This is a genomic window from Pseudomonas sp. Irchel s3h9, assembly GCF_900187475.1.
In the GTDB taxonomy this organism is placed as follows: Bacteria; Pseudomonadota; Gammaproteobacteria; order Pseudomonadales; family Pseudomonadaceae; genus Aquipseudomonas; species Aquipseudomonas neuropathica.
On sequence record NZ_FYDH01000004.1, the window covers coordinates 229,702 to 345,044 of the forward strand.

Below are 115,343 nucleotides of genomic sequence, written 5' to 3' on the forward strand. Positions count from 1 at the left end.
AGCAGTGCTGCAGAACCTCGAATATTTCTACGATCCCGTCGGCAATATCACCCGCATCGAAGACCACGCCTTTCAACCACGTTACTTCGCCAATCAGTTGATCGATGGCCACCGCGACTTCACCTACGACTCGCTCTATCGGTTGACCAGCGCCACCGGCTACGACGACGCCCCGCCGCCGGACATTCCCGGCCTGCCGCAACCGGGCGACCCGAACAATCGCCTCAACTACACCCAGACCTACCAGTACGACAACGGTGGCAATCTGATCGAACTGTGTCACGTACGCACCGGCAACAACTCGACCCGGCAAATGTTCATCGATCTGAAAAGCAATCGCGGGGTGCGCTGGAAAACCGGCGACGAGCCGCCGGATTTCGACACTTTGTTCGATCGCCACGGCAATCAACTGACCGTGCAACCGGGCCAACCGCTGCTCTGGAATACCCGCGATGAGCTGGAAAGCGTGATCCTGGTCCAGCGCGATGGCGGTTCCAATGATGCCGAGTACTACCGTTACAGCCAGGGTATGCGCGTGTTCAAACGCCACGAAACCTTCGCTGCCAACGCCGAGCATTTCCACCAGGTGCGCTATCTGCCGGGGCTTGAAATCCGCACCCGCGACAACAGTGAAGAACTGCACGTCATCACGCTCGGCAACGCCCGCTGCCTGCATTGGGCAAAGAACAATCCCAAAGACATCGACGGCGATCAATTGCGTTACAGCCTCGAAGATCACCTCGGTTCCTGTGCGATGGAACTGGATCAGCAAGCACAACTGATCAGCGAGGAAGGCTATTACCCGTTTGGCGCCACGGCGTGGATGACCCCACCTCCAGAGACCGGGGTCAGCTATAAATTCATCCGTTATTCGGGCAAAGAGATGGACGTCAGTGGCATGTATTACTACGGCGCACGCTATTACGCGCCGTGGTTGCAGCGTTGGGTCAGTGCCGATCCGGCCGGAGATGTGGATGGGTTGAATCTGTATGCGATGGTGTTGAACAACCCGTTAACTTATGTGGATGTGCAAGGCAACAGCCAAGAGAAATTCGATATCGTAAATTTCTCAAACTTCGTGACCACTCTCGGTGATTACTCAGCCACAACGCTGGACCAAATGCTGAAAGTATCAAGCGGACAGTACGGGACTGAACTGCTGGCGAATATTGTTGCAGAGTCACTGATAGGCACTGCCGGCTTCTTCGCTGGTTATTTCGGCGGCGGGTTCGCAGGCTCAACACTTACCGCTGCTATGCCCGCCGCCGTCGGCTTCTTGTCGGAGATGATTGCCATGCACATCAGCGGCGATATCGGCGAGGAGATCGCCAGCAAATACACGTCCTTTGCAAATATGACAGTCCCATTGATTCCACAAACTTCGGCAATGAGCGTCGCAGCCATTGATCAAAAGGTCGGCATCACAGAGCGTTCATCGAGTTTCACGCCGGCCGATGCCGCCAACACCTTACTGAACCGCGGCGTCGGAACATTTGTTCCAGGCGTGGGGGCGACACTTAATATCGGTTCGCGGGTGCAGGAGGTGGAGGACATTAAACAGGGTCTGGATCCGGTCAAGATTGAAAAAATCGAAACGATGCTCGCCGACTGGAAACAAGTCCTCACTTCGCGAATGGCCGATATTGAGAAAGCCTTCAGACGCGTAGGACAAAACACGATCAATTCGGCTGACGTGCTACCTGACAAGAGCCGCTTAATGGCTGCCAAGACCATTCGGCTCGATACCTTGCGAGAGCAGACCAGTGCAATCCTGGGATATATCGAAAGCAGCCAGACCACCCTGAAGTGGCACAAAGAAGATTTGCTGACAGACAACAGATTTTTGCGCAAACAAGCGAAACCAGCGTCGAAATTTCAGACATTTGTTCAGCCCTTCACCAAACACAAATTCGCATGAAATACGACCCTGTTCATAGGCGCACTCCAACGGTGGCGGTGATCGATGGCCGGGGCTCGCCGATCCGTCAGGTCAGTTACTTGCGCACTCTGGCAGACGACACACCAAAAGCACTCGTGTCGCTTCAGCAATACGATGTGGTCGGCCGTATGGTGGCGCAGCGGGATCCGCGTCTGCCCACTGCGAACCTCATTAACGTCTACTCACTAAACGGTGATGGGGTATTGACCGACAGCGTCGACGCCGGCTGGCGCCTGATCCTGCCGGGGCTGGCGGGTGAGCCGTTGCGGCGCTGGGATCAGCGCGGTAGCCAGTGGCAGACGATCTTCGATGAGCAACTGCGGGTGGTCGCGGTCGAGGAAAATGGCCAACCCGATGTCGATGTTTTCATTTACGCCGATGCCTCGGCCGAAGCCGGATACAACCGTCGCGGCCAGTTGCTGGAACAGAAAGACCGTTCCGGTTCGCTGCTCACGAACAGCTTTTCCCTGACCGGCCAGCCGCTGCGGGAAACCCGCACGTTCCACGACGGTGAGCCGTTCACCACTCACCATGTGTTCAGCTCGCTCGGCGCGCTGCTCGAGCAGACCGACGCCGGTGGCCATCGGCGACGCTCGCGCTACGGCCTGGCCGGGCAACTCAAGCAAACGGAACTGCTGATCAAGGATACGTCTGACTGGCAACCGGTATTGCTGGACGCACAGTACAACGCCAACGAGCAGATCATTGAACAACTGGCCGGCAATCGCGTCCTCAGTACGTGGACGTACGACCCTGCAGACAGTCGTCTGCACACTCAGTCCAGTCGCAAAGACACCGGCGCAGTGCTGCAGAACCTCGAATATTTCTACGATCCCGTCGGCAATATCACCCGCATCGAAGACCACGCCTTTCAACCACGTTACTTCGCCAATCAGTTGATCGATGGCCACCGCGACTTCACCTACGACTCGCTCTATCGGTTGACCAGCGCCACCGGCTACGACGACGCCCCGCCGCCGGACATTCCCGGCCTGCCGCAACCGGGCGACCCGAACAATCGCCTCAACTACACCCAGACCTACCAGTACGACAACGGTGGCAACCTGATCGAACTGTGTCACGTACGCGCCGGCAACAACTCGACCCGGCAAATGTTCATCGATCTGAAGAGCAATCGCGGGGTGCGTTGGAAAACCGGCGACCCGGAACCGGTGTTTGGCGATCTGTTCGACAGTCACGGTAACCAGAAAGCGATGCACCCCGGCAAGCCGCTGATCTGGAATGCCCGCGATGAGGTGGAGAGCGTGACGCTGATCCAGCGTGAAAACGATCGCAATGACGCCGAGCATTACCTTTACAGCCAGGGCATTCGCGTGTTCAAACGCCACGAAACCTTCGCTGCCAACGCCGAACATTTCCACCAGGTGCGCTACCTGCCCGGGCTTGAAATCCGCACCCGCGACAACGGTGAAGAACTGCACGTCATCACCCTCAGTAACGCCCGCTGCCTGCATTGGGCAAAGAACAACCCCAAAGATATCGACAGCGATCAATTGCGTTACAACCTTGAAGATCATCTCGGCTCCAGCGTGATGGAACTGGATCAAGACGCCGTCATGATCAGCCAGGAAGGCTATTACCCCTTTGGCGAAACCGCGTGGATGGCACCGAATTCGGAAACCAGGTACCGCTTCATCCGCTATTCGGGCAAGGAGATGGATGTCAGCGGGTTGTACTACTACGGCGCCCGCTATTACGCGCCGTGGTTGCAACGCTGGGTCAGTGCCGACCCGGCAGGGGATGTGGATGGGCTGAACCTATATGGGTTTGTGCGCAACAATCCCATGACTTACTTCGACACGACAGGCAACAAAACAGAAGAAGCTCAACCGTCAAGCGCAGGCGTTCGGGCATTTATTACCGGAAACACTCCCACAGAGCGTATGCAGAAGAAACTGGCCTTCCATAACGAGCTGCTTTCAGCCGTCGATCTGGCTGTCAGGGATGTCACCACTCAAATACTCAATCATCGCTCTGAGCCCAACAGCAGGGTATCAACCGCGAAACGTACAGGTTTTTTTCTTGCGGAAAAGGGCACATCCAACGCGGTTGGCATAGGCATGAGCGCAGCCGGGGTAGCACTGGGAATCCCTGGCGGCCCTCTGGGAATGCTGATTGGCGGGGTTCTTGGTTTCCTAGTCGGAAAAACCGTGAGTAAAACGACGAAAGCGATCGGCAGAAAAACCGGTTTGAACACCTCCATCAGCTTGCAACCGGATCGATTGAAAGGAACCAGGCTGTTAAAGCAAACACAGGCCGAACAAGGGCCCGTGGTTAACTTTAAAGCTATCGCCGATTACAACCCGCTCAAACCCGAAGGACGGCAAGAGATCAAACAAGGCGGCATCGCGGCTGGCAAGGAATTGGCGCTGGCAGGCGCTGGCAAGATCCCCTACGTCGGGCCGACTATCAAGGTGATTCCGGACACCCTCGATCTCTTGAATGAAATAGCAACCAGCGCAAATGATCTTACCGAGGATGAGGTGACTGCACTGGATGCCGACATTACCGACACGATTAATATGCTGCAGTATCGCTCGGAACATTTAATCGAAACGGTCAAGACCCTGAGTCGTACTGACCCCTCTAAGCGCATTGAACGCATTGAACGCGACACAGGACAGCGAATAAAAAGGCTTCGAAACCTGAGGACCGTGCTTCATTCCAATTCGTCGACTTTTACTGCCGTATGAAAAGGTGACGACGCGACTCCTGGCCTGAACAGTGCTCATGGTAAGGTGCCTGCCCGTCCTTATTCCTGCGCCCAGCATGCTGCCGACTTCCCGTACCCTGCGTCTGTCGTTGTATACCCTGCTGATCATTGCCGGCGCGGCGCTTGCCGCTACGCTTGCGATCCGCCACGCCGAACGTCAGGCGCTGGAGGAGGATGCCGCCCGTGCCAACCAGCAACTGGCGTTGTACGCCAACTCCCTGCATACCCTGATCGACCGCTACCGCGCCCTGCCCGCCGTGCTGGCGCTGGACCCGCAATTGCGTTCGGCGCTGGCCGGGCCGGTCGATGCCGACGAGCAGGCGGCGCTGAATCTCAAGCTGGAAAAGATCAACGGCGCGGCGCAATCCTCGACCCTTGAACTGCTTGATCACACGGGCCTCGCCGTGGCAGCGAGCAACTGGCGCTTGCCGAGCAGTTACGTCGGCCACAATTACGGTTTCCGCCCCTACTTCAGCCAGACCCGCACCCAAGGCACCGGGCGTTTTTACGCGGTGGGCGTGACCAGCGGAATTCCCGGCTATTTCCTCTCCAGCGCGGTGCTCGGCGACAACGACGAGTTCCTTGGCGCAATGGTGGTCAAGCTGGAATTCCCCGAGCTGGAACGCGAATGGAGTCAGGGCAATGACACACTGCTGGTCAGCGATGCGCGCGGGATCATCTTCATCGCCAACCAGCCCGGCTGGCGCTATCGCGCGCTGCGGCCATTGAGCGCCCGCGACATCGATGAGATCAAAGCCACCCGGCAGTACGACAAGCAATCGCTGCAGCCCTTGACTCATTTGTCGCTGCGCCGCTTCGATGACAACAGCGACCTGCGCCGCGTCGAAGGCCCGCAAGGCACGGCGGATTATCTATGGGAATCGCTGCCCCTGAGCGCCGAAGGCTGGACCCTGCACCTGCTGCGCCATCCGCAAGTGGCGTTCGAAGACCTGCGCAACGCCGGGCTGGCCGCCGCCGGGGTGTGGCTGGCGCTGGTGTTTCTGTTGCTGTTTCTCAACCAGCGCTGGCGCCTGTCGAAAATCCGCCAGCGCAACCGCGAAGAACTTGAACAGTTGGTGGAAGAACGCACCCGCGATTTGCGCACCGCGCAGGACGGCCTGGTGCAATCGGCCAAACTCGCCGCGCTCGGCCAGATGTCCGCCGCGCTGGCCCATGAAATCAATCAGCCGCTGACCGCTCAGCGCATGCAACTGGCGACGCTGCGCCTGCTGCTCGAGCATGGCCGGGTCGACGATGCTTATAAAGCCTTGAAACCGGTAGACGAGATGCTCACGCGCATGGCTGCCCTCACCGGCCACCTCAAGACCTTCGCGCGCAAAAGCCCCAGCGGCTTGCGTGAGCGCCTGGATCTGGCGACGGTGGTCGATCAGTCTTTGCAGTTACTCGATGCACGGTTGCGTGACGAGCAGGTCAGTCTGGTGTTGCACCTGACGCGTCCGGCATGGGTGCGCGGTGATGCGATTCGTCTCGAACAGGTGCTGATCAACCTCCTGCGCAACGCCCTCGATGCGATGCAGGGCAAAGCGTGCAAGCGTCTCGAAATCCGTCTGGAAGCCGATGAACAACTGTGGCGCCTGAGCGTCAGCGACAATGGCGGCGGCATCGCCGAAGACCATTTGGGCCAGGTCTTCGATCCGTTCTTCACCACCAAACCGGTGGGCGACGGTTTGGGTCTCGGCCTGGCGGTATCCTTCGCCATCGTGCATGAATCCGGCGGCCGTCTGAGTGCTGAAAATGGCGACAGCGGCGCGGTGTTCAGCCTGACTTTGCCGATCGATCTGGAGGCACACATCTGATGCTCAATTCAGTGATGGTGGTCGATGACGAAAGCAGCATTCGCAGCGCCGTCGAGCAGTGGCTGAGCCTGTCCGGCTTCGAGGTGCAGTTGTTCAGCCGCGCCGAAGAATGCCTCGCCGCCCTGCCCGCGCACTTTGCCGGGGTCATCCTCAGCGACGTGCGCATGCCCGGCATGGGCGGCCTGGCGTTGTTGGCCGAAGTGCAGAAACGCGACGCTGACCTGCCGGTAATTCTGCTCACCGGTCATGGCGATGTACCGATGGCCGTCGAGGCGATGCGCGACGGTGCTTACGACTTTCTGGAAAAACCGTTCAGCCCGGAAACCCTGCTCGGCAGCTTGCGCCGGGCGCTGGACAAACGCCGGCTGATTCTGGAAAACCGTGCGCTGCACGAGCAGGCCGACAACCGCGCGAAACTCGATGCGACGTTGCTCGGTGTGTCCCGTGGTTTGCAGACGTTGCGTCGGCAAGTGCTGGACCTGGCGGCGTTGCCGGTCAATGTGTTGATCCGTGGCGAAACCGGCAGCGGCAAGGAACTGGTCGCGCGCTGCCTGCATGATTTCGGCCCGCGCGCTACCAAGCCGTTTGTGGCGCTGAACTGCGCGGCGATTCCTGAGCAGTTGTTCGAGGCGGAGTTGTTCGGTCACGAGAGCGGTGCATTTACCGGCGCCTCGGGCAAGCGCATCGGCAAGCTGGAATACGCCGATGGCGGCACCTTGTTTCTCGATGAAATCGAAAGCATGCCGCTGGCACAGCAGGTGAAACTGTTGCGCGTGTTGCAGGAGCAGAAGCTTGAACGGCTGGGCTCGAACCAGAGCATTCGCGTTGACCTGCGGATTGTCGCGGCGACCAAACCGGATCTGCTCGATGAAGCTCGGGCCGGGCGATTTCGCGAGGATCTGGCGTATCGCCTGAACGTCGCCGAACTGCGTTTGCCGCCCTTGCGCGATCGCCGCGAAGACATTCCGCTGCTGTTCGAAACCTTCGCCCACAATGCCGCTGAGCGCCTGGGGCGTACGTTTCCGCCCTTGAGTGGCGCGCAGTTGAGTCATCTGCTCAGCCACGACTGGCCGGGCAACGTACGCGAACTAGCGAACGTTGCCGAACGTCAGGTGTTGGGCCTGGATGAACCGGCACCGGGGATTGATCCGGGGCAATCGCTGGCGGCGCAGCAGGAGGCGTTTGAGGCGCAGTGTTTGCGTGCGGCGCTGACCCGGCACAAGGGCGATGTGAAAGCGGTACTTGAAGAGTTGCAACTGCCGCGCCGCACGTTCAATGAAAAGCTGCAGCGGCATGGGTTGAGTCGGGAGATGTTTTTGGCTGAGTGAGGCTGGGTCGGGATTTTTGCTGCGGCTGAAAACCATCCCCCTCACCCCAGCCCTCCCGAAACGTCGGACCGCCCCCAAGGGGGCGAGGGGGAAAGGGAGCCGATCTTCATGCTTTTCGAAACCTGAGTTCGACTCGGTATCTCAGGTCGGCGTAACTATCAAAAGCACCTCGATCAGTCCCCTCTCCCCCCGGGAGAGGGTTAGGGTGAGGGGCTTTTGATCTCAGCCCCAATAAGCGGAAATCCGCTCACAAGATCAATTCCATCGGCACAAATCCGCTCACCCAATCCCGCCACGCCCTCTAAACCGGCCCTCCCCCCGTTGGCACACCTCCTGCTATAGCCCTCGCAGGCTGCGTTTCGACGCGCTCCACAAAAACAATTAAACGAAGGATCCTTCAATGGATAACTCCAACGCCCTGCCACTTGGGTCGGCTGCCGTGCCGGCCAAAGAAAGAACCACCGCCAGCCGGATCAAATCGATCTTCAGCGGTTCCGTCGGCAACATGGTCGAGTGGTACGACTGGTATGTGTATGCCGCCTTCTCCCTGTATTTCGCGAAAACCTTCTTCCCCGCCGGTTCCACCACCGCCCAACTGATGAACACCGCCGCGATTTTCGCCGTCGGCTTTCTGATGCGTCCGATTGGCGGCTGGCTGATGGGGATGTACGCCGACAAGGTCGGCCGTAAAAAAGCCTTGATGGCCTCGGTTTACCTGATGTGCTTCGGCTCGCTGCTGATCGCCCTCAGCCCGAACTACGAAACCATCGGCATCGGCGCGCCGATCCTGCTGGTGTTCGCCCGTCTGCTGCAGGGCCTCTCGGTCGGTGGCGAATACGGCACCTCGGCAACCTATCTCTCGGAGATGGCGACCAAGGAACGTCGCGGCTTCTTCTCCAGCTTCCAGTACGTGACCCTGATCTCCGGCCAGCTCATCGCGCTGGGCGTCCTGATCGTGCTGCAGAACGTGCTGACCACTGAACAACTGTACGCGTGGGGCTGGCGTATTCCGTTCGCCATCGGCGCGCTGTGTGCGGTCGTGGCGCTGTACCTGCGTCGCGGCATGGAAGAAACCGAGTCGTTCACCAAAAAAGAGAAGTCCAAGGAAAGCGCCATGCGCACCTTGATGCGCCACCCCAAAGAACTGTTGACCGTGGTCGGCCTGACCATGGGCGGCACCCTGGCGTTCTACACCTACACCACCTACATGCAGAAATACCTGGTGAACACCGTCGGCATGAGCATCTCCGACTCGACCACCATCTCTGCCGCCACGCTGTTCCTGTTCATGTGCCTGCAACCGATCATCGGCGGCCTCTCGGACAAGATCGGTCGTCGTCCGATCCTGATCGCCTTCGGCGTGCTGGGGACGATCTTCACCGTGCCAATCCTGATGACCCTGCACACCATTCAGACCTGGTGGGGCGCGTTCTTCCTGATCATGGCAGCGCTGATCATCGTCAGCGGCTACACCTCGATCAACGCGGTGGTGAAAGCCGAACTGTTCCCGACCGAGATCCGCGCCCTGGGCGTTGGCCTGCCGTATGCACTGACCGTGTCGATCTTCGGCGGCACCGCTGAATACATCGCGCTGTGGTTCAAGAGCATCGGCATGGAAACCGGTTACTACTGGTATGTGACGGCATGCATCGCGGTGTCGTTGCTGGTGTACATCACCATGAAGGACACCCAGAAGCATTCGCGGATCGTGACTGACTGATCGGGTTTCACAGCCACTGCAATGGTGGCTGTGATGGACTCTTCGCGAGCAGGCTCGCTCCCACATCTGGAATGCATTTCCCTGTGGGAGCGAGCCTGCTCGCAATTGGGTCACAGCGTTATCCAGACCTGCATGAAAAATCCCTCACACACGCCGCACAGCGATTAATCGCTAATTAATGCTGCCCCCTCATTCTGCAATCACCTGATCGATGACCTGCGCGACGCTCGCTCCGACGACGAAAGCGAATTCAACGTGCCGCCCTTAACATCAAGTTAATCGATTGTTCTTAGCATTAATTTGCGCTTTTTAATCAACTTATTTGGCGTAGCATTAAACCCATGCAAGACACACCGCCAACGAATCTGGAGTAACCGACATGAAAACCAAACTGATCCTCGCCCTGACCCTGTCCGTACTGGCCGCTAATACCTTTGCTGCCGATGGCTCGGATCGCACCAAATCCGCCGACTTCATCAACGGCGCCAGCGCCGCCATCGAAACCAGCCACACCGGTACTTATGCCGCTGATGGTTTTGATAAAACCAGCCTTGGCAAAGCTGTGGCTGCTGATGGTTTCGACAAGACCAACCTGGGTAAAACCGTCGCGGCTGACGGTTTCGATAAAACCGGCACCGCGGCTGCCATCAGCTAATTTTCAGCGTTCGTCCCACAGCCCGGCCTTGGCCGGGCTTAGTCATTTCTGGGGGATGACAATTTTCTCAAATACACACAAATCCACTGTAGGAGCTGCCGAAGGCTGCGATCTTTTGATCTTGATCTTTAAAAGCAAAATCAAAAGATCGCAGCCTTCGGCAGCTCCTACACGGGGTTTTGCGTCTGGCTGGAAATATGCGGGGCGTCCTTGCACTATGGCTGCATCCGAAACGCAGCCTCAGGAATTCACCCACCATGCCCGATGACATCCACTTCTACGAACCCGCCAACGGCCACGGTCTGCCCCACGATCCGTTCAACGCCATCGTCGGCCCACGCCCCATCGGCTGGATTTCCTCGCAGGATGCCAACGGCCGCTTGAACCTGGCGCCGTACAGCTTCTTCAATGCCTTCAACTACATTCCGCCGATCATTGGTTTTTCCAGCGTCGGGCGCAAAGACAGCCTGAACAACATCGAGCAGACCGGCGAGTTCGTCTGGAACCTCGCCAACCGCCCGCTGGCCGAGCAGATGAATCAGAGCTGCGCGATGGTCGCGCCTGAGGTCAACGAGTTTGAATTGGCGGGTTTGACGACAGTGGCGTCAAAGGTGATTTCAGTACCACGGGTCGCCGAAAGTCCGGTGTCCTTTGAATGCAAGGTCACGCAGATCATTCAGTTGCAGCGCGCCGATGGCGAAACCGTGCCGAGCTGGCTGATCCTCGGCGAAGTGGTCGCCGTGCATATCGCCAAGTGGCTGTTGAAGGACGGCATTTACGACACCGCCGCAGCAGAACCGATTCTGCGCGGCGGCGGACCGGCGGATTATTTCCAGTTGGGGCCTGAGGCCCTGTTCAAGATGTGGCGTCCGGGCGCAAACAAGTAACGCGTTACCAGATCAACTCGGCGTCTTCAGTGACGCCTTTGAGGTTATCCAGCTCATTGATGGCCGCTTCATCAGCGGCAATGGCGCCGGGGAAGATCTGGTCATTCAACAGTTTGTGAAAGCGTGGTGCACCGCCATCGACCAGGGCCTTGACCGCGATTGCCGCGTGATAGCCCTTGTTGCCGCCCAACTCGACGGGGACGACTGCGGAAACTGCTTCGAAGTGTTCGAACTCTTTACGTGCCATGTCACATATCCCGGCTCAGACAAACAAGCCGGACATTAAACCCTCAACCGACGAGTTTGTGTACCGGCGCCGGGCATTGACCGAGGGCTTGCGCCGCCGATACGTCCTTGAACGTGTGGAAGTCGAGGCTGTTGACCACCAGTTCCTGCACAAGCTCGGCGAAGATTTCCATCGACGGGCTGTTGAAATAGTTGGTCATCATTTGCTGGCTGCTCCAGAACCCGCAGACCAGCCACAACTCGGGATCACACTGCGAATGCTGCAAGGCAAAGCTCAGGCAACCGGGGGCGGCGCGGGACGGCTCGATCAACGCGCTCAGGCGTACACCGAGTTCCGCCGAACGCCCGGCGCGCGCTCGAACGAAGGCCATATGACTGACGGGAATCTGCTTGGACATGTTCAACCCTCCCAGGGAGTCGCGTGGCAGCCGGGGGACGGGCTGCGACAGGATCAAAGGTTAAGGGCCGCACGCCAGCCGCCGTTAGTCGATTCCTGTCGCTGCGTTGCACAATCCTGCGAGACTGCGCAGAAGACCTGTAACAACCTGTAAAACTGCGTCACACGGTTGTCATACGGCGTATCAAGCAACTTTGCCGCCCTACATCCTGCTATGGCTGAGCCCGCCCACAATCCCATGCAGAATCAGGCAAGCATTTCGCAGGATGTGTCTACCGCTGGCGCTTGCACAAACATATGCTCTGCTCCATTCCACCTCCCCTGCCGAGGATGCCGTGCATGACGTCATTCGATCGTTTTCAAGCCGAACCCAGCGCTGACATGGAAAAACAGCGCGCGGAACTGGCGGCGATCATCCGCCGCAACACCACCGACGATGGCAGCTACGAGACCGCCATCGGCTCGCTGTTCATGTCGCGCCACACCCGATCCCACGACTTTGCCCCGGTGCTCGCGCAACCGGCGCTGTGCATCATGGCGCAGGGACGTAAGGAAGTGCGGCTGGCCGACGAGTTCTTTAATTACGATCCGCTGAATTATCTGGTGGTGTCGGTTTCGATGCCGTTAAGCGGGCGCGTGGTGAATGTCTCGCCGGAAGAACCGATCCTCGCCGTGCGCCTGGATATCGACCCGACCGAAATCACCGCGCTAATCGCCGACGCCGGCCCGATGGGCGTGCCGACGCGGCCGACCGGGCGGGGTTTGTATGTCGAGCAGATCGACAGTTCGATGCTCGATGCCGTGCTGCGTCTGGCCCGATTGCTCGATGCACCGAAAGACATCGCCATGCTCGCGCCGCTGATTCGCCGGGAGATTCTTTATCGCCTGTTGCGCAGCCCGCAGGGCCATCGTTTGTATGAAATCGCGATCGCCAACAGCCAGAGCCATCGCATCAGTCAGGCGATCAAATGGTTGAACGGCAACTTCGAACAGCCGCTGCGCATTGATGACCTGGCCAAAGAAGTGAACCTCAGCGTCTCGACCTTGCATCACCGTTTCAAGGCGATGACGGCGATGAGTCCGTTGCAGTATCAGAAGCAGTTGCGCCTGCAAGAGGCGCGGCGCCTGATGCTGGCCGAGGGGCTGGAAGCGTCGGCGGCGGGGTATCGCGTCGGGTATGAAAGTCCGTCACAGTTCAGCCGTGAGTACAGCCGCTTGTTTGGTGCACCGCCGTTAAGGGATTTGGCGCGATTGAGACTTTCGGTGTGAACTTCAAGAGCCCCTCACCCTAACCCTCTCCCAGAGGGAGAGGGGACTGAATGGGGAATATTGGAGAGGTTCACCGACCTGAAAGTGCTTTACCGAATCCACAATCAACTGGATTTTTCAGGTCGATGGATAACGCCTGACACCTCGGTCGGCTCCCTCTACCCCAGGAAAGGGGACTGAATGGGGGATATTGAAGAAGTACGCTGACCTGAAAGTACTTTGCCGAATCCATAACCGACTCGATATCTCAGGTCGATGGATAGCGCCAGACACCTCGGTCGGCCCCCTCTCCCTCCGGGCGGTCCGACGTTTCGGGAGGGCTGGGGTGAGGGGCGATTTGGAGTCAGCCCCCAATCTAAGCCCCCAACACCCGACAAGCGTCCGCCGGCAACGTCACCGACACCGGATGCCCAATCCCCAACCCGATCCCCTGACACGGCGTACTCAGCGCCGTAAACGTCACCCCGGAACACTCCACCGTCGTCTCGATGGTCGCGCCGATATCACGCACAAACGTCACCTTGCCGAGCAATCGATTCCCCGCCGTCGCTTGCGGTGCGGACAGTTGCAGGTCTTCGGGGCGAATCAGCATCTTCACCTTCTGCCCGACGACAATGCTGCTGCAGATCGGCACTTGCAGCGCGTCACCACCCGGCAGGCTGACCTTGCCATCGCCCAGCGCCGTGGCCGGGAAAATATTGCCCGAGCCGATGAAGTCCGCGACAAACTCATTGGCCGGATGCCGATAGATTTCGATCGGCGTACCGACCTGCTGCACCTTGTGTTCGCCCAGCACGACGACGATATCGGCCATGGTCATCGCTTCGCGCTGATCGTGGGTGACCATGATCGTGGTGATGTTCAGGCGCTGCTGCAGTTGGCGGATTTCCACCTGCATCGACTCGCGCAGCTTGGCGTCGAGCGCCGATAGCGGCTCATCGAGCAGGAGGATTTTCGGGTGCGAAGCAATCGCCCGGGCAATCGCCACGCGCTGCCGCTGGCCGCCGGAAAGTTTCGCCACCGGGCGATCGATCATCGCCTGCAACTGGATCAGCTCCAGCAACTCGACCACGCGCTTGTGTTGATCAGCCTTGCTGACGCCGCGCAACTTCAGCGGGTAGGCGATGTTCTCGCCAACGGTCATGTGCGGGAACAGCGCCAGCGACTGGAACACCATGCCGAAGTTGCGCAGGTGCGCCGGGGTCTGGCCGATGTCTTCGCCGTCCAGACGAATCTCGCCACCACTCAAGGTTTCCAGCCCGGCGATCATCCGCAGCAAGGTGGTTTTGCCGCAGCCGGACGGGCCGAGGAAACACACCAGTTTGCCTTCCGGCAAATGCAGGTTGACGTCTTGTACCGCGCACGCCGAGCCGTAGAATTTCTCGACGTTTTCCAGAATCAGACCAGTCATGTTGCACCTCAAATCAAAAGGAAACGCCGCCCTCGCCCACCAGCTTCTCCAGCGCCCAGATCAGGACGAAGTCGATCAGCACGATCAGCACGGCAAACGAGAACACGGTAGGGTCGAGCGATGACACGGTGCGGCTGTACATCCAGATCGGCACGGTCATGACGTCGATGGTGTAGAGGAAATAGGTCACGGTGAATTCGTTGAACGAGACGATGAACGCCAGCAGCATGCCGGCCAGAATCCCCGATTTCATCAACGGCACCACCACATCGACAATTGCGCGCAACGGCGAAGCGCCAAGCATCCGCGCCGCTTCCTCGACCTCGCTGCCGATGGAAAGCATCGCTGCGGTGCAGTTCTTCACCACAAACGGCAGCGCCAGAATCACGTGGGCAATCACCAGCCGCGAAGTGGTCAGGTGGAACGGCAGGCTGTCGAACACCAGCAGCAAGGCCAGGCCTAACACCACCATCGGGAACACCAGCGGCAGCGACATCAGTTGCAGCGCCACGGCCTTGCCACGGAATTCGCAGCGGGTCAGCGCATACGCGGCAGGCACCGCGATCAGCGTGGCAAAAACCATCGTCAGGCACGACACCAACAGGCTGGTGGCCATGGCCTGACCGAGGCTGAGCACGTCGCTGGCGTCCGGCGAAACAAAGGTGTGCCAGGCCGCTTTGTACCATTGCAGGCTGTAGCTGCTCGGTGGGAAGTCGAGGTTCGACGCACCGCTGAACGACATGACGATCATGGTCAGGATCGGCAACACCGCCAGCAGCAGAATGAAGCCGGAGAGGATGCCGGCGAACTTGCCGGTTTCGCCGGGCAACAGCACCATGCGCTTCTTGGTCAGGGCACTCATTGCGAAGCCTCCAGCAGACGCCGACGACGGCCAGTGATGTATTCAGAGAGAGTCATGATCGCCAGCGTGGCGACAATCAGCACCACCCCGGCTGCCGACGCGGCGGGCCAGTTCATCAGCGGCGCGATCTGGTCATGCACCATCACCGCCAGCATCGGCACGCGACGGCCACCGAGCAGCAACGGCACCACGAAGCTGCTGGCGTTGTAGGCGAACACCAACGTTGCACCGGTGATGATCCCCGGCAAACTCATCGGCAGAACCACTTGGCGGAACACTTGAAAACGGCTGGCACCGAGGGTTGCGGCTGCTTCTTCATAGCTTCGCGCGACGCCGCGCATGGCGCTGGCAATCGGCAACACCGCGAGTGGAAACGCTGTTTGCACCAGGCCCATCAGAACGCCGTTCTGGTTGTACAGCAACATGATCGGCCGCTTGATCAGGCCGAGGCCCATCAGCGCCTGATTGAGCATGCCGCCGGGACCGAGAATCACCAGCCAGCCGTAGCTTTGCAGCAGCAGATTGACCAGCAGTGGCAACAGCACCGCTGCGAGGAAAATCCGCCGCAGAAACGGCGAGGTCAGCCGCGACATGGTGTACGCCACCGGGATCGCCAGCACCACGGCAATCACCGCGCTGATCAGCGCCAGACGCAAGGTCAGCAGCAAGGATTTCAGGTAATAGGGTTCGAGCAACTGGGCATAACTGGCCAGGCTGAAACCGCTCCATTCCGCGCCTTTGGTGCCGACGCTCATGCGTAGCACCAACAGGCTGGCGGCGATCAGCACGCCGAGAAACAGCATCGACGGCGTGAGGAAAAGCCACGCCCGCGCTGTCGGAGAAATACCGCGCGCCGGACGCACATCGCCGGCGCCAACCGGTTGGGTCAGGGATTGATGTTCCATAGCAATGATCTCGTCAATGGAAGAACAACTGACAAACACAACCTTCATATTCACTGAGAAACCTGTGGGAGCTGGCTTGCCAGCGATAGCAATCTGTCAGTGACATCATTGTCGACAGGAAGGCCGTCATCGCTGGCAAGCCAGCTCCCACAAGGGTTTGCGGTGTTCTGAAGGTTTGTGTTCGGCTCAGGAAGAAAAAATTTCCGTATAGCGACGAATCCATTGGTCATGCACGGTGGCCAGGAAGGCGTTGTCGTGCATGATCGCCTTCTCGGCAATCTGCTCCGGCGTCAGAATGAACGGGCTCTTGCGCGCTTCGGCGGAGATGATCGCCTTGGCGTTGACCGGGCCGTTGAAGATGTCTTCGGCCATCTTGCCCTGCACCAGCGGGTCGAGGGAGTGGTCGATAAACGCGTAAGCCAGATCGGTATCTCCCGGCCGATTCTTCGGCATCACCGAAAGCATCAGGTCGGTGTAGAAACCTTCCTTCATGCCGAACGTAGCGCCGAGGCCGTAGTTCGGATCGCGGATCTGCTTGGGAAAAAATGCCGGGGCATAGAGGCCGCCCATGTCCAGCGAACCGGTGCGGAACAGCTCGGCAATCTGGTTCGGGTTTTCGCCCAACGTCACCACGCGATCCTTGAGTTCGGCGAGTTTCTTGAAGCCCGGTTCGATGTTGTGTTCGTCACCGCCGGCCAGTTTCGCGGCGATGATGATCAGGTCCATCGCCTCGGTCCAGTTCGGCGGAGGCAGGAAAATATTCGGCGCCAGATCGGCATCCCACAACGCGGCATAACTGCTCGGCGCCTCTTTCTGGGTGCGAGTGCTGTAGACCAGACTGTTGCACCACAACAGGTAACCGATGCCGTGGCCATTGGCGCCAGTGCGGTATTTTTCCGGGACGTCGATCAGGTTGGGAATACGGTTGAGGTCGGGTTTTTCCAGCAGCCCGGCGGCCGCCAGACCTTCGGCACCGACGCCGGCCAACGTGATGATGTCGTACTGCGGACGATCACCGCCGGCCTTGAGTTTGGCGACCATTTCCGAAGTGCTGCCGGTGCGGTCGGCGATGACCTTGGCGCCAGTCTTGGCTTCGAACGTGGCGGCGATATTGCGCAGTGCCGCGAGGCCGGTGTCATCCGACCAGGTCAGCAAACGCAGGGTCTTGCCGGCGAACCGCGTGTCGCTGGCGCTCGCCCGGATGAAGGGCATGCTCAGGGCGGCCGCAGCCACCGAGGCGACGCCGACGGTTTTAATGAATTGACGCCTGTTCAGATCGTGCTCGCCCATGACGGACTCCCTTTGTTCTTTTAAGTATGAGGTTGGTCGCAACCGTTGCATCCGCGCGGCCGGATCCGCTGCAGGCCTTGTTTTCAAAGGCCTGCAGCGCTGCCGACGGGTTCATCCTGAGGTCGTGCAAAACACCTGACTATCGAAAAAAACTCATTGAAGCCATGACGTCGACGCATGCCTCGTTGCGAGGCATGCGCTCACCTTTTTCGGGCGTTCAGAGCGCCCGGATCACGTGTTTGATTTCCTGAAACGCGGCCAGGCCCCACGGTCCCAATTCGCGGCCGATGCTGCTCTGCTTGTAACCGCCCCACGCGGTTTGCGGGAAGATCACTTGCGGCGCGTTGAGCCACACCAGCCCCGCCTGCAGGGCGTTGGCGACCCGCTCGGCGGTCTCGGCGTTACGCGTCACCACACTGGCGACCAGGCCGAATTGGCTGTCGTTGGCCAGGGCAATTGCCTCGGCTTCGCTGCTGAAACGGCGCACACACAGCACCGGACCGAAAATCTCTTCGCACCACAGCGCACTGTCGAGGGGCACGTCGGTGAACACGGTTGGCTGCAAAAAATATCCGCGCGGCAGATCTGCCGGACGATTGCCGCCGCACACTAGCTTCGCGCCAGCGCTCAGACCCCGGTCGATGTGACCAAGCACGCGCTGGTATTGCGCCTGATTGACCAGTGCGCCCATCTCCACGTCCGGGTCGAACGGATCCGCCACGCGAATCGCCTGCGCACGCTTGTGCAAACGTTCAAGGAATTCATCCGCCAATTGATCGGCAACCAACACACGGCTGGTGGCCGAGCACATCTGCCCGGCATTGAAGAAACCGCCACCGCAAGCCAACTCGACCGCTAGTTGCAGATCCGCATCTTCGAGCACCAGCAGCGAAGATTTGCCGCCCAGTTCCAGACTCACGCCCTTCACCGTTTCGGCGGCGCGCTGCATCACCTGGACACCGACGGCGTTACTACCGGTGAAGGAAATCTTGGCGATGCGCGGATCCGCCGACAGTGGTGCACCGACCGCCAGGCCAGTACCGCAAACGACGTTGAACACGCCGTTGGGCAGGCCGGCTTCGGCGATGATCGCCGCCAGCTCCAGCTCTGGCAGCGGCGTGACTTCCGACGGTTTCAGCACCACGCAGCACCCGGCGGCGAGGGCCGGCGCAAGTTTCCACGCGGTGGTGACCATGGGGAAATTCCACGGCACGATCAGCCCGACCACGCCGCACGGCTCGCGCCGCAAGCGTGCGCTGAAATCATCGCTGGGCAGCGGCACGTTGCTGTCCTGTCTGGCGTCGAGGCCTTCAGCGAGTTCGGCGTAGTACTCGAAGGTGGCGATCACATCGTCGACGTCGATGGCCGCTTCGAACTGCGGTTTGCCGTTGTTGCTCGATTGCAGTTTCATCAAGTGATCGCGACCGTTGCGCACGCCATTGGCGATGTTGCGCAGAATCGCGCCGCGCTCGGCACCGCTGGTTTGCGACCAGTCCTTGAATGCTTCAGTCGCAGCGCTCACGGCCTGGCTCACCGCGTGCTCGTCACCACCATTGACCGTGGTCAGCAACGCCTCAGTGGCCGGGTTGATCACGCGCAGATGTTCGCGGCCGGCCGACCATTGGCCGTTGATGTAGAGGCCGTCGAGTGTGGTTGGAAAATTGATCACTTGGCCACCGCCTGCATCCACTGGTTCTGGTCGATTTCGATTACGCTCGGGCCTTGGCGATCGGTCGCGGCACGCAGTGCACTGCGCAGTTGTTCCACTGAGTTGATCGCTTCGGCGGCGCAGCCGAGGGCCTTGGCCACGCCAATGAAGTCCGGGGTGTAGATGTCGACGCCGACCGGTTCGATGGCGCGGTTGACCATGTATTTCTTGATCTCTTCGTAGCCCTGGTTATTCCACAGCAGGACGATCACCGGGGTGCGCGCTTCGACGGCGCTGGCCAGTTCCGGCAGGGTGAACTGCAGACCGCCGTCGCCGATCAGGCACACCACCGGTGGCCGTGCACCTTTATCGGGTTGCCCACCGAGCCATGCGCCAATCGCTGCCGGCAACGCATAGCCGAGGGTGCCGTAGCCGGTCGACGAGTTGAACCAGCGACGCGGACGCTCCGGATTGAAGGTCAGGTTGCCGGTGTACACCGGTTGCGTGGAGTCGCCGACGAACACCGCGTCGGGCAATTCGTGCAGTACGGTTTCGAGGAAACGGGTTTGCGCCAGCGTCGGTGCATCCCAGGTCGCGGCCAGATCATCACGCAGACGCGCCGCGCGTACCTGGCCCCAATCGTTGCGGCGCTCGGCCAGCGTTTTGTGCGACAAGGCGCTGAGCAATGCCTGCGCGGCATTGCGCGAATCGGCAACCAGGGCGACGTGTGGCGGATAGTTACGCACGGTCTGATCGGCGTCGATGTCGATGCGCAGCAGCTTGCCGGGAATCTCGAAACCACCGGCGAAGGTCACGTCGTAATCGGTTTCGGCCAGTTCGGTGCCGATCGCCAGTACCACATCGGCATCGGCGACCAATTCGCGGGTGGCGACCAGGCTTTGTGTCGAGCCGATCAGCAGCGGATGCGTCGACGGCAACAGACCTTTGGCGTTGATCGTCAGCGCTACAGGTGCGTCGAGCAGTTCAGCCAGTTCGGTAAGCTCTGCTGCGGCATCGATCGCACCGCCACCGGCGAGAATCAACGGACGTTGGGCGCCGGCCAGCAACGCGCTCATACGGCTTACGGCAGCGGGCGCGGCACCGGCGCGGTCGATGTTGACCGGAATACTGGCGAGCAGCTCATCGGCCTCTTCCACCAACACGTCCAGCGGAATTTCGATGTGCACCGGACGCGGACGCCCGGCCTGGAACAAGGCGAATGCGCGAGCGAGCACGCCGGGCAATTCCGACGCCGACATCAGGGTGTGAGAGAACGCTGCGACGCCAGCGACCAGTGCGCTCTGGTTCGGCAACTCGTGCAGCTTGCCGCGCCCGCCGCCCAACTGGTTGCGGCTCTGTACGCTGGAGATCACCAGCATCGGGATCGAGTCGGCGTAAGCCTGGCCCATGGCGGTGGTGATGTTGGTCATGCCCGGGCCGGTAATGATGAAGCACACACCCGGTTTGCCGCTGGTGCGCGCATAACCGTCGGCCATGAAACCGGCGCCCTGTTCATGTCGTGGGGTGACGTGGTTGATGCTCGAACGGGCCAGCCCGCGATACAGCTCCACGGTGTGCACGCCGGGAATGCCGAACACCTGCTCGACCCCATAACCTTCGAGTAACTTGACCAGTACTTCGCCACACGTCGCCATGTCATTGCCCTTTTGTCAGCTAAAAACACAGATCCCTTGTGGGAGCGAGCCTGCTCGCGAAAGCGCTGGATCAGCCAACATCAATGCTGAATGTGAAACAGCCTTCGCGAGCAGGCTCGCTCCCACATGACCTGAACATGGGCTCATTGAACGGTCGGCAGGTAGCGGCAACAATCGATTAAAAGTCATACTAGCCATGTCCTCACGTCATACCTTGGATCCCCATGAAACGACTGCCTCCCCTGCCCGCCCTGCATACGTTTCTGATCACAGCGCAGTGCTGCAACTTCACCCGGGCCGCCGAGCAGTTGCATATCACCCAGGGCGCGGTGAGCCGGCAGATCGCCGGGCTGGAAGATCATCTGGGGTATGAACTTTTCATTCGTCTGGCCCGTGGCCTGGAGTTGACGGCCGAAGGCCGGGAGTGGTTGCCACGGGTGGAGAAGGTCTTCGGTCTGATCACTGAGGCCACCGAGCAGATCGGTCTCAAGCGCGAAACCCTGCAACTCAAGGCGCCAAGTTGTGTGATGCGCTGGCTGGTGCCGCGCCTGCTGCAATGGCAAAAGGAACGCCCGGATGTGCCGGTCAAACTGACCACGACGTTGGCCCATGGCGTGGATTTTCAGCGCGAGCAGTTCGACGCGGCGGTGATCTACGGAACGCCGCCGGACAACTCCTCGACCGCGCTGCATCTGTTCGATGAACAACTGACCCCGGTTTGCTCACCGGCACTTTTGAAAGGCCCACCGGAACTGTCCGACCCGGCCGATCTGCAACAGCATCTGTTGTTGCATCCGACCCGCGATATCCAGGACTGGACGGTGTGGCTGACGGCAGCCGAGTTGCAATTGAACAATGTGAACATGGGCCAGCATTTCGAAACGCTGGATCAGGCGATGTCGATGGCGTCGCATGGGACGGGGGTGGCGATTGGCGACTGGTCGTTGATCGGCGACGACTTGCGTGCCGGACGGCTGGTGATGCCGTTTGCGTTGAAGGTGAGGACGGGGTTGGCGTATTACGTGGTGGTGCCTGCGGGAACCGAGCCTTCGCCGCAGTTGGAGGAACTGATGATCTGGCTGGTAGAGCAGGCGCATTTGCGGTGAGGCTTTTTCCCTCACCCTAACCCTCTCCCAGAGGGAGAGGGGACTGATTGGGGGATGCTCTAGAAATACGCCGACGTGAAATTACTGCGTTGAATCCATAATCGACTCGATCACTCAGGTCGATATACAACGCCAGACACCTCGGTCGGCTCCCTCTCTCTCCCTCCGGGAGAGGGGACTGATTGGGGGATGCTCTGGAGATACGCCGACGTGAAATTACTGCGTTGAATCCATAATCGACTCGATCACTCAGGTCGATGTACAACACCAGACACCTCGGTCGGCTCCCTCTCCCTCTCCCTCTCCCTCCGGGAGAGGGGACTGATTGGGGGATGCTCTAGAAATACGCCGACGTGAAATTACTGCGTTGAATCCATAATCGACTCGATCACTCAGGTCGATGTACAACACCAGACACCTCGGTCGGCTCCCTCTCTCTCTCCCTCCGGGAGAGGGGACTGATTGGGGGATGCTCTGGAGATACGCCGACGTGAAATTACTGCGTTGAATCCATAATCGACTCGATCACTCAGGTCGATATACAACGCCAGAAACCTCGGTCGGCTCCCTCTCTCTCCCTCCGGGAGAGGGGACTGATTGGGGGATGCTCTGGAGATACGCCGACGTGAAATTACTGCGTTGAATCCATAATCGACTCGATCACTCAGGTCGATATACAACGCCAGACACCTCGGTCGGCTCCCTCTCCCTCGGGAGAGGGCTGGGGTGAGGGGGGAAAGATCTAGAGCCAGACCCATCCCTCAGAAACGCCTCAGTACCCGACAGTAAACCGCTGACGCGAATGCTTCGGCGTTTCCACCTCGTCGATCAGCGCAATCGCGTAATCGGCAAAGGTGATCCAGCTACGCACCTCGGCACTCACCAGCAAATGATCCTGGCCAACACGAAACTTGCCGCTGCGCTCACCTTCGACAAACTCTGCCGAAGGTGACAGAAAGGTCCAGTCCAGATCTTTCTCCGAACGCAAGGCATCAAGGAAAACCGCGCCAGCGCTGGCTTCAGCTTTGTACTCCGCCGGGAAACCCGCACTGTCGATCACCCGAGTGTCGTCCGGCAGCAACAACGAACCAGCACCGCCGACCACCAGCAAGCGCTGCACGCCCGCCTGCTTCACTGGCCCGACAATCGCCGCCGCAGGCACGGTGGCAAAATGCGCGGCGGTGATCACCACATCGTGACCGGCCACCGCGCCCTGCAACGCGGCCGAATCCAGCACATCGACATTCTTGCTGACCACACCGGCACGGGCGCCGATCTTCGACGTATCGCGGGCAATAGCGGTAACGCTATGGCCGCGACGCAGGGCTTCTTCCAGCAGTTGGCTACCGGCACGGCCGGTGGCACCAATGATTGCGATCTTGCTCATGACATTCTCCAGTTGGCTTGAGAGTGCTGCGTTTTCAGAATCGGCTTACCACTGCATTTCGCCCTTGGCGACTTTCGCGCTCAGCTCCAGCGAACTTTCTTCGCCGAGTGTCGGGTAGCGCTTTTTCATCGCGGCGATCAGTGCGGCGGAATCTTTGGCCTTGGCGGTTTCCGCGTCGAACGCCTTAATGTAGTCGGCGGTGAATTTCACGCTGGCCAGCGAGCGGCGGCTGTCACCCAGGTAGTGACCCGGCACCACGGTGTTCGGTTTGAGGGTTTCGATCGAGTGCAACGTTTGCAGCCAGTCGGCGTGGGATTGCGCGCTCTGGGTATCGGCCATCCATACGTGGATGTTCTCGGCGACAACCACACCACCGACCACGGCTTTGAGCGACGGGATCCACACAAAACTGCGATCTGGTTGTTTGCCGTCGAGGCCGATGACCTGCAATTTCTGCCCTTCGAGCATCAGGCTGTCACCCTTGAGCACGCCCGGCACGATGGTTTTCGCCGGAACGTCGGCGCCCATTTTCGGGCCCCAGAAGGCCAGTTTGCCGGCGACGGTTTTGTTGATGTGATCAACCGTCGGTTGCGAGGCCAGTACCTTGGCCTCCGGGAATGCCTTGGTCAGGGTATCAAGACCGAAGTAGTAATCCGGGTCGCCATGGCTGATGTAGATAGTGGTCAGGTGCTTGCCGCTGGCGCGGATCTTTTCCACGACTTGCTCGGCCTGGGATTTGCCGAATTGCGCATCAACGAGGATCGCGTCTTTCTCACCGCTGACCAGCACCGAGGTCACCGGGAAAATCGCGTTTGTCCCTGGGTTGTAGACATCCAGGGTCAGATTGGCAGCCGCTGCATGCGCGGCGAAACCCAGAGAAGCAGTGGCGAGCAGAACGCGTTTGAGTGTGGTGAAACCGATCATCTGTTGCTCCGGTGTCCGAATGCCGTGTTTGGCGATGGAACAGAGCTTAGTTGCCTGACTCAGTACAAAAAATGCGATGCTTGAACATAGTTTGTTTCTGAAAGCGGGCAAATCATGGATCGTCTCCAAGCAATGCGGGTGTTTGTCACCGTGGTGGATCTGGGCAGCCAGTCGGCAGCGGCCGATCATCTGGACCTTTCGCGGCCGGTGGTTTCACGTTATCTGGCAGAGCTGGAAGACTGGGTCGGCGCGCGCCTGATGCACCGCACCACGCGCAAGTTGAGCCTGACCGCCGCCGGCAGTGAGATTCTGCCGCGCTGCCGGCAGATGCTAGAACTGTCGACGGACATGCAGGCCTCCGTCAGCGAACCCCACGACGCCCCGCGCGGGCTGCTGCGGATCAGCGTCAGCACTTCGTTCGGCCAGGCCCAACTGGCGGATGCGATGGCCGCTTACGTCAAACGCTACCCGGGGGTGAGCATCGATCTGCAAATGCTCGATCGCACGGTGAATCTGGTCGATGAGCGCATCGACCTAGCGATTCGCACGAGTAACGATCTCGACCCCAACCTGATCGCCCGACGCCTGACCGTTTGTCGTTCGGTAGTCTGCGCCGCGCCCGCTTATCTGCAGGAGCAAGCGGCGCCATTGCGGGTCGAAGAGTTGAGCCAACACAACTGCCTGACGCACTCGTATTTCGGCAAAAGCCTGTGGCATTTCGAGGAGGATGGCGAACCGGTTTCAGTGCCGGTGCAGGGCAATATCAGCGCCAACGAGGCCAGCACGTTACTGCGCGCCACCCTGGCCGGCGCCGGGGTGGCGATGCTGCCGACCTATCAGGCCGGGGTGCATATTCACAGCGGCGAACTGGTCCGCCTGCTGCCCCATGCCGAGCCGCGACAGATGAACATCTATGCGGTGTATGCCTCACGCAAACACATGCCGGCGGCGCTGCGCAGCATGCTGGATTTTCTGGTGCTCAGATTCCCCGAAAACCCCGAATGGGATACCGGCCTGTAAACCCAATCCCCTGTGGGAGCGAGCCTGCTCGCGAAAGCGTCCGTTCAGCCAACTTTTCAGTAACTGAGACACGGCTTTCGCGAGCAGGCTCGCTCCCACACTGGCTATCAATGTGCTGAATGGCCGGTTAAATCCTCAAGCACACTCGCTGGCAACTCCCCAGCGCTGACCTATGCTGAAAGTAATACCGCAGGGTATGTCGTTCAGAGGTCTACGCCATGAACATCAAAACAAGAAGGTACGTCGCGATTTTCATCACCTGCGCCGCCACGCTGGCGCTGTACGGCACCGCCGCCTGGCGGGTCGAACAGCTGCGACAACTGCCGCGCGAGTATGCGAGCTGCAACTTCGAGCGCTGCATTCCGCACAATGCCACGCTGAACGCGCTGCGCTGATATTCAACTGTAGGCGCGAGCAGGCTCACTCCTACAGGGAGGGTTGTGATGTCAGTGGATTACTGCTCGGCCTTCAGACGGTCGCGGAAAGCCTTTGGTGAAATCCCCACCCGGCGCCGAAACAGGCGCGTGAAGTTGGTCGGATCGGAAAATCCCAACAACTCCGACATCTCGTAAATCGTCATGCTGGTGTAGGTCAGCAAGCGCTTGGCTTCCAGCAACTGACGCTCGTGCATGATCTGCAACGCCGGTTGCCCCGCCAGTTCACGGCAAGTGCCGTTGAGGTGCGATACCGAAATCCCCAGCCGATGCGCAAGGTCTTCAACCTTCACGTGTTGGCGGTAAGTCTCCTCGACCAATTGAATAAAGCCATTGAGGTATTCGCGCTGACGTTGCGGCCGCTGACTGGCTTTGTGCCGCACGATCGCCTGACGGCTAACCCAGACCATGATCACGCTGACCAGCGAATGCATGAGCATTTCCCGCGCCGGTTGGTGGCCGTTGTACTCAGCCTGCAACGCCGAAAACAGGCTGTTGAGGTAATCACCGTCGGTGCCTGCCGGGTAGTTTTCTGCACTGGCCAGTGCGTGCACCGAATCGCCCAGTTGCGCCTGCAAGTGATTGATCAGCGGTGTGGCGAGGGTAACGATGAACCCTTCGACGTCTTCGGAAAAGCGAAAGCCGTGCACCGATAACGGTGGCAGCACTTGAATCGCCGGGGTTTGGAGTTGCGTGCGCTGCCCTTCGATCTCAAGCTCTGCCTGACCTTTGAAGACGAAGAGCAACTGGCACAAATCAGCATGGCGGTGGGGTTTGATTTCCCACTCATGTTCGCGACTGCGGGAGGAAATGGTTTCACAGTGCAGCAAGTCAGGGGTCGGCCAGTCCAGGCTTTCACCGTAGAGCTTGAACACTGGAATCGAAGGCAGCTCAGGCTTGTTCATCACTTCAATCCAGGCCTCGGGGTTGTGGGCGATAATCGCACCGATTGGCAGAATGTACAGGTATCAGCTCAGTTTTCACCTTCAATTGACAGACCCGCAAGGGAAAAATGCAAGCACTCGATCCATAAAAAATATTCACCGGCGCTTGTCGCGTGAAGCTTGCGAGCCATAAAAACAATGAAAACGCTGAAAACCCAAGTCGCCATTATCGGCGCCGGTCCATCCGGATTGCTCCTCGGCCAGTTGCTGCACAACGCTGGTATCGACACCCTCATCCTTGAACGCCAGACACCTGATTACGTGCTCGGACGCATTCGCGCCGGGGTACTTGAACAAGGCATGGTAGAGCTGTTGCGTCAGGCTGGCGTGAGTCAGCGCATGGACGCCGAAGGTCTGGTGCATGGCGGTTTCGATCTGGCCCTGGACGGACGTCAGGTGCACATCGATCTGCACGCGCTGACCGGTGGCAAGAGCGTGATGATCTACGGCCAGACCGAAGTCACTCGCGACCTGATGGCCGCTCGTCGGGAGGCTGGCGCGCCGACGATTTACCAGGCGAGCCATGTCGTTCCTCACGACATGAAAAGCGACGAGGCATTTGTCACCTTCGAAAAGGACGGCGAAATCTTTCGCGTCGATTGCGACTACATCGCCGGCTGCGACGGCTTCCACGGTGTCGCGCGGCAGTCGATTCCGGCCGATAGCCTGAAGGTCTTCGAGCGGGTTTATCCGTTTGGCTGGCTGGGGATTCTGGCCGACACACCGCCGGTGCATGAAGAGTTGGTCTACGCCCGCCATGAACGTGGCTTTGCGTTGTGCAGCATGCGTTCGGCGACGCGCACCCGCTATTACCTGCAAGTGCCGGCGGATGAAAATGTCGATGACTGGAGCGATCAGCGCTTTTGGGATGAATTGAAAAATCGTCTGCCGGTGGAGCTTGCCGAGAAACTGGTTACCGGCCCTTCGATCGAAAAAAGCATCGCGCCGCTGCGCAGTTTTGTCGTCGAGCCGATGCAGTACGGGCGGATGTTTCTGGTCGGTGACGCCGCGCACATCGTTCCGCCGACCGGCGCCAAGGGTTTGAATCTGGCCGCCAGCGACGTCAGTACGCTGTTCAATATTCTGTTGAAGGTTTATCGCGACGACCGCACCGATCTGCTGGAGAAATACTCGGAAATCTGCCTTCGCCGCGTGTGGAAAGCCGAGCGCTTTTCCTGGTGGATGACCTCAATGCTGCATCGCTTCGATGATCACGATGCGTTCAGCCAGCGCATCAGCGCCTCGGAACTGGACTACTTTGTCAGTTCAGAAGCAGGGCGAAAAACCATTGCAGAAAATTACGTCGGACTTCCTTATGAGGCTATCGAATAGCCTGCTACCGACTTACACTGGCGAGCATCCCCGCTCGCCTGACGATCTGCGGGACTCTCACTGCCCGCAGGTTTTGCCCGTGACCAATCTCAATCACCCCGAAACGCCCAAACCGGCCATTCGCAGCGTGCTGGTCGCGCTGATGATGGCGATTTTTCTCGGCGCGCTGGACCAAACCATCGTCGCCGTGTCGATGCCGGCCATTTCTGCGCAGTTCAAGGACGTCAGCCTGCTGGCCTGGGTGATTTCCGGGTACATGGTCGCGATGACGGTGGCCGTGCCGATCTACGGCAAGCTCGGCGACTTGTATGGGCGGCGCAAACTGATGCTGTTCGGCATGGGCCTGTTCACCCTCGCCTCACTCTTTTGCGGCATGGCGCAAAGCATGGAGCAACTGGTGCTGGCGCGGATCCTTCAGGGCATCGGCGCCGGCGGGATGATCTCGGTGAGTCAGGCGATCATCGGCGACATCGTGCCGCCGCGCGAACGCGGGCGCTATCAGGGTTACTTCAGCAGCATGTACGCGGTGGCCAGTGTCGCCGGCCCGGTACTCGGCGGTTACATGACCGAATACCTGTCATGGCGCTGGGTATTTCTGATCAACCTGCCGCTGGGCCTCGGTGCCTGGTGGGTGGCCCGCCGCAATCTGCGTGGCCTGCCGATTCCCCAGCGCAAACCGGTCATCGACTACCTCGGCACGCTGCTGATGATCATCGGCCTGACCGCCCTGCTGCTGGGCATCACTCAGGTTGGTCAGGGGCATTCGTGGCGCAGCAGCGAAGTGCTCGGTCTGCTCGCTTGTGCGGTGGTGGTGTTGGCGCTGTTTGTCTGGCACGAGCGTCGGGCGCGCGAGCCGTTGCTGCCGATGCACCTGTTTGCCAACCGCAATGCCCTGCTGTGCTGGTGCACGATTTTCTTCACCAGTTTCCAGGCGATTTCGTTGATCGTGCTGATGCCGCTGCGCTTTCAGAGTGTCACCGGGGCCGGGGCCGACAGTGCCGCGTTGCACTTGCTGCCGCTGGCGATGGGGCTGCCGATTGGTGCGTTTTTCGCCGGGCGTCGCACGTCGATCACCGGGCGCTACAAACCGCAGATTCTGACCGGTGCGATGCTGATGCCGGTTGCGATCTTCGGCATGGCGCTCAGCCCGCCCGAGGCGACGCTGGTCAGTGGTCTGTTCATGTTGCTCTGCGGTATTTCCAGCGGCATGCAATTCCCTACTTCGCTGGTCGGCACACAGAACTCGGTGGAGCAACGCGACATCGGCGTTGCGACCAGCACCACCAACCTGTTTCGCTCCCTCGGCGGCGCAGTGGGCGTGGCGCTGATGTCGGCGCTGTTGCTGGCGTTGCTGCAGGACTCCAGCTTCGCCCATCTGGCGAGCAGTTCGCTGATGAGCGAGGGCCATTCGGGCAACGTCCTGCTGGATGGTCTGAACGCCGCGCCGGGGGATGCGCAAAATGCCTTGCGTGCGGAGTTGCTGGTGACGTTCCGGCATTTGCTGTGGGTAAGTGCGGCGGTGTCGTTGCTGGGATTGGCGGCAGCGATTGCGATGCCGAACAACCTGCTGCGCGGGCGCGAGCACGGCGCAAAATAACTGTCTCCCCTTGATCATTCCCACGCTCTGCGTGGGAATGCCTCAACGGACGCTCTGCGTTCGGCTTTGGATGGGACGCAGAGCGTCCTGGGCTGCATTATTCCCACGCGGAGCGTGGGAACGATCATCCTTCAAGGGCTGTAGTAACCCACGGCGACAAGGAAGTGCCCGGCCTTCTTCAGGTAAGCATGTTTATCCTCAACCTTGCCGGTCACCGGGTTCTTCCAGCGGTATTCATATTCACCCTCATCCTGCTTGCCGATCAGCGCCAGAATCGGCTCGCCCACCGGTTTGCCTTCCGGATCCTTGACCTTGCCGAAGTCGGTATTGATCAAGCGCAGATTGGTGCCGTGGGCGACATAACGCTGGGTATTCAGATCAACGACGAACACGTACAAGTCATCCTGCAAGTAGCCGCCCTTGAGCGAATTGATCGCGGTCAGCGTGCCCTTCTCGTCTTTGCCCAAATCAGTCGCCGCTTTGTCGAGCAACGCCTTGGCCTGCTCGGCCGACGCTCGCGGCAAGTAGTAACCCACCGCCAGAATCCGCTCGCCGATGCGTTGATAAAACACATGCTTACGCTCGACCTTGCCGTCCGACCAGTTCTGCCAACGATACTCTGCCTGCTGGATGCCGTTGCCTTCCGGCACTTTCAACGCGTCCTTGAAGGTTTTCTGCAAATCCGGGCCGAGGACTTCACTGACGTCACGACCGATCAACGCTGATGAAGGCCCGCCGCTGGCGAGCATCACGCCTTTAGTGTCGACCACGAACACGTAGCGATCCTTGTCGACGAACTCGCCCTGACGGCTGAACGCGGCGAACGCCTTGTCGCCATTGTCGTGGTAATAGGCCAGGGCTTTTTCCAGCAAGGCGATGGCGGCCTGACTGTCATCCTTGGCGGTCGTGGCGGCGCTGGCCTGGCCGAAACCGGCCAGTAATATCACGCCGAGCCAGGCCACTTTATGCAAAAACCCCATAGCGCATCCCTCGTTCTTGTTGGTGTTTCAAGAGCGTAGACGGCTTGGGGTGATGTACGAGTATTCAGAATGATGCAGGGGATTACAGAATCCCCTGCACTGATCAACAAAGCTTATGGGCGGGCGTTGATCTGCTGCTGCAGATTCTGGATTTGCGCCTGCAACGTATTGATGTTGCGGGTCATCTGCCCGCGGAAGGCGTCGAACTCGGCGGTATTGCCGCCTTGCGGGGCTGCCGGGCGGTTGTCCTGCTCGCTTTTGAGGACGACGATTTCCTGTTCGAGGCGATCGATCGCCGCGCTCGGGTTGCCCTGCTTCTTCAACGCCGCGATGTCGGCGCCGAGGCTTTTGAACTGCGCGTCAAAGGCCTTCAACTGAGCATCGACCTTGCTGGTGTCGGCCGGTGTGCTTTTCACCGTCGCCAGTTCCGCAGTCAAGGCTTTGACCTGCGCCTGCAACTGGGTATTGGCATTCTGCTGTTCAGTGGTCTGCGCGGTCATCTGTGCCAGTCGTTTGTCCAGATCACTGGCCTGCCCCGCGACGCCTTGCTGCTGTTTGCTCTGATCGAGCAGCTTGCCTTCAAGCTGTTTGATCTGCAGCTTGAGGGCTTCGCTGTCGCTGGTGACGTTGGACTGGCTGGCCACGACCTTGCCGGAAATGTCCTGCAAGCGCCCCGCCGCTTCTTCACTGATGCGCGCGAAGCTTTCCTGAGTCGCAACCAGTTGCTGCTCCATCAACGAGATTTGCTGGAAACTCCACCAAGCCAGACCGACGAAGGCGAAAAACAATGCGCCGACCAACGCCCACAACGGGCCGGTGCTGGCCGCCTTGACCTTGACCACGGGCGGCGTGCGCGAGTGCACGGAGGTGCGAGCGGTGGTCGGAATGTCATCGTCGTCGAAGGTGTCGGCCCGCAGGCTCGGGACATCATCGAAATCGTCGTGGGCATCATTACGCATGGACATTGAGGCAACCTTTGTGAAACGCGGTGATGGCTAAATGCTGCGAAGTATAACCGCCGCAGCCGCAGGGATTGACCCCCAAGCGGCTACACGGTTCATTGCCGCCCGGCCGAATCGTTTCAACGGATGTCCTGAGCTTTCCACCAGCCGCAGAACTCATCCAGCGCCGACCACAGGCTGACTTTCGGATCGTAGTCGAGATAATGCCGGGCGCGGCTGATGTCGAGGGTGAAATTTTTTTTCATCACCTGCATGCCCAGGCGCGACAGGGTTGGCTCCGGGCGCCCCGGCCAGAGTTTGCAAGCGCCCTCGTTGAGCGCCGCGACGCTGTAGGCCAGACCATACGAACGGTACTTGGTGACCTGCGGCACTTCCATTTTGCGCATCACGTAATTGACCACATCCCAAAGCGGCACCGGCGCGCCGTTGCTGATGTTGTAGGCCTTGCCCAGTGCGGAACCGGCGGCCAGCAAACTGCTGAGCATCGCTTCGTTGAGGTTCTGCACGCTGGTGAAATCGACTTTGTTCAGGCCATTGCCGATGATCGCCAAGCGGCCCTTGCGCTGCATATTAAGCAGGCGCGGGAAGATGCTCATGTCGCCGGCGCCGGTGACGAAACGCGGGCGCAGGGCGATGGTTTCCAGGCCGAACTCCTGCGCACCGAAAACCTTTTGCTCAGCCATATATTTGGTCGCGGCGTAGTGATGCTTGAACCGCTTGGGCACTTGCTCTTCGGTCAGGTTGAAATGATCACGGCCATCGAAATAGATCGATGGCGACGACAGATGCACCAAACGGCGGACGCGCTGTTTCAGACAGGCTTCGACAACGTTTTCGGTGACCTGCACGTTGCCTTGATGAAAGTCCTGATAGCGGCCCCACAGCCCGACGGCGCCCGCGCAATGCACCACGGCTTCAACGTCGGAACACAACTCGCGGACCAGATCGGGATCGGTCAGGTCGCCGGGGACAAACTCGGCGCCACGGCGCACCAGATGCTCGACGCTCTCGGCCCGGCGACCGTTGACCCGCACGTCCAGGCCCTGCTCCAGGGCGAAACGCGCAAAGCGTCCGCCAATGAAGCCGCTTGCGCCGGTGACCAGAATTTTCATGTAAAGCTCCGATGTCTTTCGTTTTGCCTGATTCGTGTGTCTTGACGCTGGCCGTCAGTCCAACGGCACCAGCCATTGCGCCGAAGAACGCAGCAATTGCTCGGTCAGCAAGCCCAGCAGTTGACCGCCATTGCGCCAATGATGCCAGTACAACGGCACGTCGATCGGTTTATCTGGCAGCAGTTCACGCAATAACCCGCGTTGCAATTGATCGCGCACTTGCAGTTCCGGCACCAGGCCCCAGCCCAGTCCGGCTTCGATCAGGCGGATAAAACCTTCCGAGGACGGACATAAATGGTGTTCGAATCCGCCATCGACGCCCAACGAGGCGAGGTAGCGATGCTGGAGGAAGTCGTCCGGGCCGAACACCAGCGCCGGGGTGCGTGGCAGTTGCTCGGCGCGCACGCCGTCGGGGAAATGTCGCTCGATAAATGCCGGGCTGGCCAGCGCGCGATAACGCATCGCCCCGAGCAACACACTGCGTGCGCCGGCCACCGGCCGTTCACTGGCGCAGAGGCATGCGGCCACTTCACCGGCGCGCATGCGTTTGAGGCCGACGGTCTGGTCTTCGACAATCAGATCGAGCAGCAAATGTTGTTCGGCGCAAAAATCTCCCACCGCTTCGGCCCACCACGTGGCGAGGCTGTCGGCATTAAGAGCGATGCGCAAACGTTCCGGCAAACCCTCCTCGTCCAGCGCGGGCACAAGGGTTTGCAGGTCACGCTCAAGCAGACGCACCTGCTGCACATGGTTGAGCAGACGCCGGCCTATCTCGGTCGGCGACGGTGGCGTGCCGCGAATCAACACCGGCTGGCCGACCCGCGCTTCGAGCAGTTTGATCCGCTGCGAAATCGCCGATTGCGACAAACCCAGCACTTGCGCGGCCCGTTCGAATCCGGCCTGCTCGACCACGGCGGCCAGAGCAGAAAGCAATTTGTAGTCGAACATCAGTTTTCCTAATGAGCGATCAGCACTATTGGTTTTTCTTATACAGGTTTCGCCCGGAGAATAGCCAGCAAGCACTCTTTATCAAGGATCACTGCAATGGCTGGCGAAACCTCACTCACAACCTTGTTGCGCAGCATGAGCCCGCAATTGAACGCCGGCGAATACGTATTCTGCACCCTGCCCGATGGCGTGTTACCGAGGGATCTGGAGATCGTCGGCAGCTTCCGCGAACAGGAAGGCCTGACCGTGATTCTCGAACGCTCCCAAGCTGAACAGGCCGGTTTCAGTTTCGACTACGTCGCCGCGTGGATCACCCTCAACGTGCACTCGGCTCTCGAAGCCGTGGGCCTCACCGCCGCATTCGCCACGGCACTGGGCAAGGCCGGGATCAGTTGCAACGTGATTGCCGGCTATTACCACGACCATTTGTTCGTCGGCCAGGCCGACGCCGAACGCGCCATGCAAGTGCTGCGCGATCTCGCAGCCAAAGCGGAGTAATTGTTATGTGGCAAAGCTATGTGAACGGCCTGCTGGTGGCGTTTGGGCTGATCATGGCGATCGGCACGCAGAACGCTTTTGTATTGGCGCAGAGCTTGCGTCGTGAACATCACCTGCCGGTGGCAGCACTGTGCGTGGTCTGCGATGCGCTGCTGGTCGCGGCCGGGGTGTTCGGGCTGGCAACAATTCTGGCGCAGAACCCGACACTGCTGGCGATTGCCCGTTGGGGTGGCGCGACATTCTTGATCTGGTACGGCAGTCAGGCGTTGCGCCGGGCCTGTTCGAAACAGAGCCTGGGTCAGGGCGAGAGCCAGACCGTGCGCTCCCTGCGGGCGGTGATGCTCAGCGCTTTGGCGGTGACGCTGCTGAATCCGCACGTTTACCTGGATACGGTGTTGCTGATCGGCTCGCTCGGCGCGCAGCAATCGGTGCCCGGCGCTTATGTGGTCGGTGCTGCGAGTGCTTCGTTGCTGTGGTTTTTCACATTGGCACTGGGTGCTGCGTGGTTGGCGCCATATCTGGCACGTCCGAGTACCTGGCGGATTCTCGATCTGGTGGTGGCGCTGATGATGTTTACCGTGGCTGGGCAATTAATTTTCGCCAGCTGATTTATTCCAAACAGCTAAGGGGATGCCCTCACTAAATGACGGTCGCGCCGCCGCCCCGTAAAGCGCAAGACTAGGCGTGAGGAGCGTGGTTTGGCGGGCCAAATGAGCGACGAACAACGACGGATTGCGCTTTACGGGGCGGCCGCCAGCTGTGATCGTGCCAAGCGGCGTTGCAGGACTCGAAGAGGCAAAAAGCATCCTCTTCGTCCCGCGCCTTGCTTGGCACGATCACAGTTCCAACGCGATCCGTCATTTAGTGAGGGCATCCCCTTGAACCTCTATCCCACACAGTTGTTGCGTGGTTATGGCGCAACCCCGGTGCTATGATCGAAACCCTGCGCCGCAAAGAGTAAAAACTCGCCGGTGCATTTCTGGCCGCCCGTGATCGGCCTTGCGCTCACCGCAACAGACCTGATTAGGAGAATCATCATGGCTTTCGAATTGCCGCCGCTGCCTTACGCACACGATGCCCTGCAGCCGCACATTTCCAAGGAAACCCTGGAATACCACCACGACAAGCACCACAACACCTATGTCGTGAACCTGAACAACCTGGTGCCAGGCACCGAGTTCGAAGGCAAGACCCTGGAAGAAATCGTCAAGACTTCCTCGGGCGGTATCTTCAACAACGCCGCTCAGGTCTGGAACCACACTTTCTACTGGAACTGCCTGGCGCCAAACGCCGGCGGTCAACCAACCGGCGCGCTGGCTGAAGCCATCAACGCTGCTTTCGGTTCGTTCGACAAGTTCAAGGAAGAGTTCAGCAAAACCTCGATCGGCACCTTCGGTTCCGGCTGGGGCTGGCTGGTGAAAAAGGCTGACGGTTCCCTGGCTCTGGCCAGCACCATCGGCGCCGGCAACCCGCTGACCAGCGGCGACACCCCGCTGCTGACTTGCGACGTCTGGGAACACGCTTACTACATCGACTACCGCAACGTTCGTCCGAAGTATGTCGAAGCGTTCTGGAACCTGGTCAACTGGAAGTTCGTTGCTGAGCAGTTCGAAGGCAAAACCTTCACCGCTTAAGCTGCGCGCCAGTCAAAAAACCCGGCTTTTGCCGGGTTTTTTTATGCCCGGATAGACCCCGTACGATGATCGTTCCCACGCTCCGCGTGGGCATGTAGCCCGTGACGCTCCGCGTCACTGGACGCAGAGCGTCCCTGGAGGCATTCCCACGCGGAGCGTGGGAACGATCAAACAGAAAATGCAGCCTCAGGCCGCTTGCTGCCGTGCCACTGCGGGCTAACATCAAAAAGAGGAAAAAATGCTGCGAACCGCTCAAGTTGAGGGGCGAAACTACCGACATAGTACAAATTAGGGCTAATACTCCAGACAGCAGCATTTCGGACGAGACCACGGGCAAATCATCCCCGGCCTGATTGTCCCTTTGACTGCCAACTCGGGATTGCCAATACTCATGGCAACTTGACGCTACCCGCACGGAACAAGGAATAACCCTTTGAAGCTGGAACTCAAGAACAGCTTGTCGGTGAAGTTGCTCCGGGTCGTGCTCCTGTCGGCATTGATCGTCGGCGTAGTCTTGAGCTGCGCACAGATCGTTTTCGATGCTTACAAAACCCGCCAGGCCGTTGCCGGCGACGCCGAACGCATCCTCGACATGTTCCGCGATCCCTCGACCCAGGCGGTTTACAGCCTCGACCGGGAAATGGGCATGCAGGTGATCGAAGGCCTGTTCCAGGACGATGCCGTGCGTCAGGCCTCTATCGGCCATCCCAACGAAGCCATGCTCGCGCAGAAATCCCGCGAATTGCAGCAGTCCAACAGCCGCTGGCTGACCGACCTGATTCTCGGCCAGGAACGCACCTTCACCACGCAACTGGTAGGGCGTGGTCCGTACAGCGAGTACTACGGCGACCTGAGCATCACCCTCGACACCGCCACCTATGGCGAGGGCTTTATCGTCAGTTCGGTGATCATCTTTATTTCCGGGGTGTTGCGCGCACTGGCGATGGGCCTGGTGTTGTATCTGGTCTATCACTGGCTGCTGACCAAGCCGTTGTCGCGAATCATCGAACACCTCACCGAGATCAACCCCGATCGCCCCAGCGAACACAAGATTCCGCAGCTCAAGGGCCACGAAAAAAACGAGCTGGGCATCTGGATCAACACCGCCAATCAGTTGCTCGAGTCGATCGAACGCAACACTCATCTGCGCCATGAAGCGGAAAACAGTCTGCTGCGCATGGCCCAGTACGACTTCCTCACCGGCCTGCCGAATCGCCAGCAACTCCAGCAGCAACTGGACAAGATTCTGGTCGACGCCGGCAAGCTGCAACGCCGGGTCGCGGTGTTGTGCGTGGGGCTGGATGATTTCAAAGGTATCAACGAGCAATTCAGCTACCAGACCGGCGACCAATTGTTGCTGGCCCTGGCCGATCGTCTGCGCGCCCACAGCGGTCGCCTCGGCGCCCTCGCTCGTCTCGGCGGCGACCAGTTCGCACTGGTACAAGCGGATATCGAGCAACCTTACGAAGCGGCCGAACTGGCGCAAAGCATCCTTGATGATCTGGAGGCGCCGTTCGCCCTCGACCATCAGGAAATCCGCCTGCGCGCGACCATTGGCATCACCCTGTTCCCGGAGGACGGCGACAGCACCGAGAAGCTGTTGCAGAAGGCCGAGCAGACCATGACCCTGGCCAAGACCCGCTCGCGCAACCGTTATCAGTTCTATATCGCCAGCGTCGACAGCGAGATGCGCCGCCGTCGCGAGCTGGAAAAAGACTTGCGCGATGCATTGTTGCGCGATCAGTTCTATCTGGTTTATCAACCGCAGATCAGCTATCGCGATCACCGCGTGGTCGGCGTCGAAGCGCTGATTCGCTGGCAGCATCCGGAACACGGTCTGGTGCCGCCGGACTTGTTCATCCCGCTGGCAGAGCAGAACGGCACGATCATCGCCATTGGCGAATGGGTGCTGGATCAGGCCTGCAAGCAATTGCGCGAATGGCACGATCAGGGCTTCGTCGACTTGCGCATGGCGGTCAACCTGTCGACGGTTCAATTGCACCACGCCGAGCTACCGCGAGTGGTCAACAACCTGCTGCAGATGTACCGCCTGCCACCGCGCAGTCTGGAACTGGAAGTCACCGAAACCGGCCTGATGGAAGACATCAGCACCGCCGCCCAGCACTTGCTCAGCCTGCGCCGCTCTGGCGCATTGATCGCCATCGATGACTTCGGCACCGGCTATTCATCCCTGAGCTATCTGAAAAGCCTGCCGCTGGACAAGATCAAGATCGACAAGAGCTTCGTTCAGGACCTGCTCGATGACGACGACGATGCGACCATCGTTCGCGCGATCATTCAACTGGGCAAGAGCCTGGGCATGCAGGTGATTGCCGAGGGTGTGGAAACCGCCGAACAGGAAAGCTACATCATCTCCGAAGGCTGCCACGAAGGTCAGGGTTACCACTACAGCAAACCGCTGCCGGCCCGGGAACTGGGCGCCTATCTCAAACAGGCGCAACGCAGTAACGCGGCCATTCTCTAGAAGATCAAAAGATCGCAGCCTGCGGCAGCTCCTACATTTGGAATGCGTTCCCACTGTAGGAGCTGCCGCAGGCTGCGATCTTTTGATCTGCGTAAATAAGAAATATTTCCAGCCACAACCCTTTACACATAATGCGAAAGATTTGCATTATGTCGCAGTTTTGCGCACCCCCAGCGCGAGTCCACTCAACTATCGAAGCAGGATGTTCGCCATGATTCGTATGCCTCTGGCTACCGCCAGTCTGCTGGCCATCGCTATTTCCCTCGCCGGTTGCGGCGAAGGCGAAGACAAGGCCGCCGCTCCGGCCGCACCGACCCCAGCCGCCAGCACCACCGCACCTGCGGCGGCGCCTGCCACTGCCGGTAAAGTCGACGAAGCCGCCGCCAAGGCTGTGGTCGCGCACTACGCCGACATGGTCTTCGCCGTTTACAGCGACGCCGAATCCACCGCGAAAACCCTGCAAACCGCCGTTGACGCCTTCCTCGCCAAGCCGAACGCCGACACCCTGAAAGCCGCCAAGGCTGCCTGGGTCGCCGCGCGCGTTCCGTACCTGCAGAGCGAAGTGTTCCGCTTCGGCAACACCATCATCGACGATTGGGAAGGTCAGGTTAACGCCTGGCCTCTGGACGAGGGTCTGATCGACTACGTCGACAAATCCTACGAGCACGCTTTGGGTAACCCGGGCGCCACCGCCAACATCATCGCCAACACCGAAGTTCAGGTCGGCGAAGACAAGGTCGACGTCAAAGACATCACCCCGGAAAAACTCGCCAGCCTCAACGAGCTGGGCGGTTCCGAAGCCAACGTCGCCACCGGCTACCACGCGATCGAATTCCTGCTCTGGGGCCAAGACCTCAACGGCACCGGCCCTGGCGCTGGCAACCGTCCGGCCTCCGACTACCTGGAAGGCGCCGGCGCCACTGGCGGTCACAACGATCGTCGTCGTGCTTACCTGAAGTCCGTGACCCAACTGCTGGTCAGCGACCTGGAAGAAATGGTCGGCAACTGGAAGCCGAACGTGGCTGACAACTACCGCGCCACCCTGGAAGCCGAGCCGGGCGAAACCGGTCTGCGCAAAATGCTCTTCGGCATGGGCAGCCTGTCCCTGGGTGAACTGGCGGGCGAGCGTATGAAGGTTTCCCTGGAAGCCAACTCCCCTGAAGACGAGCAGGATTGCTTCAGCGACAACACCCACAACTCGCACTTCTACGATGCCAAAGGCATTCGTAACGTCTACCTGGGCGAGTACACCCGTGTTGACGGCACCAAAATGACCGGCGCCAGCCTGTCGTCGCTGGTGGCCAAGGCCGACCCGGCTGCCGACACCGCACTGAAAGCCGATCTGGCCGCCACTGAAGCCAAGATCCAGGTCATGGTCGATCACGCCAACAAGGGTGAGCACTACGACCAGTTGATCGCTGCCGGCAACACCGCTGGCAACCAGATCGTTCGCGACGCGATCGCATCGCTGGTCAAGCAGACCGGTTCGATCGAAGCCGCTGCCGGTAAACTGGGCATCAGCGACCTGAACCCGGACAACGCTGATCACGAGTTCTGATCAACTGCGTCTGCGTCAAAAAAAGGCGACCTTCGGGTCGCCTTTTTCATACCTGCCGTACACGGCTCACTGTAGGAGCTGCCGAAGGCTGCGATCTTTTGACTTTGCTTCTAAAAAGACAGATCAAAAGATCGCAGCCTTCGGCAGCTCCTACAGGGGTTTTGCATAGGCCTTCAGATTCGCGTTGTATCAAGCAAACGATAATTCCTCTTATTCAAACTCCTTCGCCCTGTTAGACTTTGCGCCTTTATTTTCGCCCGTCCGCAGGATGTCTGATGCCCTCGCTGCCTCTTCGCTTGTCCGCACTGTTGCTGGCCCTGGGCCTGAGTGCGTGCGATGACGCCCCGCGTTTCACCAAGGCTGAGCCGGGTGAAGCACGTTCGGGCGGTGCAGCGACCGTGCGCAAGACCGATCAGAACGCATTCTCCCTGCCCTCGGCCAACCTGCCACCGTCACGGCGAGTGGACTTCAGTGTCGGCAACAGTTTCTTCCGCAGCCCATGGGTGATCGCACCGTCGACCACCACTGCGCGCGATGGTCTCGGCCCGCTGTTCAACACTAACGCCTGCCAGAACTGCCACATCAAGGACGGTCGCGGCCATCCGCCAACGCCGGATGCCGCCAACGCGGTGTCGATGCTGGTGCGCCTGTCGATCCCTGATGCGCCGCAATTCGCCAAGCTCATTGAGCAGGTCGGCGTAGTGCCGGAGCCGGTCTACGGCGGCCAGTTCCAGGACATGGCCGTGCCCGGCGTAGCCCCCGAAGGCAAAGTGCGCGTCGACTACACGCCTGTGCCCGTGCGTTTCAAGGACGGCACCGAAGTCGAATTGCGCAAGCCAGTGTTGCAGATCACCCAACTGGGCTACGGCCCGATGCACCCGGACACGCGTTTCTCGGCCCGCGTCGCGCCGCCGATGATTGGTCTGGGCCTGCTCGAAGCGATCCCCGAAGAAGCGATTCTGGCCAACGCCACCGCGCAAGCCAAAGACAACAAAGGCATCAATGGCCGTCCCAATCAGGTCTGGGATGATGCGTTGCAGAAGACCGTCATGGGCAGATTCGGCTGGAAAGCCGGACAACCGAACCTCAATCAACAGAACGTCCACGCGTTTTCCGGTGACATGGGCCTCACCACCAGCCTGCGCCCCTTCGATGACTGCACCGAGGCGCAAACTGCCTGCAAACAGGCGCCAAACGGCAATGGCCCGGACGGCGAGCCGGAAGTCAGCGACAACATCCTGCGTCTGGTGCTGTTCTACAGCCGTAACCTCGCCGTACCCGCGCGGCGTGGCGTCAACGATGAACAAGTGCTGGCCGGCAAGAACCTGTTTTTCCAGGCCGGTTGCGATTCGTGCCACACGCCGAAATACACCACCGTCGCCAACGCAGCCGAACCTGAACTGGCCAATCAGGTGATTCGTCCGTACAGCGATCTGTTGCTGCATGACATGGGCGACGGCTTGGCCGACAACCGTACGGAATTCCAGGCCTCTGGCCGCGACTGGCGCACGCCGCCGTTATGGGGGATCGGCCTGACGCAAGCCGTCAGCGGCCACACACAGTTTTTGCATGACGGTCGCGCGCGCGATCTGCTCGAAGCGGTGCTTTGGCATGGCGGCGAAGCGCAAGCCGCGCAGCAACAGGTTTTGTCTTTCAATGCCGAGCAGCGTGCCGCGCTGCTGGCGTTTTTGAACTCACTTTAAACACTGAAAAGAATCGGGAGCCCGACATGTTCCGTCCCAAGCTACTGTTCACCAGCCTTGCCGCGCTCGCCCTCGGTGCCTGCTCGCCGCAGGATCCGCAAGCGGTCACGTCGGCGGCCATCGCCAAATCAGTGATCCTGCCGACCTACACCCGTTGGGTCGAGGCCGACAAGCAACTGGCGGTCAGCGCCCTCGCCTACTGCCAGGGCAAGGAAACCCTGGAAACCGCCCGCGCCGATTTCCTGCACGCGCAGAAAGCCTGGGCCGAGCTGCAACCGCTGCTGATCGGCCCGTTGGCCGAGGGCAACCGTTCGTGGCAAGTACAGTTCTGGCCGGACAAGAAGAACCTCGTCGGCCGTCAGGTCGAGCAATTGGTCGTCGCGCAGCCGCAGATCGACGCCGCCGCCCTGGCCAAATCGAGCGTAGTCGTTCAAGGTTTGTCGGCGTACGAGTACATCCTGTTCGACGCCAAGCCTGACGTGGCCACCGCCGAGCAGAAAGCCAAGTACTGCCCACTGCTGATCGCCATTGGCGAACGACAGAAGCAACTGGCCGAAGAGATTCTGCAGGGCTGGAACAACACTGACGGCATGCTCGCGCAGATGACCAAGTTCCCCAACCAGCGCTATGCCGACTCCCACGAAGCGATCGCCGATCTGCTGCGTGTGCAAGTCACTGCACTGGACACTCTGAAGAAAAAACTCGGCACGCCAATGGGCCGCCAGAGCAAAGGCGTGCCTCAACCGTTCCAGGCCGATGCCTGGCGCAGCCAGTCCTCGCTGACCGCACTGGAAGCCAGCCTCGCCGCTGCCAAAACCGTCTGGGAAGGTGTCGACAACAAAGGCCTGCGCGGTCTGTTGCCGGCTGAGCAGAAGCCACTGGCGGACAAGATCGACGCTGCCTACGCCGCTTCGCTGAAACTGTTCGACAGCACTCAGCGTTCGCTCGGCGAAATGCTCGAAGATGACGCCGGTCGTCAGCAACTGAACGACATCTACGACAGCCTCAACGTCGTCCATCGCCTGCACGAAGGCGAACTGGCCAAGGCGCTGGGCATCCAACTGGGCTTCAACGCCAACGACGGTGACTGATGAGGGCAAGTGCCATGCTGCGACGTCAGGTTCTGACTTTAGGTAGTGCACTGCTGGGAGCAGTGACGCTGGGCGGCTGGACGCTGTTCAAACGCAAGGATCAGAGCCCGCTGTTGCTGTCGGCGCGCGACGACACCGACGGCAAGCACTACGCCGTCGGCTATCGGCTGGATGGCACGCGGGTGTTCGCCACCGAAGTCGGCCAACGCTGCCACGACATCATCAACCATCCGACGCAGCCGATTGCACTGTTCGTCGCACGTCGCCCGGGCACCGAGAGTTACCTGATCGACCTGCGCGACGGTAAGTTGCTGCAGACGGTGACCTCGCAGCCGAACCGGCACTTCTACGGCCACGCCGTGGTGCACAAGGACGGCGAATACCTGTACGCCACCGAGAACGACACCACCGATCCTGGCCGTGGTTTGCTCGGTGTGTACAAGTTCGAAGGCGAACGGCTGGTGCACACCGGCGAAATTTCCACCCACGGCCTCGGCCCGCATCAGGTGTCGTGGATGCCCGATGGCGAGACGCTGGTGGTGGCCAATGGCGGGATTCGTACCGAGGCAGAAAGCCGCGTCGACATGAACCTCAACGCCATGGAGCCAAGTCTGGTGCTGATGCAGCGCGATGGCACCCTGCTGAGCAAGGAAACCCTCGCCCAGCAGATGAACAGCGTGCGCCATCTGGGCATCGCCAGCGATGGCACCATCGTCGCCGGTCAGCAGTTCATGGGCGCCTCGCATGAGCGTTCGGAGTTGCTGGCGATCAAGCGTCCGGGGCAGCCGTTCGTGGCGTTCCCGGTGCCGGAGCATCAGTTGCAGTCGATGGGGCATTACACCGCCAGTGTTGCGGTGCACAGCGACTTGCGCCTGGTTGCGCTGACGGCGCCGCGTGGCAACCGCTTCTTTATCTGGGATCTGGACAGTGGCGAGGTGCGCCTCGACGCGCCGTTGCCCGATTGCGCGGGTGTGGGTGCGGTGAAGGACGGTTTTGTCGTGACCTCCGGGCAAGGACGTTGCCGTTACTACGATTGCCGTCAGGATGAGCTGCTGGCCAAGCCACTGGAATTACCGGCGGGGCTCTGGGACAACCATCTGCACTTGATGGCGTAAAACTGCCTTAAAAGATCGCAGCCTGCGGCAGCTCCTGCATTGGAATGCACTCCTCTGCAGGAACTGCCGCAGGCTGCGATCTTTTTGCGCCCCCCTGTAAGAACTGCCAGTTGGAATCCCCCCTGTACTCGGAGTAATGTGCCCGCCTGTCTCACCTGATTTATCCAAGGAACTGGAAATATGCTGCGTCGCCGCATGCTGATCATGTTGGGTGTTGTTTTGTTGATCGTCCTGGTGCTGGGCGGATACAAAGCCTTTTCGATCTACACAATGATCCAGGGCTTTTCCAAGCCGAAACCGCCGATCAGCGTTGCCGTGGCCAATGCCACCGAACAGCCGTGGCAGATGCGTCTGCCGACCGTCGGCACGCTCAAGGCGCTGCAAGGTGTCGAGCTGAGCCTGGAAGTCGCCGGCACCGTCACCGAACTCAAGTTCGAGTCCGGACAGAAGGTCAAGGCCGGGCAACCCTTGCTGCAACTCGACAGTGGCGTCGAAACCGCCCTGCTGGAAACCGCCAAGGCTGATCTCGGTCTGGCGCAACTGGACTTCGGCCGTGGCGCGCAACTGGTCGACAGCCGCGCAATCTCCAAAGGCGAGTACGACCGGCTCTCCGCTGTACTGCAAAAAAACAAAGCCACGGTCAATCAGCTCAACGCTTCGCTGGCGAAAAAACGCATCCTCGCACCGTTCAGCGGCACCATCGGCATCCGTCAGGTCGACGTCGGCGACTACCTCGCCAGCGGCACCAAAATCGCCACGCTGCAGGACTTGAGCAGCCTCTACGCCGACTTCTACCTGCCCGAACAATCGGTGCCGAAACTGGCCATCGGTCAGCCGGTGCAGATTGCAGTCGCCGCCTATCCCAAGCAAAACTTCGCCGGCAAGATCAGCGCGATCAACCCGATCGTCGAAAGCACTACGCGCAACATTCTGGTTCGCGCCACGCTGGCCAACCCCGACGGCAAATTGCTGCCGGGCATGTTCGCCAGCCTCGAGGTGTTGTTGCCGGATCCGCAGAAACACATCGTCGTGCCGGAGAGCGCGATCACCTACACCCTCTACGGCAACTCGATCTACGTGGTCGGGCAAAAGAAAGCCGAAGACGGCAGTCTCGAAAAGGACGACAAGGGCCAACCGGTGCTGATCGCCGAACGCCGCTTCATCGAAACCGGTGAACGCCGCGATGGCCTGGTGATGATCAACAAGGGCGTGCAGAGCGGCGAACAAGTGGTAACGGCTGGCCAGATCAAACTGGACAACGGCGCCCACATTGCCATCAGCGACGACAAGACCCTCGGCGAGCAGAACAGTCCGCCGCGCGCCGACTGATCAAGGAAATCCCATGGCTTTTACTGATCCGTTCATCCGCCGCCCGGTGCTCGCCACCGTGGTCAGCCTGTTGATTGTGCTGCTGGGCTTTCAGGCCTGGAGCAAGTTGCCGCTGCGCCAATACCCGCAAATGGAAAACGCCCTGATCACGGTGACCACCGCTTACCCCGGGGCCAACGCCGAAACCATTCAGGGCTACATCACCCAACCTATGCAGCAGAGCCTCGCCAGCGCCGAGGGCATCGACTACATGACTTCGGTCAGCCGGCAGAACTTCTCGGTGATCTCGATCTACGCGCGCATCGGCTCCAACACCGACCGTTTGTTCACCGAACTGCTGGCCAAAGCCAACGAGGTGAAAAACAAGCTGCCACAGGACGCCGAAGACCCGGTGCTGAGCAAGGAGTCCGCCGACGCCTCGGCGCTGATGTACATCAGCTTCTTCAGCAAGGATTTGAGCAACCCGCAAATCACCGACTACCTGTCACGGGTGATCCAGCCAAAACTGGCGACCTTGCCGGGCATGGCCGAGGCGGAGATTCTCGGCAATCAGGTGTTCGCCATGCGCCTGTGGCTCGACCCGGTGAAACTCGCCGGTTTCGGCCTCAGCGCCAGCGATGTGACCAACGCCGTGCGCCAGTACAACTTCCTCTCCGCTGCTGGCGAAGTGAAAGGCGAGTACGTGGTCACCAGCATCAACGCCAACACCGAACTGAAATCCGCTGAAGCCTTCGCGGCGATTCCGCTCAAGGTCAGTGGCGACAGCCGCGTGTTGCTGAGTGATGTCGCGCGGGTGGAAATGGGCGCGGAAAACTACGACTCGATCAGCTCGTTTGGCGGCACGCCGTCGGTGTACATCGGCATCAAGGCCACCCCGGGCGCCAACCCGCTGGATGTGATCAAGGAAGTGCGCAAGCTGATGCCGGAGCTGGAAGCGCAACTGCCGCCGAACCTGAAAAGCGAGATCGCCTACGACGCCACACTGTTTATCCAGGCCTCGATCGATGAAGTGGTAAAAACCCTGTTCGAGGCGGTGCTGATCGTCATCGTCGTGGTGTTCCTGTTCCTCGGCGCATTGCGCTCGGTAGTAATCCCGGTGGTGACCATTCCGCTGTCGATGATCGGCGTGATGTTCTTCATGCAGATGATGGGCTACTCGATGAATCTGCTGACGCTGCTGGCGATGGTGCTGGCCATCGGTCTGGTGGTGGACGATGCGATTGTCGTGGTGGAAAACATTCACCGGCATATCGAGGAAGGCAAGACGCCATTTGATGCGGCGCTGGAAGGCGCACGGGAAATCGCCATGCCGGTGGTGTCGATGACCATCACCTTGGCGGCGGTGTATGCGCCGATCGGTTTCCTCACCGGGCTGACCGGAGCGTTGTTCAAGGAGTTTGCGTTGACCCTGGCCGGCGCCGTGGTGATCTCCGGGATCGTCGCCCTGACCCTGTCGCCGATGATGTGCGCGTTTTTGCTACGCCACGAGGAAAATCCCAGCGGCCTCGCGCACCGCCTCGACCGCATTTTTGACGGCCTCAAGCGCCGCTATCAGAGCATGCTCCACGGCACGCTGAACACGCGTCCGGTGGTGCTGGTGTTCGCAGTGATCGTGTTGTGCCTGATCCCGGTGTTCCTCAAGTTCACCAAATCGGAACTGGCCCCGGACGAAGATCAGGGCATCATTTTCATGATGGCCACTGCGCCGCAGCCAACCAACCTCGATTACCTGAGTACCTACACCGACGAGTTCATCAAAATCTTCAAGGAATTCCCGGAGTACTACTCCTCGTTCCAGATCAACGGTTACAACGGCGTGCAGGCCGGCATCGGCGGTTTCCTGCTCAAACCATGGAACGAGCGCAGTCGCACGCAGATGCAAATCCTCCCCGAGGTACAAGGCAAACTGGAAGGCATTCCTGGCTTGCAGATCTTTGGTTTCAACCTGCCCTCCCTGCCCGGCACCGGTGAAGGCCTGCCGTTTGAGTTCGTGGTCAACACCGCCAACGACTATGAACTACTGCTGCAAGTGGCAGACCGGATCAAGAAACGTGCAATGGAGTCGGGCAAGTTCGCCTTCGTCGATCTCGATCTGGCGTTCGACAAACCCGAGGTGGTGGTCGATATTGACCGCGCCAAAGCAGCGCAGATGGGCGTGTCGATGCAGGATCTCGGCGGCACGCTGGCGACGCTGTTGGGCGAGGCGGAAATCAACCGTTTCACCATTGATGGGCGCAGCTACAAGGTCATTGCCCAGGTCGAGCGCCCCTATCGTGATAATCCGGACTGGCTGAACAACTACTACGTGAAAAACACTCAGGGCGAGTTATTGCCGCTGTCGACGCTGATCAAGGTCAGCGACCGCGCTCGACCGCGCCAGCTCAATCAGTTCCAGCAACTTAACGCCGCGAAGATCTCCGGTTTCCCGTTGGTGAGCATGGGTGAAGCTATCGACACCGTGTTGCAGATTGCCCGCGAAGAAGCACCGGCCGGGTTTGCTTTCGACTACGGCGGCGCATCGCGACAGTTCGTGCAGGAAGGCAGTGCCCTGTGGGTAACCTTCGCGCTGGCGCTGGCGATTATCTTTCTGGTGCTGGCGGCGCAGTTCGAAAGCTTCCGCGATCCGCTGGTGATCCTGGTGACGGTGCCGTTGTCGATCTGTGGGGCGTTGATTCCGCTGTTCCTCGGCTGGTCGAGCATGAACATCTATACCCAGGTCGGGTTGGTGACGCTGATCGGGCTGATCAGTAAACACGGCATCCTGATCGTCGAGTTCGCCAACCAGTTGCGCAAGGACAAGGACCTGACGGCGCGCGAAGCCGTTGAGGAAGCGGCGGCGATTCGCTTGCGGCCGGTGTTGATGACCACGGCGGCGATGGTGTTTGGTATGGTGCCGCTGATTCTGGCCACGGGCGCCGGTGCGGTGAGCCGTTTTGATATCGGCATGGTGATTGCCACGGGGATGTCGATTGGCACGTTGTTTACGCTGTTCGTCTTGCCGTGCGTTTACACCCTGCTGGCGAAACCCGATCCCAAGCCAACCGCATAACCCCTGTAGGAGTGAGCCTGCTCGCGATAGCGGTGTGTCATTTAAATCATTTTTAACTGACAAATCGCTATCGCGAGCAGGCTCACTCCTACAAGGGATCTGTGTTGCTCCGGGCATAAAAAAGGCCTCGCATCTGCGAGGCCTTTTATGTGGGCTTCAATCGTTTCAACTCTGCGGCCTCATCCCTTGAGAAAGTCCGAACATGAACAACAACAGATCATGATCGGGTTTGGTCGCCACGGAGGCTTTCGCCACCCGTGGGACTGCGCAGTGGGCGTCGTCTACGGACGCGCCCACCACCTGCATGCGGGGCTGCTCCCAGGCAGCCACCGCCAATGACGCAACTGCCAAGGCTCCAACTAAAAACAAACCTCGTGCAATTTCTAGTTTCATCGCTATAAACCTTTGATAGCGCTGCCAAACGCCGTCTCATAAAAGTAGACGAGTTTTTTCCAGTCCGCGTCGCGGAACGACGAATGGCGGCGCAATTGCTTCATGTCGTGGGAAGCGGCGCGATAGGCGGTCAGACGCTGGCGGCATTTCTCCAGATCAATCAAAGCGACCTCGACCTTGGCCGAGTCGCCTTCGCCCGTCACACGCACAAACACGTGTTTGATGTAGATGCAGCTGTGCTGCCAACGGCCCTTGTGCATGCGCGCCAGGTTTTCGGCGAGGTCCTTGAGCACACGCTCATACACCACATCGCCGCACTGATCGCGACCGCCGGCAGCCGCCAGCCAATGTTCCAGTTCCTGGAAACCGTCCAGGGACTTGGTGACCAGCAGTGCACGCCATTTGTGCTGCGGATCAGGCTGAGCGCCGCAGAAAACGATTTGCGGCACGCGCACACCGAGCTTGCTCACGCCGGTCAGCGCATCAAGTTCACGCAAAACAGTAGGACGGCCAAAAGGGTGCAACCAACTGCGATAGATATGACCGGTCTGGCGCTTGGCATACAGCAGTTGACCATCGCGCCCCACGACCCTTTGCACGCCACTTTCCCCACCACGTCGAACGTTGGGTTCTTCCACCCACTCGCCGCGCTGGTTCCAGTAAAAGTCAAAGCGATCTTGCGGAGCGACGTCCGTTTCTGCTGCAAATTGCACTGCCATCCTGTTACCTCTTGCGTAATACGTAAACCCGCCACATGGCGTAGAGCGGAATAAAGTCCAGTTGTTCCTGAATCCGAAAACCTGCTTCCTCGAACTCCTTTTCCACCGTAGCGGCCGGTAACACAAAGCGATTCTGATACTCGCGTTTGTCACGGTTGCGCTCGGCTCGCTGGCGTTTCCAGGCTTTGAAATTGCCATCAACCCACAGCGAAACGATCACACTGTCCCGGGTAACGCGCTCGAATTCGCTCAGAATCGCCCGGCGATGCTCGGCTTCACCGATGTGGTGGAGCAAACGCATGCAGAAAATGCTGTCGACCGCGTTGTCAGGCAAGGCAATGTCGAAGGCAGAGGTGTGCAAGGGTTGTACCCGTTTCACTACATCCGCCGGTTGCGACTCCATGGCCGTCTTGATCATCGACTCGGAATTGTCCGCGCCGATAATCACCCGGTTGGCCTTTTCGCCCAACAACGGCCAGAAACGCCCGGCACCGCAAGGCAAATCCAGCACCAGTCCCGGCTCACCCACCAACGCCAGCGCCTTGCGGGCTAGCTGTTCGTCACGCCAATGGGAGAGACGACGTCCAAGGCTTTCTTTGTGCTTGCGCAGGTATTTCTGCGCGTGTTGATCGTCGTACTTCTCGGAAAAATCGAGTTTGATCGGACCGGCCATCACCTGGACTCCTGAATTGCTGATGTCACCACCTTAAGGAGCGGCATGTCAGCGTCAGGTCATCCATTTGTGAAAAAAATGTCCGGTAAATAGACAAATTATTACAGCGTTATACAGGATTTAGACAGGAAGGAGGGAGTAGCATCGAGCCACTCCGTGCGTCAGATTTTGCCCAGATCCACCTCGAAGCGGCAGCCATTGGGTTCCATCGTGCTCAAGCTGACGGTCCAGCCCTGGTTCTCGCAGATCCGCTGAACCAGCGACAATCCCAACCCCAAGCCTTCGCCGCGCTTTTCGCTGCCACGCACGAAAGGCTCGAACATGGCTTCACGCTTTTCTTCCGGAATGCCGACACCGGAGTCTTCCACCACAAAGCCGTTGGCCGTGAGTGTCAGGCGAATGAAGCCTTTCTCGGTGTAATGCAGCGCGTTACGCAACAGGTTACCCATCACGGCATTCAACAGGGTCGCGTTGTAACGAGCGTCCGTCGGATTGCCAGGTTCGAAGACCAGATTCAGGCCTTTGCTCTCGATCGGCCCGCGCCACAGACACAATAAGTTTTCGGCCACCTGCGAGAGGTTCTGCTGCAGAGCCATCCCCGCATCTTCGTGCTGGGCGCGCGCCAGCATGAGGAAGGTCTGCACCAGCTCGCGCATTTCCTCACTGGCGCGGGCAATTCGCTCGACTTGCGAGCGGCCGCGCTGGTCGATCCCCGGGTTCTCCAACAGCAGTTCGCAGGAACTGGCCAATACCATCAACGGCGTGCGCAATTCATGGCTGACGTCGCTGGTGAACAACCTTTCACGCGTCAGCGCCTGACGAAGGCGTCCCAGCGTGGCATCGAACGCCACCGCCAGTTCACCCACCTCGTCTGCCGCATAATCCGGTGCCAGCGGCGGCGCCAGACCGAGCAACTGATCGCGATGGCGCACCTGCCGGGCCAGTCGCACCACCGGCGCCATTACCTTGCGCGCCAGCACCCACCCGAGGAATACCGCCAGGGCCAGACTGAGCACGAAGCCGACCAGCACCACGGCAAACAGCACGCGCTCGCGCTCTTCGAAATCACTTTGATCCTGCAGCAGCACATAACGCCGACCGTCGACGACCTCGACCATCGCGTGATACGACAGCTGCTCGCGGAACACTTCATGGAAACCCGAATCGAGGTGACGCAGGTCCTTGGGCAGCTCAAAATCGCCCGGCCCGCCACTGAAATAGAACAACTGGTCGGGTTCCGGGCGATGGCTCCAGTCCGAAACGTTGTCCATCAGCAGAAGCCGTTGCAGATCGCCGCCCAGCCCCGCCGAAATCAATTTTTCTTCCACCAGGTGCACGGTCGCGACGATGCCCATCGCGAAGGCGCCGGCCACAAGTGCGCTCATCAAGGCAAAAGCAATGATGATCCGCTGGGAAAGACTTTGCCTGAACTCCATTACACGTCGGCCAGCCGGTAACCCACCCCGTGCACAGTGTGCAGCAGTGGTTTGGCAAAAGGTTTATCAATGACTTGTCGCAGTTGGTGAACGTGGCTGCGCAGGCTGTCGCTGTCCGGGCAATCATCGCCCCACAACGCTTCTTCGAGAATTTCCCGACGCAGTACGTGTGGGCTCTTCTGCATCAACACGGCCAGAAGCTTGAGGCCTACCGGGTTGAGCTTGAGCAGTTTGCCATCGCGGGTCACTTCCAGCGTGTCGAGGTCGTAACTCAGATCTGCGACTTTCAGGGCCCGGCGGCCACCACCCTGAGCACGTCGCATCACCGCTTCGACCCGCGCCGCGAGTTCAGACAAGGCAAATGGCTTGATGAGGTAATCGTCAGCCCCGGACTTGAAGCCTTGCAAACGATCGTCCAGTTGATCGCGAGCGGTGAGCATGATCACCGGCGTGTCCCGGCGGGCATCTTCACGCAGGCGTTTGCACAGGGTGTAGCCATCGATGCCGGGCAACATGATGTCGAGCACGATCAGGTCGTAATGCTCGGTGGCGGCCAGGTGCAGGCCCGACAGACCGTCCTGGGCGCAATCGACGGTATAGCCTTTGAGGCCCAGATAATCGGCCAGATTGGCCAGGATGTCGCGGTTGTCTTCGACCAATAGAATTCGCATGGGCACCTCCTCCGTACGGGGTAACGGCCGTCTTGGCCCGCGCAGCTTACGGCCAAGTGTGGCTCAGAGCTAGGCGTGCGTCGGGTTGTTTAACGAGAAAAAGCTCATTGTGCATGCCAACGTTTTTTTCACTTTCGGTTAACAAATCGGCGACGCGCACGCGCGCAGACTCCGCGCGGTTGCGCTCTTCAGACCCTATTTACGACCAAGGAATTGCCCCATGGTGTCGACTTCTGCCCGCCCCGTTTCCAGGCCACTGAATTTTTGGTTATGCCTGGGAATACCCACCGTCGCGGCGATCATTCTGGTGCTGCTTGAATTGACTGATCTGGACATGGATCTGGCCCGACTGTTCTATGACCCGGTCGCAGGTGACTTTATCGGGCGACACAGTTTTTTCCTTGAAGACATCCTCCATGATCGCGCCAAGCAGGTGGTCATTGCGTTCTCGGTGTTTGCCATCCTCGGCTTCATCAGCTCGTTCTTCGTCGGCAGACTGAAACCGTTCAAGCGCGAACTGGGCTGTCTGGTGCTGTCGCTGGGCCTGGCGACCTCGTTCGTTACCCCGGTCAAAGCCGTGACGGCGGTGCAGTGCCCATGGAGCCTGGAGCAATTCGGCGGCCATGAAACCTACAGCAAACTGATGGAACATCGTCCACAAACGGACAAACCCGGCCGTTGCTGGCCTGGTGGCCATGCGGCGACGGGGTTCACCTTGTTTGCGCTGTTCTTTGTCCTGCGTGATCGCCGTCCGCGTCTGGCCCGTCAGGCGTTTATCTTTGCCTTCGCGCTGGGTTCGGTGTTTTCGATCAGCCGGATGATGCAGGGTGCGCACTTCTTTTCGCACAACGTGTGGACGGCGATTTTCTGCTGGCTGATTTGTCTGGGGTCGTATTACTGGGTGCTGTATCGCCCGGCGGTGAAAACCGCGGCCGTGGTCGAGGCGCAACCGGTCAGCGCCTGATCTGACGCCATCGCTGGCAAGCCAGCTCCCACAGGGTTGGTGCCGAGCACACATTTTGTGAACGCTCGAATCACTGTGGGAGCTGGCTTGCCAGCGATGAACGATTACTCGGACTTGCGCCAACACTAAATCAAAGGCAATAAAAAACCCCGCTGGCTTGCGCCAGCGGGGTTTTGCGTTACAGGGGTAAGGCTGGCTTACATCATGCCGCCCATGCCACCCATGCCGCCCATGTCAGGCATGCCGCCGCCTGCAGCGCCGTCTTTCTTCGGCGCGTCAGCTACAGCTGCTTCGGTGGTCAGGATCAGACCGCCGATCGACGATGCCGCTTGCAGAGCGGAACGAGTCACCTTGGTTGGGTCCAGGATGCCCATTTCGATCATGTCGCCGTATTCGCCAGTCGCAGCGTTGTAACCGAAGTTACCTTTGCCGTTCTTGACTTCGTTGACGACAACGCTTGGCTCGTCGCCGCTGTTGGCAGCGATCTGACGCAGCGGTGCTTCAACAGCGCGACGCAGCACAGCGATACCCACGTCCTGATCAGCGTTGTCGCCTTTCAGGTCAACCAGGGTTTGCAGAGCGCGGATCAGCGCAACGCCACCGCCAGGTACCACGCCTTCTTCAACGGCTGCACGGGTTGCGTGCAGGGCGTCTTCAACGCGGGCTTTCTTCTCTTTCATTTCAACTTCGGAACCAGCGCCAACCTTGATCACTGCAACGCCGCCGGACAGCTTGGCCAGACGCTCTTGCAGTTTTTCACGGTCGTAGTCCGAGGAAGTTTCACCAACCTGAGCACGAATCTGAGCGATACGCGCCTGGATGTCGGAATCTGCACCGGCACCGTCAACGATGATGGTGTTTTCCTTGGAAATGGTCACACGCTTGGCGCTGCCCAGGTTTTCCAGGGTAGCTGCTTCCAGGCTCAGGCCGATCTCTTCGGAGATAACGGTACCGCCGGTCAGAACAGCGATGTCCTGCAGCATGGCCTTACGACGGTCGCCGAAGCCTGGCGCCTTGACGGCTGCGACTTTAACGATGCCACGCATGTTGTTTACAACCAGAGTCGCCAGGGCTTCGCCTTCAACGTCTTCGGAAACGATCAGCAGTGGACGGCCGGCTTTGGCAACGGCTTCCAGCACTGGCAGCATTTCACGGATGTTCGAGATCTTTTTGTCGACCAGCAGGATCAGCGGGCTGTCCAGCTCGGCAACCATGGTCTCTGGCTTGTTGACGAAGTACGGGGACAGGTAGCCACGGTCGAACTGCATGCCTTCAACAACCGACAGTTCGTTTTCCAGGCCAGTGCCTTCTTCAACGGTGATCACGCCTTCTTTACCGACTTTTTCCATGGCTTCGGCAATGATGTCGCCGATGGAGTTGTCGGAGTTGGCGGAGATGGTGCCTACCTGAGCGATGGCCTTGGTGTCAGCGCATGGCTTGGACAGGTTCTTCAGCTCTTTGACGATAGCGATGGTCGCTTTGTCGATACCGCGCTTCAGGTCCATCGGGTTCATGCCGGCAGCGACGGCTTTCAGGCCTTCGTTGACGATCGACTGAGCCAGAACGGTAGCGGTGGTAGTACCGTCACCAGCGTCATCGTTGGCACGGGAGGCAACGTCTTTGACCAGCTGCGCGCCCATGTTTTCGAAGCGATCTTCGAGTTCGATTTCTTTGGCGACGGAAACGCCGTCCTTGGTGATGGTCGGAGCGCCGAAGCTCTTCTCGATGATCACGTTACGGCCTTTCGGGCCCAGGGTCGCTTTTACAGCGTCAGCCAGGACGTTGACGCCCTTGAGCATTTTTTTACGGGCGGAATCGCCAAACAGAACTTCTTTAGCAGCCATGATCGATATTCCTTAAATACTTTGTAGTAGCGGGAAAATGAACGGGGTTATCAGCCTTCGATAACAGCGAGGATTTCGTTCTCGCTCATTACCAGCAGGTCTTCGCCGTCGACTTTCACTGTGTTGCTGCCGGAGTAAGGACCGAACACAACCTTGTCGCCTTCTTTCACGGACAGTGCGCGCACTTCGCCGTTTTCCAGAGCTTTGCCCGGGCCTACAGCGAGAATCACACCGTGGTTGGCTTTTTCAGCAGCCGAACCTGGCAGGACGATACCGCCAGCGGTTTTCTTTTCTTCTTCGCTGCGACGGATTACGACGCGGTCATGCAGAGGACGAAGCTTCATTGTCGATCTCTCCTAATTGTGGTTTTCATCGGCCGGTGTAGTCCCGGCGGGTTTAACAAATCCGGCCTGCGCCGGTTGCGATTCGTCAAGCGAACCGCGGAAGTCTGTCCGGTTCAAATACCGGAAACCTTTCGGTGACCGATACATAAGGGCGCATAAGCTTATTACAAGGGCGAGGCGAAAAAATTTTCACCTATGTGCTGCACAAAAGCAGCCCATAAACGGACACGGCACCCGAAGGTGCCGTGTCGATGCAGATGTTACTTGGAGTCCCGGTGTTCGAACTCGCCTTCGATCACGTCACCCTCGCGGCCCAGAGGCTGGCGCGGTGCAGGACCGCCACGGGGTTGCAGGTCGTCGGCGAACGCACGCTGGCGCATGGCCTGTTCTTCGGCGCGCTGGCGCATTTTGTTCGCCAGCAGGCGACGGGTGAATGGCAGCAACATCACCAGACCGACCACGTCACTGATGAAGCCCGGCAGGATCAACAGGCCACCGGCCAATGCCAGCATCAAACCTTCCAGCATGGTTTGCGCAGGCAGTTCGCCGCGGTTCAGGCTTTCACGGGCACGCAATGCAGTGGCCAGACCGGCGACGCGCAGCACGAAAATGCCGAACATCGAGCCGAGAATGATCAGCAGCAGGGCCGGGAAAAACCCGATAGCCCCTGCCACTTTGACGAATACGAACAGCTCCAGCACCGGAAACAGCAGAAAGAGCAACAGAAAAGGGCGCATCAAAGTTTCCTCAACGCAAGAAATGCCTTGCAGTAAGCCTTAGATGACGTCGCCCTTTCGTGAATTCAAGCACCAGCCACCTCATTTTTTGGCCAGACCTCGGCGTGAGCCAGAGAAACCAAGGCTTCGCGCACTTGTGTCGGCGTATTACAAGGTGCCGGGAACGGCAGCCAGTACAACGCCTGACCGATGCGCAGGTGCATGCCCTCGGTGTCGATCCCGGCCAGTTGCGCCGGCACGGTTTTCGGCAGACCGGCCAGGTCGACGTAGTGCACGATGGCTTTGGCGTGGTCGCTGTTCATGTGCTCGACCATGCTGATTTCAGCCTTGCCAGCGAACGGGTTGGCCAGGGTCAGTTGATCGACCCAGTGAATCGCGCCGAAACCGCCGATGTAGCGGTGACGTACCGGGTTCAGCACCCAGAAGTCAAAATCATGGGCCTTGTGGTAGTTCTGCGAATCGGGGAAATAACGGTAGTAACGCTCGGCGGCGGCTTCGATCGCGGCAACGTCTTCGAGCTTTTGCGCCTCCGCCAGATAGGTCAGGCGACCAACGGCTTGCACATCATCTGCCTCACGCTCGCCGACGAGCAATGAGCACTTCCGGTCTTTTTGCAGGTTGTGGGTGTGCTGGGCGATGCGGCTGATCAGGATCAGCGGCCGGCCCTGCTCGTCCAGGCAGTACGGCACCACGGAGCCAAAAGGAAAACCAGGCATCGATTTGGAGTGGGTCGACAGCACTCCACGGTATTCCTTGAGAAGCAATTCTCGGGCATTCTTCGCCACTTCAACGCTCAATTTATGACTCCTTAAATAGTATCCGTCGAAAAAACGGACGGGCGCCTGGGATCAAGTCCCAGTCACGCCAGCGGGCAATTCTCATGTGCAACCCTGCCACGGCCGGTGCAGATCGGGAGTCGCTGAAAACAAAAAACTACTCAGACCTGCTATCGGGGCATGCGAATGCAACTCAACGACAAAGTAATCATTATCACTGGCGGTTGCCAGGGTTTGGGCCGCTCGATGGCCGAGTATTTCGCCGGCAAAGGCGCCAAGCTCGCGTTGGTCGACCTCAATCAGGAAAAACTCGACGACGCGGTCGCGGCCTGCAAAGCCAAGGGCGTCGAGGCGCGCAGCTATCTTTGTAACGTCGCCAATGAAGAGCGGGTCGAGCACATGGTCGCCCAGGTCGCCGCCGACTTCGGCGCGATCCACGGCCTGATCAACAACGCTGGGATCCTCCGTGATGGCCTGCTGCTCAAGGTCAAGGACGGCGAAATGACCAAGATGAGCCTGGCACAGTGGCAGGCCGTCATCGACGTCAACCTGACCGGCGTGTTCCTCTGCACCCGTGAAGTGGCGGCAAAAATGGTTGAGCTGAAGACCAGCGGCGCGATCATCAATATCTCGTCGATCTCGCGTGCAGGCAACGTTGGCCAGACCAACTATTCGGCGGCCAAGGCCGGTGTAGCGGCGGCGACGGTGACATGGGCGAAAGAACTGGCGCGATATGGCATTCGTGTGGCGGGGATTGCCCCGGGCTTCATTGAAACCGAGATGACCCTGGGCATGAAGCCGGAAGCGCTGGAGAAGATGACTTCGGGGATTCCGCTCAAGCGCATGGGCAAGCCGGAAGAGATTGCGCACTCGGCGGCGTACATCTTCGAAAACGACTACTACACCGGGCGGATTCTCGAGATGGATGGCGGGTTGCGGATCTAACTGCCAACACAAAACAAATGTAGGAGTGAGCCTGCTCGCGATTGCGGTCATTCATTCAACAAATCTGTTGAATGTTATTCCGCTATCGCGAGCAGGCTCACTCCTACAGGGTTATCGGTGTTGCTGATGTATCAATCGTCGCTGATGGTGATATTCGGCATCGCCGGCGTCGCCGCTTCCTGCAACACAATCCGCGCGCCGACATGGCGGGCCAGTTCCTGATAGACCATGGCAATCTGGCTGTCCGGCTCGGCAATCACCGTTGGCTTGCCGCCGTCGGCCTGCTCGCGGATCAGCATCGACAGCGGCAGTGAAGCCAGCAGTTCGACGCCGTACTGAGTCGCCAGCTTCTCACCACCGCCCTCACCGAACAGATGCTCGGCATGCCCGCAGTTCGAGCAGATGTGCACGGCCATGTTTTCCACCACGCCCAGCACCGGAATGTTGACCTTGCGGAACATTTCCACGCCTTTGCGCGCGTCGAGCAAGGCCAGATCCTGTGGTGTGGTGACGATTACCGCGCCAGCCACCGGGACTTTCTGCGCCAGGGTCAGTTGAATGTCGCCAGTGCCTGGCGGCATGTCGATCACCAGATAATCCAGATCGCCCCACGCGGTTTGCGTGACCAATTGCAGCAACGCCCCGGAAACCATCGGCCCACGCCAGACCATCGGCGTGTTGTCGTCGGTCAGGAACGCCATCGACATGACTTCCACACCGTGCGCCTTGAGCGGCACGAACCATTTCTGATCCTTGATTTCAGGGCGGGTGCGCTCGGGGATGCCGAACATGATGCCCTGGCTCGGGCCGTAGATATCGGCGTCGAGAATGCCGACCTTGGCGCCTTCACGGGCCAGGGCCAGAGCGAGGTTGGCGGCGGTGGTCGATTTGCCCACGCCGCCCTTGCCGGACGCCACGGCGACCACGTTCTTGACGTTGGCCAGCCCGGGAATCTGCGCCTGCGCCTTGTGCGCGGCAATCACGCTGTTCACTTCAACCTTGGCGATCACCACGCCGTCGAGGTTTTCGATGGCCAGTTGCAGCAGTTGCGCCCAGCCGCTCTTGAACAGACCGGCAGCGTAACCGATTTCCAGCTGCACGTTGACGCGATCACCGACGATCTCGATGTGCTTCACGCAACCGGCGCTGACCGGATCCTGATTAAGGTAAGGGTCGGTGTATTGGCTGAGGACGGCTTCCACCGCTGCGCGAGTGACGGCGCTCATGGGCAACTCCGATAACAAGACTGGGAATAGATGGCGGGTATCGTACCTGAAAAAGATCGCAGCCTTCGGCAGCTCCTGCAGGAGATCGACGCACGTCTGCAGGAGCTGCCGCAGGCTGCGATTTTTTCCGTCTGCTCATCCAATGAAACAGGCGCACAGGGTGAAAAATATGCGCCAGCGCTTTATAGTGGCCGACCTCCGTTTCATCAAGTAGCGAAGCCCCACATGTCCGAACCACGCAAGATCCTCGTCACCAGCGCCCTGCCCTACGCCAACGGTTCGATTCACCTTGGCCATATGCTGGAATATATCCAGACCGATATGTGGGTGCGCTTCCAGAAGCATCGCGGCAACCAGTGCATTTATGTCTGCGCCGACGACGCCCACGGTTCGGCGATCATGCTGCGCGCGGAAAAGGAAGGCATCACCCCGGAACAACTGATCGCCAACGTACAGGCTGAACACAGCGCCGACTTTGCCGAGTTCCTGGTCGATTTCGACAACTTCCACTCCACTCACGCCGAAGAAAACCGTGAGCTGTCGAGCCAGATCTACATCAAGCTGCGTGACGCCGGGCACATTGCCCAACGCTCGATCACCCAGTATTTCGACCCGGAAAAGAAAATGTTCCTGGCCGACCGCTTCATCAAGGGCACCTGCCCGAAATGCGGCACTGAAGACCAGTACGGCGACAACTGCGAGAAATGCGGTGCAACCTACGCCCCGACCGATCTGAAGGATCCGAAGTCGGCGATCTCTGGCGCCACCCCGGTGCTCAAGGATTCCCAGCACTTCTTCTTCAAACTGCCAGACTTTCAGCAAATGCTGCAGGCCTGGACCCGCAGCGGCACACTGCAAGACGCCGTGGCCAACAAGATCGCCGAATGGCTGGACGCCGGCCTGCAGCAATGGGACATCTCCCGCGATGCGCCGTACTTCGGTTTCGAGATCCCGGACGAGCCGGGCAAGTATTTCTACGTGTGGCTGGACGCGCCGATCGGCTACATGGCCAGCTTCAAGAACCTCTGCGACCGCACGCCGGAGCTGGACTTCGACGCGTTCTGGGGCAAGGACTCCACCGCCGAGCTGTACCATTTCATCGGCAAGGACATCGTCAACTTCCACGCGCTGTTCTGGCCAGCGATGCTCGAAGGCGCGGGCTACCGCAAGCCGACCGGCATCAACGTGCACGGCTACCTGACCGTCAACGGCCAGAAAATGTCCAAGTCGCGCGGCACCTTCATCAAGGCCCGTACGTATCTGGATCACCTGTCGCCGGAATACCTGCGCTACTACTACGCAGCCAAGCTGGGCCGTGGCGTCGATGACCTCGACCTGAACCTCGAAGACTTCGTGCAGAAGGTCAACTCGGATCTGGTCGGCAAAGTGGTCAACATTGCCAGCCGATGCGCCGGTTTCATTCAAAAAGGCAACGCCGGTCTGCTGGTCGACCAAAACGCTGCGCCGGAGCTGACCGAGGCTTTCCTCGCCGCTGCGCCAAGCATTGCCGACGCCTATGAAGCCCGCGACTTCGCCCGCGCCATGCGTGAAACCATGGCCCTGGCCGACCGCGCCAACGCGTGGATCGCTGACAAGGCGCCGTGGTCGTTGAATAAACAGGAAGGCAAGCAGGATGAAGTCCAGGCGATCTGCGCCACCGGCATCAACCTGTTCCGCCAACTGGTGATCTTCCTCAAGCCGGTGTTGCCGTTGCTGGCCGCCGATGCCGAGGCGTTCCTCAACGTCGCCCCGCTGACCTGGAACGACCACACCACCCTGCTGGCCAACCACCAGTTGAACGAATTCAAACCGTTGATGACCCGCATCGACCCGGTGAAAGTACAAGCCATGTCCGACGCCTCGAAAGAAGACCTGACCGCCAGCCAGACCGACACCGGTGCAACCGCTCCGGCCGGCAACGGCGAACTGGCCAAGGATCCGCTGTCGCCGGAAATCGACTTCGACGCCTTTGCCGCGATCGACCTGCGCGTCGCACTGATCGTCAAAGCCGAACACGTCGAAGGTGCTGACAAGCTGCTGCGCCTGACCCTGGACATCGGTGACGAGCAACGCAACGTGTTCTCCGGGATCAAGAGCGCGTACCCGGATCCGTCGAAACTCGACGGGCGCCTGACCATGATGATCGCCAACCTCAAGCCACGGAAAATGAAGTTCGGTATCTCCGAAGGCATGGTGATGGCCGCCGGCCCTGGCGGTGAAGAAATCTACCTGCTGAGCCCGGACAGCGGCGCCAAGCCGGGTCAACGCATCAAGTAAGGCCCGGCAACAAATCGATCCCACCGGCGTGCCCCGCATGCCGGTGGGATTTTTCATATCTGGCCCACCCTACGTGGCTGCTGGATAATGCCTAACCTTATGAGATAGCCGCCCGTTTCTCTGGCAGAACCATGACCGAACTCGTGCTTACGCTTATCAGTGCTGCGCTGCTTAACAACTTCGTGTTGCACTGGCCCCTGGGCGTCGATCCGCTGCTGGCGGGCAGTCGTCGCCAGGTGCATGCGCTGGGACTGGCGACGTTGTGCCTGATGCTGGTTGCGGGCGTAACCGCTTACGTGATCTGGCATTGGCTACTGGTGCCGCTTCATCTTGAAGCCCTGCGGCTGTTCGTGTTTCTGCCATTGAGTGTGTTGCTGATCGCACCGCTGCTGAAACTGTTGTCCGGCGGCTTTCACGGTCTGCCTTTCGACGGGCTATGGCCATTGTTGCTGGGCAATGCCGGAGTGCTCGGGCTGGCACTGATCAACGCGCAAAACGATCAAGGCCTGCCGCAGGCAATAGCGCTAAGTCTTGGCGCCGGGCTGGGTTTCTGGCTGGTGCTGAGCCTCTTCAGCGATTTGCGCGAGCGCACGGCCGACAACGATATCCCCCTGCCCTTTCGTGGCCTGCCGATTGATCTGATCGGCGCCGGACTGATCGCAGTGATTTTTCTCGGATTCAGTGGACTGATCAAAACATGAGTCTGATTCAACGCATCGATGCCCTCCTGCCGCAGACCCAATGCGGCAAGTGCGGCCATCCCGGATGCAAACCGTACGCACAAGGCATCGCCGAGGGCGAGCCGATCAACAAGTGCCCGCCGGGCGGTGACGAAACCATCGCGGCGCTGGCTGAACTGTTGAAAGTGCCGGTGCTGGAGCTGGACATCAGTCGCGGCTCGGCACCGCCGCAAGTGGCGTTTATCCGTGAAGCCGAATGCATTGGCTGCACCAAGTGCATTCAGGCCTGCCCGATCGACGCGATCGTCGGCGCGGCGAAACTGATGCACACGGTCATCGTCGACGAGTGCACCGGTTGCGATCTGTGTGTCGCACCGTGCCCGGTGGATTGCATCGAAATGCATCCATTGTCGCCGGGCACGTTGCCGGTGGTGGGCGGCCTCGCCGTCAGTCTCGACGAGCAGCGCGCGCGCGCGGCCAAACGCGATCACGCGCGTCAACGCTTCGAGCGCCGAAACGAGCGCTTGCACCGCGAAGAACAACAGAAACAGGCTGAGCGTGAAGCGCGGGCGAAACGGGCGGTGCAGCCTGAAGTGACCGCGACCGATCCGGTGCAGGCAGCATTGCAACGCGTGCGTGCGCAGAAAGCCGCCACCGTTGACGCGGCGCTGAAGAAAGCCAAAATTGATGTAGCGATGAGCCGCGCGCAATTGCACAAGTCGTTGAAAGCCTTCGGTCATCCGCCGACGTTCGAGCAGCAGGCACAATTGATCGTGTTGCAGCAGCAGTTCGACGCGGCCGAGCAGGCCTTGGCGAAACTTGAAAGCAGCGCCCCGCCTGCCCCGGCAGTCACGGCCCCGGCGAAAGATGCCGACTTGAAACGGGCAAAAATCCAGTTGGCAATGCGTCGTGCCGAACTGAAAAAAGCCCAAACCGCCGAAGCGGCGCCCGAACAGATCGCCGCGCTGGAACAAGCACTACGCGATGCCGAACAGGCCCTGCACGCCGCCGAAGCTACAAGCGATCAGCCGTTGCCTGACCTGGTGCGCGTCGAAAAACGCCCGGTCGACAGCCAGCTTCGCCAGTTGAAAACCGAATTGGCCTACGCCCGCGCCGACCTCAACAAACTCGAACGGCGCGCCGACACGCCCACCGAAATCCTCGCCAAGGCCCGCGCCCGCCTGCAAGACGCCGAGCGCCAGGTGCAAGATCATGTTGCCCCTTGAGGCACCGGACAATCGCCTGCAACAGGCAATGAAGCTGGTATTGCTGGCCGCTTTGCCGGGGCTGCTCGGACTGTTCTGGCTGTACGGTTGGGGGGTGTTGATCAATCTGATTCTGGCGGCCACCACAGCACTGATTGTCGAAGCAGCGGTCCTGCACCTGCGTCGACAGCCCCTGCAGCCAGCGCTGAGCGACGGCAGCGCGCTGGTCAGCGCGACATTGCTGGCTGCTGCCCTGCCACCTTATTGCCCCTGGTGGCTGACGGTAACGGCCATGGCTGCGGGTCTGCTGTTCGGCAAGCACGTGTACGGCGGCGTCGGCAAAAACCCGTTCAATCCGGCAATGCTCGGGTTTGCCCTGGCCATGGTGATGTTCCCGCAACCAATGACCCATTGGCCGGCTCATGGCCTGGATCTGACGGCAACGTTTCAACAAGTGTTCGGCGCAGGTCAGGCGCCGGATGCTTGGGTCCAGGCCACCGTACTGGACAGCCTGCGCATCAATAAAAGCCTGACCATGGACGAGTTGTTCACCAGCAATCCAGCCTTCGGTCGATGGGGCGGACACGGTGTGGAATGGGTGAATCTGGCGTTCCTCGCCGGCGGGTTGTTTCTGCTGCAGCGCCGCGTCTTCAGTTGGCATGCGCCAGTGGGCATGCTCGCCAGCCTGTTTGTCATCAGTCTGCTGTGCTGGAACGGTTCCGGCTCGGACTCGCATGGGTCACCGCTGTTTCACCTACTCAGTGGCGCGACCATGCTGGGGGCGTTCTTTATCATCACTGAACCGGTCTCTGGCGCTAAAAGCGCGCTTGCCCGTCTGCTGTTCGGAGGCAGTGTCGGGCTGCTGACTTACGTGATTCGAACCTGGGGTGGATACCCGGATGGCGTGGCGTTCGCAGTGCTGCTGATGAATCTTTGCGTGCCTGCGCTGGAGCGATTTGCCGCGAGCCGTCAGTCAGAGGTGCGCCCATGAATCGCACGGCCAGCGCGTCTATTGTGCTGCTGTTGGCGGTCATCGGCGTCGCTGCGACTTATGTTTTATACCGTAGTTCTGCAGCGCAAATTGCCAGCGGGCAGCACTGGATCGAAAGCCGCAAACTGCTGGATTTGCTTCCACTCGATGCCTACGACAATCAACCGCTCGAGCAGCCTTTGGCCTTGGCAGACTTGAACTTGAGCCATAGCACCTTAACGGGTGGCTATCGCGCGACCAAACGCGGCCAGACCGTTGCGATCTTGCTGCACAGTCAAACCCAGGGTTATGCGGGCGCCATCGAACTGTTGATCGCCATCGATACCAACGGCAAATTGCTCGGTGTAAAAACCCTTAAACAAAGGGAAACACCAGGACTCGGCGGGCATCTGGGTGACTGGCCGAATACCTGGCTACAGTCGTTTATCGGCACATCGAGCAAGGAGCCGACTGATGCGGGATGGGCGCTGCAAAAGGATCAGGGACAATTTGATCAAATAGCTGGCGCGACCATCACCTCGCGCGCAGCCATCAGCGCGATCCATGATGCCCTGCGCTACTTCGATGAACATCGGGCCGCGCTGCTGGGGAGCGGAACATGAACCGATCAGCAGTCCTCTCTAACACTTTGATGCTGACATTGCTGCTTGGCACCAGTGACTCACTGGCAGGTGGTGTGGGGACATTATTGATGTTCGTTACTGTCGCAGGCTTGTATGGCCTGTGCATGGCTGCCTTGCGACCACGACTCACAGAAAAAAGCGTGTTGCTCGCCAGCGTGTTGCTCGCCGCGACCCTCACCAGTTGCGCAGATCTTTTGGCGCAACGCTGGTTTCTGCCCTGGCAGCAAACCTTCGGCCTCTATGTCGGCCTGATCGCCTTGCAATGCGTGGTGCTGGAGCACAACGGTTTCTGGCGACAGTCGTGGATCGAGCGGCTCAAACTCTGCGGTATGTTCGGCGGATTGCTGCTCGGGCTCGCCGGGCTGCGTGAACTCGTCGGTCACGGCAGTCTCGGCCGGGGACTGTTCGAACACTGGCCAGGTCTTGTTGTATTTGGCGAAGGGCTGCACCTGATCACGTTGATCCCCGGTGCTTTTATTTTGTTGGCGCTGCTGCTGGCGGCGCGTCAGGCGATAGTTCGCCCGAACTCGATATCCAAGGAAACACATCGCTCATGAATGCAGCAAAACGCCTGGAGATTTTCCGCCGCCTGCACGAAGACAACCCGGAACCGAAGACCGAACTGGCCTACTCCTCGCCGTTCGAGTTGTTGATCGCGGTGATTCTTTCGGCGCAATCGACAGACGTCGGCGTCAACAAGGCCACGGCAAAGCTGTTCCCGGTTGCCAACACGCCAGCGGCGATCCACGCTTTGGGCGTCGAGGGGCTATCCGAATACATCAAGACGATCGGCCTCTACAACAGCAAGGCCAAGAACGTCATCGAGACCTGCCGCTTGCTGGTCGAACGCCATGGCAGCGAAGTCCCGCAAACCCGTGAAGAGCTCGAAGCCCTACCGGGAGTGGGCCGCAAGACCGCCAACGTCGTACTCAACACGGCTTTCCGCCAACTGACCATGGCCGTCGACACTCATATCTTTCGGGTCAGCAACCGCACCGGCATTGCACCGGGTAAAAATGTGGTCGAAGTGGAAAAGAAGCTGATGAAGTTTGTACCCAAAGAATTCCTTCTCGACTCTCATCACTGGCTGATACTTCATGGCCGTTATGTGTGTCTGGCCCGCAAGCCACGCTGCGGCAGTTGCCGGATCGAAGACCTGTGCGAGTACAAGGAGAAAACTTCGGACGATTGACCGGCTATTGGAATAATTGATAAGTCGATTGAAAAAATCTTTTTTACCCGCCGCAGGAATATCGATATAAGGAGCGCCAAAGGCATTCTTAGCCGGGAGTTAGCTGATGAGTAGCGACAAAGAGCCACTTGATGTAGATGATGATATCGCTGCGGAAACTGAGGACACCGAACCTGTGGTCGAAGTCGCCAAGACCAATCTCAGCAAGCGCCGTACGATCGATAACCTGCTTGAGGAGCGCCGACTGCAAAAGCAATTGGCCGATTACGATTTTGATGACTGATATTTGAAAGCCTCCCGAAATGGAGGCTTTTCACTTTCTGCGGCTAGCTGAGTTCGACCGGCCCATCACCCTGTCAGCCATCGATACATTCAGACCAGACCATTACGCTGCGCCAACTCGATCAGATCAACCAGGGATCGCGCATTGAGCTTCAACAACAAGCGCGTCTTGTAGGTGCTTACGGTTTTGTTGCTCAAAAACATACCATCGGCAATTTCCTTGTTTGTCTTGCCTCGCGCCAACTGCTGCAACACCATCATTTCCCGACCGGACAGACGATCCACCATGTCGGCTTCACTGGCATTGCCCAGACTGGTGCGGACTGTATGCAAAGCCTGATTGGGAAAATAACTATAGCCCGACAATACCGCCTTGATCGCACTGAGCAACTCGGTCAGGTCCTGTTGTTTACAGACATAGCCGGCCGCTCCCGACTGCATGCAGCGCATTGAAAAGTGCCCGGGAGCCTGGGAGGTCAACACCAGAACTTTAATAGGCATGGCCGTCGTAGTCAGGCGCGCGATAACTTCCAGACCATCAAGCTTGGGTATTCCAATATCCAGAATGACAATATCCGGCATTTGTTCTCGAGCAAGTTGTAACGCATCCACACCGTTATCAGTTTCTGCGATGACTTCGTAGCCATGACGTTCCATCAGCATACGTACCGCAAGACGAATGACAGGGTGATCATCCACGATCAGCACTTTATTCATGGGCAAGTCCAGTTTCGCTGTTCGAATTTTCAGAACACGCACAATAGCCCAGTCACTTGCTCTATGGCATGGCAGTGTTAACACGCACCAGCATCGAGAGACATACCCTACAGTCATTGCGGACTATTCCTACAAAAAGCCGCTACCCCCAGTAAACATCCGACGTTATTTCCTCCTCCGCTCACGGAAATATTTCGCTTTTAACTTGTTACAGACTACGACTAGCGACACAGAAATCATGCCTTATCGCTGAGTTTCACTATGCCCGAACGGCCATGACACGTGCAAATCTGCGCTCGGCCGAGAACTTTGATTATTAACCCGAAACACAATGCAACAGCCGACACACCAACCTCACAACTTCAAACCCGATATAAACACTTGAAACAAGATATTTATACCTAACACAATACTTTTGCTATAAATACAAGTATTTGAAACCCGTCTGCCAAGCTACTCAACCACACAAACTTATCACCAACGAGACAGATCAAACACAAGAGTACAAGCATGCTGAAAATAAAAAACAAAATCACTAACCCAATGACGGTAATTGCCATATTTGCAGCTATTTCGGAAACATCAGCCGCCATTTCGCTGCCTTTTCTAGACAACAAGGACAGAGAGATCTACGTATGGTTTCTGATCAGCTTTCCGTTCTACTTGCTGTTTCTATTTTTTATAACTTTAAACTTTAATTACCGTTCCCTCTACTCACCCTCGGACTTCGGCAAGGACAAAAACTTTCTTAAAGTAATCGATAACAACGATCGCGAGAACAAACGAAACACACCGCCCCTGGAGCCAGCCACGCAAGGGACATTTGGACTATCAAGTTGTATCGTGCCCAGCGAGTCAGGCCCAACCGAATGCAAGGACGCGTGCAAAGTCCACAACGCACCTGACCCGCCCTCGGCCATCAATTCAAAATCGAACCTGATTGTTCAGCACAACATTCAGTTGCCCGCGTGGGTCAGTGACCTGCACCTCATCGACGTTCGGGGTGTCGATGCATCGAGAGAGTTAGCCACGATTCTGGAAAACATCCGGAACCTGGACCGGAAAACTCCCCGGGTAGTGGTGTTTCTTTCCAATCATGTATCGGATGTTTTACTGACGCAGCATTCATTGCTGAAGATCAGGCACGTCAGGAAAGGCTCAGGCAAAACGATTTGTATTGTTTATAACCTTTGCGCACAGGCGGTAACGCTGCTGGGACGGGCATGAAAGATGAGTCGTAGCCACAGATGCCAAGACCAGGAACAGGCTTCAATCAGACGCAAACAAAGAATCATGCAAAAAGGGCGGCCTTGTCTCGATGACAAGGCCGCCCTTTTCATTACGCTTCAGACCAGAACGCTTAGAACAGCTTGCGGCCCTTGTTGGCAGCAATGCGCATGCGCAGCGCGTTGAGCTTGATGAAGCCCGCGGCATCAGCCTGGTTGTAAGCACCGCCGTCTTCTTCGAAGGTCGCGATGTTGGAATCGAACAGCGAATCGTCGGACTTGCGGCCGGTAACGATCACGTTGCCTTTGTACAACTTCAGGCGCACAACGCCGTTCACGTTGACCTGCGAAGCGTCGATCATCTGCTGCAGCATCAGACGCTCTGGGCTCCACCAGTAACCGGTGTAGATCAGGCTGGCGTATTTCGGCATCAGCTCGTCTTTGAGGTGAGCGACTTCGCGGTCCAGGGTGATCGATTCGATGGCGCGGTGAGCGCGCAGCATGATGGTGCCGCCCGGGGTTTCGTAGCAGCCACGGGACTTCATGCCGACGTAACGGTTTTCGACAATGTCGAGACGGCCGATACCGTGAGCGCCACCGATCTTGTTCAGCGTCGCCAGCACGGTGGCCGGAGTCATTTCGACGCCGTCCAGTGCAACGATGTCGCCGTTGCGGTAGGTCAGTTCCAGGTATTGCGCTTTGTCAGGAGCGTTCTCCGGGGAGACGGTCCATTTCCACATGTCTTCTTCGTGCTCGGTCCAGGTGTCTTCCAGCACGCCGCCTTCATAGGAGATGTGCAGCAGGTTGGCGTCCATCGAGTACGGGGACTTCTTCTTGCCGTGACGCTCGATCGGGATCGCGTGCTTCTCGGCGTAGTCCATCAGCTTCTCGCGAGACAGCAGGTCCCACTCACGCCAAGGCGCGATCACTTTCACGCCTGGCTTGAGCGCGTAGGCACCCAGTTCGAAACGCACCTGGTCGTTACCCTTGCCGGTGGCGCCATGGGAAATGGCGTCAGCGCCGGTTTCGTTGGCGATTTCGATCAGACGTTTGGCGATCAGCGGACGCGCGATGGAAGTACCCAGCAGGTACTCGCCTTCGTAAACGGTGTTGGCGCGGAACATCGGGAACACGAAATCACGCACGAACTCTTCGCGCAGGTCGTCGATGTAGATTTCTTTGACGCCCATGGCCTGAGCCTTGGCGCGGGCCGGCTCGACCTCTTCGCCTTGACCGAGATCAGCGGTGAAGGTCACCACTTCACAGTTATAAGTATCCTGCAGCCATTTGAGGATCACCGAAGTGTCCAGGCCGCCGGAATACGCCAGAACGACCTTGTTTACGTCCGCCATGCCATCACTCCACGGGGTTCTACGGAAAGCCGAGGAGTCTACCGCTCCAACGCGATAATTTACAGAGGCGCGACAGCTTAAGACGACAAAGCGACAGAATCTGTCGAGAGCGCGACGATGACCGGCGGGTCAGGAAGTCGCCGCTGTATTGGCTGGCGTGCTCGCTTGCGGTGCCGGAGCCGCGACCGGCGCCACGCGCGCCAGTTTGACATTGACCCGACGGTTCTTCGCGCGATTGGCCGCGTTGGTGTTCGGCACAATGGGATATTGCTCGCCATGGAAACGCACGGTGATCTGCGATTCCTGAATGCCGTTAGCCTTGAAGAAGTCGACCACCGCCAGCGCGCGGCGGCGCGACAGTTCACGGTTGGTCAGGCGATTACCGCTGTTGTCGGAATGGCCGTCGAGTTCGATGTGATTGACCGTCGGATCGGCCTTCATGAACTCAAGCATTACTTGCAGTTTGGCTTTGGCGGCAGCGTCGAGGTCAACGCCTTCACCGGGGAAACCGATCTGCGACTGCTTGATCTGGTCAAAATTCTGCGGCAGCAATTTCGCCACACATGCCTGGTAATCGTTGAAGGCCTTGCTGAACTTGACCGGCAACAGGCGTACTTCCGAGACACGGCCATCGCCAGACGCGCGACGCACGACCGGGCTGCGCCCGTCCAGCAGGCCGCTGATCAGCCCCCCGGCCTGGGACTGCGAACTGCTGAACAGCACGTTGCCGCTGCCGAGCCGCACAGAGCCCAGATTAATGTCACCACGGCCCGGCTGCCAAGGCGCAGCCGCTGCCAGCAACGTTGCAGAACCGCCGCCGAGCATGGCGTTGTAGGCGTTCAGACGGAATATCGCCTGCTCGCCGGCCTTGCGCACGAACTCACCTGAGCCGAAATCAGTGATCGGCTGGGTCAGACGACATTCGAACTTGTCGCCGGCGACCGTCCACTCAATGTTCTCCAGACGGGTCTGGTACGTGAGCGCCATCGCGGGAAGGCTGGCAAACACACTGAGCAAGGCTAAATAACGCTGGCGCACGGGAGGCTCCATTGGCTTCTGAAACACAAAGACCGATTCACACTATGTTTACGGCATACCTACGGGATATCGGAAGGTTCCGGCAAAACTTGATAGCGAGTGCCTGCAAGAGTCTTTTCCGGTAGCATTCGCCTCAGTTTGACCCGCCTGGAATCCCCTCATGTCCGACCGCCTGACCCTGCTGCGTCCCGACGACTGGCACATTCATCTTCGCGATGGTGCCGTGTTGACCAATACCGTTGCCGATGTTGCGCGCACTTTTGGCCGCGCCATCATCATGCCCAACCTGGTACCACCGGTGCGCAACGCCGCTGAAGCCGACAGCTATCGCCAGCGGATTCTCGCTGCCCGCCCGGCCGGCAGTCGCTTCGAACCGCTGATGGTGCTGTACCTCACCGACCGCACCCAGCCCGAAGAAATTCGTGAAGCCAAGGCCAGTGGTTTTGTGCACGCAGCCAAGCTGTACCCGGCCGGCGCGACCACCAACTCCGATTCCGGGGTAACCAGCATCGACAAGATCTTCCCGGCACTGGAAGCCATGGCCGAAGTCGGCATGCCGTTGCTGATCCACGGTGAAGTCACCCGTGGCGACGTCGATGTGTTCGACCGCGAAAAGATCTTCATCGACGAGCACATGCGCCGCGTGGTCGAGCGCTTCCCGACGCTGAAAGTGGTGTTCGAACACATCACCACCGGCGACGCCGTGCAGTTCGTCAACGAGGCCTCGGCCAACGTTGGCGCGACCATCACCGCGCATCACCTGCTGTACAACCGCAACCACATGCTGGTGGGCGGGATTCGGCCGCACTTCTATTGCCTGCCGATCCTCAAGCGCAATACGCACCAGGAAGCCCTGCTCGACGCCGCCACCAGTGGCAGCGCGAAGTTCTTCCTCGGCACCGACTCGGCGCCGCACGCACAGCACGCCAAGGAAGCCGCTTGCGGCTGTGCCGGTTGCTACACCGCGTACGCCGCCATCGAGATGTACGCCGAAGCCTTCGAACAGCGTAATGCGCTGGACAAACTCGAAGCCTTCGCCAGCCTCAACGGCCCGCGTTTCTACGGCCTGCCGGCGAACACCGATCGCATCACCCTGGTTCGTGAAGAATGGACCGCCCCGACCAGCCTGCCATTTGGCGAGCTGACCGTTATCCCGCTGCGCGCCGGTGAAAAACTGCGCTGGCGCCTGCTGGAGGAACACGCGTGAGTGAAGACCATTTCGACGACGAACTGGACGGTCAAAGTGGTGGCGGCGGCTCCCGTCACCCGATGGCAGCACGCTTTCGCGGCTACCTGCCGGTTGTCGTTGACGTAGAGACCGGTGGCTTCAACTCGGCCACCGACGCTCTGCTGGAGATTGCCGCGACCACCATCGCCATGGATGAAAAGGGTTTTGTATACCCGGATCACACCTACTTCTTCCGCGTTGAGCCGTTCGAAGGCGCCAACATCGAAGCTGCGGCGCTGGAGTTCACCGGAATCAAACTCGATCACCCGCTGCGCATGGCGGTCAGCGAAGAAACCGCGCTGACCGACATCTTCCGTGGCATTCGCAAGGCGCTGAAGGCCAATGGCTGCAAGCGCGCGATTCTGGTCGGGCACAACAGCAGCTTCGACCTTGGCTTCCTGAACGCAGCCGTTGCGCGTCTGGACATGAAACGCAACCCGTTCCACCCATTCTCCAGTTTCGACACCGCGACGCTGGCTGGTCTGGCATACGGTCAAACCGTACTGGCGAAAGCCTGCCAGGCCGCTGACATCGATTTCGACGGCCGCGAGGCGCACTCGGCGCGTTACGACACCGAGAAAACCGCTGAGCTGTTCTGCGGCATCGTCAACCGCTGGAAACAGATGGGCGGCTGGGAAGACTTCGACGACTGATTGAGGGTCGTCGGGTAAATCCCGCGCATAAAAAAACCGGCCACGTGGGCCGGTTTTTTTGTTTAATGCTTATAGAGCTTAAATTCTCGATCAATCCACACGACATAAAAAATCCGATGGCTCTTGTATCCCACCATCGCTACACGTTCAAAAGCCCGAAACACAAGCAATCTGACATCACCTGTCAAAAAAGCAGGAATTCCCACTTTCAGACTGTTTCTCTCAATTGTTTCACAGCCATATCGATGCCTATGCTCTCTGCGCAATTCTCTCCACGGCATTCTTCCCAGAATCCTCAGACGCTCAAGCATTTTCGACCGTTCGACGGCCTCGCAATCTTGAATGCACCAGCCATTCTGCAAATACTCAAATGAGAAAACCGGAGGTCGCGCTTCCGATGAATCTATTTCGATGGTGGACGTCCGTGCCGTTACTGTAATTGCCGCATCGCGTTCCCTGCGTTTGAACTTGGCCATTTCAGTTCACCAAATGCTCCCGGAAATACTCCTCCATCTCACAGGCGGGAATTTCTCGGCTGAACTCCCCTTCCTTGAAGTTTCTACGCCAAGGGGCTTCTTCATGCGTCAACTGACGTAGTTTCCACGCCGAAAACTGGCCATAAACGTCGAATACTTCGTTGAGCAGACTTTGTTGTTTGGCACTGAAAAGATCTGGATTGAAATCACTTGGAGGAGGAATGGCACTCGATCCAAATTGGCTGAATCTTCGATACAGATCCGGAACCACCGGCCCGTGCATCCACGCCTCCAGCTTTTCAGGGAAGAGAGCCTCACCATGGACGGCCAGACTGAACCCTTGAGCGTAATAAACCATTTTTTGAATCTTGAGATTGGATATCTCGCCCTCATGCCCTTCCAGGCAGAGGAAATAATCCGCAACGTCCAAGCTACTCGGCATTTGAATCCCCTTCTGCATCATGCAATCCATTGCACCGTCCTTACTGAAGTGAGGCGCGATTCAGGACAAGGCAGTCGCCTTCGTACCCCGTTATCGCTCGAGCACAACCCTATCCAGCCACTGTTCACTCATCCAGTATTTTTTCCGAACATTTGAAACAAATGATGCCGAGAGGCTGTTTCAATTAATTCTCCGCATAAAAAAACCGGCCACGTGGGCCGGTTTTTTGTACCTCGACGTTGCGCCTTACAGGGCTGCAGCGTTCTCGGTCAGGTAAGCCGCAACGCCTTCTGGCGAAGCGTTCATGCCTTTGTCGCCTTTTTTCCAGTTGGCAGGGCAGACTTCGCCGTGCTCTTCGTGGAATTGCAGAGCGTCGACCAGACGGATCAGCTCTTCCATGTTACGGCCCAGCGGCAGGTCGTTGATGATCTGCGAACGGACAACGCCTTTGTCGTCGATCAGGAACGCGCCACGGAAAGCCACGCCGCCTTCGGATTCAACGTCGTAAGCCTTGGCGATGTCGTGCTTCATGTCGGCAGCCATGGTGTATTTCACCTGGCCGATGCCGCCATTGTTTACTGGGGTGTTGCGCCATGCGTTGTGAGTGAAGTGCGAGTCGATCGACACAGCGATCACTTCAACGTTGCGTGCCTTGAAGTCGGCCATGCGGTTGTCCAGAGCGATCAGCTCGGACGGGCAGACGAAGGTGAAGTCCAGTGGGTAGAAGAACACCAGGCCGTATTTGCCTTTGATGGCCGAGGACAGGGTGAAGCTGTCAACGATCTCGCCATTGCCGAGTACGGCCGGGACGGTGAAGTCAGGGGCTTGTTTGCCTACGAGTACGCTCATTGATATCTCCTGGTGTAAAAACTTGAAGTTCAGGGTCCGCGCCAGCCTGCCACCCTCAAGCGACAGCCCTGTGACACGAACCCCCTTCGCAAGGGCCGACCATCATACACTGCGAATTTGGCCTGTCCTTAACGGTTTTTCGAAGCAGGCGTAGAACGGCGCTGCATTTACGGGGCCAGGCAAATCGCCAGCAAATACCATTCGTCAGTCACGGCTGTGAATCAGCAGAAGCCTTCCGAAAGCACTTTGACAATCATTCTCGTTAACATTAAGATCCATCGCAATTGAGTCACAACCAGCGACGGTTCTCACTTATGTATGTTTGTCTCTGCACTGGCGTCACCGACGGACAGATCCGCGATGCGATCTATGAAGGTTGCTGCAGCTATAAAGAAGTCCGCCAGGCCACCGGCGTCGCCAGCCAATGCGGCAAATGTGCGTGCCTTGCCAAGGAAGTCGTTCGCGAAACCCTGACCAAGCTGCAAACCGCTCAGGCTGCGATCCCCTACCCTGTAGAATTTACTGCCGCCTAATTGCCCCCCCATTTCAAAGAACCGGACTTATGTCCGGTTTTTTTATGCCTATAAATCAACTGCTTAGCGCCCAGACGCGGAACACAAACATTCTTATTCCGATTAATTTTCATATATTATTCAATAACTTAGGTTTGACACTTATAAGTACGAAGCTCAAACTCTGCCGTATATACAGCTAATACAGGGCAGGACTCCGATCATGAAAGGCGACATTACAGTCATCCAGCATCTCAACAAGATCCTTGCCAATGAGCTGGTCGCGATCAATCAGTACTTCCTGCATGCACGCATGTATGAAGATTGGGGCCTGAACAAGCTCGGCAAGCACGAGTACAAAGAATCCATCGACGAGATGAAACACGCGGACAAGCTGATCAAGCGCATCCTGTTCCTCGAAGGCCTGCCGAACGTGCAGGACCTGGGCAAGCTGCACATCGGCGAGCACACCAAGGAAATGCTGGAGTGCGACCTGCGTATCGAGAAGACCGGTCATGCTGACCTGAAGACCGCAATCGCCCATTGCGAAACCGTTGGCGATTTCGGCAGCCGTGAACTGCTCGAAGACATTCTCGAATCCGAAGAAGAACATATCGACTGGCTGGAAACCCAACTGGGCCTGATCGACAAAGTCGGTCTTGAGAACTATCTGCAATCGCAGATGGGCGAAGAGTAGGAGCTGCCGAAGGCTGCGATCTTTTCAGGTTGCACCGGCAACTTGCAGTAACTTTTCGAACGCACTAAAAAGCCCCGCACTCTTTCGAGTGGCGGGGCTTTTTATTGGCTGAAGATCAAAAGATCGCAGCCTCGTTTCATGCGACAGCTCCTACACAAGCAGCAGCTGTCGCATGAAACCTGGCCGATCAGGCTTCGGACTTGTTCGCCGCTGCCGCTTCAACAGCCGCCTTGATGGTGCTTTGCAGCGAACCGTCTGCAGCCATCTCGGTCATGATGTCACTACCGCCGACCAGTTCACCGCCGACCCACAGTTGCGGGAAAGTCGGCCAGTTGGCGTACTTCGGCAGGTTGGCGCGGATTTCCGGGTTCTGCAGGATGTCCACATACGCAAACTTTTCGCCACAAGCCATCACAGCCTGCGCAGCTTTCGCAGAGAAGCCACACTGTGGGGCATTCGGCGAGCCTTTCATGTAAAGCAGAATGGTGTTGTTGGCAATCTGCTCTTTAATCGTTTCGATGATATCCATGGAGCACCTCGGCTGAACTTTCCGACTCATGGGTCGGCACGGTGACGCATTGTAACGGAATCCCGAGCGCCATGCTCGGTCTCCCCGACGGTCACATTCAGGCCGCCGCCACCGTCACCGGCACACCATTAAGTGCGGCGTTACCCGACAGCTCATCAAGCTGACACTCATCGGTCAGATCGTTTGCGCTAGACCCAGGCTGACTGCTGGCAATCGCCATTTGCACGCCCGGCCGCGCATGCCCCCAACCATGCGGCAGGCTTACCACACCTTTCATCATGTCCAGACTGCCGAGCACCTCGACCTCGATCTGCCCCACCCGCGAGCTGACGCGAACCAACTGACCATCGTTAAGCCCACGGCTAGCGAGGTCATCCGGGTGCATCAGCAGTTGATGGCGCGGCTTGCCCTTCACCAGACGGTGATAGTTGTGCATCCACGAGTTATTGCTGCGCACATGACGACGGCCAATCATCAACAGCTCATCGGCGGCCGGCGCCTGCAATGCGGCAAAGCGTGCGAGGTCAGCAAGGATCTCTGGCGGAGCAGCCTGCACGCGCTGATTCGGCGTTTTCAGGCGCGCAGCCAGGTTCGGCTTCAACGCGCCCAGATCAATCCCGTGGGGATGATCGAACAACGTTGCCAACGAAAGCTTTTGCTCGGACGCGTCACCGTACAGGCCCATGCGCAGGCCCATGTCGATCATCTTCGCCGGTGGCATGGTCGGTTTCAGTTCCTTGCCAGTCTTCTCGGCCAAGGCCTTGGCCAAGCCCACGAAGATCTCCCAGTCATGTAAAGCGCCCTCGGGTTTGGCGAGGATCGCGCGGTTGAAGCGGGTGACGTTGCGCACCGCGAACAGGTTGAACGTCGTGTCGTAGTGATCGTTTTCCAGCGCCGAGGTCGACGGCAGAATCAGGTCGGCATAGCGCGTGGTTTCATTGATGTACAGGTCGACGCTGACCATGAACTCCAGGCCATCCAGCGCCTGCTCCAGTTGCCGCCCGTTCGGCGTCGACAACACCGGGTTGCCAGCGACGGTGATCAGCGCACGAATCTGGCCCTCGCCTTCGGTGAGCATCTCTTCGGCCAGGGCCGAGACCGGTAGCTCGCCGCCGTACTCGGGACGCCCGGAAACGCGACTCTGCCATTTGTTGAAATGCCCGCCCGAAGTCGACGCCACCAGATCCACTGCGGGTTCAGTGCACAGTGCACCGCCGACGCGATCAAGATTACCGGTGACCAGGTTGATCAATTGCACCACCCAGTGACACAAGGTGCCGAAGGCCTGCGTCGAAACGCCCATGCGTCCGTAGCACACGGCACTCGGCGCGGCGGCGAAATCCCGGGCCAGTTGGCGGATCTGCTCGGCAGGAACAGCACACAACGGGCTCATGGCTTCAGCGGTAAACGCAGCGACAGCGGCGCGCACGTCATCCAGCCCATCGACCGGCAAATGACTTTCGCTGGTCAAGCCTTCGCTAAACAGGGTGTTTAACACGCCAAACAACAACGCCGCATCGCCCCCCGGACGCACGAACAAATGCTGATCAGCCATGGCCGCCGTCTCGCTGCGCCGTGGATCGACAACCACCACTTTGCCGCCGCGCGCCTGAATCGCTTTCAAACGCTTCTCGACATCCGGCACGGTCATGATGCTGCCGTTGGACGCCAGCGGATTACCGCCGAGAATCAGCATGAAGTCGGTGTGATCGATATCTGGAATCGGCAACAGCAAACCATGGCCGTACATCAGATAACTGCTCAGGTGATGCGGCAACTGATCGACCGAGGTCGCCGAGTAGCGATTGCGCGTCTTCAGCAGCCCCAGGAAATAATTGCTGTGGGTCATCAGCCCGTAGTTATGCACGCTCGGGTTGCCTTGATAGACCGCCACGGCGTTCTGGCCATGACGCTCCTGGATGGCCGCCAGCTTCTCGGCCACCAGCGCAAAAGCCTCGTCCCACTCTATCGGCAGCCATTCACTGCCCACACGGCGCATTGGCTGGCGCAGGCGATCAGGATCGTTCTGGATGTCTTGCAGGGCCACAGCCTTGGGGCAAATGTGTCCACGACTAAACGTGTCGAGCGCGTCACCCTTGATTGAAGTGATCGCGACGTTGCCCTCGGTTTCGGTGGTTTCGATGGTCAGCCCGCAAATGGCTTCACACAGATGGCAGGCACGGTGATGGAGAGTCTTGGTCATGGCCAGTCTCTGTCTTGTTCTGGGCAGGCAATCACGCCCGCGGGAACAAAACTATGGCCCCGGCGCCGATCCTGCGCCAGCGACGTTCGTCTTGTGAATCGGCGGTTATCAGGCGAGCCGATAAACCGCCATGATCAGTTCGACGGCAGCTGAGGCGGTGCGGCCAACTGAATCTCCTGAATGGTTTCAATCTGCTCGTGGGCGACATGTACGCCGGTGAGCTCGCCGATCAATCGCCAGTGTTCGTCGAGCCCGGCACTGATGGTCGCCATGCGATCGATCATGTGGCGGCCGGCGCTCTTCACCACTTCGTCTTCGCTGCGCAGCAGTTCGAATGACATTGAAGTGACTGAGGCGGTGAGATGGGTCAGTGAGCGAGCCGTGTGGCCCAGCAGTTCCATTAACAGTTTTTCTTTCGATTCCATGCGGAGGCTTCCTGCGTCGCTCGAAACTTATTTATAACCCAGCACTTTGCTTTAGCAAATGTTTCAGCCTGAGCATCCGACCAAGTGATGGCATGGCGCCACGGTGGTAAACCGACCCAAGCGACGCGATCCCCGCCACGCCGCATTGCCAAGCCCTGTAACGCCAGTGTACAAAGAGGCTCGCTGCTGTCCTGAACCCGGCTTCAAATGCGCGACTGCAACATTCAGTGCGCCCTCCGAATCCCGCAAAAACCGTAGCCTATTGGAAAAACGCGACATTTAGTGTCAATATCGCGCCTTCCCCTATTTCGTCGCCCCGTGCGGCTTACGCCGCAGGTCTCGCCCGTTGTTCCGTTAAACAAGGCTTTGAGCATCTGCGGTTTGTAGCAAAAGGTAGTCAATGATGAGCGCAAGGCACTTTCTCTCCCTGATGGATTGCACGCCCGAAGAGCTGGTCAGCGTGATCCGTCGAGGCGTTGAGCTCAAGGACCTGCGTAACCGCGGCGTACTGTTCGAGCCTCTGAAAAACCGCGTGCTGGGGATGATCTTCGAAAAATCCTCGACCCGTACCCGGATCTCGTTCGAGGCCGGCATGATCCAGCTCGGCGGCCAGGCAATCTTCCTGTCGCCGCGCGATACCCAACTGGGCCGTGGCGAGCCGATCGGCGACTGCGCCATCGTCATGTCGAGCATGCTCGATGCGGTGATGATCCGTACCTTTGCCCACAGCACCCTGACCGAATTCGCCGCCAACTCGCGCGTGCCAGTGATCAACGGCCTGTCCGATGACCTGCACCCGTGCCAGTTGCTGGCCGACATGCAGACGTTCCTTGAACACCGTGGCTCGATCCAGGGCAAAACGGTCGCCTGGATCGGCGACGGCAACAACATGTGCAACAGCTATATAGAAGCGGCGATCCAGTTCGACTTCCAGTTGCGCGTTGCCTGCCCGGAAGGCTACGAGCCAAATCCTGAATTCGTCGCCAGAGCTGGCGATCGCGTGACCATCGTCCGCGACCCGCAAGACGCCGTGCGCGGCGCGCATCTGGTGAGCACCGACGTCTGGACTTCGATGGGTCAGGAAGAGGAAACTGCCAAGCGCCTCAAGCTGTTCGCGCCGTTTCAGGTCAACCGCGCCCTGCTCGACCTCGCTGCCGAGGACGTGCTGTTCATGCATTGCCTGCCGGCGCACCGTGGCGAAGAAATCAGCCTCGACCTGCTTGATGACCCGCGCTCCGTCGCTTGGGATCAGGCAGAAAACCGTCTCCACGCACAGAAGGCCCTGCTCGAGTTCCTCGTTGAACCGGCATATCACCACGCATGAGCCATGAATTACTGCTGAACCTGCGCAACCTCGCTTGCGGCTATCAAGATCAACGTGTGGTGCAGAACCTCAATCTGCACCTCAACGCCGGTGATATCGGCTGCCTGCTAGGCTCGTCTGGCTGCGGCAAGACCACCACCCTGCGTGCCATTGCCGGATTCGAGCCAGTGCACGAAGGGGAAATCACCCTCGGTGGCGAAACCATTTCCAGCGCCGGCTTCACCCTCGCCCCGGAAAAACGCCGGATCGGCATGGTGTTCCAGGACTACGCACTGTTCCCGCACCTGAGCGTTGCCGACAACATCGCCTTCGGTATTCGCAAGCATCCGAACAAAGAGCGCGTCACCGAAGAGCTGCTCGAACTGGTCAACCTGAAGAATCTCGGCAAACGCTTCCCGCACGAGTTGTCCGGTGGCCAGCAGCAACGTGTTGCCCTCGCCCGCGCCCTGGCGCCGGAACCGCAATTGCTGTTGCTCGACGAGCCATTCTCCAACCTCGATGGCGAACTACGCCGCAAGCTCAGCCACGAAGTGCGCGACATCCTCAAGGCCCGAGGTACCAGCGCGATTCTGGTGACCCACGATCAGGAGGAAGCCTTTGCCGTCAGCGATCACGTTGGCGTGTTCAAGGAAGGTCGACTGGAGCAGTGGGACACGCCGTACAACCTTTATCACGAACCGGCGACACCGTATGTGGCCAGCTTCATCGGTCAGGGTTACTTCATTCGCGGCCAGCTCGACAGCCCGGAATCGGTGCAGACTGAACTGGGTGAGTTACGCGGAAATCGCGCTTATACCTGGCCGATTGGCGGTGCAGTGGACGTGTTGCTGCGCCCGGATGACATTGTGTATGCGCCGGACAGCGCCTTGAAAGCACGGATTGTGGGTAAGACGTTCCTTGGCGCTTCGACGCTGTATCGCCTGCAATTGCCGACGGGTGCGCAGCTGGAATCGATTTTCCCGAGCCATGCGGATCATCAGGTGGGCGCGGAGGTGGGGATTCGTGTTGCCGCTGAGCATCTGGTGCTGTTCCAGGCATCGGGCAGCACCGCCGCACAAATCCCGGCAGTGGAAAACGGCGTGCGCCGCTACAGCACCGCGCTTTAAAGATCAAAAGATCGCAGCCTTCGGCAGCTCCTACAGGGATCAATGTAGGAGCTGCCGAAGGCTGCGATCTTTTAGCTTTTAACCGAGGATCAGGGTGCCGCTCGCAACCAGCGTCGCATTGCCGCCAATCTTCACTCGCTCACCCTCCAGCCGACAAAACAACTCCCCACCCCGCGCCGATCGCTGATACGCGGTCAGGCTCGACTTGCCCAGACGCTTGGACCAATACGGAATCAGGCTGCAATGCGTCGAACCGGTCACCGGGTCCTCATTGATGCCGATCGCCGGTGCAAAATAGCGCGAGACGAAATCGTGTTGATTACCCCGCGCCGTGACGATAGCGCCCAGCCACGGCAATTTGGCCAGCGCGACCATGTCCGGTTTGCAATCGAGCACCGCCTGCTCCGACTCCAGCACCACAAACAGTTCGTTGGAGCCGAGCACATCCACCGCCTCGACCCCCAGCGCCCGCTCAACGTCGACAGTCACACCAATCTCAGACGGCATGATCGACGGGAAATCCAGCCACAACCGATCACCTTCCCGCGTGACGCTCAGCGGACCGGATTTACAGGTAAAGTCGATACGCTCGGCGCTTTCCTTGTAGATCTCGAACAGCACATAAGCACTGGCCAACGTGGCGTGCCCGCACAACGGCACTTCAGTGGTCGGGGTAAACCAGCGGATATGCCAGGCCTGACCTTCGCGCACCAGAAACGCAGTTTCCGCCAGATTGTGTTCGGCGGCGATCTTCTGCATCAACTCATCCGCGAGCCACGTCTCCAGCCGATAAACCATCGCCGGATTACCACTGAACGGCCGATCACTGAACGCGTCGACCTGATGAAACTCGAGCTGCATAACTTTCTCCCTGGGTCAGTCGGCGGAGGATGCAGCCACGCCGTGATCAGCGCCAGTGACAGAACCAGTCAATTTTTTACATACAGCATTAATGACTAAGGACGGCCGATGTCGGCAAATTTGGCCTGGGTGTGTTCGGCGAGCACCGCGGGCGCCAGTTCCACTTCCAGGCCACGCCGACCGGCGCTGACATAAATAGTCGCAAAACCCTGAGCCGAGTTGTCGATAAAGGTACGCAGGCGCTTCTTCTGCCCCAACGGGCTGATGCCGCCCAACAGATAACCGGTGGAGCGCTGAGCGGCTGCCGGGTCAGCCATCTCGACTTTTTTTACGCCAGCGGCATGGGCCAGACCTTTGAGGTCGAGGCTTCCGACGACCGGCACCACCGCCACCAGCAACTCGCCTTTTTCACTGGCCGCGAGCAGGGTTTTAAACACCTGTGCCGGTTCAAGTGCCAGCTTCTCTGCGGCCTCAAGGCCATAGGACGCGGCCTTCGGGTCATGTTCGTAACTGTGCACGCGATGTTCGGCACGAACTTTTTTCAACAAGTCCAACGCAGGGGTCATAGCAGCTCCAGGTTCGGCAATGGCAAAAAAAACCTCCGCCGGATTCTAGGTGATCAGCCTCCAAAAGGCTCTATCCCAAGCCACGATTCCCGCGGCTCGCAGACATTCAGCGCACGTTGTCGCACCTGGGCCACAAAGGATCATTCACCCAGCGAATAGTTTTATTGTGACCAATGGTTCACTTTCGACCTTTGACAGGTTTGTTTCTTGTCTATATTTTTTCGAATCTGAATAATGTAAGAATTGTCGTCACATCGACACCCAGCAGTAAACCGGGAACGGAATGGGGATTCCTACTCGGGGAAAATCGCGCCTTGCCCTGTTGGCAAACGCGCCAGACAACAACAAAAACGAGGTTTTCAATGACAACTGCTTTACAGCAACCAACGCTCTCAAGCCAATGCATGGCCGAGTTTCTGGGTACTGCTCTTCTGATCTTTTTCGGCACCGGCTGTGTCGCCGCGCTCAAAGTCGCGGGTGCCAGCTTCGGCCTGTGGGAAATCAGCATCATCTGGGGCGTCGGCGTGAGCATGGCGATCTACCTCACCGCCGGAGTTTCCGGCGCGCACCTGAACCCGGCCGTGAGCATCGCCCTGGCGATCTTCGCCGACTTTGAAAAGCGCAAACTGCCGTTCTATATTCTTGCCCAGATCGCCGGCGCCTTCTGCGGCGCGCTGCTGGTTTACACGCTGTACAGCAATCTTTTCTTCGATTACGAACAAACTCACCAAATGGTCCGCGGCTCGGCCGCCAGCCTTGAATTGGCCTCGGTGTTTTCGACCTTCCCCAACCCGGTGCTGTCCACCGCCCAGGCATTCCTGGTCGAGATGATCATCACCGCGATCCTGATGGGCGTGATCATGTCCCTGACCGATGACAACAACGGCCTGCCGAAAGGCCCGCTGGCACCGCTGCTGATCGGCTTGCTGATCGCGGTGATCGGCAGTTCGATGGGGCCGTTGACCGGTTTCGCCATGAACCCGGCGCGTGACTTCGGTCCGAAACTGATGACTTTCTTCGCCGGCTGGGGTGAAATTTCCTTCACTGGCGGCCGTGATATTCCGTATTTCCTGATTCCGATTTTTGCACCGATTGTCGGTGCCTGCCTCGGCGCTGCCGGGTATCGCGGGCTCATCGCCCGTCACCTGACCGGCGCCACACCTGCTACAAAGGATGCAGAACCGGCCATTGACGGCAAACCAAGAACTTCTTGAAACAGTCGGCACCGGCTCCTGCCCTATAGAGCCTGCGCCACGGCCCACTCTCCCTTATTTCGTCCAAGGCAATCGACATGACCGACATTCAGAATAAGAACTACATCATTGCCCTCGATCAGGGTACGACCAGCTCCCGCGCGATCATTTTCGACCGCGACGCGAACGTGGTCTGCACCGCGCAGCGCGAATTCGCCCAGCATTACCCGCAAGCCGGTTGGGTTGAACACGACCCGATGGAAATCTTCGCCACCCAGAGCGCGGTGATGGTTGAAGCGCTGGCCCAGGCTGGGCTGCATCACGATCAGGTGGCTGCCATCGGCATCACCAACCAGCGTGAAACCACCGTGGTCTGGGACAAGACCACCGGCCGCCCGGTGTACAACGCCATCGTCTGGCAGTGCCGCCGCAGCACCGAGATCTGCCAGCAGCTCAAGCGCGATGGCCACGAAGACTACATCCGCGACAACACCGGTCTGGTCACCGACCCGTACTTCTCCGGCACCAAACTGAAGTGGATCCTCGACAACGTCGAAGGCAGCCGCGAGCGAGCGCGCAACGGCGAGCTGCTGTTCGGCACCGTCGATAGCTGGCTGATCTGGAAATTCACCGGCGGCAAGGTGCACGTCACCGACTACACCAACGCCTCGCGCACCATGCTCTTCAATATCCATTCGCTGGAATGGGATTCGAAGATGCTGGAAATCCTCGACATCCCGCGCGAGATGCTTCCGGAAGTGAAGGCTTCTTCGGAAATCTACGGTCGTACCAAGAGCGGCATTGCCATCGGCGGTATCGCCGGTGACCAGCAAGCCGCATTGTTCGGCCAGATGTGCGTGGAGCCGGGTCAGGCGAAAAACACCTACGGCACCGGCTGCTTCCTGCTGATGAACACTGGCGACAAAGCGGTGAAATCCCAACACGGCATGCTCACCACCATCGCTTGCGGCCCGCGTGGCGAAGTCGCTTACGCACTGGAAGGCGCGGTGTTCAACGGCGGTTCGACCGTGCAGTGGCTGCGCGATGAACTGAAAATCATCAACGACGCCCACGACACCGAATACTTCGCCAATAAAGTGAAGGACAGCAACGGCGTGTACCTGGTGCCGGCCTTCACCGGTCTGGGCGCGCCGTACTGGGACCCGTATGCCCGTGGCGCGCTGTTCGGCCTGACTCGCGGCGTGCGCGTGGATCACATCATCCGCGCCGCACTGGAGTCGATCGCTTACCAGACTCGCGACGTGCTCGACGCCATGCAGCAAGACTCCGGCGAACGCCTCAAAGCCCTGCGCGTGGACGGCGGCGCGGTGGCGAACAACTTCCTCATGCAGTTCCAGGCCGACATCCTCGGCACGCAGGTCGAGCGTCCGCAAATGCGCGAAACCACGGCACTTGGCGCCGCGTATCTGGCCGGTCTGGCGTGCGGTTTCTGGGGCAGCCTGGACGAATTACGCGGTAAAGCGGTGATCGAGCGTGAGTTTGAACCGAGCCTGGACGAAACCGAGAAAGAGAAGCTGTACAAAGGCTGGAAAAAAGCCGTCAGCCGCACCCGTGACTGGGCGCGTGAAGACGCTGAATAAGCCAACCTTCAGATCTAGATAGGCATCTAACTGGTCGGGAGCGGATTCGTGCGGCATCATGGGCAAATTTTGCACGGCAGCCCAAAGGAAGCCCCATGAATCTGCCTCCCCGTCAGCAGCAAATCCTCGAGCTGGTCCGCGAACGCGGCTATGTGAGCATCGAGGAAATGGCCACGCTGTTCGTTGTTACCCCGCAAACCATCCGCCGCGACATCAATCAGCTCGCGGAAGCCAATCTGTTGCGTCGCTACCATGGCGGCGCAGCCTACGATTCCAGCGTCGAAAACACTGCCTATGCAATGCGCGCCGACCAGATGCGCGATGAAAAACAACGCATCGGTGAAGCCATCGCCGCCCAGATCCCCGATCACGCCTCGCTGTTCATCAATATCGGCACCACCACCGAATCGATTGCCCGCGCCCTGCTCAACCACAATCATCTGAAGATCATCACCAACAACCTGCATGTGGCGTCGATGCTCAGTGCCAAGGATGATTTCGATGTGCTGCTGACCGGCGGCAATGTGCGCCGTGATGGCGGCGTGGTCGGTCAGGCGAGCGTGGATTTCATTAATCAGTTCAAAGTTGATTTCGCCCTGGTCGGGATCAGCGGTATTGATGAAGACGGTAGCTTGCTGGATTTCGATTATCAGGAAGTGCGGGTGTCGCAGGCGATCATTGCCAATGCGCGGCAGGTGATTCTGGCGGCGGACTCCAGCAAATTCGGGCGTAACGCGATGATTCGCCTGGGGCCGATCAGCCTGATCGATTGCCTGGTAACGGATCAGCAACCGGTGCCGGCGCTGGCGCAGTTGTTGAGTCAGCACAAGATTCGCCTGGAAGTCGTCTAGTTACTTGTTCCCACGCTCCGCGTGGGAATGCAGCCCGGGACGCTCTGCGTCCCACCTCAAAGCCGACGCAGAGCGTCGATGGATGCATTCCTTTGCTGCGCATGGGAACGATCTGCCCGTAAATGTTCGAATATTTTCTTTTACTCGCCCTTCGATGAGTTTTTTCAATCGAACGTGACTGGCTGTGCGCGTGTTTATGGGCTACCATTTTCGCAAATGAACATTCATGTTCGATTTCCAATATAGAAAATCAAAAGAACCCGAGGCCAGCCGATGTCCACCTCTACCTTGCGTACGCCCCCTCTCTCCGAGATCTACGACATCGCTGTCATTGGCGGCGGGATCAATGGCGTGGGGATCGCAGCGGATGCCGCCGGTCGCGGGCTTTCGGTGTTCCTTTGCGAAAAAGACGATCTGGCCAGCCACACCTCGTCGGCTAGCAGCAAGCTGATCCACGGCGGCCTGCGCTATCTCGAACATTACGAATTTCGTCTGGTACGTGAAGCGCTGGCTGAGCGCGAAGTGTTGCTGGCCAAGGCGCCGCATATCGTCAAACCGATGCGCTTCGTGTTGCCGCACCGTCCACACCTGCGCCCGGCATGGATGATCCGCGCTGGCCTGTTCCTCTATGACAACCTCGGCAAGCGCGAAAAACTGCCAGGTTCGAAAAGCCTCAAGTTTGGTGCCGACAGCGCACTGAAAAGCGAAATCAAGAAAGGCTTCGAATACTCCGACTGCTGGGTCGACGACGCCCGCCTCGTGGTACTCAACGCCATGGCCGCCCGCGAAAAAGGTGCCCACGTGCACACTCAGACCCGGTGCGTCAGCGCCCGTCGCACCAAAGGCCTGTGGCACCTGCATCTGGAACGAGCCGACGGCAGCCTGTTTTCGATCACCGCCAAAGCGCTGGTGAACGCCGCCGGCCCGTGGGTTGCCAAGTTCATTCGTGACGACCTGAAGATGGAATCGCCTTACGGCATCCGTTTGATCCAGGGCAGCCACATCATCGTGCCGAAGTTGTATGAAGGCGATCACGCGCACATTCTGCAAAACGAAGATCAGCGCATCGTCTTCACCATTCCGTACCTGAACCACTTCACCCTGATCGGCACCACCGATCGTGAGTACACCGGTGATCCGGCGAAAGTGGCAATCACCGACGCCGAAACCGACTACCTGTTGAAAGTGGTCAACGCCCACTTCAAGCAGCAGATCAGCCGTGACGACATCCAGCACAGCTACTCGGGCGTACGCCCACTGTGCAACGACGAATCCGACAACCCGTCGGCCGTCACCCGTGATTACACCCTGGCCTTGTCGGGCAGCACTGAAGAGGCACCGCTGTTGTCGGTGTTCGGCGGCAAGCTGACCACCTACCGCAAGCTCGCCGAGTCGGCGATGGCGCAGTTGATGCCGTTCTTCACCCAGATGCGCCCGAGCTGGACAGCCACCGCTACCCTGCCTGGCGGCGAGGACATGACCACCCCGCAAGCCTTGTGCGCGCAGATCCGCGACAAGTTCGACTTCGTACCGACCGAGATCGCCCGCCGCTGGGCCACCACCTACGGCAGCCGGACCTGGCGCATGCTTGAAGGTGTGGAAAGCCTCGCGGACATGGGCGAACACATCGGCGGCGGGCTCTACACCCGCGAAGTCGATTACCTGTGCAGCGAAGAGTGGGCAACCACGGCCCACGACATTCTGTGGCGCCGCAGCAAGCTGGGCCTGTTCACCACTCCGGCCGAGCAGGAGAAACTGGCGGCGTACCTAGGCAAGGTCGAGCAGAACCGTAGCAAGATTGAAGCGGCGTGATGTGAACATCGCTTTAAACGAAAGCCCCTGAATTGAGAGATTCAGGGGCTTTTTGTTTTGTGGGCTCTGCAAAATTTGATTGTGTCAGTTTGATCGTTTCCCCCTCACCCCAGCCCTCTCCCCCAGGGGGGTAGAGGGGGAAGGGAGCCGATCTTCATGAGGTTCAAATTCTGAGTTCGACTCGGTATCTCAGGTCGGTGCATCTCGCCCAGTCGCCGCGTTCAGTCCCCTCTCCCTCTGGGCGGTCCGACGTTTCGGGAGGGCTAGGGTGAGGGGCTTTTGATCGTTCGGTTTTCCGAACGCGACTTCCCGGTCGATTCGGTAAACCGGATCAGTTATGCCAAAACAAACCATCACAAAACTTTAATAACGTTATAAATCATCAAGTTAAGTACATCTCCCTGGTCTGGCACGAGTCATGCTCTACACTCTCTCGACGAATGCTTGTTGTGCCAACACTTCAGGAGCCGTCAGGCATTCGAAGCACAAAAGGGCCGACGAACTGGCTCCATAAAAAAAACAATTCGAGGAAAATTTGATGCGCATCGTTCCCCATATCCTGGGCGCAGCCATTGCGGCCGCTCTGATCAGCACGCCAGTTTTCGCCGCCGAACTCACCGGCACCCTGAAGAAAATCAACGATTCGGGCACCATCACGCTCGCTCACCGCGACAGCTCCATTCCGTTTTCCTACATCGCGGATGCTTCCGGCAAACCAGTGGGCTACTCCCACGACATTCAAGTGGCCATCGTTGAAGCCCTGAAAAAAGACCTGAACAAGCCAGACCTGCAGGTCAAATACAACCTGGTAACCTCGCAAACCCGTATCCCGCTGATCCAGAACGGTACCGCGGATATCGAGTGCGGCTCCACCACCAACAACGCCGAACGCGCCCAGCAAGTCGACTTCACCGTCAACATCTTCGAAATCGGCACCCGTCTGCTGGTCAAGAAAGACAAGGATGGCAAGCCGTCCTACGCTGACTTTGCCGACCTGAAAGGCAAAAACGTCGTGACCACCGCCGGCACCACGTCCGAGCGCATCATCAAAGCGATGAACGCCGACAAGCAGATGGGCATGAACATCATCTCCGCCAAAGACCACGGCGAATCCTTCAACATGCTGGAAAGCGGCCGCGCCGTAGCCTTCATGATGGACGACGCCCTGCTGGCCGGCGAAGAAGCCAAGGCCAAGAAGCCGACTGACTGGATCATCACCGGTACGCCGCAGTCCTTCGAAGCCTACGCGTGCATGGTTCGTAAAGACGACCCGGCCTTCAAGAAAGCCGTCGATGCCGCCATTGTCGGCCTGTACAAGTCCGGCGAGATCAACAAGATCTACAGCAAGTGGTTCGAGAGCCCGATCCCGCCAAAAGGCCTGAACCTGAACTTCCCGATGAGCGACAAGGTAAAAGATCTGATCGCCAACCCGAGCGACAAGCCGGCGCCTGACGTAAAAATCTGATTCCTGACTAACCTTGTCTCCTGAGGGGGCGACCCTCCCTCAGGCGTTTGTTACTACCTGCTGGCTTCACTGTGGAACACTCGACCTGGCGGTTTCCGAGCCGATCGCGTGTGCCTGACGTTCAACGTCAGGCGGGAAAGGATCTTCCCCAAGCGGGTGCTTGTACATCGATCGATCTCGAGGGGAGACCCTAATGAATTACAACTGGGACTGGGGCGTGTTCTTCAAGTCCACCGGCGTTGGCAGCGAGACTTATCTCGACTGGTACATCTCCGGCCTGGGCTGGACCATTGCCATCGCCATCGTGGCATGGATCATCGCCTTGCTGCTGGGCTCCATTCTGGGGGTCATGCGCACGGTGCCAAACCGCATCGTATCGGGCATCGCGACCTGCTACGTCGAGCTGTTCCGTAACGTGCCGCTGCTGGTGCAACTGTTCATCTGGTACTTCCTGGTGCCCGACCTGCTGCCGCAAAACCTGCAGGACTGGTACAAACAGGACCTCAACCCGACCACCTCGGCTTACCTGAGCGTTGTCGTGTGCCTGGGCCTGTTCACCGCCGCCCGTGTCTGCGAGCAAGTGCGTACTGGCATTCAGGCGCTGCCACGCGGCCAGGAATCCGCCGCGCGCGCCATGGGATTCAAGCTGCCGCAGATCTACTGGAACGTGCTGCTGCCCCAGGCCTACCGGATCATCATTCCGCCGCTTACCTCGGAATTCCTCAACGTCTTCAAGAACTCCTCCGTGGCGTCCCTGATCGGCCTGATGGAACTGCTGGCGCAAACCAAACAGACCGCCGAATTCTCGGCCAACCTGTTTGAAGCCTTCACCTTGGCCACGCTGATCTACTTCACCCTGAACATGAGCCTGATGTTGCTGATGCGCATGGTCGAGAAGAAAGTCGCAGTGCCCGGCCTGATCTCCGTGGGGGGTAAATAATGGACTTCGATTTCAGCGGCATCATCCCCGCCATTCCGGGCCTGTGGAACGGCATGGTCATGACCTTGCAGTTGATGGTCATGGGCGTGGTCGGCGGCATCGTGCTGGGGACCATCCTCGCACTGATGCGCCTGTCGTCGAGCAAACTGCTGTCGCGGGTGGCCGGCGCTTATGTGAACTACTTCCGTTCGATCCCGCTGCTGCTGGTGATCACCTGGTTCTACCTGGCGGTGCCGTTCGTACTGCGCTGGATCACCGGTGAAGACACGCCAATCGGGGCGTTCACCTCCTGCGTCGTGGCCTTCATGATGTTCGAAGCCGCGTACTTCTGCGAAATCGTCCGCGCCGGTGTGCAGTCGATCCCCAAAGGCCAGATGGCCGCCGCACAAGCGATGGGCATGACCTATGGCCAGACCATGCGTCTGATCATCCTGCCCCAGGCGTTCCGCAAGATGACCCCGTTGCTGCTGCAACAGTCGATCATCCTGTTTCAGGACACCTCGCTGGTCTACACCGTGGGCCTGGTGGACTTCCTCAACTCCGCCCGCTCCAGCGGCGACATCATCGGTCGATCCAACGAGTTCCTGATCTTCGCCGGTGTCGTCTACTTCATCATCAGCTTTTCCGCCTCGCTGCTGGTCAAGCGTCTGCAAAAAAGGTTCGCCGTATGATCTCTATCAAGAACATCAACAAGTGGTATGGGGACTTCCAGGTGCTGACTGATTGCAGCACCGAGGTCAAAAAAGGCGAAGTGATCGTGGTCTGCGGCCCGTCGGGTTCCGGCAAATCGACCCTGATCAAATGCGTCAACGCGCTGGAGCCGTTCCAGAAAGGCGACATCGTCGTCGACGGCACCTCGATTGCCGACTCGAAGACCAACCTGCCGAAACTGCGCTCGCGCGTGGGCATGGTGTTCCAGCATTTCGAACTGTTCCCGCACCTGACCATCACCGAAAACCTGACCATCGCGCAGATCAAGGTGTTGGGCCGTAGCAAGGAAGAGGCGACCAAGAAAGGTCTGCAATTGCTCGAGCGCGTCGGCTTGTCCGCTCACGCCCACAAGCATCCGGGGCAACTGTCCGGTGGTCAGCAACAGCGTGTGGCGATTGCCCGTGCGCTGGCGATGGACCCGATCGTCATGCTGTTCGACGAACCGACCTCGGCGCTCGACCCGGAGATGGTCAACGAAGTGCTCGACGTGATGGTGCAACTGGCCCACGAAGGCATGACCATGATGTGCGTGACCCACGAAATGGGCTTTGCGCGCAAAGTGGCTGACCGGGTGATCTTCATGGACGCCGGCAAGATCATCGAAGACTGCCCGAAAGAGGAGTTCTTCGGCGACATCAGCGCCCGCTCCGAACGCGCGCAGCACTTCCTCGAGAAAATCCTGCAGCACTAAAAGCAACACACCTGCCGGGGCATTGCTCCATCCCTGTGGGAGCGAGCCTGCTCGCGAAGAGGCCATTACATTCAGCCTGGATGTTGAATGTCAGTCCGTTTTCGCGAGCAGGCTCGCTCCCACAAGGGCCGGCGCTGCCCTTGCAACAAGTGTGGTGGTTGACCCAAGGCAACTGTGATGAAATGCGACCCCAATCTCTATCGCGCCGCGCCGCCATCACTTGCCGTGAAGCCTCGTCTGATTCGTCATCTGTTCCTGCCGCCACTGGTCATCGTCCTGATGATCGGGTTGGGTTACGCCGGCTTCTGGACCAGTGAGCATTTCGGCATTCGCAGCCTCGGCGAAAACGGCCAGCGTCAGCTCGAACTGAACGCCCGCGCCGTCGAAAGCGAAATCAGCAAATACACCTACCTGCCCAGCCTGTTGGAACTCGAAACCAGTGTGTCGCAGTTGCTGGCCGACCCGACCCCGGAACACCGGCGAACGGTCAACGATTACCTTGAAGGCCTGAACCGGCGCAGTCGCAGTCGGGCCATCTACGTGATGGACACCACCGGCCGTGTCATGGCCACCAGCAACTGGCGCGATGTCGACAGTTATCTCGGTGAAGACCTGTCCTTCCGCGCCTATTTCCAGAAAGCCGTACGCGGCGAGTCGGGGCGTTTCTACGGCATCGGCAGCACCAACGGTGAGCCCGGCTATTACCTCGCCCACGGCCTCGAAGAGCATGGCAAGATCATCGGCGTCGCCGTGGTCAAAGTGCGCCTGGAAGCCATGGAAGAACGCTGGCAACGCGCGCGTCTAGAAGCCTTTGTCAGCGATGAGAACGGCATCATCATTCTCTCCAGCGATCCGGCTCGACGCCTCAAGTCAGTGATCCCGCTCACCGACGAAATCAAAGAAAAACTCGCCCGCAGCCTGCAGTACTACTGGTTCCCGCTCAACGAACTGCAACCGCTGGCCCGGGAAACCCTGTCCGAAGGCGTGGAAAAACTGACCTTCCCCGCCAACAGCGAAGTGCGCTCCGACGATGACGACATCAGCTATCTGGCACAGACCCGGCCACTGAGCGACACACCGTGGAACTTCACCCTGCTCACGCCGTTGCAGGACCTGCGCCGCGAAGCCATCAACCAAGGGATTCTGGTCGCCGTCGCGTTTGCGCTGGTGGCATTCCTGTTGATCGCCTGGAACGAGCGACGCAAGGTCATCGCCACCCGTCTCGCCGCCCGCGAAGCCTTGCAGGAAGCCAACAATCAACTGGAGCGTCGGATTACCGAACGCACCACTGATCTGCGCGCCAGCAACGAGCGCCTGAAGAGCCAGATCCGCGAACGGCGTCAGGCCGAAGAGACGTTGCGCCGTGCGCAGGATGAACTGGTGCAGGCTGGCAAGCTCGCCGCCATCGGTCAGATGTCGACCAGCATCGCTCACGAATTGAATCAGCCGCTGGCGGCGATGCGTACGCTGTCGGGCAACACCGTGCGCTTCCTCGAACGGGGCCAACTGGATGTCGCCAGCACCAATCTGAAAACCATCAACGAGCTGATCGACCGCATGGGCCGGATCACCGCCAGCCTGCGTTCGTTCGCCCGGCGCGGTGACAACCAGGGCCAGGCCAGCCTCGGCAAAGCCGTGGAGGCCGCGCTGCAATTGCTCGGTGCACGCCTGGAGAGTTCGGCGGTCAACATTCACCGCCAGTTCATCGATGTCCAGGTGCAGATCGACCAGACCCGCCTCGAACAGATTCTGGTCAACCTGATCGGCAATGCCCTCGACGCCATGCAGGCGCAACCCCTGCCCGAGCTGTGGCTGGAGGGTGAAGAATTCAACGCCAAATATCGCCTGCGTGTACGTGACAACGGTCACGGCATCGACGCTGAAGCGCGCAAGCATCTGTTCGAACCGTTCTTCACCACCAAACCCGGCGAACAAGGCCTGGGCCTTGGCCTGACCCTTTCCGCCAGCCTCGCCGCCGCCACCGGCGGGCATCTGGGTGTCGAACACCCGGCCAGCGGTGGCACCACCTTCGTCCTCAGTTTACCGTTGGTAAGCCCTACTCCTGCCGAGCCAATATGAACCACGACCTTAGTGTGCTGATCGTCGAAGACGACCCCCATGTGCTGCTCGGCTGCCAACAGGCGCTGACCCTCGAAGACATTCCCTGTGTCGGCGTCGGCAGTGCAGAAGAAGCGCTGGAGCGCGTCGGCGACAACTTTGCCGGCATCGTCATCAGCGACATTCGCCTGCCGGGCATCGATGGCCTCGAACTGCTGACCCGCCTCAAGCAACGTGATCGCAGCCTGCCGGTGGTGTTGATCACCGGCCACGGCGACATTTCCATGGCCGTCGGCGCGATGCAGAAAGGCGCCTATGACTTCATGGAAAAACCGTTCTCGCCGGAGCGCCTGGTCGACGTCGCACGGCGGGCACTGGAGCAACGCAGCCTCGCCCGCGAAGTCTCATCGCTGCGCCGGCAACTGGCCGAGCGCGACTCCCTTGAAGGGCGGATCATTGGCCGCTCGCCGGCGATGCAGAACCTGCGCGAACTGATTGCCAACGTCGCCGACACTTCGGCCAACGTGCTGATCGAAGGCGAGACCGGCACCGGTAAGGAACTGGTCGCCCGCTGCCTGCACGATTTCAGTCGTCGCCACAGCAAGCAATTCGTCGCGTTGAACTGCGGCGGTCTGCCGGAAAACCTTTTCGAAAGCGAGATTTTCGGCCACGAGGCCAACGCCTTTACCGGTGCCGGCAAACGCCGTATCGGCAAGATCGAACACGCCGACGGCGGCACGCTGTTCCTCGACGAAGTGGAAAGCATGCCGCTGCCATTGCAGATCAAACTGCTGCGCGTGTTGCAGGAGCGCACCCTCGAACGTCTCGGCTCGAACCAGAGCGTGGCCGTGGATTGCCGGGTGATCGCAGCAACCAAATCCGACCTCGACGAAGCGAGCAAGGCCGGCGAGTTCCGCAGCGACTTGTACTACCGCCTCAACGTGGTAACGCTGGAGCTGCCACCATTGCGCGAACGCCGCGAAGACATCCTGCAACTGTTCGAACACTTCACCCAGCAATCAGCACTGCGCTTCGACCGCGCACTGCCGGAGCTGGACAACCAGACCCTGTCGAACCTGATGAGCCATGATTGGCCGGGCAACGTGCGTGAATTGCGCAACGTCGCCGAACGTTTTGCCCTCGGTTTGCCGGCGTTCAAGAAGTCCGGCACCAGCGCTGGCGGCCAAGGCCTGGCGTTTGCCGAAGCGGTGGAAGCCTTCGAGCGCAACCTGCTCAGCGACGCCCTGCAACGCAGCGGCGGTAACCTGACTCAGGCCAGCCTGGAATTGGGCATGGCCAAGACCACGCTGTTCGACAAAGTGAAAAAATACGGTCTGAGCCATTAAGCGAGAACGATGTGGATCTGTTTTTCAAAGCCCTGTTGGGCGCCGCGGTAGTACTGATCATCGCGGCGCTGTCGAAAACCAAAAACTACTACATCGCCGGATTGGTGCCGCTGTTTCCGACGTTTGCGCTGATTGCGCATTACATCGTCGGCAAGGGGCGTTCGATTGAGGATTTGAAGACCACGATCGTGTTCGGCATGTGGTCGATCATTCCGTACTTTGTGTATCTGGCGACGTTGTATGTGATGGTGGATCGGTTGCGGCTGGAGGCTTCGTTGGCGGTGGCGGCGGTGGCCTGGTTGATGGCCGCCACGGTGTTGGTGACTGTGTGGGTGCGCCTGCACGGCTAAGTGCAAAAGCCACCCTCACCCCAGCCCTCTCCCTCCGGGAGAGGGGGCCGACCGAGGTGTCTTGCAAGCTGCATCGACCTGAAAGATCCAGTCGATTATGGATTCGGTACAGCACGTTCACGTCGGCGTATCACTCCAGCATCCCCCAATCAGTCCCCTCTCCCTCAGGGAGAGGGCTAGGGTGAGGGGCTTTTAGCTTTTCAGTTGACGGCACCACCCCGGGCGTCAGCCATAATCTGCCGGATCGCCCCGACAAACGTCTCCACCGGTTGCCCACCCGTCACCGCGTATTGCCCGTTGAACACCACGGTCGGCACCGAACTCACCCCGCGCTGCAACCACAATTGCTCTTCTTCACGCACCTCATCGGCAAACTCGTCGGACGCCAGAATCGCCTCGGCTCGCTGACGATCCAGCCCGACACTTTCCGCAATCTGCACCAGTTGCCGATGATCCGACGGATTGCCGCCATCGCTGAAATACGCCTTGAACAGCGCCTCTTTCAACAACAGTTGCACACCTTCGAGCCCGGCCCAGTGCAGCAAGCGGTGCGCATCAAAAGTGTTGAAGATACGGCTGTTGCCGTCAGTGCGAAACGCAAACCCGAGTTCAGCGCCACGGGCACGAATGGCTTCGCGATTTTTCTGCGATTGCTCCGGGGTCGAGCCGTACTTCTCTTGAATGTGCTCAGCGATGTTCTGCCCGTCTGCGCCCATTTTCGGATTGAGTTCGAACGGTTGGAAACGGATCTCGGCCTGCACTTCGTTGCGTAGGATCTCCAGTGCCTGTAACAGGCCACGCAAACCGACGACACACCAGGGGCAGGAGACGTCGCTGACAAAATCGATTTTCAAGGCAGAACTCATCACACACCTCGCGGGGGGAAATCGTGCGGGAAAATTTGCACGATACACCTGCTCCGGATTTTTTGGTGACCGTAGTGGCCCCTTCGCGAGCAGGCTCGCTCCCACCCTTGGAATGCGTTCCCCTGTGGGAGCGAGCCTGCTCGCGAAGAGGCCCGCTCAGGCGATACAAATACCTCGATTACAGCAGATTCCCGCCCACCACCGGCTCAATCTGCGCCCAATGCGAAGTGTCTTCACGATGCGCCTGCAAATACGGCAGCACCGCCGCCAGCAACGGCTCCTTGAACGCCTCTTGAAAGCGATGCGCCAACCCCGGAATCAGTTTCAACTGGCTGCCGCGAATATGCGCCGCCAGATGAACCCCGTGCATCACCGGCAACAACGGATCCGCCGTGCCATGCACCACCAGCGTCGGTACCCGCAACTGATTGAGCAATGCCACCCGGCTCGGTTCGGCAAGAATCGCCATGATCTGCCGCTTCACGCCTTCGGGATTGAACGCGCGGTCATACGACAGCGCAGCCTGATGCAGCAAGACCTGGCGATCATCGGTGACCGCCGGGCTGCCCAGCGCGGCCAGCAGATCAGCCTGCTGTTCCAGCGCCACCTGTCGATTCGGTGCGCCGCGACGCGACAACAACTGCACCAGCGCCGCGCTGGGTGCCGGCAGACCTTCGGCGCCCGAGGTGGTCATGATCAATGTCAGACTCTCGACCCGCTGCGGTGCCATCGCCGCCATGTGCTGGGCAATCATCCCGCCCATGCTCGCGCCCAGCACGTGGAATTGCTCGACGTGCAACGCGTCCATCAAGCCCAGCGCGTCGTCTGCCATGTCGGTCAGGCTGTAAGGCGCTGCCACCGGCAGACCGAGCTTGTAGCGCAGCACTTCGAAGGTCAGATTGGCGTCAGCCGGCGCCTGCCGCCAGGTCGACAGACCGACGTCGCGGTTGTCATAGCGAATCACCCGAAAACCCTGCTGACACAGCGCAACCACTACTTCGTCCGGCCAGTGGATCAACTGTCCACCCAAGCCCATGACCAGCAACAACGCCGGATCCGACGCGCGACCAATGCTCTGGTAAGCCAGGCTCACCTGCTGCAGATCAACGTGCTCGGTCGGCACATTGACGTCGCAACGCGCCGCCGCCCAAGACGACGATCCGAAAAAAATCGCGACCAGAACAGCCGCGACCGATACAAAACCCTTGACCATGAAAAACACCGAAACGCAGAACCCCAGTAGAGCGCGAGTCTGATGAAGTTTGTTCAAGCGCGCTGCCACACTTCGATGACAGTTTGATGAAGAGTGCCGAATGGTCATGGGCGGTGGTTGCAAACAATATCTATGTACCGCCATCGCCTTGCGCGATTTCTCTTGAATGACCCGCTCAGGGACGGATTCCCCGCCCCGCCAATGCGAGTCACACCACCATGCTCGAGCGCCTTATTCTGGATGAGCTCCCCGCACCGTCACCGTTGCCCGAGACCGTCGAACAGCTGCCGAAAACGATTGATGACAGCCTCCTGCTGCAGGCTTGCCAACGCTGGCGCGCCAGCAGCGAGGGTTTGCGCGATTTGTTTGCCGCCAGCCCGGCCCTGCGCGACAGCGTCAATGAATTGCTGCGCCAACAACTGCAACTAGACGGCGAAAAGACCGGACTGCGCTTTGCGGCCACCGCTGACCAGCCGGAGCACATCGTCAGCCTCACCGACGCCTGTGCCTTTGTCGTTCAACACCCGACACTGGAAACCGATCTGGATCAGCGTTGTGTCCTCACCGGTATCCGCGCGGGCCATCTGTTAGCCACCCTGAAGCCCCTGCAGCTCCTGGAAAAACTCAAAGCCCTCGACCCACGCAAAAGCCACGAGATTCGCTGGGCAGAATTCTGGGACGCGCGAGCGCCGCGCACACCGGTGTCGCGACGTAGCCGCGCCACGCAGCTTTACCGCGAGCATTTCGAAGCCACTGCGCACATGGCTCTCGCCCATCAGACGATTACCCCGGCACAACTCAAAACGCTGCAACTGATCATTGATTCAGGTGCTGGCGCGCTGACAATCGAGGGTCAACCTGTGCACACGGAAAAGTTGGCCCTGGTGCTGAGCAACGACAGCAAAATCAAACTCCCCGGTGCATGGGTCGTCAGCGTCGGCAATTTGGCCACGGCGGCGCCTTTGCTTTATCTGCCCGGAAACGCCATATCGATCCAGGCCTTCACCACCCGCGCAGACATGCAGACGTGGCTGACCCATCAGGTACAGATCCCCACCGGACTGCCCAAAGAAATCCTTCGCGTTGACTACAGCGCAGCGCTTGACCCGATGGTCACTGGCGCCAGCGATCTGTTCGCCGACCGTCACCACGCGCAGCTCGACGCCTTGAACAATACCAACAAAGGCCATCCCGGGCTCAGGGCGCATGGCGCGCGCTCACTGGTGCATGTCGACCTGATTGATCATCAGCGCAGCAGCGCGATCATCGTGGCGGCGCCGCCAAAACCGCTCAACTCCGCCAGCGATGTCGAGACCGACGAAACACCGCTGTTCGGCAGCCTGTCCGCCGGGATTCCACTGGCCGTGCGCCACGCGGCGCTCAAACGCCAACGCGAGGCGCTTGAGCGCTTGCAGGCCAATGACAGCGACGGCTCTCGATACCGAGAATGCCAGGACGCCCTCAAAGCGCTGGAAGCCGCCGAACAAACTGGCGCGACCGCTGCCACAACCCTGCTTTACCGCGAAACGGACCTCGACGCGAATACCTTCAACACCGCCCTCAGTGCCCTGCGTCAGGCACACCGGGACGGCCTGTATGCCGAAGGCAGACTGCAAGCAAACCTTGGCCAACTTGACAGCGCCGAACACGATCTGCTCAAGGCCGTGCTGGCCCCCCCCGTCGCGGCCGAGCGTGACACGGATATCACGGCGGCCAGCCTGACCTTGTCACTGAGCGAAACCAAGGACGGGGTCACGACAACGCAAAGCGAAGTGCTCAAGGGCGCACTCGTCATCGGACGCCAGGCGGCACTCTCGGACACTTCCAGTCTGATGCTCTACTGGCCGGGCAATGGCGGTGGCCTGCAACGCTTTGCCGATCGCCGGACACTGGCGCGCGAGGTGTTCAGGATTCTCGACGACGACAACGACCTGGCCCTGCAACTGAGTCCGATCACCACCGACCCGTTGCTTTATTGCCTCAACGCGCTGGTGAGCGACTTCGAAGCGAAAGCCACACCCCTGCGCGGCAAACCCGAACAGGCTGACGCGCTGGAGGTTCTGCGCCAGGGCTGCCTCGCCAATCTTCAGGTTCCGCTGCACGCCGCCAGACACCTGGCTTTCACTCATCTGCAGGAACAGCAACGCAGCGGCACCCTCGCCGGCAACCTGCCGGGCTGGCTGGTCAAACTCAAGGAAAACGAGCGTAGCGCGCTGAAACAGAACATCGAGGCGTACGTCGCGGCGATGCGTCAAAGCCACGCCCTCATGACCCTCGCCCTGGAACCTCGTGATGACTTCACCCGCCGCCATCTGCACGCCCGATTGCGCAGGGACTTTTCCCTTGAGGGCGACTTTTCCATACAAGTCGAACTGCCCGACTCGACCAAAACCGAACAGGTCCCGGAGTCGGGGCCGGGTGGCGTCAGAAAGATCACGACCATTGTGCCCAGCAAAGCACGCAGCAAAATGTCACTGGAGGACCTGGCCCAGCTCAATATCGATAACGTGCAATCGGTGCTCAATGACTCGCTGTCACAACGCTTGATCTTCTTGCGTCTGGAAATCACCGCGACGCATAAAAAGGATCGGACGCGCCTGCTCAACGGCATCAACCTGACCTATCTGCGCAAGGTTCTGCCGGAGCTGGACCTGCCCAAAGCCTATGAGCAGAAGATCCGTGACGCCTTCCAGGGCGCCGCCAGCGAGTCGGCATTCGTCAAACAACATCGCCGGGAAAGCCTGATCGAGCCGTGGCGCCTGATGCTGAAAATACAGAGCGAAAATGCACGCCTGCAAAAACACCTCAGCGCTGATGAAGCGGCGCTGCTGAACATCGCCATCGACGCCGACACCCCACAGGCGTGGCAAGCCAGCGGCAAGCGTCTTGTGCTGTTGCCGGTGTCGCTGAAAGTCGGCGGCAAGGACACCCCCGGCGAAGGCCCGGTGACCCTGTCCGGCGTCAGCTTCATCGAAGAGCAGATCAGCGGCGTCACTCTGCTGTACCTGCCGGACAGCCACGACGGGCAGTTCTTGCGCCGCTACGACACGCTCGAAGCGGCGCGCAAAGGACTGTTCACCTTGTGCGCAAGTGACAAGTGGATCGAGTACCTGGCGCACAGAACGTTGCAAGGTAACGTCAGGGCCCATGTCAACCGAATCGGTCAGGCCGTGGAAAAAAACTTCGATGCGATCATCGAAGTCGGAGTGCGCTGGCCGGCCAGTACCTCGCTGGCCGCACACCTGCTCGATGCGCACATGGGACGCTTGATCGAGGCCCATCGCGGCACGTCGCGCTCCAACGATGAACTGTTCTTCGAGCGCTACGCCCTGAAAGGCCCGCGCGCCTTCAACTACATCAAAATGGCCTTGGGCATGGTGCCCTTCGTCGGCAGTGTGCTGGCCCTCTATCAGGCCTGGACCGCTGCCAATCAGGCAGCCGCCGCGTTCTTGCGTGGTGACGTGGCTGACGGTCTGGTTGAAATCGAGTCAATGCTGCTGTCGCTGATCGACGCCTTCATGGATCTGCTCCCGGGTGAAGCCGCGGCCTCGACGCCCTCCCGGACGACCCGCGCGTTGACACGGGCGCGTCAGCTGCACGCGGTGGTGCGCGATGTGGCGACACTGCAGGTCAAGTCGCAGCGCCACGCCCGACATGTGCTGGCGCGCTTCAAGGATTACGACTATGAAAAGCCGATTTCCCTGGGTGGCACAGAACCGGCCAGCCACGGCCTCTACCGCGGGATCTACCGGCTTGCCGACGGCGACTTCATCGAGCGTCAGGGCCGCGTCTACCAAGTAGAGCTGAGCCGGGATTCGCGCAGCTGGCGTCTGTCCGGCAACTCGCGAAAAACCTACAAGCAGCCGATCGCACTGGATGAAAGCGGGCAATGGGACACCTGGTTTGGCGTCTATGGCACAGCCCTTGAAGGTGGCGTGGTGGGGGGTGGCAATGTCGGCGGGCGCCTGGTCGATACACTCGACCCTTACTGGCCGTCGGTGATTCGGCAACACCTGCCGCGCTGGCTGGTAGATCGAAACTTCCGCCGCCACCATCAACTGGCCGCCACCGCAAACAATTTGGGCCGCCAATTGCAACTCAGGGGAGCGAAAAGTGACCAGGTGATCAATGCCTACGCCGAAGCCACGGAAGCGCAACGCCTGACCATGTTGCCAACGGCCGAAGCCGCATGCATTGGCGATATCCAACTGGCCAGGCAACGTTATGAGGCGTTGACCGAGTTGACTGCGTTGACCCAAGGCAGAAAACACAGGACTGTCGCCCAAATGCGAGGCAAGACCGCATGGCTGTTGACTGATCGTTACCAGCGACGCGCCTTCCACCTGTCGCATAAAATTCATGGCACAACACGAGCAATCAACCGATTGAAGCAGCTACACAATGCGCTGCCGGGTGATGCTGTGGCTGAACGTTTGAAACACATTGAAGACATACACAGGTTTCGTGTCGAGATCGTCAATCAGCTCGATCAGTTGGGCGAACTCAGGGACCAGGTCCATCACTGGTATGATCGCATGCTGGCTAAAGACCGGCCGGAAATGTCGGCGCTGGTCGATAACATTAACAGCCGTCACAGTGAACCCATCCTGCTGTACCTGAAAACCTCCCAACGCTTGGAAATCGTCAGAAAAGCCGGCAGCCCCGACGATGCCTCGTGGCGCTATTTTGTGACGATGGCAGAGCCCCTGCGCAACAGAATCGATCTGCATCTGTACCGCCAGTACGACTTGCCGAACATGCAGAACACGACCGCCCAACGTAATCGCATTCTTCAGGAAAGCATCGACGCTTGCGTCGAGTATCGGCGCGAGATGGCGGTATGGACCGCCAGCTATCCGCAATTCTTTCATCTGGGCGTAGTCGAGCCCTTGCTGGAAGGCGTTGATCGCCTGGCGGATCGAGCGCGTGCCGCTATCAACAGGCCACCCGAGCCGAGGGTCGCGGGGCAACCCCTGCAGCGCGTGTTCATCACGGATGACAACCAATTGCGCCATGGCGTGGAGCAATGGGATAACCTGACCAACGCCCGTCAATACAGAAGTACCGGGATTAGAGGCTATGAAGAAATCTGGGAACATGGCGCCGATGGCGTCGTGCGCCTGACCAACCCGCAAAACCTGGCAGTTCCCTCCCCCGCCGAGCTGAGTCTGGCCACCCTGGTAACTGAGGCACAGCAACGTCTGGAGAACGTTTCCACTTACCGCGCCACGGTGCAGAGCAACGCCAATCGCGGCATGCTGCCCGTCGACCTGCAACACATGCTTGACAGTCAGGCGAGTGAACTCACCACCCGTGCCGACGGTATCGCTGCCAAGTCGGCAGAGCAACCGATCATCCAGCAATTGCGCGATCAGGCCGCCGAGCTGATCGTCGAAGGTCGCGCCTTGCGCACCCAACGCTCGATGACCAGTCAAAAGCCCACCGACGGCATGCTTGATGACCTCATCGGACAGAACGCGGTGGAGATCCGCAAACCCCTTGCGATCCAAAAACTGGCTGATCATCAGGGGCGCCCCAACTACCTGCAGGAATATGAGGTCTGGAACCTCACACAGGAGCCCGCGCAATTACTCTGGTACGTGCATTTCCATTACCGTTCGGCGACCCGACCCTTGCGCCAATTCGAAAGAGCCCACCTGAAACTGCCGGCGCATCGCAAGCTGACTCACGCTGACGACCCGACCCTGCTTGATTCCAGAATCACTGCACAGTCCATTGTCCTGCGGCATTTCGAGGGACTCTGAGCATAAGACACTGTAGTCATATGAAGAACTGCCGAGCCATCACTCGGCGGTTCTGCCGTAAAAGAACGCGTCGATGTCGACAGCGCTATCATCATGAGACAAACTCACCCTCTTTGCGCTTATCACAAGTTTTCCTCATGGAGCCTTCGGTGCTTGAAATCCGTCACCTGAAAACCCTGCACGCCTTGCGTGAAGCCGACAGCCTGGTCGATGCCGCCGACCGTTTGCACCTGACGCAGTCGGCGCTGTCCCACCAGTTCAAGGAGCTTGAGGAACGCCTGGGCATGGCGTTGTTCGTGCGCAAGACCAAACCGGTCCGGTTCACCAGCGCCGGTTTGCGCTTGCTGCAACTGGCTGACGCAACCCTGCCGCTGTTGCGCGCCGCCGAGCGGGATATCGGCCGTCTCGCCGGTGGTACGGCCGGGCGTTTGCACATGGCCATCGAATGCCACAGCTGCTTTCAGTGGCTGATGCCGACCATCGACCAGTTCCGCGATGCCTGGCCGGAAGTCGAACTCGATCTCGCTTCGGGTTTCGCCTTCGCACCGCTGCCGGCGCTGGCGCGTGGCGATCTGGATCTGGTGGTGACTTCCGATCCACTGGAAATCGCCGGCATCACCTATGTACCGCTGTTCACCTACGAAGCCATGCTTGCCGTGGCCAATCAGCATGCGCTGGCGAGCAAGCCGTACATCGTCCCCGAAGACTTGCTGACGGAAACGCTGATCACCTACCCGGTGGAACGCGACCGTCTCGACATCTTCACACGCTTCCTGGAGCCGGCCGACATCGAGCCGGCGCAGGTGCGCACTTCGGAACTGACGGTGATGATGATGCAACTGGTCGCCAGCGGCCGTGGCGTCTGTGGCATGCCGCACTGGGCGCTGCACGAATACAGCTCGCGCGGTTACGTGAAGGGTAAACGGCTGGGGGAAAAAGGTTTGTTCGCAACGTTGTACGCGGCGATTCGCACCGACATGCTCGATGCACCGTACATGCGGGATTTTCTGCTGACGGCGAAGGACACGTCGTTCTCGACCCTGGACGGTGTCAGCGCGGTTCGCTGAGTCACTTGTGGGAGCGAGCCTGCTCGCGAAAGCGATGTATCAGACACACAAATAGTGACTGTCAGATTGCCTTCGCGAGCAGGCTCGCTCCCACAGGGATCAGCGCAATATCAGAGTTGACGCCACATGTGGATCTTGTCGAAATAATCTTCGTTCACCCGCACCGCCAGCGGTTCGAGGCCGAACTGGATAAAGCCGCAGCGCTGGTAGAGATTGAACGCGGCGTCATTGCCGGCGGTAACGGTAAGCTGGAGCAGTTTCAGTGCCGGGTGGTTTTGCGCTTCGGTAATGGCCGCCTGTACCAGTTCATGGCCCAGACCGTGCTGGCGAAAATCCGCCGAGACGTACATGCCGAACAACGTGGCCTTGTGGCGGGCCTTCTCGCGCGGTTCAAAGGCCAGGCCGACGATGCCGGCCAGCGCGCCGGCTTCAAACGCGCCAAGCACCACATCGAGCTTGCTGGTCAGGCGCCCTTCCCACCAGCTCAATGGCATCACCGCGCGTTCGCGAACACTGGAAGTGAACGCCTGCGGATGGCGGTCATAGGCTTCGAGCATCAGTTCGCGGTAAGCCAGGGCATGACTGGCGTCCAGCCGTTCGATCCACATGTTCACGCCGTCCTGCGTTGCTCAAGCATCAGCCGCACAGCGAGGCCGCCGAGGACGAAGCCCATGAAATAACGCTGCAGTGCCAGCCACGTCGGGTTACGCACAAACCACGAAGCGATGCCCGCCGCGAACAGCGCGATCAGCAAATTGACGCAGAAACTGACGCTGATCTGGGTCAGGCCGAGAATGATGCTTTGGGTGAACACCGAGCCGTGTTCAGGGGAGATGAACTGCGGAAACACCGAGAGGTAGAACACGGCGATTTTCGGGTTCAGCGCGCTGGTGAGAAAGCCCATGGTGATCAGCTTTCGCGACGAGTCCGGCGGCAATTGCTGCGCCTCGAACGGTGAGCGCGCACCGGGTTTCACTGCTTGCCAGGCCAGCCACAGCAGGTACAGCGCACCGGCCCACTTCAGCACTTCATAGGCCATCGGCACTGCCAGAAACACCGCAGTCAATCCCGCCGCCGCGGCGAACATATGCACAAAGAATCCACTGACCACACCGAGCAACGACGTGACCCCGGCCTTGCGTCCCTGACAGATCGAACGCGAAATCAGATAGATCATGTTCGGCCCCGGCGTCAGCACCATCAGCAATGCGGCAGCGGCGAAGATCAGCAAGTCTTGAAGCGGGATCATGGCAAAGTCCTTTGCGTGGATGATCAGGCGATTGCGTTCAGCGACTTGCGATAAAACGGCAGGATCAGGTCACGTGTCAATGGCGCCAGAACCACAGCAGGATCAGTGGCCGGATCGACCCAGATCACTTCTTCGATTTCCGCCGCCGGCGTGACGTCGGCCTCGATCGTCAGTTGAAAGATCTCGGCCTGCACGACACACCCCGGCTCGTTGGCCGCAGGCGCCGAGAACTGGCCGAGAAAAGCCGCCTGCGCCGGATCGATCTGCAAGCCCAGCTCTTCTTCCAGCTCGCGGGCCAGCGCGTGCACCGGCAACTCGTGCGCCTCGATCTTGCCGCCCGGTTGCATGAACGCCGTAGTGCCGCGCTTGCGCACCAACAGAGTCTGGCCTGCGGGATTGAGCAACAGCGCGGCGGCTATACGAATGAGGTTTGCAGAGACAACGGATGCACAAGTCATGGATCAGCCACCGGCCTGGAAAAACCGCAAGGATCCCATGCCCGGCCCAATGACGTCACCTCACCGATCATTCCCCCTGCGCCTTGAGCGTGGCTTCAACCTCCTCCGGCACCTTGACGAAAATCGTGTACTTGCCGCCCTCCATGGCTTCAAACGCAATCAGCTTTTCCACCAACAGCGCGCTGAGCACCTTGCCGGCATTGAGCAGCAGCATGCCGTTATCGGCATTGAGGTTGCGCGCCAGAATCATTCCCGCCGCCAGATCCCGAGTGGACAGCACCTTGACCGACGGATCGGCCAGCGTTACGTCGCTGAGGAACGCGGCACACACCTGAATGAAATCCTCGACCAGATCGGGATCGTACAAACGTCCGGCGTACTGGCGCAGGTACAGCAGCGCTTCATCGCTGTTCATCTGCCGCTCAAGGATCAGACCGCGCTGCAACTCGACGAAATCCACCGCCAGTTTCAGCAAGCGTGAGCCGAACGGAATGCCCTCGCCCTTGAGCCGGTCGGGAAAGCCGCTGCCGTCCCAACGCTCCTGATGATGCAGGATCAGACGCGCCGCATCCTTCATCGGGTCCAGGGTCATGAGCAACGATTCGCTCTGCTTCGGATAGCTGCGATAACGCTCGCGTTCGGTATGGCGCAGCAGATCCGAGGGCGTGGTCATCATCGCGTCGGTCCAGCTCAGTTTGCCAATGTTGTACAGCGCCGCAGCCATGGTCAGATCACGGCTGGTGGCCTCGTCCAGCCCATGCTGTTTGCAGTAGCTGCGCACCAGTTCGATGATCTGCCGGTTGGTCTGTTTGGCAGGTGGCAAGCGCAAATTGGCCAGCAGCGAGAACACTTCGGTGCCGGTAACGTAGCTGTGCTTGAGCTCTTCGTACGCCAGATCAAGCATGTCGGCGGTCTGCTGCAGTTCGGCGGTGCGCGCTGCGACATGCTTTTCCAAAGTGCTGTTAAGCAGTTTGAGCTGATCGTTCTGCACTCGGGTCAAGCGCTCCAGCCGTTGGCGCTCCTGCTCGGAATGCTGGTGTTCGAGGGACTGGCGCAGAATCAGCAACAGCTCTTCGTCATTCCACGGCTTGCTGATGTACCGGTGAATCTGCCCGTCATTGATGGCTTTGATGATCGCCGCCGGGTCGGCATAGCCGGTGAGCATGATCCGCGCCGTCGCCGGAAAACGTTCACGGACATGCGCCAGCAACGAAGCACCGTCCATGCCCGGCATCCGCGCATCGCTCATCACCAGGTTCACCGGCTGCTGCGCGAGGATCTCCAGCGCCTGAGCGCCGCTGGTGGCCAACAGAAGATCGTAGGGTTGGCCGCGTAACAGGCGGCGCAGGCTGTTGAGGATCGACTCCTCGTCATCGACCAGCAGCACTGTGGGTCGATGCGCCGGCAGCGGCGCGGATGGCTCTTCCATGGCATGGCCTCAAGCAAACAGGGAAATTACGACGCACCGAGCCAACACTGCGCCGGTCCGCGCCTGAGTCCAAGGCTAGATGATTTTGGCCGGCATCCACGCCGATCTTTGTCCGGGGCCGAAAGCGCAGTGCCGGGGAGCCGACTATGCTGAAGACAGCGCAAGACTCCATCGGCTGATACAAACAGGCAAATGGCGAGGGAAAAGGATGCCCCGGATCACCACAGCATGCCTCCCCACGGGTGGCGCGGCATGACAGCGCCAACCGTGCACATCAATCGCCGCGTGCTGATCGTTGACGACAGCCCAGCGATCCATGGCGATTTCGCCAAGATTCTCAGCCCGGTCATCCCCGGTGTCGATGGTTTGGGCGAAACCGAGAGCCTGCTGTTCGGCACGCCGTCCGCACCGCAAACCCAACATTTCGAACTGGATTCGGCGTTTCAGGGCCGCGAAGCCCTGGAAAAACTTGAGGCCGCGCTGGCAGAAAACCGCCCCTACGCCATGGCCTTCATCGACATGCGCATGCCACCGGGCTGGGATGGCCTGGAGACCATTGAACGGCTGTGGCAAGTCGACCCCAAGCTGCAAGTTGCGCTGTGCACGGCCTATTCCGATTATTCCTGGGAAGACATCGACCGGCGTCTGGCACTGAACGACCGCTTGCTGATTTTGAAAAAGCCCTTCGACGCCATCGAGATCCGCCAGATGGCCAGCGCCCTCACAGTCAAATGGCAGATGACCGAAGACGCCGAACTGAAGATGAGCCTGCTAGAAGCTGCGGTGCAGGAACGCACCCGGGAGCTGTCCGACGCCAATGTGATCGTGCAGAACAGCCCGACGATTCTTTACCGTTTGCGCGGCGAACCCTCGTTTGCGCTGATGTACATCTCCCACAACATCACCCGTTACGGCCATGTCGCCGCCGACCTGGTGGGTTCGCCCGACTGGGCGCAGGCACTGATTCATCCGGACGATCAGGCGAACGTCGATGCGGCCATGGCCCGGGTGCTGGATCGGCATGCGTCGGGCGCATCCATCGAATTCCGCATGCGCACCGGCCAGGGTACCTGGCGCTGGGTGGAAAACCGCTACATCCCGGTGCGCGATCAGGACGGCCGACTTCTGGAAGTCGAAGGCATCATCCTCGACATCACCGAACGCCGCCTGGCCGAGGAAAAACTGGCCTTGCTGGCGCGCTCCGACGGCCTGACGGGCCTGGCCAATCGCGCCACACTGATCGAACGCCTGCATCAGGCGTTTGCCGCCGCGCGACGGGGTGCCATGCCGTTTGCGGTGTTCTATCTGGACCTCGACCATTTCAAGCGGATCAATGACACCTTGGGCCACCCGGTGGGCGACCTGCTGCTGCAGGAAGTCGCCCGGCGCATCAAGTCCGGCGTACGGGAAAGTGACGTGGTGGCGCGCCTGGGCGGCGACGAGTTCGCGATCCTGCAACTGGACGTCAGCGACCCGACCCAATCGGCCGCGATGGCCGCCAAGATTCGCGACACGCTGCTGGCGCCCTACCACCTGGCCGGTAATGCGCTGCATATTTCGGTGAGCATCGGCATCAGCAGTTACAGCGACCTCAGCCTCGATGCCGACGCGCTGCTCGGGCAAGCCGACATGGCGCTGTACCGCGCCAAGGAAATGGGCCGCAACCAGTACCACTTCCACTCCGAGGAAATCTCTCGGGAAGTGGCCGAACGCATGACTCTGGTCAGCGAATTGATGACCGCCCTCGAGGGCAATGAGCTGATGCTGCGCTATGCGCCGGAGGTCGATCTGCACAGCGGCAGGATTCTCGGCATGGAGGTACAAGTCCTCTGGCAGCATCCTAGTCGCGGCCTGCTGCAGGCCTGCGACTTCGTGCCGATTGCAGAGAAAACCGGCGCAATCATTCCGCTCGGGCGTTGGGTGCTGGATCACGCCTGCCACCAGATGCATCTGTGGCGTAACGAAGGCGTCGCGCCGCCCGTAATGGCGATCAAACTTTCGCTGGCCCAACTCAAGAGCGGCCCCGAGCTGATCTACAACGTGCTGCGCACCACCGCCCGTTGGGAACTCGCCCCTTGGGACCTGCGTTTCGATGTCACCGAGGCCACACTGGCCCAGACCAAGTGGACGCACAACGACGCGTTGCCGCGCCTGCGTGAACTGGGCGTGAGCATCGCCATCGATGATTTCGGCACCGAATACTCCTCGTTCGACTACCTGAAAACCTACCGGGTCAATCACCTCAAACTGGCGCAGAGTTTCGTCGACAGTGCCGCCCACGATGTCGCCAGTGCCAACGCCCTGCGCGCGATCGTCAACTTCGCCCGCGATCTGGACATCGACATCATTGCCGAAGGCCAGCCATCGTCGGATCAACCGTGCACGCCCCCCACCGCGCCCCCGCTGCCCAGCGCCCGGGGCATGTATTTCAGCGCAGCGGTCAGCGCCGAACAAGCCGGGCATTTGCTCAAGGACAGTTGCCGTCTGGCGCCAAAGGAGGACGAGGCATGAAAACGCCTTTTCCGCAGACCAACCGGCGCATCCTGATCATCGATGACACGCCGGCGATCCACGATGACTTTCGCAAGATCCTCGCCCCGCAGGTGGCGGACGCCGTCGATTTGCAGCAACTGGAGCAGACGCTGTTCGGCAGCCAGCAGACGCCGCACCTGAGCTTCCAGCTCGACTCCGCCTATCAAGGCCAGGAAGCGCTGGCACTGGTCAATCGCGCACTGGCCAGTGGCAATCCCTACGCCCTCGCCTTTATCGACATGCGCATGCCGCCCGGCTGGGATGGCCTGGAAACCATCGAGCAACTGTGGCGTGTCGACCCGAACCTGCAAATCGCCTTGTGCACGGCGTACAGCGACTACAGCTGGGAAGCGATGGCCGAACGGCTGGAGTTCGGCGATCAGTTGCTGATCTTGAAAAAGCCGTTCGACAGTCTGGAAATCCGTCAGATGGCCAATGCCCTGACCTGGAAATGGCAACTGGCGCAGGACGCGGCGCTGAAGATGCTCAGCCTTGAGCGGACCATCGAGGCGCGGGTGCACGAACTGCTCAAGGTCTCGCACCTGCTGCAATACGACAGCCTCACGGAGCTGCCCAACAGCACCTTGCTCGGTGATCGCCTGAGTCAGGCCATGGCCGTGTGCCGACGGCATGACAAACAATTGGTGGTGATGTTTCTCGGTCTGGATCGCTTCAAGCGCATCAACAATGCGCTGGGCCATCCGGCGGGTGACGAGATGCTCAAACGGGTCGCCCGACAACTGTTGTCCTGCGTGCGCGATTCGGACTCGGTGTTTCGCTACGGTTCCGATGAGTTCGTGGTGATCCTCGGCGACATCAACCACCCTCAGCAAACCCACGGCATCGCGGAAAAACTCCTCGCCGCCATTCGCCTGCCGCAGACGATTGCCGGCCACGACGTCAGCGTCACCGCCAGCGTCGGCATCAGCGTCTACCCCGAAGACGGCCTCGAAGCCACCGAGCTGATCAAGAAAGCCGAGACCGCGATGCGCAACGTCAAGGAGCAGGGGCCTGACAACATCGGCTTTTTCATCGAAGCCATGAACCAGCACGCCCGGGAGCAGCACAGCATCGAGTCGGGCATTCGCCGCGCCCTGCAGGCGCATGAATTCGTCCTGCACTATCAGCCGAAAGTCGACCTGCGCAGTGCCAAAGTGGTGGGTGCCGAAGCACTGCTGCGCTGGCAGAAACCCGGGCATGGCTGGGTCTATCCGTCGGACTTCATACCGGTGGCCGAGGACAGCGGCCTGATCGTGCCGTTGAGCAAATGGGTGCTGGCTGAAGCTTGTCGTCAGACCCGTGCCTGGCAACTGGCCGGACTGCCGCCGATCCGCATGTCGGTCAACACTTCACCCATCGATTTTCGCCAGCGTGACTTCGTCGCTAGCATCGAGTGCGTCCTGGAACAGACAGGTCTGGCCCCCGAATGGCTGGAGCTGGAAATCACCGAAGGCGTGCTGATGCAAAACGTCGAGGCGACGATGACGGCGCTCAATCGCCTGAAAACGCTGGGCACGCGTCTGGCCATTGATGACTTCGGCACCGGCTATTCCAGCCTGAGCTACTTGAGGCGATTTCCCATCGATGTGCTGAAGATCGACCAATCGTTCATTCGCAACCTGTGCAACGACCGCAACGATGCCGCGCTGGTGAGCGCCATCATCAACCTGGGCAAGAGTCTGGAACTGGACGTCATCGCCGAAGGCATCGAAACCGCTGACCAACTGGCCTTTCTCAAGGCCCATCACTGCGAAGAAGGCCAGGGCTACTTTTTCAGCGAAGCCCTACCCGCAGACGCATTTGCGCGGTTGCTGGCCGGTACGCAACCCGCGCCCTGGACGATTGAATGATCACTGTGAAACCGGCCTTGAGTCAGGGAGACAAATGCCGATGAGCCTTTTCCATCACGCCGTCGCGTTGCTGCTGTACGGAGTCTGTATCGGCGCCAGTGCCGAGCCGCTGGACGAGCCGCTCAAACCGTTGCCCGCGATACCGCAGCAGGATCCCCGGCGCGTGGAACTCGGTCGACGGCTATTCCACGAGCCACGTTTGTCGATCAACAACACGCTGTCCTGTGCCAGCTGCCATCAACTCGACAAGAACGGTGCCGACAGCCGCGCCTTGTCACTGGGCTTCGACGGTAAACCGGTGGCCGTCAACACACCGACCGTGTTCAACGCAGCCCTCAACTTCCGCCAGTTCTGGGATGGCCGCGTTAAAACGCTGGAGGAACAAAGCAACGTCGTCATCACCAGCCCCCATGAAATGGGCAGCGACTGGCGCACCGTAATCGAACGCATCGGCAACGACCCCGATTACCGTCGCGATTTCGCCGCCACCTACCCGGACGGCGTAACCCAGGCCAACGTCCAGCAAGCGCTGGCCAGTTTCGAACGCACCTTGCTGACGCCCAATTCACGCTTCGATCAATACCTGCAGGGCAATACCGACATCCTCACCCTGGAGGAAAAGTACGGTTACCAGCGCTTCAAGGAGTACGGCTGCATTGCCTGCCATCAGGGGGTCAACATCGGTGGCAACATGTTCCAGAAATTCGGCGTGTTCGGCGATTACATTGCCGATCGTGGCAACCCGACCGTGGCCGACCAAGGCCGCTTCAACGTCACCGCCGACGAAGCAGACCGGGCGGTGTTCAAGGTGCCGAGCCTGCGCAATGTCGCGATCACCGCGCCATACTTTCACGACGGCTCGGCGCCCACCCTCGAACGCGCTGTGGATGTGATGTTCCAGTATCAGTTGGGGCGCATGCCAAGCGCTGAGGATAAACGGCTGATCATGCTGTTTCTCACAACCCTGACCGGCCAACGGGAAGTCCAGCCATGATCAACATTTCGCGGCGACGCAGCCTGTTGTTGCTGACCCTGGTGGCCCTGGCGCTGGCCTCGATCCTGCTGTTCCTGTACTTCAAGTCGAGCTCTGACCAGAGCATGACGTACACCGAATCGCGGGATCTGATCCGGCAGATCAAACAGCAGAATTCGCAGTGGGAGAACGAGATCCTCAAGGCCAGGGTGGCGCTGACCCACAACTACGATCCGCTGGTGTCACCGATGAATGAGATGAACCGGCTCTGGGCGCGCTTCGACGAGATCGAGTCCGGGCATGGGCGCAACGACTCGACGCAATGGAACGATGCTCACGAAAGCTTCCTGCAGGCGATGCAGGAAAAGACCCGTCTGGTCGAACAGTTCAAATCGCACAACGCGCTGTTACGCAACTCCCTGGCTTTTTTGCCCACCGCTGAAGACGACATCCAACAGCAACTGGCCAGCCTGTCTGACTTCGATAAATTGCAGCTGCAAAACATCACCACCGACACCTACGACCTGCTGCTCAGCGCCCTCGAATTCGCCCAGGTCACCTCCGACGACCGGGCCGCCGACATCGAGGTCGGCCTGAACAAACTGAAGGTCAATGCACAACGCCTGCCGCTCGCGTTTCAGGCCCCGATCAGAATCATGAGCAGCCATATTTCGCTGATTGCGCGCGAGCAGCCTGTGGTCAATCAGTTGCTCGAAAGCATCGAAAACATCCCCGTGGCCGACAGCCTCGACAACATCACCACCATGCTCGATCGCGATCAGCAGCGCGCCGATCAGGTCGACCGGCAGTACCACTTCTACCTGCTGTTGTTTTCGGTCTTGCTGGTGTTGTCGCTGGTGTGGCTGGCCATCCGTTTGATCGGTAGTTTCGCCGAGATCAACCGGGTCAATAACGCCCTGCAAACCGCCAACGATGCACTGGAACAAAGAGTCGAAGAACGCACCCGGGAACTGCGGGACGCCCAGAGCGAACTGCTCGACGCGGCACGTCAGGCCGGCATGGCGGAAATCGCCACCAATGTGCTGCACAACGTCGGCAACGTGCTCAATAGCGTGAACATTTCCAGCGACCTGATCACGCGCAAGCTGCGCAACAGCAAGGCCCAAGGCCTGGGCAAGGCCATGCAATTGATCAACGAACACCCGGATGAACTCGGCGTGTTCCTCAGCGAAGACGCCAAGGGCAAATTGCTCCCCGGCTACCTCAACCAATTGGCGGTCGCCATTACCCAGGAACAGCAGGAAATGCTCGACGAGTTGAACCAGATGAACAAAAGCGTCGACCACATCAAAGACATCGTCGCCACCCAGCAATCCTATGCCGGCGCCAACAGCATGACCGAACCGCTGTTCATCAACGAATTGCTCGAAGACGCGTTGCGCATGAACGCCGGGGCACTCACCCGGCACCACGTCACGGTGGTCCGGGAGTACGCTGACGTGCCGCAGGTGATGGGCGACAAACACCGTTTGCTGCTGATCCTGATCAACCTCATCAGCAACGCTAAATACGCCATGTCCGACCTCAGCAACCGCCCACGCACCATGACCCTGGCGGTCAAAATTGTCGATGACAACTTCCTTGAAATCAGCGTCAAGGACGACGGCGAAGGCATCGCCGCGGAAAACATGACGCGGATCTTTGCCCACGGTTTTACCACCCGCAAGGAAGGCCACGGTTTCGGTCTGCACAGCTGCGCCCTGGCCGCCATCGAGATGAACGGCCACCTCACCGCGCACAGCGACGGCCCGGGCCAGGGTGCATTATTCACCTTGCAGATCCCCCTGATCAGCGTCACGGAGAGCGCATGAGCGAGCTGTCGAACCGCCGCATTCTGCTGATCGACGACATGCCGTCGATCCATGAAGACTTTCGCAAGATTCTCGCGCCGCCGGCGGCGCAGTCGGTGGAACTGGACGAGATGGAAGCAGCACTGTTCGGCGCTCAGGTGCGCGCCGAACGTCCGCCGTTCGAGCTGGACTCGGCCTATGGCGGCGAGGAAGGTCTGGGCAAGCTGAATCAGGCCTTGGCGGAACAACGCCCCTATGCGCTGGCCTTTGTCGACATGCGCATGCCCGACGGCTGGGACGGCGCGAAAACCATCGAGCATCTGTGGCAGCAGGATCCACAGTTGCAAGTGGTGGTCTGCACCGCCTACTCGGATTATTCCTGGGATGAACTGCTGGAGCGTCTGCAGGCGCATGACCGCTTGCTGATTCTGAAGAAGCCGTTCGACAACATCGAAGTGCAGCAGATGGCCAACACCCTGCTGACCAAGTGGCAGATGACCGAACGCGCGTCATTGCAAATGCATCACCTGGAACATCTGGTCGATCAGCGCACCGCCCAGTTCAAGCAGGCCAGCGAAGACCTGCAACGGGAAATCGATGAGCGCAAGCAACTGGAAAGTCAGCTGGTACAGTCGGAAAAACTCGCCTCACTGGGGCAAATGGCGGCGGGCGTGGCCCATGAAATCAACAACCCGATCGGCTTCATCTCCTCCAACCTCGGCACCCTCGACGGCTACTTCAAACAATTGCTCAGCGTACTCGATGCCTGGCAGACGCTTGGGCCAATACCAGACAGCGAATCCGTGGCGCGGCTTGAGCAATTGCGCAAAGACGCCGATCTGGATTTTCTCCTCGAAGACATTCCGGTGCTGATCCGCGAATCCAAGGAAGGCATTGGCCGGGTCGGGCAGATCGTCAAGGACCTGAAGGATTTCTCCCGGGTCGATAGCCAGCAGCAA

100 protein-coding genes (1 of these 100 running past the window's edge) are annotated in these 115,343 nt (G+C 59.3%); 58 read left to right on the forward strand and 42 right to left on the reverse strand.

What is annotated here, in order from left to right:
• Window positions 1-142: 142 nt before the first annotated feature.
• The 7 genes from CKW26_RS30495 (at window position 143) to CKW26_RS08545 (ending at window position 11,080) form a co-directional block, all read left to right on the forward strand.
• On the forward strand, window positions 143-1,918 hold the full coding sequence (locus tag CKW26_RS30495; RefSeq protein WP_371917959.1) for an RHS repeat-associated core domain-containing protein: 1,776 nt from the start codon (window positions 143-145) through the stop codon (window positions 1,916-1,918).
• Window positions 1,915-4,653 carry an RHS repeat-associated core domain-containing protein gene (locus tag CKW26_RS08520; RefSeq protein ID WP_095048243.1) on the forward strand — a complete coding sequence of 913 codons (2,739 nt, stop codon included), beginning with the start codon at window positions 1,915-1,917 and terminating at the stop codon, window positions 4,651-4,653. The genes CKW26_RS30495 and CKW26_RS08520 overlap by 4 nt, the downstream gene beginning before the upstream one ends.
• A gap of 76 nt (window positions 4,654-4,729) precedes the next feature.
• Window positions 4,730-6,490 (forward strand): ATP-binding protein, encoded by a 1,761-nt coding sequence (locus CKW26_RS08525; RefSeq protein ID WP_095048244.1) that lies wholly within the window; start codon window positions 4,730-4,732, stop codon window positions 6,488-6,490.
• On the forward strand, window positions 6,490-7,818 hold the full coding sequence (locus CKW26_RS08530) for a sigma-54 dependent transcriptional regulator (protein ID WP_095048245.1): 1,329 nt from the start codon (window positions 6,490-6,492) through the stop codon (window positions 7,816-7,818). The genes CKW26_RS08525 and CKW26_RS08530 overlap by 1 nt, the downstream gene beginning before the upstream one ends.
• Window positions 7,819-8,218: 400 nt before the next feature.
• Window positions 8,219-9,538, forward strand: coding sequence for an MFS transporter (locus CKW26_RS08535; RefSeq protein ID WP_007912608.1), 1,320 nt, complete (start codon window positions 8,219-8,221; stop codon window positions 9,536-9,538).
• Between the two features lie 379 nt (window positions 9,539-9,917).
• Window positions 9,918-10,193 carry a hypothetical protein gene (locus CKW26_RS08540; RefSeq protein WP_038366788.1) on the forward strand — a complete coding sequence of 92 codons (276 nt, stop codon included), beginning with the start codon at window positions 9,918-9,920 and terminating at the stop codon, window positions 10,191-10,193.
• A gap of 257 nt (window positions 10,194-10,450) precedes the next feature.
• Complete coding sequence (locus tag CKW26_RS08545) at window positions 10,451-11,080, forward strand: flavin reductase family protein (protein WP_095048246.1); 630 nt, start codon at window positions 10,451-10,453, stop codon at window positions 11,078-11,080.
• A 4-nt stretch (window positions 11,081-11,084) separates the two neighbouring features.
• Here CKW26_RS08545 and CKW26_RS08550 read toward each other — a convergent pair whose 3' ends face one another.
• Window positions 11,085-11,327 (reverse strand): hypothetical protein, encoded by a 243-nt coding sequence (locus CKW26_RS08550; protein ID WP_095048247.1) that lies wholly within the window; start codon window positions 11,325-11,327, stop codon window positions 11,085-11,087.
• A 43-nt stretch (window positions 11,328-11,370) separates the two neighbouring features.
• The gene (locus tag CKW26_RS08555) at window positions 11,371-11,724 is read right to left on the reverse strand and encodes an antibiotic biosynthesis monooxygenase family protein (protein WP_095048248.1); all 354 of its coding nucleotides are present in this window, start codon (window positions 11,722-11,724) and stop codon (window positions 11,371-11,373) included.
• A gap of 338 nt (window positions 11,725-12,062) precedes the next feature.
• On the opposite strand from CKW26_RS08555, the gene CKW26_RS08560 reads away from it, so the two are divergent.
• Window positions 12,063-12,992: an AraC family transcriptional regulator gene (locus CKW26_RS08560; protein ID WP_095048249.1), complete on the forward strand. Its 930-nt coding sequence runs from the start codon at window positions 12,063-12,065 to the stop codon at window positions 12,990-12,992.
• Window positions 12,993-13,347: 355 nt separating this feature from the next.
• Here the strand turns inward: CKW26_RS08560 and CKW26_RS08565 are convergent, their stop codons facing one another.
• The 6 genes from CKW26_RS08565 to CKW26_RS08590 all read right to left on the reverse strand — a co-directional run bounded on the left by CKW26_RS08565 (window position 13,348) and on the right by CKW26_RS08590 (window position 20,763).
• Entirely contained in the window at window positions 13,348-14,403 is a 1,056-nt protein-coding gene (locus CKW26_RS08565) for an ABC transporter ATP-binding protein (RefSeq protein ID WP_095048250.1), read from the reverse strand.
• Between the two features lie 13 nt (window positions 14,404-14,416).
• Entirely contained in the window at window positions 14,417-15,265 is an 849-nt protein-coding gene (locus CKW26_RS08570) for an ABC transporter permease (RefSeq protein ID WP_095048251.1), read from the reverse strand.
• Window positions 15,262-16,170 carry an ABC transporter permease gene (locus tag CKW26_RS08575; RefSeq protein ID WP_095048252.1) on the reverse strand — a complete coding sequence of 303 codons (909 nt, stop codon included), beginning with the start codon at window positions 16,168-16,170 and terminating at the stop codon, window positions 15,262-15,264. The genes CKW26_RS08570 and CKW26_RS08575 overlap by 4 nt, the downstream gene beginning before the upstream one ends.
• Before the next feature lie 186 nt (window positions 16,171-16,356).
• A complete protein-coding gene (locus CKW26_RS08580; RefSeq protein WP_095048253.1) occupies window positions 16,357-17,460 on the reverse strand; it encodes an ABC transporter substrate-binding protein in 1,104 nt (367 codons plus the stop codon).
• 217 nt (window positions 17,461-17,677) lie between these two features.
• On the reverse strand, window positions 17,678-19,126 hold the full coding sequence (locus CKW26_RS08585) for an aldehyde dehydrogenase family protein (protein WP_177409239.1): 1,449 nt from the start codon (window positions 19,124-19,126) through the stop codon (window positions 17,678-17,680).
• Window positions 19,126-20,763, reverse strand: coding sequence for a 5-guanidino-2-oxopentanoate decarboxylase (locus CKW26_RS08590; protein ID WP_095048254.1), 1,638 nt, complete (start codon window positions 20,761-20,763; stop codon window positions 19,126-19,128). Before CKW26_RS08590 ends, CKW26_RS08585 begins: the two co-directional genes overlap by 1 nt.
• Before the next feature lie 224 nt (window positions 20,764-20,987).
• Between CKW26_RS08590 and CKW26_RS08595 the strand changes: the two genes are divergently transcribed.
• The gene (locus CKW26_RS08595; protein WP_095048255.1) at window positions 20,988-21,869 is read left to right on the forward strand and encodes a LysR substrate-binding domain-containing protein; all 882 of its coding nucleotides are present in this window, start codon (window positions 20,988-20,990) and stop codon (window positions 21,867-21,869) included.
• A gap of 772 nt (window positions 21,870-22,641) precedes the next feature.
• On the opposite strand, the gene CKW26_RS08600 is transcribed toward CKW26_RS08595, so the two are convergent.
• Window positions 22,642-23,256, reverse strand: a complete 615-nt coding sequence (locus tag CKW26_RS08600) for an NAD(P)-dependent oxidoreductase (RefSeq protein WP_095048256.1) — start codon at window positions 23,254-23,256, stop codon at window positions 22,642-22,644.
• A gap of 45 nt (window positions 23,257-23,301) precedes the next feature.
• Window positions 23,302-24,180: an MBL fold metallo-hydrolase gene (locus CKW26_RS08605; RefSeq protein WP_095048257.1), complete on the reverse strand. Its 879-nt coding sequence runs from the start codon at window positions 24,178-24,180 to the stop codon at window positions 23,302-23,304.
• 114 nt (window positions 24,181-24,294) lie between these two features.
• Between CKW26_RS08605 and CKW26_RS08610 the strand changes: the two genes are divergently transcribed.
• Together CKW26_RS08610 and CKW26_RS30045 are read left to right on the forward strand one after the other, a co-directional pair.
• On the forward strand, window positions 24,295-25,200 hold the full coding sequence (locus CKW26_RS08610; RefSeq protein WP_218233180.1) for a LysR family transcriptional regulator: 906 nt from the start codon (window positions 24,295-24,297) through the stop codon (window positions 25,198-25,200).
• Between the two features lie 218 nt (window positions 25,201-25,418).
• On the forward strand, window positions 25,419-25,595 hold the full coding sequence (locus CKW26_RS30045) for a hypothetical protein (RefSeq protein WP_007912636.1): 177 nt from the start codon (window positions 25,419-25,421) through the stop codon (window positions 25,593-25,595).
• Window positions 25,596-25,654: 59 nt separating this feature from the next.
• On the opposite strand, the gene CKW26_RS08615 is transcribed toward CKW26_RS30045, so the two are convergent.
• Window positions 25,655-26,539 carry a helix-turn-helix domain-containing protein gene (locus CKW26_RS08615; protein ID WP_093430541.1) on the reverse strand — a complete coding sequence of 295 codons (885 nt, stop codon included), beginning with the start codon at window positions 26,537-26,539 and terminating at the stop codon, window positions 25,655-25,657.
• A gap of 186 nt (window positions 26,540-26,725) precedes the next feature.
• Here CKW26_RS08615 and pobA point away from each other — a divergent pair, with 186 nt between their 5' ends.
• Both pobA and CKW26_RS08625 read left to right on the forward strand, forming a co-directional pair.
• On the forward strand, window positions 26,726-27,910 hold the full coding sequence (gene pobA / locus CKW26_RS08620) for a 4-hydroxybenzoate 3-monooxygenase (protein ID WP_176471312.1): 1,185 nt from the start codon (window positions 26,726-26,728) through the stop codon (window positions 27,908-27,910).
• A 79-nt stretch (window positions 27,911-27,989) separates the two neighbouring features.
• On the forward strand, window positions 27,990-29,507 hold the full coding sequence (locus CKW26_RS08625) for an MDR family MFS transporter (RefSeq protein ID WP_095048260.1): 1,518 nt from the start codon (window positions 27,990-27,992) through the stop codon (window positions 29,505-29,507).
• 131 nt (window positions 29,508-29,638) lie between these two features.
• Here the strand turns inward: CKW26_RS08625 and CKW26_RS08630 are convergent, their stop codons facing one another.
• From CKW26_RS08630 to CKW26_RS08645, 4 genes are all read right to left on the reverse strand, one after another.
• Window positions 29,639-30,487, reverse strand: a complete 849-nt coding sequence (locus CKW26_RS08630) for a cache domain-containing protein (protein ID WP_095048261.1) — start codon at window positions 30,485-30,487, stop codon at window positions 29,639-29,641.
• 113 nt (window positions 30,488-30,600) lie between these two features.
• On the reverse strand, window positions 30,601-31,452 hold the full coding sequence (locus CKW26_RS08635; protein ID WP_095048262.1) for an ATPase: 852 nt from the start codon (window positions 31,450-31,452) through the stop codon (window positions 30,601-30,603).
• Window positions 31,453-31,568: 116 nt separating this feature from the next.
• Complete coding sequence (locus CKW26_RS08640) at window positions 31,569-32,561, reverse strand: NAD(P)-dependent oxidoreductase (RefSeq protein WP_095048263.1); 993 nt, start codon at window positions 32,559-32,561, stop codon at window positions 31,569-31,571.
• A 54-nt stretch (window positions 32,562-32,615) separates the two neighbouring features.
• Complete coding sequence (locus tag CKW26_RS08645; protein ID WP_095048264.1) at window positions 32,616-33,509, reverse strand: LysR family transcriptional regulator ArgP; 894 nt, start codon at window positions 33,507-33,509, stop codon at window positions 32,616-32,618.
• A 96-nt stretch (window positions 33,510-33,605) separates the two neighbouring features.
• Between CKW26_RS08645 and CKW26_RS08650 the strand changes: the two genes are divergently transcribed.
• The 10 genes from CKW26_RS08650 (at window position 33,606) to CKW26_RS08695 (ending at window position 47,971) form a co-directional block, all read left to right on the forward strand.
• Window positions 33,606-34,007 (forward strand): ACT domain-containing protein, encoded by a 402-nt coding sequence (locus tag CKW26_RS08650; protein WP_095048265.1) that lies wholly within the window; start codon window positions 33,606-33,608, stop codon window positions 34,005-34,007.
• Between the two features lie 5 nt (window positions 34,008-34,012).
• The gene (locus CKW26_RS08655; RefSeq protein ID WP_095048266.1) at window positions 34,013-34,615 is read left to right on the forward strand and encodes a LysE/ArgO family amino acid transporter; all 603 of its coding nucleotides are present in this window, start codon (window positions 34,013-34,015) and stop codon (window positions 34,613-34,615) included.
• A gap of 429 nt (window positions 34,616-35,044) precedes the next feature.
• On the forward strand, window positions 35,045-35,641 hold the full coding sequence (locus CKW26_RS08660; protein WP_007918933.1) for a superoxide dismutase: 597 nt from the start codon (window positions 35,045-35,047) through the stop codon (window positions 35,639-35,641).
• Window positions 35,642-36,074: 433 nt separating this feature from the next.
• On the forward strand, window positions 36,075-38,126 hold the full coding sequence (locus CKW26_RS08665) for a bifunctional diguanylate cyclase/phosphodiesterase (RefSeq protein WP_095048267.1): 2,052 nt from the start codon (window positions 36,075-36,077) through the stop codon (window positions 38,124-38,126).
• 211 nt (window positions 38,127-38,337) lie between these two features.
• The gene (locus tag CKW26_RS08670) at window positions 38,338-39,684 is read left to right on the forward strand and encodes an imelysin family protein (RefSeq protein WP_095048268.1); all 1,347 of its coding nucleotides are present in this window, start codon (window positions 38,338-38,340) and stop codon (window positions 39,682-39,684) included.
• Window positions 39,685-39,959: 275 nt separating this feature from the next.
• The gene (locus tag CKW26_RS08675; protein WP_095048269.1) at window positions 39,960-41,387 is read left to right on the forward strand and encodes a di-heme oxidoredictase family protein; all 1,428 of its coding nucleotides are present in this window, start codon (window positions 39,960-39,962) and stop codon (window positions 41,385-41,387) included.
• A gap of 26 nt (window positions 41,388-41,413) precedes the next feature.
• The gene (locus CKW26_RS08680) at window positions 41,414-42,478 is read left to right on the forward strand and encodes an imelysin family protein (protein ID WP_095048270.1); all 1,065 of its coding nucleotides are present in this window, start codon (window positions 41,414-41,416) and stop codon (window positions 42,476-42,478) included.
• 14 nt (window positions 42,479-42,492) lie between these two features.
• The gene (locus tag CKW26_RS08685; RefSeq protein ID WP_095048271.1) at window positions 42,493-43,593 is read left to right on the forward strand and encodes a DUF1513 domain-containing protein; all 1,101 of its coding nucleotides are present in this window, start codon (window positions 42,493-42,495) and stop codon (window positions 43,591-43,593) included.
• 180 nt (window positions 43,594-43,773) lie between these two features.
• A complete protein-coding gene (locus CKW26_RS08690; protein WP_095048272.1) occupies window positions 43,774-44,922 on the forward strand; it encodes an efflux RND transporter periplasmic adaptor subunit in 1,149 nt (382 codons plus the stop codon).
• A gap of 13 nt (window positions 44,923-44,935) precedes the next feature.
• The gene (locus CKW26_RS08695; RefSeq protein ID WP_095048273.1) at window positions 44,936-47,971 is read left to right on the forward strand and encodes a multidrug efflux RND transporter permease subunit; all 3,036 of its coding nucleotides are present in this window, start codon (window positions 44,936-44,938) and stop codon (window positions 47,969-47,971) included.
• Window positions 47,972-48,136: 165 nt separating this feature from the next.
• On the opposite strand, the gene CKW26_RS08700 is transcribed toward CKW26_RS08695, so the two are convergent.
• The 5 genes from CKW26_RS08700 to colR all read right to left on the reverse strand — a co-directional run bounded on the left by CKW26_RS08700 (window position 48,137) and on the right by colR (window position 51,863).
• Entirely contained in the window at window positions 48,137-48,364 is a 228-nt protein-coding gene (locus CKW26_RS08700) for a hypothetical protein (RefSeq protein WP_034153490.1), read from the reverse strand.
• 2 nt (window positions 48,365-48,366) lie between these two features.
• A complete protein-coding gene (locus tag CKW26_RS08705) occupies window positions 48,367-49,083 on the reverse strand; it encodes a lipopolysaccharide kinase InaA family protein (protein ID WP_095048274.1) in 717 nt (238 codons plus the stop codon).
• A 4-nt stretch (window positions 49,084-49,087) separates the two neighbouring features.
• Window positions 49,088-49,756, reverse strand: coding sequence for a class I SAM-dependent methyltransferase (locus CKW26_RS08710; protein ID WP_095048275.1), 669 nt, complete (start codon window positions 49,754-49,756; stop codon window positions 49,088-49,090).
• 161 nt (window positions 49,757-49,917) lie between these two features.
• Complete coding sequence (locus CKW26_RS08715) at window positions 49,918-51,192, reverse strand: HAMP domain-containing sensor histidine kinase (protein WP_095048276.1); 1,275 nt, start codon at window positions 51,190-51,192, stop codon at window positions 49,918-49,920.
• A complete protein-coding gene (colR, locus tag CKW26_RS08720; RefSeq protein WP_095048277.1) occupies window positions 51,192-51,863 on the reverse strand; it encodes a two-component system response regulator ColR in 672 nt (223 codons plus the stop codon). The genes CKW26_RS08715 and colR overlap by 1 nt, the downstream gene beginning before the upstream one ends.
• Before the next feature lie 220 nt (window positions 51,864-52,083).
• Between colR and CKW26_RS08725 the strand changes: the two genes are divergently transcribed.
• Complete coding sequence (locus CKW26_RS08725) at window positions 52,084-52,827, forward strand: phosphatase PAP2 family protein (RefSeq protein WP_095048278.1); 744 nt, start codon at window positions 52,084-52,086, stop codon at window positions 52,825-52,827.
• A gap of 197 nt (window positions 52,828-53,024) precedes the next feature.
• Here CKW26_RS08725 and groL read toward each other — a convergent pair whose 3' ends face one another.
• From groL to CKW26_RS08745, 4 genes are all read right to left on the reverse strand, one after another.
• Window positions 53,025-54,671 (reverse strand): chaperonin GroEL, encoded by a 1,647-nt coding sequence (groL, locus tag CKW26_RS08730; RefSeq protein WP_095048279.1) that lies wholly within the window; start codon window positions 54,669-54,671, stop codon window positions 53,025-53,027.
• A 50-nt stretch (window positions 54,672-54,721) separates the two neighbouring features.
• The gene (locus CKW26_RS08735) at window positions 54,722-55,015 is read right to left on the reverse strand and encodes a co-chaperone GroES (protein WP_007916610.1); all 294 of its coding nucleotides are present in this window, start codon (window positions 55,013-55,015) and stop codon (window positions 54,722-54,724) included.
• Between the two features lie 260 nt (window positions 55,016-55,275).
• Window positions 55,276-55,752, reverse strand: coding sequence for an FxsA family protein (locus CKW26_RS08740; protein WP_095048280.1), 477 nt, complete (start codon window positions 55,750-55,752; stop codon window positions 55,276-55,278).
• A gap of 65 nt (window positions 55,753-55,817) precedes the next feature.
• Entirely contained in the window at window positions 55,818-56,549 is a 732-nt protein-coding gene (locus tag CKW26_RS08745) for a HugZ family protein (protein WP_095048281.1), read from the reverse strand.
• A 165-nt stretch (window positions 56,550-56,714) separates the two neighbouring features.
• Between CKW26_RS08745 and CKW26_RS08750 the strand changes: the two genes are divergently transcribed.
• Window positions 56,715-57,473: an SDR family oxidoreductase gene (locus CKW26_RS08750; protein WP_095048282.1), complete on the forward strand. Its 759-nt coding sequence runs from the start codon at window positions 56,715-56,717 to the stop codon at window positions 57,471-57,473.
• Window positions 57,474-57,604: 131 nt separating this feature from the next.
• On the opposite strand, the gene apbC is transcribed toward CKW26_RS08750, so the two are convergent.
• Entirely contained in the window at window positions 57,605-58,699 is a 1,095-nt protein-coding gene (apbC, locus tag CKW26_RS08755; RefSeq protein WP_095048283.1) for an iron-sulfur cluster carrier protein ApbC, read from the reverse strand.
• 225 nt (window positions 58,700-58,924) lie between these two features.
• Here apbC and metG point away from each other — a divergent pair, with 225 nt between their 5' ends.
• The 8 genes from metG to CKW26_RS08795 all read left to right on the forward strand — a co-directional run bounded on the left by metG (window position 58,925) and on the right by CKW26_RS08795 (window position 65,950).
• On the forward strand, window positions 58,925-60,976 hold the full coding sequence (gene metG, locus CKW26_RS08760; protein ID WP_095048392.1) for a methionine--tRNA ligase: 2,052 nt from the start codon (window positions 58,925-58,927) through the stop codon (window positions 60,974-60,976).
• 131 nt (window positions 60,977-61,107) lie between these two features.
• On the forward strand, window positions 61,108-61,677 hold the full coding sequence (locus tag CKW26_RS08765; RefSeq protein ID WP_095048284.1) for an electron transport complex protein RnfA: 570 nt from the start codon (window positions 61,108-61,110) through the stop codon (window positions 61,675-61,677).
• The gene (rsxB, locus tag CKW26_RS08770) at window positions 61,674-62,882 is read left to right on the forward strand and encodes an electron transport complex subunit RsxB (RefSeq protein WP_095048285.1); all 1,209 of its coding nucleotides are present in this window, start codon (window positions 61,674-61,676) and stop codon (window positions 62,880-62,882) included. The genes CKW26_RS08765 and rsxB overlap by 4 nt, the downstream gene beginning before the upstream one ends.
• A complete protein-coding gene (locus tag CKW26_RS08775; RefSeq protein WP_095048286.1) occupies window positions 62,869-63,852 on the forward strand; it encodes an RnfABCDGE type electron transport complex subunit D in 984 nt (327 codons plus the stop codon). The genes rsxB and CKW26_RS08775 overlap by 14 nt, the downstream gene beginning before the upstream one ends.
• Entirely contained in the window at window positions 63,849-64,454 is a 606-nt protein-coding gene (locus CKW26_RS08780) for an RnfABCDGE type electron transport complex subunit G (RefSeq protein ID WP_095048287.1), read from the forward strand. Before CKW26_RS08775 ends, CKW26_RS08780 begins: the two co-directional genes overlap by 4 nt.
• Complete coding sequence (locus CKW26_RS08785) at window positions 64,451-65,032, forward strand: Rnf-Nqr domain containing protein (protein ID WP_093430572.1); 582 nt, start codon at window positions 64,451-64,453, stop codon at window positions 65,030-65,032. The genes CKW26_RS08780 and CKW26_RS08785 overlap by 4 nt, the downstream gene beginning before the upstream one ends.
• On the forward strand, window positions 65,029-65,667 hold the full coding sequence (gene nth / locus CKW26_RS08790; RefSeq protein WP_038369071.1) for an endonuclease III: 639 nt from the start codon (window positions 65,029-65,031) through the stop codon (window positions 65,665-65,667). Before CKW26_RS08785 ends, nth begins: the two co-directional genes overlap by 4 nt.
• 106 nt (window positions 65,668-65,773) lie before the next feature.
• Window positions 65,774-65,950 (forward strand): PA3496 family putative envelope integrity protein, encoded by a 177-nt coding sequence (locus CKW26_RS08795; RefSeq protein WP_093430574.1) that lies wholly within the window; start codon window positions 65,774-65,776, stop codon window positions 65,948-65,950.
• An 89-nt stretch (window positions 65,951-66,039) separates the two neighbouring features.
• On the opposite strand, the gene CKW26_RS08800 is transcribed toward CKW26_RS08795, so the two are convergent.
• On the reverse strand, window positions 66,040-66,666 hold the full coding sequence (locus tag CKW26_RS08800) for a response regulator transcription factor (protein ID WP_064119001.1): 627 nt from the start codon (window positions 66,664-66,666) through the stop codon (window positions 66,040-66,042).
• A gap of 510 nt (window positions 66,667-67,176) precedes the next feature.
• Here CKW26_RS08800 and CKW26_RS08805 point away from each other — a divergent pair.
• A complete protein-coding gene (locus tag CKW26_RS08805; RefSeq protein ID WP_095048288.1) occupies window positions 67,177-67,893 on the forward strand; it encodes a hypothetical protein in 717 nt (238 codons plus the stop codon).
• A 133-nt stretch (window positions 67,894-68,026) separates the two neighbouring features.
• Here the strand turns inward: CKW26_RS08805 and CKW26_RS08810 are convergent, their stop codons facing one another.
• Entirely contained in the window at window positions 68,027-69,244 is a 1,218-nt protein-coding gene (locus tag CKW26_RS08810) for an argininosuccinate synthase (RefSeq protein ID WP_007916658.1), read from the reverse strand.
• A gap of 129 nt (window positions 69,245-69,373) precedes the next feature.
• Window positions 69,374-70,282: an OmpA family protein gene (locus CKW26_RS08815; RefSeq protein ID WP_095048289.1), complete on the reverse strand. Its 909-nt coding sequence runs from the start codon at window positions 70,280-70,282 to the stop codon at window positions 69,374-69,376.
• Window positions 70,283-70,442: 160 nt separating this feature from the next.
• On the opposite strand from CKW26_RS08815, the gene pyrC reads away from it, so the two are divergent.
• Window positions 70,443-71,489, forward strand: a complete 1,047-nt coding sequence (pyrC, locus tag CKW26_RS08820; RefSeq protein ID WP_095048290.1) for a dihydroorotase — start codon at window positions 70,443-70,445, stop codon at window positions 71,487-71,489.
• A complete protein-coding gene (gene rnt, locus CKW26_RS08825; protein ID WP_007916667.1) occupies window positions 71,486-72,163 on the forward strand; it encodes a ribonuclease T in 678 nt (225 codons plus the stop codon). Before pyrC ends, rnt begins: the two co-directional genes overlap by 4 nt.
• 62 nt (window positions 72,164-72,225) lie before the next feature.
• Here rnt and CKW26_RS08830 read toward each other — a convergent pair whose 3' ends face one another.
• From CKW26_RS08830 to CKW26_RS08840, 3 genes are all read right to left on the reverse strand, one after another.
• Complete coding sequence (locus CKW26_RS08830) at window positions 72,226-72,639, reverse strand: hypothetical protein (protein ID WP_093430578.1); 414 nt, start codon at window positions 72,637-72,639, stop codon at window positions 72,226-72,228.
• A 1-nt stretch (window position 72,640) separates the two neighbouring features.
• Window positions 72,641-73,111: a Panacea domain-containing protein gene (locus tag CKW26_RS08835; RefSeq protein WP_095048291.1), complete on the reverse strand. Its 471-nt coding sequence runs from the start codon at window positions 73,109-73,111 to the stop codon at window positions 72,641-72,643.
• A gap of 216 nt (window positions 73,112-73,327) precedes the next feature.
• On the reverse strand, window positions 73,328-73,930 hold the full coding sequence (locus CKW26_RS08840; protein WP_003227723.1) for a peroxiredoxin: 603 nt from the start codon (window positions 73,928-73,930) through the stop codon (window positions 73,328-73,330).
• Between the two features lie 314 nt (window positions 73,931-74,244).
• On the opposite strand from CKW26_RS08840, the gene CKW26_RS08845 reads away from it, so the two are divergent.
• Together CKW26_RS08845 and bfr are read left to right on the forward strand one after the other, a co-directional pair.
• Window positions 74,245-74,463, forward strand: coding sequence for a bacterioferritin-associated ferredoxin (locus CKW26_RS08845; protein WP_093430580.1), 219 nt, complete (start codon window positions 74,245-74,247; stop codon window positions 74,461-74,463).
• A 202-nt stretch (window positions 74,464-74,665) separates the two neighbouring features.
• Window positions 74,666-75,139 (forward strand): bacterioferritin, encoded by a 474-nt coding sequence (gene bfr, locus CKW26_RS08850; RefSeq protein ID WP_007916671.1) that lies wholly within the window; start codon window positions 74,666-74,668, stop codon window positions 75,137-75,139.
• 187 nt (window positions 75,140-75,326) lie between these two features.
• On the opposite strand, the gene grxD is transcribed toward bfr, so the two are convergent.
• The 3 genes from grxD to CKW26_RS08865 form a co-directional block, all read right to left on the reverse strand.
• Window positions 75,327-75,668 carry a Grx4 family monothiol glutaredoxin gene (grxD, locus tag CKW26_RS08855; RefSeq protein ID WP_016773402.1) on the reverse strand — a complete coding sequence of 114 codons (342 nt, stop codon included), beginning with the start codon at window positions 75,666-75,668 and terminating at the stop codon, window positions 75,327-75,329.
• A 97-nt stretch (window positions 75,669-75,765) separates the two neighbouring features.
• Window positions 75,766-77,871: a molybdopterin oxidoreductase family protein gene (locus tag CKW26_RS08860; RefSeq protein ID WP_095048292.1), complete on the reverse strand. Its 2,106-nt coding sequence runs from the start codon at window positions 77,869-77,871 to the stop codon at window positions 75,766-75,768.
• 134 nt (window positions 77,872-78,005) lie between these two features.
• A complete protein-coding gene (locus CKW26_RS08865; protein WP_016986650.1) occupies window positions 78,006-78,296 on the reverse strand; it encodes a hypothetical protein in 291 nt (96 codons plus the stop codon).
• A gap of 403 nt (window positions 78,297-78,699) precedes the next feature.
• Here CKW26_RS08865 and argF point away from each other — a divergent pair, with 403 nt between their 5' ends.
• Together argF and CKW26_RS08875 are read left to right on the forward strand one after the other, a co-directional pair.
• The gene (gene argF / locus CKW26_RS08870) at window positions 78,700-79,620 is read left to right on the forward strand and encodes an ornithine carbamoyltransferase (protein ID WP_093430582.1); all 921 of its coding nucleotides are present in this window, start codon (window positions 78,700-78,702) and stop codon (window positions 79,618-79,620) included.
• Window positions 79,617-80,726, forward strand: a complete 1,110-nt coding sequence (locus tag CKW26_RS08875) for an ABC transporter ATP-binding protein (RefSeq protein WP_007916688.1) — start codon at window positions 79,617-79,619, stop codon at window positions 80,724-80,726. The genes argF and CKW26_RS08875 overlap by 4 nt, the downstream gene beginning before the upstream one ends.
• A 78-nt stretch (window positions 80,727-80,804) precedes the next feature.
• Here CKW26_RS08875 and CKW26_RS08880 read toward each other — a convergent pair whose 3' ends face one another.
• Window positions 80,805-81,587: a PhzF family phenazine biosynthesis protein gene (locus CKW26_RS08880; protein WP_095048293.1), complete on the reverse strand. Its 783-nt coding sequence runs from the start codon at window positions 81,585-81,587 to the stop codon at window positions 80,805-80,807.
• A 95-nt stretch (window positions 81,588-81,682) separates the two neighbouring features.
• Complete coding sequence (gene ybaK / locus CKW26_RS08885) at window positions 81,683-82,153, reverse strand: Cys-tRNA(Pro) deacylase (RefSeq protein ID WP_090285884.1); 471 nt, start codon at window positions 82,151-82,153, stop codon at window positions 81,683-81,685.
• Between the two features lie 362 nt (window positions 82,154-82,515).
• On the opposite strand from ybaK, the gene CKW26_RS08890 reads away from it, so the two are divergent.
• The 11 genes from CKW26_RS08890 to CKW26_RS08940 all read left to right on the forward strand — a co-directional run bounded on the left by CKW26_RS08890 (window position 82,516) and on the right by CKW26_RS08940 (window position 95,171).
• Entirely contained in the window at window positions 82,516-83,367 is an 852-nt protein-coding gene (locus CKW26_RS08890; RefSeq protein ID WP_016986645.1) for an MIP/aquaporin family protein, read from the forward strand.
• A gap of 77 nt (window positions 83,368-83,444) precedes the next feature.
• Window positions 83,445-84,947, forward strand: coding sequence for a glycerol kinase GlpK (gene glpK / locus CKW26_RS08895; RefSeq protein ID WP_093430586.1), 1,503 nt, complete (start codon window positions 83,445-83,447; stop codon window positions 84,945-84,947).
• A 95-nt stretch (window positions 84,948-85,042) separates the two neighbouring features.
• The gene (locus CKW26_RS08900; protein WP_007916700.1) at window positions 85,043-85,798 is read left to right on the forward strand and encodes a DeoR/GlpR family transcriptional regulator; all 756 of its coding nucleotides are present in this window, start codon (window positions 85,043-85,045) and stop codon (window positions 85,796-85,798) included.
• Window positions 85,799-86,071: 273 nt separating this feature from the next.
• Window positions 86,072-87,610: a glycerol-3-phosphate dehydrogenase gene (glpD, locus tag CKW26_RS08905; RefSeq protein WP_095048294.1), complete on the forward strand. Its 1,539-nt coding sequence runs from the start codon at window positions 86,072-86,074 to the stop codon at window positions 87,608-87,610.
• A gap of 538 nt (window positions 87,611-88,148) precedes the next feature.
• Entirely contained in the window at window positions 88,149-89,075 is a 927-nt protein-coding gene (locus CKW26_RS08910) for a glutamate/aspartate ABC transporter substrate-binding protein (protein ID WP_095048295.1), read from the forward strand.
• Window positions 89,076-89,268: 193 nt separating this feature from the next.
• Window positions 89,269-90,015, forward strand: coding sequence for an amino acid ABC transporter permease (locus CKW26_RS08915; protein ID WP_095048296.1), 747 nt, complete (start codon window positions 89,269-89,271; stop codon window positions 90,013-90,015).
• Window positions 90,015-90,686 (forward strand): amino acid ABC transporter permease, encoded by a 672-nt coding sequence (locus tag CKW26_RS08920; RefSeq protein ID WP_003227756.1) that lies wholly within the window; start codon window positions 90,015-90,017, stop codon window positions 90,684-90,686. The genes CKW26_RS08915 and CKW26_RS08920 overlap by 1 nt, the downstream gene beginning before the upstream one ends.
• Window positions 90,683-91,417: an amino acid ABC transporter ATP-binding protein gene (locus tag CKW26_RS08925; RefSeq protein WP_007963947.1), complete on the forward strand. Its 735-nt coding sequence runs from the start codon at window positions 90,683-90,685 to the stop codon at window positions 91,415-91,417. Before CKW26_RS08920 ends, CKW26_RS08925 begins: the two co-directional genes overlap by 4 nt.
• Window positions 91,418-91,594: 177 nt before the next feature.
• Window positions 91,595-93,496 carry a sensor histidine kinase gene (locus tag CKW26_RS08930; protein WP_095048297.1) on the forward strand — a complete coding sequence of 634 codons (1,902 nt, stop codon included), beginning with the start codon at window positions 91,595-91,597 and terminating at the stop codon, window positions 93,494-93,496.
• On the forward strand, window positions 93,493-94,821 hold the full coding sequence (locus CKW26_RS08935; RefSeq protein ID WP_095048298.1) for a sigma-54 dependent transcriptional regulator: 1,329 nt from the start codon (window positions 93,493-93,495) through the stop codon (window positions 94,819-94,821). Before CKW26_RS08930 ends, CKW26_RS08935 begins: the two co-directional genes overlap by 4 nt.
• Window positions 94,822-94,832: 11 nt before the next feature.
• On the forward strand, window positions 94,833-95,171 hold the full coding sequence (locus CKW26_RS08940; RefSeq protein WP_095048299.1) for a GlpM family protein: 339 nt from the start codon (window positions 94,833-94,835) through the stop codon (window positions 95,169-95,171).
• Window positions 95,172-95,371: 200 nt separating this feature from the next.
• Here CKW26_RS08940 and CKW26_RS08945 read toward each other — a convergent pair whose 3' ends face one another.
• Window positions 95,372-96,037 carry a DsbA family oxidoreductase gene (locus CKW26_RS08945; protein WP_095048300.1) on the reverse strand — a complete coding sequence of 222 codons (666 nt, stop codon included), beginning with the start codon at window positions 96,035-96,037 and terminating at the stop codon, window positions 95,372-95,374.
• A gap of 178 nt (window positions 96,038-96,215) precedes the next feature.
• Window positions 96,216-97,250, reverse strand: coding sequence for an alpha/beta fold hydrolase (locus tag CKW26_RS08950; RefSeq protein WP_095048301.1), 1,035 nt, complete (start codon window positions 97,248-97,250; stop codon window positions 96,216-96,218).
• Between the two features lie 218 nt (window positions 97,251-97,468).
• Between CKW26_RS08950 and CKW26_RS08955 the strand changes: the two genes are divergently transcribed.
• Both CKW26_RS08955 and metR read left to right on the forward strand, forming a co-directional pair.
• Window positions 97,469-103,015, forward strand: coding sequence for a dermonecrotic toxin domain-containing protein (locus CKW26_RS08955; RefSeq protein ID WP_095048302.1), 5,547 nt, complete (start codon window positions 97,469-97,471; stop codon window positions 103,013-103,015).
• A gap of 149 nt (window positions 103,016-103,164) precedes the next feature.
• On the forward strand, window positions 103,165-104,082 hold the full coding sequence (gene metR, locus CKW26_RS08960; RefSeq protein ID WP_007916739.1) for a transcriptional regulator MetR: 918 nt from the start codon (window positions 103,165-103,167) through the stop codon (window positions 104,080-104,082).
• A 110-nt stretch (window positions 104,083-104,192) separates the two neighbouring features.
• On the opposite strand, the gene CKW26_RS08965 is transcribed toward metR, so the two are convergent.
• The 4 genes from CKW26_RS08965 to CKW26_RS08980 form a co-directional block, all read right to left on the reverse strand.
• Entirely contained in the window at window positions 104,193-104,690 is a 498-nt protein-coding gene (locus CKW26_RS08965) for a GNAT family N-acetyltransferase (protein ID WP_095048303.1), read from the reverse strand.
• A gap of 2 nt (window positions 104,691-104,692) precedes the next feature.
• Entirely contained in the window at window positions 104,693-105,331 is a 639-nt protein-coding gene (locus tag CKW26_RS08970; protein WP_093430595.1) for a LysE family translocator, read from the reverse strand.
• Window positions 105,332-105,354: 23 nt separating this feature from the next.
• Window positions 105,355-105,789: an NUDIX domain-containing protein gene (locus tag CKW26_RS08975; protein ID WP_095048304.1), complete on the reverse strand. Its 435-nt coding sequence runs from the start codon at window positions 105,787-105,789 to the stop codon at window positions 105,355-105,357.
• Between the two features lie 67 nt (window positions 105,790-105,856).
• Entirely contained in the window at window positions 105,857-107,218 is a 1,362-nt protein-coding gene (locus CKW26_RS08980; protein ID WP_095048305.1) for an HD domain-containing phosphohydrolase, read from the reverse strand.
• A gap of 252 nt (window positions 107,219-107,470) precedes the next feature.
• Between CKW26_RS08980 and CKW26_RS08985 the strand changes: the two genes are divergently transcribed.
• The 5 genes in view from CKW26_RS08985 to CKW26_RS09005 are tightly spaced (at most 40 nt apart) and all read left to right on the forward strand, a layout consistent with a single transcriptional unit that may run on beyond the window.
• Window positions 107,471-109,729 carry an EAL domain-containing protein gene (locus tag CKW26_RS08985; RefSeq protein ID WP_177409235.1) on the forward strand — a complete coding sequence of 753 codons (2,259 nt, stop codon included), beginning with the start codon at window positions 107,471-107,473 and terminating at the stop codon, window positions 109,727-109,729.
• The gene (locus tag CKW26_RS08990; protein ID WP_095048307.1) at window positions 109,726-111,600 is read left to right on the forward strand and encodes a bifunctional diguanylate cyclase/phosphodiesterase; all 1,875 of its coding nucleotides are present in this window, start codon (window positions 109,726-109,728) and stop codon (window positions 111,598-111,600) included. Before CKW26_RS08985 ends, CKW26_RS08990 begins: the two co-directional genes overlap by 4 nt.
• 40 nt (window positions 111,601-111,640) lie before the next feature.
• Window positions 111,641-112,594, forward strand: a complete 954-nt coding sequence (locus CKW26_RS08995; RefSeq protein ID WP_095048393.1) for a cytochrome-c peroxidase — start codon at window positions 111,641-111,643, stop codon at window positions 112,592-112,594.
• On the forward strand, window positions 112,591-114,405 hold the full coding sequence (locus CKW26_RS09000) for a DAHL domain-containing protein (RefSeq protein WP_095048308.1): 1,815 nt from the start codon (window positions 112,591-112,593) through the stop codon (window positions 114,403-114,405). Before CKW26_RS08995 ends, CKW26_RS09000 begins: the two co-directional genes overlap by 4 nt.
• Window positions 114,402-115,343, forward strand: the 5' portion of a protein-coding gene (locus CKW26_RS09005) for an ATP-binding protein (protein WP_095048309.1). It continues 462 nt past the right edge of the window; only the first 942 of its 1,404 coding nucleotides appear in the window; it begins with the start codon at window positions 114,402-114,404; its stop codon lies beyond the right edge, outside the window. The genes CKW26_RS09000 and CKW26_RS09005 overlap by 4 nt, the downstream gene beginning before the upstream one ends.

Bases quoted from the DNA above. Each gene is read 5' to 3' on its own strand.
- CKW26_RS08935 (WP_095048298.1), top strand. From the start codon at position 93,493: ATGAACCACGACCTTAGTGTGCTGATCGTCGAAGACGACCCCCATGTG.
- CKW26_RS08965 (WP_095048303.1), bottom strand. From the start codon at position 104,690: ATGTGGATCGAACGGCTGGACGCCAGTCATGCCCTGGCTTACCGCGAA.
- groL (WP_095048279.1), bottom strand. From the start codon at position 54,671: ATGGCTGCTAAAGAAGTTCTGTTTGGCGATTCCGCCCGTAAAAAAATG.
- CKW26_RS08840 (WP_003227723.1), bottom strand. From the start codon at position 73,930: ATGAGCGTACTCGTAGGCAAACAAGCCCCTGACTTCACCGTCCCGGCC.
- grxD (WP_016773402.1), bottom strand. From the start codon at position 75,668: ATGGATATCATCGAAACGATTAAAGAGCAGATTGCCAACAACACCATT.
- CKW26_RS08780 (WP_095048287.1), top strand. From the start codon at position 63,849: ATGAATCGCACGGCCAGCGCGTCTATTGTGCTGCTGTTGGCGGTCATC.
- pyrC (WP_095048290.1), top strand. From the start codon at position 70,443: ATGTCCGACCGCCTGACCCTGCTGCGTCCCGACGACTGGCACATTCAT.
- argF (WP_093430582.1), top strand. From the start codon at position 78,700: ATGAGCGCAAGGCACTTTCTCTCCCTGATGGATTGCACGCCCGAAGAG.
- CKW26_RS08610 (WP_218233180.1), top strand. From the start codon at position 24,295: ATGGATCGTCTCCAAGCAATGCGGGTGTTTGTCACCGTGGTGGATCTG.
- CKW26_RS08655 (WP_095048266.1), top strand. From the start codon at position 34,013: ATGTGGCAAAGCTATGTGAACGGCCTGCTGGTGGCGTTTGGGCTGATC.
- glpK (WP_093430586.1), top strand. From the start codon at position 83,445: ATGACCGACATTCAGAATAAGAACTACATCATTGCCCTCGATCAGGGT.
- CKW26_RS08980 (WP_095048305.1), bottom strand. From the start codon at position 107,218: ATGGAAGAGCCATCCGCGCCGCTGCCGGCGCATCGACCCACAGTGCTG.
- CKW26_RS08705 (WP_095048274.1), bottom strand. From the start codon at position 49,083: ATGGCAGTGCAATTTGCAGCAGAAACGGACGTCGCTCCGCAAGATCGC.
- CKW26_RS08570 (WP_095048251.1), bottom strand. From the start codon at position 15,265: ATGAGTGCCCTGACCAAGAAGCGCATGGTGCTGTTGCCCGGCGAAACC.
- CKW26_RS08560 (WP_095048249.1), top strand. From the start codon at position 12,063: ATGACGTCATTCGATCGTTTTCAAGCCGAACCCAGCGCTGACATGGAA.
- ybaK (WP_090285884.1), bottom strand. From the start codon at position 82,153: ATGACCCCTGCGTTGGACTTGTTGAAAAAAGTTCGTGCCGAACATCGC.
- CKW26_RS08750 (WP_095048282.1), top strand. From the start codon at position 56,715: ATGCAACTCAACGACAAAGTAATCATTATCACTGGCGGTTGCCAGGGT.
- CKW26_RS08830 (WP_093430578.1), bottom strand. From the start codon at position 72,639: ATGGCCAAGTTCAAACGCAGGGAACGCGATGCGGCAATTACAGTAACG.
- CKW26_RS08555 (WP_095048248.1), bottom strand. From the start codon at position 11,724: ATGTCCAAGCAGATTCCCGTCAGTCATATGGCCTTCGTTCGAGCGCGC.
- CKW26_RS08690 (WP_095048272.1), top strand. From the start codon at position 43,774: ATGCTGCGTCGCCGCATGCTGATCATGTTGGGTGTTGTTTTGTTGATC.
- CKW26_RS08910 (WP_095048295.1), top strand. From the start codon at position 88,149: ATGCGCATCGTTCCCCATATCCTGGGCGCAGCCATTGCGGCCGCTCTG.
- CKW26_RS08545 (WP_095048246.1), top strand. From the start codon at position 10,451: ATGCCCGATGACATCCACTTCTACGAACCCGCCAACGGCCACGGTCTG.
- CKW26_RS08645 (WP_095048264.1), bottom strand. From the start codon at position 33,509: ATGTTCGACTACAAATTGCTTTCTGCTCTGGCCGCCGTGGTCGAGCAG.
- CKW26_RS08975 (WP_095048304.1), bottom strand. From the start codon at position 105,789: ATGACTTGTGCATCCGTTGTCTCTGCAAACCTCATTCGTATAGCCGCC.
- CKW26_RS08990 (WP_095048307.1), top strand. From the start codon at position 109,726: ATGAAAACGCCTTTTCCGCAGACCAACCGGCGCATCCTGATCATCGAT.
- CKW26_RS08615 (WP_093430541.1), bottom strand. From the start codon at position 26,539: ATGAACAAGCCTGAGCTGCCTTCGATTCCAGTGTTCAAGCTCTACGGT.
- CKW26_RS08685 (WP_095048271.1), top strand. From the start codon at position 42,493: ATGCTGCGACGTCAGGTTCTGACTTTAGGTAGTGCACTGCTGGGAGCA.
- CKW26_RS08900 (WP_007916700.1), top strand. From the start codon at position 85,043: ATGAATCTGCCTCCCCGTCAGCAGCAAATCCTCGAGCTGGTCCGCGAA.
- CKW26_RS08970 (WP_093430595.1), bottom strand. From the start codon at position 105,331: ATGATCCCGCTTCAAGACTTGCTGATCTTCGCCGCTGCCGCATTGCTG.
- apbC (WP_095048283.1), bottom strand. From the start codon at position 58,699: ATGAGCGCCGTCACTCGCGCAGCGGTGGAAGCCGTCCTCAGCCAATAC.
- CKW26_RS08915 (WP_095048296.1), top strand. From the start codon at position 89,269: ATGAATTACAACTGGGACTGGGGCGTGTTCTTCAAGTCCACCGGCGTT.
- CKW26_RS08810 (WP_007916658.1), bottom strand. From the start codon at position 69,244: ATGGCGGACGTAAACAAGGTCGTTCTGGCGTATTCCGGCGGCCTGGAC.
- CKW26_RS08880 (WP_095048293.1), bottom strand. From the start codon at position 81,587: ATGCAGCTCGAGTTTCATCAGGTCGACGCGTTCAGTGATCGGCCGTTC.
- CKW26_RS08765 (WP_095048284.1), top strand. From the start codon at position 61,108: ATGACCGAACTCGTGCTTACGCTTATCAGTGCTGCGCTGCTTAACAAC.
- CKW26_RS08775 (WP_095048286.1), top strand. From the start codon at position 62,869: ATGTTGCCCCTTGAGGCACCGGACAATCGCCTGCAACAGGCAATGAAG.
- metG (WP_095048392.1), top strand. From the start codon at position 58,925: ATGTCCGAACCACGCAAGATCCTCGTCACCAGCGCCCTGCCCTACGCC.
- CKW26_RS08860 (WP_095048292.1), bottom strand. From the start codon at position 77,871: ATGACCAAGACTCTCCATCACCGTGCCTGCCATCTGTGTGAAGCCATT.
- nth (WP_038369071.1), top strand. From the start codon at position 65,029: ATGAATGCAGCAAAACGCCTGGAGATTTTCCGCCGCCTGCACGAAGAC.
- CKW26_RS09000 (WP_095048308.1), top strand. From the start codon at position 112,591: ATGATCAACATTTCGCGGCGACGCAGCCTGTTGTTGCTGACCCTGGTG.
- CKW26_RS08535 (WP_007912608.1), top strand. From the start codon at position 8,219: ATGGATAACTCCAACGCCCTGCCACTTGGGTCGGCTGCCGTGCCGGCC.
- CKW26_RS08740 (WP_095048280.1), bottom strand. From the start codon at position 55,752: ATGCGCCCTTTTCTGTTGCTCTTTCTGCTGTTTCCGGTGCTGGAGCTG.
- CKW26_RS08785 (WP_093430572.1), top strand. From the start codon at position 64,451: ATGAACCGATCAGCAGTCCTCTCTAACACTTTGATGCTGACATTGCTG.
- CKW26_RS08680 (WP_095048270.1), top strand. From the start codon at position 41,414: ATGTTCCGTCCCAAGCTACTGTTCACCAGCCTTGCCGCGCTCGCCCTC.
- CKW26_RS08590 (WP_095048254.1), bottom strand. From the start codon at position 20,763: ATGGCGACGTGTGGCGAAGTACTGGTCAAGTTACTCGAAGGTTATGGG.
- colR (WP_095048277.1), bottom strand. From the start codon at position 51,863: ATGCGAATTCTATTGGTCGAAGACAACCGCGACATCCTGGCCAATCTG.
- CKW26_RS08725 (WP_095048278.1), top strand. From the start codon at position 52,084: ATGGTGTCGACTTCTGCCCGCCCCGTTTCCAGGCCACTGAATTTTTGG.
- CKW26_RS08735 (WP_007916610.1), bottom strand. From the start codon at position 55,015: ATGAAGCTTCGTCCTCTGCATGACCGCGTCGTAATCCGTCGCAGCGAA.
- CKW26_RS08520 (WP_095048243.1), top strand. From the start codon at position 1,915: ATGAAATACGACCCTGTTCATAGGCGCACTCCAACGGTGGCGGTGATC.
- CKW26_RS08670 (WP_095048268.1), top strand. From the start codon at position 38,338: ATGATTCGTATGCCTCTGGCTACCGCCAGTCTGCTGGCCATCGCTATT.
- CKW26_RS08795 (WP_093430574.1), top strand. From the start codon at position 65,774: ATGAGTAGCGACAAAGAGCCACTTGATGTAGATGATGATATCGCTGCG.
- CKW26_RS08710 (WP_095048275.1), bottom strand. From the start codon at position 49,756: ATGGCCGGTCCGATCAAACTCGATTTTTCCGAGAAGTACGACGATCAA.
- CKW26_RS08950 (WP_095048301.1), bottom strand. From the start codon at position 97,250: ATGGTCAAGGGTTTTGTATCGGTCGCGGCTGTTCTGGTCGCGATTTTT.
- CKW26_RS08565 (WP_095048250.1), bottom strand. From the start codon at position 14,403: ATGACTGGTCTGATTCTGGAAAACGTCGAGAAATTCTACGGCTCGGCG.
- CKW26_RS08635 (WP_095048262.1), bottom strand. From the start codon at position 31,452: ATGTCCATGCGTAATGATGCCCACGACGATTTCGATGATGTCCCGAGC.
- CKW26_RS08605 (WP_095048257.1), bottom strand. From the start codon at position 24,180: ATGATCGGTTTCACCACACTCAAACGCGTTCTGCTCGCCACTGCTTCT.
- CKW26_RS08800 (WP_064119001.1), bottom strand. From the start codon at position 66,666: ATGAATAAAGTGCTGATCGTGGATGATCACCCTGTCATTCGTCTTGCG.
- CKW26_RS08700 (WP_034153490.1), bottom strand. From the start codon at position 48,364: ATGAAACTAGAAATTGCACGAGGTTTGTTTTTAGTTGGAGCCTTGGCA.
- CKW26_RS08945 (WP_095048300.1), bottom strand. From the start codon at position 96,037: ATGAGTTCTGCCTTGAAAATCGATTTTGTCAGCGACGTCTCCTGCCCC.
- CKW26_RS08640 (WP_095048263.1), bottom strand. From the start codon at position 32,561: ATGAAAATTCTGGTCACCGGCGCAAGCGGCTTCATTGGCGGACGCTTT.
- CKW26_RS08805 (WP_095048288.1), top strand. From the start codon at position 67,177: ATGCTGAAAATAAAAAACAAAATCACTAACCCAATGACGGTAATTGCC.
- CKW26_RS08920 (WP_003227756.1), top strand. From the start codon at position 90,015: ATGGACTTCGATTTCAGCGGCATCATCCCCGCCATTCCGGGCCTGTGG.
- CKW26_RS30045 (WP_007912636.1), top strand. From the start codon at position 25,419: ATGAACATCAAAACAAGAAGGTACGTCGCGATTTTCATCACCTGCGCC.
- CKW26_RS08530 (WP_095048245.1), top strand. From the start codon at position 6,490: ATGCTCAATTCAGTGATGGTGGTCGATGACGAAAGCAGCATTCGCAGC.
- CKW26_RS08550 (WP_095048247.1), bottom strand. From the start codon at position 11,327: ATGGCACGTAAAGAGTTCGAACACTTCGAAGCAGTTTCCGCAGTCGTC.
- CKW26_RS08995 (WP_095048393.1), top strand. From the start codon at position 111,641: ATGAGCCTTTTCCATCACGCCGTCGCGTTGCTGCTGTACGGAGTCTGT.
- CKW26_RS08540 (WP_038366788.1), top strand. From the start codon at position 9,918: ATGAAAACCAAACTGATCCTCGCCCTGACCCTGTCCGTACTGGCCGCT.
- CKW26_RS08845 (WP_093430580.1), top strand. From the start codon at position 74,245: ATGTATGTTTGTCTCTGCACTGGCGTCACCGACGGACAGATCCGCGAT.
- CKW26_RS08595 (WP_095048255.1), top strand. From the start codon at position 20,988: ATGAAACGACTGCCTCCCCTGCCCGCCCTGCATACGTTTCTGATCACA.
- CKW26_RS08955 (WP_095048302.1), top strand. From the start codon at position 97,469: ATGCTCGAGCGCCTTATTCTGGATGAGCTCCCCGCACCGTCACCGTTG.
- CKW26_RS08925 (WP_007963947.1), top strand. From the start codon at position 90,683: ATGATCTCTATCAAGAACATCAACAAGTGGTATGGGGACTTCCAGGTG.
- CKW26_RS08890 (WP_016986645.1), top strand. From the start codon at position 82,516: ATGACAACTGCTTTACAGCAACCAACGCTCTCAAGCCAATGCATGGCC.
- CKW26_RS08630 (WP_095048261.1), bottom strand. From the start codon at position 30,487: ATGGGGTTTTTGCATAAAGTGGCCTGGCTCGGCGTGATATTACTGGCC.
- CKW26_RS08930 (WP_095048297.1), top strand. From the start codon at position 91,595: ATGAAATGCGACCCCAATCTCTATCGCGCCGCGCCGCCATCACTTGCC.
- CKW26_RS08675 (WP_095048269.1), top strand. From the start codon at position 39,960: ATGCCCTCGCTGCCTCTTCGCTTGTCCGCACTGTTGCTGGCCCTGGGC.
- CKW26_RS08600 (WP_095048256.1), bottom strand. From the start codon at position 23,256: ATGAGCAAGATCGCAATCATTGGTGCCACCGGCCGTGCCGGTAGCCAA.
- CKW26_RS08575 (WP_095048252.1), bottom strand. From the start codon at position 16,170: ATGGAACATCAATCCCTGACCCAACCGGTTGGCGCCGGCGATGTGCGT.
- CKW26_RS08695 (WP_095048273.1), top strand. From the start codon at position 44,936: ATGGCTTTTACTGATCCGTTCATCCGCCGCCCGGTGCTCGCCACCGTG.
- CKW26_RS08875 (WP_007916688.1), top strand. From the start codon at position 79,617: ATGAGCCATGAATTACTGCTGAACCTGCGCAACCTCGCTTGCGGCTAT.
- CKW26_RS08660 (WP_007918933.1), top strand. From the start codon at position 35,045: ATGGCTTTCGAATTGCCGCCGCTGCCTTACGCACACGATGCCCTGCAG.
- CKW26_RS08525 (WP_095048244.1), top strand. From the start codon at position 4,730: ATGCTGCCGACTTCCCGTACCCTGCGTCTGTCGTTGTATACCCTGCTG.
- bfr (WP_007916671.1), top strand. From the start codon at position 74,666: ATGAAAGGCGACATTACAGTCATCCAGCATCTCAACAAGATCCTTGCC.
- glpD (WP_095048294.1), top strand. From the start codon at position 86,072: ATGTCCACCTCTACCTTGCGTACGCCCCCTCTCTCCGAGATCTACGAC.
- CKW26_RS08715 (WP_095048276.1), bottom strand. From the start codon at position 51,192: ATGGAGTTCAGGCAAAGTCTTTCCCAGCGGATCATCATTGCTTTTGCC.
- CKW26_RS08865 (WP_016986650.1), bottom strand. From the start codon at position 78,296: ATGGAATCGAAAGAAAAACTGTTAATGGAACTGCTGGGCCACACGGCT.
- CKW26_RS08985 (WP_177409235.1), top strand. From the start codon at position 107,471: ATGACAGCGCCAACCGTGCACATCAATCGCCGCGTGCTGATCGTTGAC.
- CKW26_RS08835 (WP_095048291.1), bottom strand. From the start codon at position 73,111: ATGGATTGCATGATGCAGAAGGGGATTCAAATGCCGAGTAGCTTGGAC.
- CKW26_RS08580 (WP_095048253.1), bottom strand. From the start codon at position 17,460: ATGGGCGAGCACGATCTGAACAGGCGTCAATTCATTAAAACCGTCGGC.
- CKW26_RS08650 (WP_095048265.1), top strand. From the start codon at position 33,606: ATGGCTGGCGAAACCTCACTCACAACCTTGTTGCGCAGCATGAGCCCG.
- rsxB (WP_095048285.1), top strand. From the start codon at position 61,674: ATGAGTCTGATTCAACGCATCGATGCCCTCCTGCCGCAGACCCAATGC.